Annotated in this window: 83 protein-coding genes and 1 riboswitch (1 of these 84 running past the window's edge); of the genes, 53 read left to right on the forward strand and 30 right to left on the reverse strand. The window is 73.6% G+C overall.

The annotated features are described in order from the left end of the window. Positions 1 to 540: the final stretch of a GuaB3 family IMP dehydrogenase-related protein gene (locus IE265_RS00265; RefSeq protein ID WP_190033197.1), read on the forward strand. Its footprint begins 585 nt before the window's first position; the window shows 540 of its 1,125 coding nt (coding positions 586-1,125); the start codon falls outside the window, past its left edge; its stop codon occupies positions 538 to 540. A 118-nt stretch (positions 541 to 658) separates the two neighbouring features. Here the strand turns inward: IE265_RS00265 and IE265_RS00270 are convergent, their stop codons facing one another. After that, positions 659 to 1,258 (reverse strand): hypothetical protein, encoded by a 600-nt coding sequence (locus tag IE265_RS00270; RefSeq protein WP_190033198.1) that lies wholly within the window; start codon positions 1,256 to 1,258, stop codon positions 659 to 661. 152 nt (positions 1,259 to 1,410) lie between these two features. After that, entirely contained in the window at positions 1,411 to 2,616 is a 1,206-nt protein-coding gene (locus tag IE265_RS00275) for a nucleotide sugar dehydrogenase (protein ID WP_190033199.1), read from the reverse strand. 272 nt (positions 2,617 to 2,888) lie between these two features. Here IE265_RS00275 and IE265_RS00280 point away from each other — a divergent pair, with 272 nt between their 5' ends. After that, positions 2,889 to 4,595, forward strand: a complete 1,707-nt coding sequence (locus tag IE265_RS00280; RefSeq protein WP_190033200.1) for a glycerol-3-phosphate dehydrogenase/oxidase — start codon at positions 2,889 to 2,891, stop codon at positions 4,593 to 4,595. A gap of 275 nt (positions 4,596 to 4,870) precedes the next feature. Here IE265_RS00280 and IE265_RS00285 read toward each other — a convergent pair whose 3' ends face one another. Next, the gene (locus IE265_RS00285) at positions 4,871 to 6,013 is read right to left on the reverse strand and encodes a serine hydrolase domain-containing protein (protein ID WP_190033201.1); all 1,143 of its coding nucleotides are present in this window, start codon (positions 6,011 to 6,013) and stop codon (positions 4,871 to 4,873) included. Positions 6,014 to 6,189: 176 nt separating this feature from the next. On the opposite strand from IE265_RS00285, the gene IE265_RS00290 reads away from it, so the two are divergent. The 5 genes from IE265_RS00290 to IE265_RS00310 all read left to right on the forward strand — a co-directional run bounded on the left by IE265_RS00290 (position 6,190) and on the right by IE265_RS00310 (position 16,752). Next, on the forward strand, positions 6,190 to 8,184 hold the full coding sequence (locus IE265_RS00290; protein WP_190033717.1) for a serine/threonine-protein kinase: 1,995 nt from the start codon (positions 6,190 to 6,192) through the stop codon (positions 8,182 to 8,184). A 154-nt stretch (positions 8,185 to 8,338) separates the two neighbouring features. Continuing rightward, a complete protein-coding gene (locus IE265_RS00295; RefSeq protein ID WP_190033202.1) occupies positions 8,339 to 11,137 on the forward strand; it encodes a serine/threonine kinase C-terminal domain-containing protein in 2,799 nt (932 codons plus the stop codon). A 144-nt stretch (positions 11,138 to 11,281) separates the two neighbouring features. Then, a complete protein-coding gene (locus IE265_RS00300) occupies positions 11,282 to 13,159 on the forward strand; it encodes a serine/threonine-protein kinase (protein ID WP_190033203.1) in 1,878 nt (625 codons plus the stop codon). Positions 13,160 to 13,279: 120 nt separating this feature from the next. After that, on the forward strand, positions 13,280 to 14,950 hold the full coding sequence (locus tag IE265_RS00305; RefSeq protein WP_190033204.1) for a serine/threonine-protein kinase: 1,671 nt from the start codon (positions 13,280 to 13,282) through the stop codon (positions 14,948 to 14,950). A 101-nt stretch (positions 14,951 to 15,051) separates the two neighbouring features. Further along, on the forward strand, positions 15,052 to 16,752 hold the full coding sequence (locus IE265_RS00310; protein ID WP_190033205.1) for a serine/threonine-protein kinase: 1,701 nt from the start codon (positions 15,052 to 15,054) through the stop codon (positions 16,750 to 16,752). 100 nt (positions 16,753 to 16,852) lie between these two features. On the opposite strand, the gene IE265_RS00315 is transcribed toward IE265_RS00310, so the two are convergent. After that, positions 16,853 to 17,677 (reverse strand): hypothetical protein, encoded by an 825-nt coding sequence (locus tag IE265_RS00315; RefSeq protein WP_229915947.1) that lies wholly within the window; start codon positions 17,675 to 17,677, stop codon positions 16,853 to 16,855. A gap of 143 nt (positions 17,678 to 17,820) precedes the next feature. On the opposite strand from IE265_RS00315, the gene IE265_RS00320 reads away from it, so the two are divergent. The 4 genes from IE265_RS00320 (at position 17,821) to IE265_RS00335 (ending at position 25,169) form a co-directional block, all read left to right on the forward strand. Beyond that, positions 17,821 to 19,521: a diacylglycerol/lipid kinase family protein gene (locus IE265_RS00320; protein ID WP_190033206.1), complete on the forward strand. Its 1,701-nt coding sequence runs from the start codon at positions 17,821 to 17,823 to the stop codon at positions 19,519 to 19,521. A gap of 37 nt (positions 19,522 to 19,558) precedes the next feature. Continuing rightward, positions 19,559 to 21,418, forward strand: coding sequence for a serine/threonine-protein kinase (locus tag IE265_RS00325; RefSeq protein WP_190033207.1), 1,860 nt, complete (start codon positions 19,559 to 19,561; stop codon positions 21,416 to 21,418). A gap of 158 nt (positions 21,419 to 21,576) precedes the next feature. Beyond that, positions 21,577 to 23,202, forward strand: coding sequence for a succinic semialdehyde dehydrogenase (locus IE265_RS00330; RefSeq protein ID WP_190033208.1), 1,626 nt, complete (start codon positions 21,577 to 21,579; stop codon positions 23,200 to 23,202). Positions 23,203 to 23,354: 152 nt separating this feature from the next. Continuing rightward, on the forward strand, positions 23,355 to 25,169 hold the full coding sequence (locus tag IE265_RS00335) for a GMC family oxidoreductase (protein ID WP_190033209.1): 1,815 nt from the start codon (positions 23,355 to 23,357) through the stop codon (positions 25,167 to 25,169). 162 nt (positions 25,170 to 25,331) lie between these two features. Here IE265_RS00335 and IE265_RS39070 read toward each other — a convergent pair whose 3' ends face one another. Next, the gene (locus IE265_RS39070) at positions 25,332 to 25,964 is read right to left on the reverse strand and encodes an LAETG motif-containing sortase-dependent surface protein (RefSeq protein WP_308434758.1); all 633 of its coding nucleotides are present in this window, start codon (positions 25,962 to 25,964) and stop codon (positions 25,332 to 25,334) included. Here IE265_RS39070 and IE265_RS39075 point away from each other — a divergent pair. The 3 genes from IE265_RS39075 to IE265_RS00350 all read left to right on the forward strand — a co-directional run bounded on the left by IE265_RS39075 (position 25,963) and on the right by IE265_RS00350 (position 28,594). Beyond that, on the forward strand, positions 25,963 to 26,415 hold the full coding sequence (locus IE265_RS39075) for a hypothetical protein (protein ID WP_308434759.1): 453 nt from the start codon (positions 25,963 to 25,965) through the stop codon (positions 26,413 to 26,415). The genes IE265_RS39070 and IE265_RS39075 overlap by 2 nt on opposite strands. Positions 26,416 to 26,615: 200 nt before the next feature. Beyond that, positions 26,616 to 27,764 (forward strand): hypothetical protein, encoded by a 1,149-nt coding sequence (locus tag IE265_RS00345; protein ID WP_190033211.1) that lies wholly within the window; start codon positions 26,616 to 26,618, stop codon positions 27,762 to 27,764. Continuing rightward, a complete protein-coding gene (locus tag IE265_RS00350) occupies positions 27,761 to 28,594 on the forward strand; it encodes a hypothetical protein (RefSeq protein WP_190033212.1) in 834 nt (277 codons plus the stop codon). Before IE265_RS00345 ends, IE265_RS00350 begins: the two co-directional genes overlap by 4 nt. 659 nt (positions 28,595 to 29,253) lie before the next feature. Here IE265_RS00350 and IE265_RS00355 read toward each other — a convergent pair. Beyond that, a complete protein-coding gene (locus IE265_RS00355; RefSeq protein WP_190033213.1) occupies positions 29,254 to 29,559 on the reverse strand; it encodes a chorismate mutase in 306 nt (101 codons plus the stop codon). A gap of 867 nt (positions 29,560 to 30,426) precedes the next feature. On the opposite strand from IE265_RS00355, the gene guaA reads away from it, so the two are divergent. After that, positions 30,427 to 32,007, forward strand: coding sequence for a glutamine-hydrolyzing GMP synthase (gene guaA / locus IE265_RS00360; protein WP_190033214.1), 1,581 nt, complete (start codon positions 30,427 to 30,429; stop codon positions 32,005 to 32,007). Positions 32,008 to 32,016: 9 nt separating this feature from the next. Here the strand turns inward: guaA and IE265_RS00365 are convergent, their stop codons facing one another. Together IE265_RS00365 and IE265_RS00370 are read right to left on the reverse strand one after the other, a co-directional pair. After that, positions 32,017 to 32,517 carry a pyridoxamine 5'-phosphate oxidase family protein gene (locus IE265_RS00365; protein WP_190033215.1) on the reverse strand — a complete coding sequence of 167 codons (501 nt, stop codon included), beginning with the start codon at positions 32,515 to 32,517 and terminating at the stop codon, positions 32,017 to 32,019. Positions 32,518 to 32,601: 84 nt separating this feature from the next. Beyond that, on the reverse strand, positions 32,602 to 33,150 hold the full coding sequence (locus IE265_RS00370) for a hypothetical protein (protein ID WP_190033216.1): 549 nt from the start codon (positions 33,148 to 33,150) through the stop codon (positions 32,602 to 32,604). A 253-nt stretch (positions 33,151 to 33,403) separates the two neighbouring features. Between IE265_RS00370 and IE265_RS00375 the strand changes: the two genes are divergently transcribed. Continuing rightward, complete coding sequence (locus tag IE265_RS00375) at positions 33,404 to 34,198, forward strand: class II aldolase/adducin family protein (protein WP_190033217.1); 795 nt, start codon at positions 33,404 to 33,406, stop codon at positions 34,196 to 34,198. A gap of 23 nt (positions 34,199 to 34,221) precedes the next feature. Here IE265_RS00375 and IE265_RS00380 read toward each other — a convergent pair whose 3' ends face one another. After that, the gene (locus tag IE265_RS00380; protein ID WP_190033218.1) at positions 34,222 to 35,163 is read right to left on the reverse strand and encodes a DUF4429 domain-containing protein; all 942 of its coding nucleotides are present in this window, start codon (positions 35,161 to 35,163) and stop codon (positions 34,222 to 34,224) included. 284 nt (positions 35,164 to 35,447) lie between these two features. Here IE265_RS00380 and IE265_RS00385 point away from each other — a divergent pair, with 284 nt between their 5' ends. Together IE265_RS00385 and IE265_RS00390 are read left to right on the forward strand one after the other, a co-directional pair. Then, on the forward strand, positions 35,448 to 36,737 hold the full coding sequence (locus IE265_RS00385; protein ID WP_190033219.1) for a hypothetical protein: 1,290 nt from the start codon (positions 35,448 to 35,450) through the stop codon (positions 36,735 to 36,737). A 550-nt stretch (positions 36,738 to 37,287) separates the two neighbouring features. Then, positions 37,288 to 37,815 (forward strand): DoxX family protein, encoded by a 528-nt coding sequence (locus tag IE265_RS00390; protein ID WP_190033220.1) that lies wholly within the window; start codon positions 37,288 to 37,290, stop codon positions 37,813 to 37,815. 449 nt (positions 37,816 to 38,264) lie between these two features. Here IE265_RS00390 and IE265_RS00395 read toward each other — a convergent pair whose 3' ends face one another. Both IE265_RS00395 and IE265_RS00400 read right to left on the reverse strand, forming a co-directional pair. After that, on the reverse strand, positions 38,265 to 38,534 hold the full coding sequence (locus tag IE265_RS00395) for a hypothetical protein (protein ID WP_229915949.1): 270 nt from the start codon (positions 38,532 to 38,534) through the stop codon (positions 38,265 to 38,267). Beyond that, on the reverse strand, positions 38,521 to 39,990 hold the full coding sequence (locus IE265_RS00400) for a PspC domain-containing protein (protein ID WP_190033221.1): 1,470 nt from the start codon (positions 39,988 to 39,990) through the stop codon (positions 38,521 to 38,523). Before IE265_RS00400 ends, IE265_RS00395 begins: the two co-directional genes overlap by 14 nt. A gap of 344 nt (positions 39,991 to 40,334) precedes the next feature. Between IE265_RS00400 and IE265_RS00405 the strand changes: the two genes are divergently transcribed. Continuing rightward, positions 40,335 to 41,618 (forward strand): ATP-binding protein, encoded by a 1,284-nt coding sequence (locus IE265_RS00405; protein WP_190033222.1) that lies wholly within the window; start codon positions 40,335 to 40,337, stop codon positions 41,616 to 41,618. Next, positions 41,615 to 42,412: a LuxR C-terminal-related transcriptional regulator gene (locus IE265_RS00410; protein WP_268255774.1), complete on the forward strand. Its 798-nt coding sequence runs from the start codon at positions 41,615 to 41,617 to the stop codon at positions 42,410 to 42,412. The genes IE265_RS00405 and IE265_RS00410 overlap by 4 nt, the downstream gene beginning before the upstream one ends. Before the next feature lie 437 nt (positions 42,413 to 42,849). On the opposite strand, the gene IE265_RS00415 is transcribed toward IE265_RS00410, so the two are convergent. Both IE265_RS00415 and IE265_RS00420 read right to left on the reverse strand, forming a co-directional pair. Then, a complete protein-coding gene (locus IE265_RS00415; protein ID WP_190033223.1) occupies positions 42,850 to 43,617 on the reverse strand; it encodes a hypothetical protein in 768 nt (255 codons plus the stop codon). 190 nt (positions 43,618 to 43,807) lie between these two features. Then, positions 43,808 to 44,884, reverse strand: a complete 1,077-nt coding sequence (locus tag IE265_RS00420; protein ID WP_190033224.1) for a C40 family peptidase — start codon at positions 44,882 to 44,884, stop codon at positions 43,808 to 43,810. 413 nt (positions 44,885 to 45,297) lie between these two features. Here IE265_RS00420 and IE265_RS00425 point away from each other — a divergent pair, with 413 nt between their 5' ends. Further along, on the forward strand, positions 45,298 to 45,651 hold the full coding sequence (locus IE265_RS00425; protein WP_190033225.1) for a hypothetical protein: 354 nt from the start codon (positions 45,298 to 45,300) through the stop codon (positions 45,649 to 45,651). Between the two features lie 145 nt (positions 45,652 to 45,796). Here the strand turns inward: IE265_RS00425 and IE265_RS00430 are convergent, their stop codons facing one another. Then, the gene (locus IE265_RS00430; protein ID WP_190033226.1) at positions 45,797 to 46,936 is read right to left on the reverse strand and encodes a C40 family peptidase; all 1,140 of its coding nucleotides are present in this window, start codon (positions 46,934 to 46,936) and stop codon (positions 45,797 to 45,799) included. Positions 46,937 to 46,943: 7 nt separating this feature from the next. Then, a riboswitch (cyclic di-AMP (ydaO/yuaA leader) is annotated at positions 46,944 to 47,117 on the reverse strand. A 1,282-nt stretch (positions 47,118 to 48,399) separates the two neighbouring features. Between IE265_RS00430 and pcrA the strand changes: the two genes are divergently transcribed. Further along, the gene (gene pcrA, locus IE265_RS00435) at positions 48,400 to 50,886 is read left to right on the forward strand and encodes a DNA helicase PcrA (protein WP_190033227.1); all 2,487 of its coding nucleotides are present in this window, start codon (positions 48,400 to 48,402) and stop codon (positions 50,884 to 50,886) included. 181 nt (positions 50,887 to 51,067) lie between these two features. On the opposite strand, the gene IE265_RS00440 is transcribed toward pcrA, so the two are convergent. Beyond that, positions 51,068 to 52,744 (reverse strand): M23 family metallopeptidase, encoded by a 1,677-nt coding sequence (locus IE265_RS00440; RefSeq protein ID WP_190033228.1) that lies wholly within the window; start codon positions 52,742 to 52,744, stop codon positions 51,068 to 51,070. Positions 52,745 to 53,068: 324 nt separating this feature from the next. Next, a complete protein-coding gene (locus IE265_RS00445) occupies positions 53,069 to 53,968 on the reverse strand; it encodes an esterase/lipase family protein (protein ID WP_190033229.1) in 900 nt (299 codons plus the stop codon). 708 nt (positions 53,969 to 54,676) lie between these two features. Here IE265_RS00445 and icmB point away from each other — a divergent pair. Continuing rightward, positions 54,677 to 55,087, forward strand: a complete 411-nt coding sequence (gene icmB / locus IE265_RS00450) for a coenzyme B12-dependent isobutyryl CoA mutase small subunit (RefSeq protein WP_190033230.1) — start codon at positions 54,677 to 54,679, stop codon at positions 55,085 to 55,087. Positions 55,088 to 55,525: 438 nt separating this feature from the next. Here the strand turns inward: icmB and IE265_RS00455 are convergent, their stop codons facing one another. Continuing rightward, complete coding sequence (locus IE265_RS00455) at positions 55,526 to 57,157, reverse strand: DUF5691 domain-containing protein (protein ID WP_190033231.1); 1,632 nt, start codon at positions 57,155 to 57,157, stop codon at positions 55,526 to 55,528. Between the two features lie 255 nt (positions 57,158 to 57,412). Continuing rightward, complete coding sequence (locus tag IE265_RS00460; RefSeq protein ID WP_190033232.1) at positions 57,413 to 58,765, reverse strand: SWIM zinc finger family protein; 1,353 nt, start codon at positions 58,763 to 58,765, stop codon at positions 57,413 to 57,415. Positions 58,766 to 58,898: 133 nt separating this feature from the next. Here IE265_RS00460 and IE265_RS00465 point away from each other — a divergent pair, with 133 nt between their 5' ends. The 6 genes from IE265_RS00465 to sucD all read left to right on the forward strand — a co-directional run bounded on the left by IE265_RS00465 (position 58,899) and on the right by sucD (position 68,621). Continuing rightward, positions 58,899 to 60,080, forward strand: coding sequence for an ATP-binding protein (locus IE265_RS00465; protein WP_190033233.1), 1,182 nt, complete (start codon positions 58,899 to 58,901; stop codon positions 60,078 to 60,080). Between the two features lie 59 nt (positions 60,081 to 60,139). Then, a complete protein-coding gene (locus IE265_RS00470) occupies positions 60,140 to 62,776 on the forward strand; it encodes a DUF5682 family protein (RefSeq protein WP_229915982.1) in 2,637 nt (878 codons plus the stop codon). Beyond that, the gene (locus IE265_RS00475) at positions 62,773 to 64,044 is read left to right on the forward strand and encodes a VWA domain-containing protein (protein ID WP_229915950.1); all 1,272 of its coding nucleotides are present in this window, start codon (positions 62,773 to 62,775) and stop codon (positions 64,042 to 64,044) included. The genes IE265_RS00470 and IE265_RS00475 overlap by 4 nt, the downstream gene beginning before the upstream one ends. Before the next feature lie 379 nt (positions 64,045 to 64,423). Then, complete coding sequence (locus IE265_RS00480) at positions 64,424 to 65,701, forward strand: hypothetical protein (RefSeq protein ID WP_190033235.1); 1,278 nt, start codon at positions 64,424 to 64,426, stop codon at positions 65,699 to 65,701. Positions 65,702 to 66,536: 835 nt separating this feature from the next. Beyond that, complete coding sequence (gene sucC, locus IE265_RS00485) at positions 66,537 to 67,715, forward strand: ADP-forming succinate--CoA ligase subunit beta (RefSeq protein ID WP_190033236.1); 1,179 nt, start codon at positions 66,537 to 66,539, stop codon at positions 67,713 to 67,715. Positions 67,716 to 67,736: 21 nt separating this feature from the next. Next, positions 67,737 to 68,621, forward strand: a complete 885-nt coding sequence (gene sucD / locus IE265_RS00490; protein WP_190033237.1) for a succinate--CoA ligase subunit alpha — start codon at positions 67,737 to 67,739, stop codon at positions 68,619 to 68,621. Between the two features lie 107 nt (positions 68,622 to 68,728). On the opposite strand, the gene IE265_RS00495 is transcribed toward sucD, so the two are convergent. Further along, positions 68,729 to 69,610, reverse strand: coding sequence for a SigE family RNA polymerase sigma factor (locus IE265_RS00495; RefSeq protein ID WP_190033721.1), 882 nt, complete (start codon positions 69,608 to 69,610; stop codon positions 68,729 to 68,731). A 54-nt stretch (positions 69,611 to 69,664) separates the two neighbouring features. On the opposite strand from IE265_RS00495, the gene IE265_RS39205 reads away from it, so the two are divergent. Continuing rightward, entirely contained in the window at positions 69,665 to 72,121 is a 2,457-nt protein-coding gene (locus IE265_RS39205; RefSeq protein WP_190033238.1) for a cell division protein PerM, read from the forward strand. A 213-nt stretch (positions 72,122 to 72,334) separates the two neighbouring features. Here IE265_RS39205 and IE265_RS00505 read toward each other — a convergent pair whose 3' ends face one another. Next, a complete protein-coding gene (locus IE265_RS00505) occupies positions 72,335 to 73,174 on the reverse strand; it encodes a hypothetical protein (RefSeq protein ID WP_190033239.1) in 840 nt (279 codons plus the stop codon). 344 nt (positions 73,175 to 73,518) lie between these two features. Here IE265_RS00505 and purN point away from each other — a divergent pair, with 344 nt between their 5' ends. Together purN and purH are read left to right on the forward strand one after the other, a co-directional pair. After that, positions 73,519 to 74,139 carry a phosphoribosylglycinamide formyltransferase gene (gene purN / locus IE265_RS00510; RefSeq protein WP_190033240.1) on the forward strand — a complete coding sequence of 207 codons (621 nt, stop codon included), beginning with the start codon at positions 73,519 to 73,521 and terminating at the stop codon, positions 74,137 to 74,139. Next, positions 74,136 to 75,707 carry a bifunctional phosphoribosylaminoimidazolecarboxamide formyltransferase/IMP cyclohydrolase gene (purH, locus tag IE265_RS00515; protein WP_190033241.1) on the forward strand — a complete coding sequence of 524 codons (1,572 nt, stop codon included), beginning with the start codon at positions 74,136 to 74,138 and terminating at the stop codon, positions 75,705 to 75,707. Before purN ends, purH begins: the two co-directional genes overlap by 4 nt. A gap of 159 nt (positions 75,708 to 75,866) precedes the next feature. Here purH and IE265_RS00520 read toward each other — a convergent pair whose 3' ends face one another. Next, positions 75,867 to 77,426 (reverse strand): serine/threonine protein kinase, encoded by a 1,560-nt coding sequence (locus tag IE265_RS00520; RefSeq protein ID WP_190033242.1) that lies wholly within the window; start codon positions 77,424 to 77,426, stop codon positions 75,867 to 75,869. Positions 77,427 to 77,662: 236 nt separating this feature from the next. Then, positions 77,663 to 78,277 (reverse strand): hypothetical protein, encoded by a 615-nt coding sequence (locus IE265_RS00525; protein ID WP_190033243.1) that lies wholly within the window; start codon positions 78,275 to 78,277, stop codon positions 77,663 to 77,665. A 431-nt stretch (positions 78,278 to 78,708) separates the two neighbouring features. On the opposite strand from IE265_RS00525, the gene IE265_RS00530 reads away from it, so the two are divergent. The 10 genes from IE265_RS00530 (at position 78,709) to IE265_RS00575 (ending at position 93,003) form a co-directional block, all read left to right on the forward strand. Continuing rightward, positions 78,709 to 79,563: a bifunctional methylenetetrahydrofolate dehydrogenase/methenyltetrahydrofolate cyclohydrolase gene (locus IE265_RS00530; RefSeq protein ID WP_190033244.1), complete on the forward strand. Its 855-nt coding sequence runs from the start codon at positions 78,709 to 78,711 to the stop codon at positions 79,561 to 79,563. A 232-nt stretch (positions 79,564 to 79,795) separates the two neighbouring features. Then, positions 79,796 to 80,515, forward strand: coding sequence for a DUF3017 domain-containing protein (locus IE265_RS00535; protein ID WP_190033722.1), 720 nt, complete (start codon positions 79,796 to 79,798; stop codon positions 80,513 to 80,515). A 689-nt stretch (positions 80,516 to 81,204) separates the two neighbouring features. Then, positions 81,205 to 82,380 carry a helix-turn-helix domain-containing protein gene (locus IE265_RS00540; RefSeq protein ID WP_190033245.1) on the forward strand — a complete coding sequence of 392 codons (1,176 nt, stop codon included), beginning with the start codon at positions 81,205 to 81,207 and terminating at the stop codon, positions 82,378 to 82,380. Between the two features lie 760 nt (positions 82,381 to 83,140). Then, on the forward strand, positions 83,141 to 84,130 hold the full coding sequence (locus tag IE265_RS00545; RefSeq protein ID WP_190033246.1) for a malate dehydrogenase: 990 nt from the start codon (positions 83,141 to 83,143) through the stop codon (positions 84,128 to 84,130). A 203-nt stretch (positions 84,131 to 84,333) separates the two neighbouring features. Next, complete coding sequence (locus IE265_RS00550) at positions 84,334 to 84,669, forward strand: hypothetical protein (protein WP_190033247.1); 336 nt, start codon at positions 84,334 to 84,336, stop codon at positions 84,667 to 84,669. Between the two features lie 632 nt (positions 84,670 to 85,301). Further along, entirely contained in the window at positions 85,302 to 86,813 is a 1,512-nt protein-coding gene (locus IE265_RS00555) for an aldehyde dehydrogenase family protein (protein WP_190033248.1), read from the forward strand. 218 nt (positions 86,814 to 87,031) lie between these two features. Then, complete coding sequence (locus tag IE265_RS00560) at positions 87,032 to 88,603, forward strand: GMC family oxidoreductase (RefSeq protein ID WP_190033249.1); 1,572 nt, start codon at positions 87,032 to 87,034, stop codon at positions 88,601 to 88,603. A 305-nt stretch (positions 88,604 to 88,908) separates the two neighbouring features. Continuing rightward, complete coding sequence (locus IE265_RS00565) at positions 88,909 to 90,000, forward strand: quaternary amine ABC transporter ATP-binding protein (protein WP_190033250.1); 1,092 nt, start codon at positions 88,909 to 88,911, stop codon at positions 89,998 to 90,000. Continuing rightward, positions 90,000 to 91,946, forward strand: coding sequence for an ABC transporter permease (locus IE265_RS00570; protein WP_190033251.1), 1,947 nt, complete (start codon positions 90,000 to 90,002; stop codon positions 91,944 to 91,946). Before IE265_RS00565 ends, IE265_RS00570 begins: the two co-directional genes overlap by 1 nt. A 172-nt stretch (positions 91,947 to 92,118) precedes the next feature. Then, positions 92,119 to 93,003 (forward strand): ABC transporter substrate-binding protein, encoded by an 885-nt coding sequence (locus IE265_RS00575; protein ID WP_229915983.1) that lies wholly within the window; start codon positions 92,119 to 92,121, stop codon positions 93,001 to 93,003. A gap of 136 nt (positions 93,004 to 93,139) precedes the next feature. On the opposite strand, the gene IE265_RS00580 is transcribed toward IE265_RS00575, so the two are convergent. Then, a complete protein-coding gene (locus IE265_RS00580) occupies positions 93,140 to 93,685 on the reverse strand; it encodes a carboxymuconolactone decarboxylase family protein (protein WP_190033253.1) in 546 nt (181 codons plus the stop codon). A gap of 47 nt (positions 93,686 to 93,732) precedes the next feature. On the opposite strand from IE265_RS00580, the gene pdxR reads away from it, so the two are divergent. Then, the gene (gene pdxR / locus IE265_RS00585) at positions 93,733 to 95,196 is read left to right on the forward strand and encodes a MocR-like pyridoxine biosynthesis transcription factor PdxR (protein ID WP_190033254.1); all 1,464 of its coding nucleotides are present in this window, start codon (positions 93,733 to 93,735) and stop codon (positions 95,194 to 95,196) included. Between the two features lie 191 nt (positions 95,197 to 95,387). On the opposite strand, the gene IE265_RS00590 is transcribed toward pdxR, so the two are convergent. Beyond that, complete coding sequence (locus IE265_RS00590; RefSeq protein WP_190033255.1) at positions 95,388 to 96,341, reverse strand: hypothetical protein; 954 nt, start codon at positions 96,339 to 96,341, stop codon at positions 95,388 to 95,390. Positions 96,342 to 96,500: 159 nt separating this feature from the next. Here IE265_RS00590 and IE265_RS00595 point away from each other — a divergent pair, with 159 nt between their 5' ends. Together IE265_RS00595 and IE265_RS00600 are read left to right on the forward strand one after the other, a co-directional pair. Continuing rightward, a complete protein-coding gene (locus IE265_RS00595; protein ID WP_190033256.1) occupies positions 96,501 to 96,848 on the forward strand; it encodes a hypothetical protein in 348 nt (115 codons plus the stop codon). Between the two features lie 211 nt (positions 96,849 to 97,059). Further along, entirely contained in the window at positions 97,060 to 98,244 is a 1,185-nt protein-coding gene (locus IE265_RS00600) for a glutathionylspermidine synthase family protein (protein ID WP_190033257.1), read from the forward strand. Between the two features lie 376 nt (positions 98,245 to 98,620). Here the strand turns inward: IE265_RS00600 and rocD are convergent, their stop codons facing one another. Beyond that, positions 98,621 to 99,826 (reverse strand): ornithine--oxo-acid transaminase, encoded by a 1,206-nt coding sequence (gene rocD, locus IE265_RS00605; RefSeq protein ID WP_190033258.1) that lies wholly within the window; start codon positions 99,824 to 99,826, stop codon positions 98,621 to 98,623. Positions 99,827 to 100,145: 319 nt separating this feature from the next. On the opposite strand from rocD, the gene IE265_RS00610 reads away from it, so the two are divergent. Then, on the forward strand, positions 100,146 to 101,591 hold the full coding sequence (locus IE265_RS00610) for a glycine hydroxymethyltransferase (protein WP_190033259.1): 1,446 nt from the start codon (positions 100,146 to 100,148) through the stop codon (positions 101,589 to 101,591). Positions 101,592 to 101,881: 290 nt separating this feature from the next. Here IE265_RS00610 and IE265_RS00615 read toward each other — a convergent pair whose 3' ends face one another. The 3 genes from IE265_RS00615 to IE265_RS00625 all read right to left on the reverse strand — a co-directional run bounded on the left by IE265_RS00615 (position 101,882) and on the right by IE265_RS00625 (position 104,866). Continuing rightward, a complete protein-coding gene (locus IE265_RS00615; protein ID WP_190033260.1) occupies positions 101,882 to 102,634 on the reverse strand; it encodes a hypothetical protein in 753 nt (250 codons plus the stop codon). A gap of 563 nt (positions 102,635 to 103,197) precedes the next feature. Next, on the reverse strand, positions 103,198 to 104,253 hold the full coding sequence (locus IE265_RS00620) for a hypothetical protein (protein ID WP_373302873.1): 1,056 nt from the start codon (positions 104,251 to 104,253) through the stop codon (positions 103,198 to 103,200). Next, a complete protein-coding gene (locus IE265_RS00625) occupies positions 104,246 to 104,866 on the reverse strand; it encodes an RNA polymerase sigma factor (RefSeq protein WP_229915952.1) in 621 nt (206 codons plus the stop codon). The genes IE265_RS00620 and IE265_RS00625 overlap by 8 nt, the downstream gene beginning before the upstream one ends. 100 nt (positions 104,867 to 104,966) lie before the next feature. On the opposite strand from IE265_RS00625, the gene trpS reads away from it, so the two are divergent. From trpS to IE265_RS00640, 3 genes are all read left to right on the forward strand, one after another. Then, positions 104,967 to 105,980 carry a tryptophan--tRNA ligase gene (gene trpS / locus IE265_RS00630; protein ID WP_190033262.1) on the forward strand — a complete coding sequence of 338 codons (1,014 nt, stop codon included), beginning with the start codon at positions 104,967 to 104,969 and terminating at the stop codon, positions 105,978 to 105,980. Positions 105,981 to 106,206: 226 nt separating this feature from the next. Next, positions 106,207 to 106,785: a 2'-5' RNA ligase family protein gene (locus IE265_RS00635; protein ID WP_190033263.1), complete on the forward strand. Its 579-nt coding sequence runs from the start codon at positions 106,207 to 106,209 to the stop codon at positions 106,783 to 106,785. 38 nt (positions 106,786 to 106,823) lie between these two features. Then, entirely contained in the window at positions 106,824 to 108,011 is a 1,188-nt protein-coding gene (locus IE265_RS00640; protein WP_190033264.1) for a hypothetical protein, read from the forward strand. A 185-nt stretch (positions 108,012 to 108,196) separates the two neighbouring features. Here IE265_RS00640 and dprE2 read toward each other — a convergent pair whose 3' ends face one another. Next, positions 108,197 to 108,952 carry a decaprenylphospho-beta-D-erythro-pentofuranosid-2-ulose 2-reductase gene (gene dprE2 / locus IE265_RS00645; RefSeq protein ID WP_190033265.1) on the reverse strand — a complete coding sequence of 252 codons (756 nt, stop codon included), beginning with the start codon at positions 108,950 to 108,952 and terminating at the stop codon, positions 108,197 to 108,199. A 115-nt stretch (positions 108,953 to 109,067) separates the two neighbouring features. After that, the gene (gene dprE1 / locus IE265_RS00650; protein ID WP_190033266.1) at positions 109,068 to 110,417 is read right to left on the reverse strand and encodes a decaprenylphosphoryl-beta-D-ribose oxidase; all 1,350 of its coding nucleotides are present in this window, start codon (positions 110,415 to 110,417) and stop codon (positions 109,068 to 109,070) included. 132 nt (positions 110,418 to 110,549) lie between these two features. Here dprE1 and IE265_RS00655 point away from each other — a divergent pair, with 132 nt between their 5' ends. The 4 genes from IE265_RS00655 to IE265_RS00670 are packed head-to-tail and all read left to right on the forward strand — an operon-like array spanning position 110,550 to position 113,476. Further along, on the forward strand, positions 110,550 to 111,062 hold the full coding sequence (locus IE265_RS00655; protein ID WP_190033267.1) for a phosphatase PAP2 family protein: 513 nt from the start codon (positions 110,550 to 110,552) through the stop codon (positions 111,060 to 111,062). Then, complete coding sequence (locus IE265_RS00660) at positions 111,055 to 111,993, forward strand: decaprenyl-phosphate phosphoribosyltransferase (protein WP_190033268.1); 939 nt, start codon at positions 111,055 to 111,057, stop codon at positions 111,991 to 111,993. Before IE265_RS00655 ends, IE265_RS00660 begins: the two co-directional genes overlap by 8 nt. Then, on the forward strand, positions 111,990 to 112,433 hold the full coding sequence (locus IE265_RS00665; RefSeq protein WP_229915953.1) for a GtrA family protein: 444 nt from the start codon (positions 111,990 to 111,992) through the stop codon (positions 112,431 to 112,433). Before IE265_RS00660 ends, IE265_RS00665 begins: the two co-directional genes overlap by 4 nt. Next, positions 112,421 to 113,476: a YihY/virulence factor BrkB family protein gene (locus IE265_RS00670; protein ID WP_190033269.1), complete on the forward strand. Its 1,056-nt coding sequence runs from the start codon at positions 112,421 to 112,423 to the stop codon at positions 113,474 to 113,476. Before IE265_RS00665 ends, IE265_RS00670 begins: the two co-directional genes overlap by 13 nt. Positions 113,477 to 113,498 lie beyond the last annotated feature (22 nt).

Raw genomic sequence — 113,498 nt, forward strand, 5'->3', positions numbered from 1 at the left:
GCGACCTACACGGCCGCCCTCCACCTGATGCGCACGGGCGCCGCCGGTGTGCTCGTCGGCTTCGGCGGCGGCGCCGCGCACACCACGCGCAACGTGCTCGGCATCCAGGTCCCTATGGCCACCGCGGTCGCCGACGTGGCCGCTGCCCGCCGCGACTACATGGACGAGTCCGGCGGCCGGTACGTGCACGTCATCGCCGACGGCGGTGTCGGCTGGTCCGGCGACCTGCCGAAGGCCATCGCCTGCGGCGCGGACTCCGTGATGATGGGCTCCCCGCTCGCGCGCGCCACCGACGCGCCCGGCCGCGGCCACCACTGGGGCATGGAGGCGGTGAACGAGGAGCTGCCGCGCGGCAAGAAGGTCGACCTCGGCACCGTCGGCACCATCGAGGAGATCCTCACCGGCCCGTCGCACATCCCGGACGGCTCGATGAACATCTTCGGCGCCCTGCGCCGCGCCATGGCCACCACCGGCTACAGCGAGCTCAAGGAGTTCCAGCGCGTCGAGGTGACGGTCGCGGACGCGCAGCACAAGCGCTGAGTGCGCGACCGCGCGGCCGGCCCGCGCGGTCCGTACCGGAAGGGCCCGTCCACCACTCGGTGGACGGGCCCTTCGTGCGTACGGGACCGCCGTCGCGGTCGCGACGGCAGGAGTTCCGTCAGTCCCCGGCCTTGCGGGCGCTCTGGAAGGCCACGTACCCGGCGATCGCGAAGAACAGGAAGCTCATCGGGTCTGCCCCGGCCTTCCACGCCTCCTGGACCAGGCCGAACTGCTCGAAGAAGACCTCGGTGAAGCCGACGCCCAGTTCGTCGGCCCCGATCATCGCCGTGCCGATCAGCTGGCCGAGGTAGACCGCGCCGAGGGAGACGAGCGCGCTGACGACCGGCAGGACCGGGTTGCGTCCGCCGACGCGCCCCGCGGCCAGGCCGACCAGGAAGCCGACGCCGACCGCGGCCCAGCCGATCTCGTACTCGGTGACGCCTATGACGGTGCCGTAGACCGCCGCGGAGACCAGGGCGGCGCCGAGGGCCGCGGCGAGGCCCAGCACCAGGTTGTTCCGCGCGGGTGCGGCCGGCGGGACCGGCGCGTGGGGGAAGCCGGGCCCGCCCGGGACGCCGTACTGGGGCGTGCCCTCCGGCGCGGCCTGCTGCGGGACGGGCTGCGCGGTCGGCGCGGCGACCGGCTCGGCCGGCTGCTGCGGGGCGGCGTCCGGGGTGCCGGCCGGTGGCACGGACGGCGGAGGTGTCGGCTGGCTCATGTGGTTCCCCCCAGGGATGTGGGCGCACCCGTGGTGTGCGCGTGGAATGCCGGCGCACACCTGGGAGCGCCCGGGTTCCGGGCGCGACCGTGTGCGGAAGCTGCCGCACAGTAACAGGTGGCGGTGGCCGCGCGGGAGGGGGTTTTTCCCGGTCAGAGGCGGTGTGCCGCGCCGGTGGGGGTCGCTCCCCGGGTGTCGAGCAGGAGTTGGGCCTTCACGGACAGCCCTTGGAGGTCGTACGTGCGGTGCTGCTGGAGCAGGATCGTCAGGTCCGCGTCGGCGGCGGCCTCGTAGAGGGAGTCGACGCGCGGGACCGGGCGGTCCAGCACGCTCCAGGACGGGACGTGCGGGTCGTGGTAGCCGACGGAGGCGCCCAGTTCCATCAGCCGGATCGCGATCTCCCGGGCGGGCGAGCCCTGTTGGTCGGCGTGGTCGGGCTTGTAGGTGACCCCCAGCAGCACCACGCGCGCCCCGCGGGCCGACTTGCCGTGCTCGTTCAGGAGCGCGGCCGCGCGCTGGACGACGTACTGGGGCATGTGGTCGTTGACCTGCTGGGCCAGCTCGACCATGCGCAGCGAGCGGGTCCGCGGGCCGGCCAGGTCGCGGGGCACGGAGTGGCCGCCGACCCCGGGGCCCGGGCGGAACGCCTGGAAACCGAACGGCTTGGTCTCGGCGCAGCGGATGACGTCCCACAGGTCGACGCCGAGGTCGTTGCAGAGGACGGCCATCTCGTTGACGAGCGCGATGTTGACGTGCCGGAAGTTGGTCTCCAGGACCTGCACGGTCTCGGCCTCGCGCGGACCGCGCGCGCGTACGACCTTGTCGGTGAGGCGTCCGTAGAAGGCGGCGGCCGACTCGGTGCAGGCGGGAGTGAGGCCGCCGATGACCTTCGGGGTGTTGGCCGGACGGTGGTCGCGGTTGCCGGGGTCCACCCGGCTGGGTGAGTACGCGAGGTGGAAGTCGCGCCCAGCCCGGAGACCGGACCCCTCCTCCAGGAGCGGCCGGAGGAATTCCTCCGTCGTGCCCGGGTACACGGGGGACTCCAGGATCACGGTGGTGTGCGGACGCAGGCACCCGGCCAGCGTGCGGGCGGCGGAGGCCACCTGGCCCAGGTCCAGCGAGCCGTCCGCGCCGCGCGGGGTGGGCGCGCAGATGACCGCGGTGCGGACCCGGCCGAGCGCGGCGGGGTCGATGGCGGGCCTGAAGCCCGCCGAGAGCATCCGGCGCAGGTCCGAGGCGGCCAGGGGCGCGGGGTCGCCGCACTGGTAGCCGAGTGTGGTGATGCCGGCGGTGACGGCGGCCTGGGCCAGGGGGAGGCCGAGCTGGCCGAGACCGATGACGGCGAGATCTGCGGGCATGGCGGTGGGCCGTCCTTCCCGATAGCCGAAGTGGGACAAGGCCGCAAGCCCTGTGGACAGAACGAGCGAGCGCAATGTCAGACTAGGAGTAAATATGACCGATTTGATGGATTGTCCGGCTGTGTTTCGTCGGAAGTCACCGAGAGATATCCACAGGTGGACGGCCGGTGGTGGCCGATGGAGGGCAACACGGTCAGAATCTGGGCATGGGGGATGTGAGCCGGGCCTCGCCGGACGGGTGAGCACGGCGCGACAGACAGCGGGAGGCAACTGTGCGGACAGCGACACTGGGACCGGCGGAGCGCGCCGAGTCACTCGCGGCCATGGCCGAGCGCGAACTGGACGTACTGGTCGTGGGAGCGGGTGTGGTCGGCGCGGGCACCGCGCTGGACTCCGTGACGCGCGGCCTGTCCACCGGGCTGGTCGAGGCGCGTGACTGGGCGTCGGGCACGTCGAGCCGGTCGAGCAAGCTGATCCACGGCGGCCTGCGCTATCTGGAGATGCTCGACTTCTCGCTCGTCCGCGAGGCGCTGAAGGAGCGCGGGCTCCTGCTGGAGCGGCTGGCCCCCCACCTCGTGAAGCCGGTCCCGATCCTGTACCCCCTCCAGCACAAGGGCTGGGAGCGGCTGTACGCGGGAGCGGGCGTCGCCCTCTACGACACCATGTCGATGGCGCGCGGGCACGGGCGAGGGCTGCCGACGCACCGTCACCTGTCCCGCCGTCACGCCCTGCGTGTCGCCCCCGCGCTGAAGAGGGACGCCCTGGTCGGCGCGCTCCAGTACTACGACGCCCAGATGGACGACGCCCGCTATGTGGCCACACTCGTGCGCACGGCCGCCGCGTACGGCGCGAAGGTCGCCAACCGCGCGCGCGTGGCGGGCTTCCTGCGTGAGGGCGAGCGCGTCGTCGGCGTCCGGGTCCAGGACGTCGAGGGCGGCGGGGAGTACGAGATCCGCGCCCGGCAGGTCGTCAACGCGACCGGGGTGTGGACCGACGACACACAGGCGATGGTCGGGGAGCGGGGGCAGTTCCACGTGCGTGCCTCGAAGGGCATCCACCTGGTCGTGCCCAAGGACCGCATCCACTCCACGACGGGCCTGATCCTGCGCACCGAGAAGTCCGTCCTGTTCGTGATCCCGTGGGGACGGCACTGGATCGTCGGCACCACGGACACCGACTGGGACCTGGACAAGGCCCATCCCGCGGCGTCCAGCGCGGACATCGACTACCTCCTGGAGCACGTGAACTCGGTGCTGGCGGTACCGCTCACGCGCGACGACGTGCAGGGCGTGTACGCGGGACTGCGTCCGCTGCTCGCCGGGGAGTCCGACGCCACGAGCAAGCTGTCGCGCGAGCACACCGTGGCCCACCCCGTGCCCGGCCTGGTGGTCGTGGCGGGCGGCAAGTACACGACGTACCGGGTGATGGCCAAGGACGCGGTGGACGCGGCGGTGCACGGCCTCGACCAGCGGGTCGCGGAGTGCGTCACCGAGGACGTGCCGCTGATCGGCGCCGAGGGTTACCGGGCGCTGTGGAACGCGCGGGCGCGGATCGCCGCGCGCACCGGGCTGCACGTGGTGCGGGTGGAGCACCTGCTGAACCGGTACGGGTCGCTGGCCGAGGAGTTGCTCGACCTCATCGCCACGGACGCCTCACTGGGCGAGCCGCTGCAGGCCGCCGACGACTACCTGCGCGCGGAGATCGTCTACGCGGCGTCCCACGAGGGCGCGCGTCACCTCGACGACGTGCTGACGCGAAGGACGCGCATCTCGATCGAGACCTTCGACCGCGGCACACGCAGTGCGCGGGAGGCCGCCGAGCTGATGGCCCCGGTGCTGGGCTGGGACAAGGACCAGATCGAGCGCGAGGTCGAGCACTACGAGAAGCGGGTGGAGGCGGAGCGGGAGTCGCAGCGCCAGCCGGACGACCTGACGGCCGACGCGGCTCGGCTGGGCGCTCCGGACATCGTGCCGTTGTAGGCGGCCGGTTCGGGTCCTCCCCGCGTGCGCTGGGCACGACCGTTGGGTGGCTCCGTGTGCCCGAGGGCGGTTCTTGCCCGTCCTGGGTGCGGGGTGCTGGGGTTGCGGGGTGCGCCGGGCGATCTTGCGTTCGGCGTGGTGGCCGCCTGTCCCTGTGCGCGGGGCGGGCGGTCGTCGCGGTGCTCGGCCGCCGCGCCGGCCCGGTTCGTGGAGGCGGGGGAACGTCACCCGAACGAGTGTCCTGAACGGGGATCTTCGTTCGGAACCCGGTCGTTCTAAGGGGTGCGGGGGCAGAACTCGGCGGCGAGCAGCGCGGGTTCGAGGCCGGGGTCTGCGACCGCGTCCGTGTTCACGCGGAAGGTGAGGACGCGTCGGCCGTCGAGGGTCGCCGCGGTGCGGACATAGCTGCCGGCCATGCGGCCGTTGTGCCCCCACACGGTCCGTCCGCACGGAAGCCGCACGGGCATCAGGCCCATGCCGTACGAGCCCTGTGCGGTACGGGTGTCGAGCATCTCGCGCAGTTGACGGGGCGGCAGCAGGTTGCCGCCGAGCAGGGCCGCGTAGAAGCGGTTCAGGTCGGCCAGTGTGGTGACGAGTTCGCCCGCCGCGCCGGCGACCCGCGGGTCCAGCTCGGTGACGTCCGCCCCGTCGGCCGAGTAGGCGCGCCCGTGGGGGTCCGGCAGGGAGTCGCGGGAGCCCGGGAAGGAGGTGCCCGTCAGACGGAGGGGGGTGAGGATGCGGCGCTCGGCCTCCGCGGCGTAGGAGCGGCCGGTGACCCGCTCGACGACCAGGCCGAGCAGTACGTAGTTGGTGTTGGAGTAGGAGAAGCGGCCACGGGTGCCGGGGGGATGGGTGAGTGCGATGCGCAGGGCCTGCGCGGGAGTGACGGGGGTCGTGCCGCGGGTCTCGGCCGTGAAGTTGGCGAGACCGCTGGTGTGGGTGAGCAGTGCGCGCAGGGTCAGGCGGCGGCCGTCGTTGCCCGCGCCGCGGACCAGACCCGGAAGGTGAGCTTCCACGGGGTCCGACAGGGACAGGCGGCCCTCGGCGGCCAGTTGCAGGACGACCGTGGCGATGAACGTCTTGGTGATGCTGCCCGCGCGGAAGTGGTCGTCCCGCCGGATGGTGCCGTCGGGGCGGGCGTCGTCCGCGGGGGCGCCGGTGGGCGAGGTGGCGCCGTCCGCGCCCCGGGGACCGGAGCCCTGTCCGGCGGCCGGTGCCGCGGCGGTCTGGGAGCGCGCAAAGCGGGTAGCCGAACCCTCGGTGGCCAGAAGAGCGGCGCCCGGGGCTCCGCCGCGGGTGACGAAACCGGCCAGTGCCGTGTCCGAGAGCGCGGGCGCGGGTGCGGTGGAGGCGTTCGCGGTCAGGCCGAACAGCAGCATGCACACCGGCAGGGCCGAAAGCATCCTCGACTGCGGCATCCGTTCCTCCTTGTCGCGCTCATCATGGGGGACGGACCGGACTTGGCGGCAGGCGGGGCACCGAAGAGTCGCCGCCGCAGGAGGGGATGCTTCCGCGAGGGGCACCCGGGGCGTTGGGCGGTGGCCGCGTGAGGGACAATGAAGGCTCTGTCAGGGCGGGTTGCATGAGGGGACGCATGTCGGACGCGGAGCGGGCGGGAGCACCCCGTCAGGACGAGAGCGAACGTCTCCTCGCCGGGCGGTACCGGCTGGAAGGGGTCCTCGGCCGCGGTGGCATGGGCACCGTGTGGCGAGCGGCCGACGAGACGCTGGGCCGGACGGTCGCGGTCAAGGAGCTGCGGCTGCCGCCGCGCATCGACGAGGACGAGAAGCGCCGGCTGATCACGCGGACGTTCCGCGAGGCCAAGGCCATCGCCCGGATCAGGAACAACGGCGCGGTGACGGTCTTCGACGTGGTCGACGAGGACAACCGGCCGTGGATCGTGATGGAGCTCGTCGAGGGCAAGTCGCTCGCCGAGGTGATCCGTGAGGACGGGCTCCTCACGCCCAAGCGCGCCGCCGAAGTGGGTCTGGCCATCCTCGACGTGCTGCGCTCGGCGCACCGCGAGGGCATCCTGCACCGCGACGTGAAGCCGTCGAACGTGCTCATCGCCGAGGACGGCCGGGTCGTACTCACGGACTTCGGCATCGCGCAGGTCGAGGGCGACCCGTCCATCACCTCGACGGGCATGCTCGTGGGCGCGCCCTCGTACATCTCGCCGGAGCGGGCGCGCGGGCATAAGCCCGGACCCGCGGCCGACCTGTGGTCGCTGGGCGGACTGCTCTACGCGTCGGTCGAGGGTGTGCCGCCCTACGACAGGGGTTCCGCCATCGCGACACTCACCGCGGTGATGACCGAGCCGGTGGAGCAGCCGAAGAACGCGGGTCCGCTGGAGAAGGTCATCTACGGCCTGCTCGTCAAGGACCCCGAGCAGCGGCTCGACAACGCGGGCGCGCGGGCGATGCTCACCGAGGTGGTCAACGCGCCCGAGCCCGCCGCGGGCGGGGCCGACGCCGTGGACGCGACGAAGGTCGTGCCGTTGCCCGACCTCCCCTCGGGGGCCGGCGGTCCCGACGCCCGGGGCGGGGCCGGGCGCAGGGCCGAGGAGCCCGGCGAGCGGCTGCGCGGTGCGCTGCGTTCGGTGCGCAAGGGCAAGGGCGCCGGAACGGCGGCCGTGGCCGGGACGGTCCAGGGGCCGGACACGCCGGCTGCCGGGAGCACCACCCCCGCCGCGGCGTCCGGCGCCGCCGCGCCTGCCGCGGCGAAGGACCGCAACAGTGCTGCCTCCGTACTGAACTCCAGTGCGGTGGGCGGTAGTTCGAACGGCGGAGGCGGACTGGCCGGGCGCGCTGCCGCCTCCAGGGCCGCGCTGGCCGATCTCGTCCCCCGGCGGGTGCTGGTGATCGCCGCGGTGGTGGTCGTGCTCGCCGTGCTGGGGACGGTCCTGGCCGTCACGCTGGGTGGCGACGGCGAGGACGCCAAGAGCGGTGACACCAAGTCGTCGTCCGGAGGGGTGAGCGCGGGCAACGGCGACACCGGGAAGGACAAGGACGGCGGCACGGGGTCGGGCGACGGGAAGACGGACGACTCCGGCGAGGGCACGACGAAGGGGAACTCCCCGACCGGCGAGGCCTCGAAGGGCTCGGAGGAGTCCGACGACTCGAAGGACTCCGGCGGCTCCGGCGACGGTTCGGGCGACGCGGACGTGACGACGTACAAGAGCGGGCAGGGCTTCTCGATCGGGCTGCCGAAGGGGTGGACGTACCAGTCCACCGGGGCGGCCGGTTCGCGGTTCGCCGGCCCCGACGGTCAGAAGCTGCTGGTCGGCTGGACGACGACGCCCAAGGACGACCCGGTCGCCGACTGGACCAAGCAGGAGGGCTACATGCAGCGCGCCCAGTACGACCGGATCCGCATAGAGAAGGTGGACTACCGCGGCTGGAACACGGCCGACTGGGAGTTCACCTACGTGGACGGCGGGACGCGGTACCGGTCGATAGACCGCGGGTTCGTCGTCAACGACAACCTGGGCTACGCGCTCATGTACACGGCCAAGGCGTCGAAGTGGGACGGCGGACTTCGCAAGGAGACGTGGCGGACGCTGACGGAGTCGTTCGAACCGAAGTCCTGAGGGGCACGAGATTCCTGAGATCTCGCATCTCCTCACTGTGGGTTGCCCTCGGCACGTATCGTGAGTGGTTGCGGACCGTACGCAGCCACAACTGCAGCCACAACGGGACGCATGGCGAACGGAATTGACCAACCGGGCGGCCGGGGGAGGCGTCGTGGAGGACTACGCGGGACGGGTGCTCGCGGACCGCTACCGCCTGCCGCTGCCGCCGTCGGACGAGTACGAACTGGCCGAGACCCGCGCCTTCGACACGTACAGCGGGCAGGAAGTCCTGGTCCGGCAGGTGCCGTTGCCGGAGATCGTCGAGGCCGAGGTGCTCGACGCGGACGGACTTCCCGACGGTTTCGTGGCACGGGACGCGGCGATGCGGCGGTCGTCCGCCCGCACCACGCGGAGGCCCACCGATCCCGCCGTGCGGCGTGCCATCGAGGCGGCGCAGGCGGCGGCCGGGATACCGGACCACCCGCGGCTCGACCAGGTCTTCGACGTGTTCGCCGAGGGCGGCTCACTGTGGATAGTGAGTGAGCGCGTGTCCGCGCGGCCCCTGGCGGCACTGCTCGCCGAGAAGCCGCTGACCCCCTACCGGGCCGCCGAGGTGGCCTCCGACGTGCTGACCGCGCTGCGGGTGCTCCACGCGCACGGCTGGGTGCACCGCAACATCACCGCGCGCACGGTCCTGGTCTGCGACGACGGACGAGTGATGCTCACCGGGCTCGCGGCCGGAGCGGCCGAGGAGGCGCTGTGCGGGTACGACCCCGTGCCGCCCGCCGAGGACGAGGGGGCCGCGGACGGTCCCGGGCGCGACGGCGGCCCGGCGGGAGCGCCCGGGCAGGCCCACCCTTCGCAACAGCCCCACCTCTCCCACCAGCCCCACTCGCAGCAGCGGACCCCGCAGCAGCGCCCGGGGGCCCCGGGTCCCGGTGGGCAGCCCGCACCGGGCGCGGTGCCCGGAGCACGCGCTCCCGGTGGCCGGACCGCCGTCGAGGCCGTTCGCGGCGACATGTCACCGCTGCCGCAGGCGCCGGGTGCAGGCCGGAGGGCCCTGGAGTCGGGCGGCGACGTGAGGGCCGCGCGCGCCGGGGCCATCGCGGCCTACCGTGCGGGCGCCCGTGCCGCGGCCCGGGTGCAGGAGGAGCAGCGGGGCGGCCCGGGCGGAGCGCTTCCCGCGCCGCGCCCCCGGCCCACCGGGGACGAGCCGGAGCCCGGCCGGGGTCCCGGACCCGCTCCGGACGCCGACCGGAGTCCCGGAGGTGCCCCGGACCCCGGCCGGGGTCCGGGGCACGCGGTCGGGCGCACACCGCCGCCCGGGCAGATCGCCGACCCGTACGGGGTGGGGCGGACGGGCTCCTGGCACGGGGCGGCGCCGCGTACCGGCGCGCCCGCACCCGCGCCGGGCGGCAGTGACCGCGGCCCGCTTCCCGAACTGCCGGGCGGACCGGGCGCGCCGGGCCACGACGACAGCACGGCGTTCCACGGCAACGGCATGAGCCTGCCCCCGACCGAGTACGGCGAGCACCGCCACGGCGGCCCCGAGGCGCACGAGCGGGGCCAGGGCGCACCAGGCGGGGTACCGGGCGTGCTGCCGGCCGGCGGCCACGCCGGTGCCTCCGCGCTCACGCCCGCCGTGAGTCCGGCGGCCGACACGGGCCCCATGCAGTGGAGCCGGATCGCCGCTGCCCCGCACGCGCGTCGCGGGCCCGCCACCGCCCTGGCGGCCGAGCGGGCCCGGCAGGCCCGGATGGCCGTCATCGGACCCGTCACCGAGCGCTGGGCGCCGGAGCAGGCCGGGCCCGTCCACGAGAACTGGCAGCTCGCGGCGCCCATCGGCCCCGCGACCGACCTGTGGGCCCTGGGAGCGCTGCTCTTCCGTGCCGTGCAGGGGCACGCCCCCTACCCCGAGGAGAGCACCGCCGAGCTGGTCCAGCTGGTGTGCGCGGAGCCGCCCGCGTTCGCCGAGGAGTGCGGACCGCTCAGGCCGGTGGTCGAGTCGCTGCTGCGCCAGGACCCCACCGAGCGGCTGGACTTCGAGGAGCTGCGCGGCTGGCTGCGGTCGCTGGTGCGCTCGGCGCCGGAGCCGGAGGCGGGCACGTACGTGGTGGCCGCGCCGCCCGCGGACCCGAAGCGCCTGCCGGTCGTGCGCCGCCGCGGCGAACTCGTCCGCAGGCGTCGCGCGGGGCTGCCCGACACGAGCCCGCACGGCCGGCACAAGCGCGCCAAGCAGGGCAGGGAGGTCAAGCCGCGCCGCCTCGGCCGCACCTTGCTGCTGCTGATCCTGCTCGCCCTGGCCGCGGCGGTGGTGTATGCCGTGGCGTTCATGCCGAAGGCGGGCACGGACGGGGAGCGCACCGGTTCCGCGGGGGACGTCGTCAGCCCCGCTCCGAGCCGGTCGGCGAAGCCGGGCACGGGCGGCTCCGACCCGCAGGACGAGAAGTCGCCGACGAAGGAGAACAGCCCCACGCAGTCGTCGAGTTCGACGACCCAGACGACCGGTCCCGAGCTTCCGCAGGGCTTCACACTGCGCAAGGACCCCGAGGGGTTCCGTGTCGCGGTCGCCAACGGCTGGGACCGGACCCCGAAGAACGGCCGCGGCCAGGTCGTCTACTCGCACGCGGGCTTCGACCTGCTCGTGGTCCCCGGACGTGACTCGACCGGGCGGTACGGCACGGACCCGATGACGTACCAGCGCGAGGAGGAGCGCGAGTTGCAGCCCTTCCGCGACTCGACGTGGGCCACCTCCAGCGGGATGCGCCGGATCGACGTCGGCGGACGGGCCATGGCCGAGGGGCAGTTCACCTGGCAGGACTCCTCGGGGCGCGAGGTGTACGTACGCAATCTGGCGATGATCGTCGGCGGGCGGTACCACGTGCTCCAGGTGCGCGGGCCCGAGGCGGAGCGGGACGAGGTCACGCGGCTCTACGAGCAGGCGGCGGCGAGCTACCAGGCCACCGGTTGACCCCCGATCACCCTTCCGCAACCGGCCGTTCACGCCCCGGGCAACCGTCACAGTGCTGTCTCCGTCGGACCCCGGCGGTTCCCTGCGCGGTGACCGGTCCTTAGTCTGACCCTGTCAAGACCATTGCGGGGAAACGTGAATCAGATGCAGGGCCTGCTTCTGGCGGGGCGCTATCGACTCGTCGACGCGATCGGCAGCGGGGGCATGGGCCGGGTGTGGCGGGCGCACGACGAGGTGCTGCACCGCGCCGTCGCGATCAAGGAGCTGACGGCCGCCCTCTACGTCTCCGAGAGCGACCAGCCCGTACTCCTCGCCCGTACGAGGGCGGAGGCGCGGGCGGCCGCGCGGATCAACCACTCGGCCGTCGTCACCGTGCACGACGTGCTGGAGCACGACGGCCGTCCGTGGATCGTGATGGAGCTGGTCGAGGGGAAATCGCTGGCCGACGCGGTCAAGCAGGCGGGGCGCATCGAGCCGCGGGAGGCCGCACGGGTCGGACTGTGGGTCCTGCGCGCCCTGCGGGCCGCGCACGCGGCCGGTGTGCTGCACCGCGACGTCAAGCCCGCCAACGTCCTCCTCTCCGACGACCGGCGCGTCCTGCTCACCGACTTCGGGATCGCGCAGGTCGAGGGCGACACGACAATAACGCGCACCGGGGAGATCGTCGGTTCGGTCGACTACCTGGCGCCCGAGCGCGTGCGGGGCGCCGATCCGGGCCCCTCCGCGGACCTGTGGGCACTCGGCGCGACGCTCTACACCGCGGTCGAGGGACGCTCGCCGTTCCGGCGGACGACTCCGCTGACCACGATGCAGGCCGTGGTCGGCGAGGAGCCCGACGAACCCCGGCACGCCGGTCCGCTCACGTCCGTCATCGCCGCGCTCCTGCGCAAGGACCCGGCCGAGCGGCCCGGTGCGGACCGGGCCGAGCAGATGCTCGCGGAGGTCGCGGAAGGCCGGACGCCCGACTCGGCGGACGCCCACGCGCCGACGCTCCACGGGTCCGGCGCGCCCGACCCGCGCGGGGCCTTCGGCCCGCCGGCCCAGGGTGCCGCGGGGGCGGGGGCCTGGGACTCACGGGACGACACGCGCACGGCCCGGGGCGGCCACGTGCCGCAGCCGGGCCCCGACACGCACGGGACCCACGACCCGTACCGGACCCATGACCCGTACCGGACCCACGACGCCTACCGGGGGCACGACACCCGTGGTGCGTACGGCGGGGCCGCTGCCCCTGCGGGGGACGTCACCGCGCGCCGGCAGGCGGGCGGTCTGCCGAGGAGCGGCCGCCTCAGGACGCTCGCCGTCGTGGTCGCGCTGGCCGCGGTCGTCGGCGGTGGCGGCGCCGCGGCGATCCTGTACGCCAACGGCCAGGACAAGCAGGGCACCTCCGCGAACTCCGGCGCACCGCGCGGGGGTTCGACGCCTTCGACGGACGAGCGGCAGGGGGGCACGGACAACGACGACGGCAAGGACCAGAGCAAGGACCAGGAGAAGGACCAGGAGAAGGACCAGGAGAAGGACCAGGAGAAGGACCAAGGCAAGGACACCCCGGTCGACGGCGTCCCCGACGGCTGGGAGCGCGTCAACGACGTGAAGGGTTTCAGCCTTGCCCTGCCGAAGGGCTGGAAGCGCCAGGTGGAGGGCGCCCAGATCGACTACACGCCCGACAAGGGCGAGCACTTCGTCCGCATCGCCATCGAGGACACCCCGGACTTCGACACCCCGTACGCGCATCTGGTCGATCTGGAGGAGCAGTTGGGGCGGCTGCGCGACTACCGCCGCGTCGGTCTGGAGGAGAACACCTTCCGCGACCGTCCGGGTGCGTTGTGGGACTTCACCTGGACCGCGCTGCCCAAGGACACCGACTTCCCGGGACCGCGGCGGGCCATCGAGCAGGCCTACCTCGGCCGCAACGGCGTCGAGTACGTGATCTACATGTCCGCGCCCGCGGCCGACTGGGCGACGGCGCGGGAGCAGTTCGACGCGGTACTGCGGGGATGGCGGCCCCCGGCCGCTCAGTGACCCGGGCCCGCACGGGCCCGCCGTGCGGGCCGTCACCCGCGTCGCACGGCGCGTCGCATGTCGGCCACCCCGGCCGAATCGCCACGGAGGCGCTCCGTCCGGTGGGGCATGATGGGGCGCATGGGGACCGAGGGGGACAACGCCCGTGTGATCGCGGGCCGTTACCGGCTGGAGGCCAGACTCGGCCGGGGCGGCATGGGCGTCGTATGGCGGGCCACCGACCAGCTCCTCGGCCGTCAGGTGGCGGTCAAGGAACTCGCCCTCGACACCTCGCTCTCCGCGGAGGAGGCCCGGCAGCAGCGCGAGCGCACCCTGCGGGAGGCGCGCGCGGTCGCGCAGTTGCGGCATCCGCACATCGTCGTCGTCCACGACGTCGTCGAGCAGGACGAGCGCCCGTACATCGTGATGGACCTGATCGAGGGCGGCTCGCTCGCCGAGCGGATCTCCCGGCGCGGTCCCGTCGACCCGGCCGAGGCGGCCAGGATCGGCATCGACCTCCTCGGCGCGCTGCGCAGGGCGCACGCGGCCGGCGTCCTGCACCGCGACCTCAAGCCTGCGAACGTCCTGCTCACCGAGGACGGCGGGGTGGTGCTCACCGACTTCGGGATCGCCCAGGTCTCCGGGGCGACGACGCTCACCGAGAGCGGGTCGTTCGTCGGCTCGCCCGAGTACACCGCGCCCGAGCGGATGGCCGGGACCAGGACCGGGCCGGAGTCCGACCTCTGGTCCCTCGGCGCGCTCCTGTGCACGGCACTCAGCGGTGAGTCGCCGTTCCGGCGGGACTCGTTGGGCGGCATCCTGCACGCGGTGGTGATCGACGAGATACGCCCGCCGGCCGCCGCGGCACCCCTGCTCCCGGTCGTACGCGGCCTGCTGGAGCGCGATCCCGAACGGCGTCTCGACGCCGCGGAGGCCGAGCGGCTGCTTCGGGCGTTCCTCGACACGGGACGCACCCCGGCGGCGTCGTCCGGGTACACGCCGACGCGCCGGGACCTGCCGAAGCGGGCACCCGGTCCCGCACCGGCGGAGCCGCGGCAGCCCGCGACCGGCGGCACGAGACCCTCTCCGGTCGTGCCCGCCTCGACGCGGAACGTACTGATCGCGGCGGCGCTGGTCGCCGCGACCACCGGGGCCGGGGTGTCGGCGGCCGCTCTGCTGATGAGCGGCGGCGGGGGCGACGACCCCGTTCCGCGGACGAGTTCGGCGGTCACCCGTACGGGCACCGCCGGGGGCCGGACCGGTGACCCGGCGCCCACGGCCACCGTCTCCCGCCCGGGTGCCGGCCCGGCGTCGTCCCCGGCGTCGCCGTCCTCCGTGCCGTCCGGACCCTCCACCGCCCGCACGCCGCCCGCCGGCTACCGCCTGGCCGAGGACCCGGGCGGCTTCTCGCTCGCCGTGCCGAAGGGGTTCCGGCGCGACCCGCAGGGCGAGCGGGTCCTCTACCTCTCCGAGGGCGACACCTTCCGCATCGGGGTGAAGGTGTCCGATCCGCAACCCGGAGGCCCGCTGGGCGTGATGCGCCGGGCCGCCGCCAAGGGGCCCGACACGAACCCCGGTTACCGCGAGGGGCGGGTCACCGCGACCACCCGGGCCGGCCGCAGCGCAGCGCTGTGGGAGTTCACCTGGAACGGCTTCAGCGAGTCGGAGGGCGCCCGGCACACCTACGACCTCTGCTGGGAGGAGGACGGCAGACTGTACGACGTCTGGGTCTCGGCGCCCGCCGGCAGGTCGCGCGAGGCACGGGGACACTTCGAGGTCGCGGTCGGCACGTTCGCGCCCACGACGGCGTAAAGGCCGTAAGCGGCGCATAAGTGACTGGGTGCGTCACGGGTCTGTGACCGGAAAGCGCCCAGGGTGGAAGAGGGGGCGTTCGCCGCGATAAGGATGGACCCATGAGCAGCAACGGGGGAGCCCCTTACCGGCCCGACGAGCCGACGAGTTTCGGTCTGCAACCGCCGCGCCCGCAGGCCGCCGTGCCGCACCCGGGCAACCCCTACGCCACCCCGAGCCCCGTGCCCGCCGCCGCCCCGGCCGCCGCCCCCGGTCCCGCTCCCGACCGCCCCGCCCCCGAGCGGCAGGCCGAGCGGGAGCCGGGCACGGGCCGGCTCATCGCGGGCCGCTACCGGCTGCTCGCCAAGCTGGGCCACGGAGGCATGGGCACGGTGTGGCGGGCCAAGGACGAGACGGTCGACCGGGAGGTCGCCGTCAAGGAACCCCGGATTCCGGACCACCTTCCCGAGCGTGAACGCTCCAACGTCTTCGAGCGGATGCGCCGCGAGGCACGGGCCGCCGCCCGGCTCGACCACCCGTCCGTCGTCAACGTGCACGACGTCGCGGTCGTCGACGGGCAGCCGTGGATCGTGATGGAACTCGTGCGGGGCCGCTCGCTCGGCGCCGCCCTGCGGGAGGGCACGCTCGGGGCGCGAGAGGCGGCGCGTATCGGCCTGGACGTGCTCGGCGCGCTGGAGGCGGCGCACGCGGCGGGCATCCTGCACCGGGACGTCAAGCCCGACAACGTCCTGCTCGGACACAACGACCGGGTCGTCCTCACCGATTTCGGCATCGCCCAGATCGAGGGCGAGACGAACCTGACCGACACCGGTGGCTTCGTCGGCTCCCCCGAGTACATCGCCCCGGAACGGGTGCTGGGCCAGCGGCCCGGACCGGCCTCGGACCTCTGGTCCCTGGGGGTCGTCCTGTACGCGGCCACGGAGGGCGTGTCGCCCTTCCGCCGCTCCAACACGCCCGCGACGCTCCAGTCCGTGCTCAACGCCGCGCCCGCGGCGCCCAACGCGGCCACGGGCCCGCTCGCCGAGGCCATCAACGGCCTGCTGGCCAAGGACCCCTCGAGCCGTCCGGACGCGGCCCGGGTGCGCCGGCTGCTGGAGGAGGCGGCCCACCCGCCGCAGCCCGCGCCCACCCAGGTCGCGTACCTGCCCTCACCGGCCGGGAGGGCGTTCCGGCCGGGCCGGGGGACGTGGATCGGGCTCGGCGCGGCCGTCGTCGCCGCGGCCGTCGCCGGGTACCTGGTGTTCGCCGACCCGTTCGCGGGGCCGCTGCCCGACGGCTGGAAGAAGAGGAGCGAGAAGGACGTCGCCGCCACGCTGGCCGTGCCGGAGCACTACAAGCGGACCGCTCCCACCGACCGGACGACGGACAAGGGGCACTGGGTCACCTACACCGACCCGAGCGGCGCCGTGTCGATCGGCCTGACGCTGTTCAAGAAGTCCGAGGACAGCCTCAACGAGATCGGCGGCACCGCCAGTTCGGAGGCGTACCAGGACGCCGACGGGATGGAGAAGACCGACGACAGCTCGTTCTCCACCATGGCGGAGAAGCCCGCGCCCGAGGCGGACACGAGCAAGACCTCCTACAAGGGGCGCGAGTCGGCGGAGAACGTCGTCACGTACACCGACGACACCACCGACCCGGAGGCGCCCCGGCCGCGCGAGGCACGGGTCTTCTACTACAAGACCGGGTCGGGGGACCTGTACAAGCTCTGGATCGACTACCCCGGCCGGGGCGACTTCACCGAGCGGGGCCGCGAGGTCGCGAAGGCGGCCGTCGAGAACCTGGACATCACCAAGCTCTGAACCCGTGGGCGGGCGGGCGTCCCCAGGGAGGCGTGCGTCCCGTCGCAGGCGGGCGTCCCGCGGGGCGGGCGGGTGTCCGGCCGCCCCGCGGGACCCCGGATCAGCCGAGCTTGGCCGTCTGGGCCTCGATGAGCGCGGCCGGCACGGTGTACGCGGTGGCCTTGCCCTCGTCGGCCAGGGCCGCGAGGCTGATCGAGTAGTACGTCGTCACCGTGTTGCCGTGGCGCGCGACCTCGGCGTGCACGGTCAGCGGAGCTCCCTCCGCGTCACCGGTGGCCGCGAACGCCACCGACTCGTCGCCCTTCCCCGAGGCCTTCTCCCCCACGACCTTCGAGAACTTCTGCGGCTCGTCCGCGCCCGTGGCGGTGAACCCGCCGGCACAGCCCTTGACCGCGGCGGAGACCGACGACATGGTCTCCTTCGCGCCGTCTCCCTCGTACGAGGAGAGCGAGACGAGGGTCATCGTCGAGCCGAGCGCGTCGGTGATGGAGCCCAGCGCCTCCTCCAGCTCCTCCGGCGTCATGTCCTCCATGTCCTTGGCGGGGGACTTGCTCGCCTTGGCCGTCGGGTCCTCCTGGGCCATACGGCTCACGAAGGAGTCCGAGTCGCCCGGCGCGAAGCCGGTGAGGACGTACGCGAGCGGCGCGCACTTCTCGTCGACGACCTTGACGTCCTTCTTGGAGGCGGCGAACGCCTCGGTCTCGCCGACCGGGCTGACCTTGAAGCCCTTGGCGTCGGCCGTCGTGATGATCAGCTTGCCCAGCTCGCTGTCGCTGAGGGGCTTCGCGGCCGCGGGCTTGTCGCCGCCCGCCTTGTCGTCCGTGTCCGAACCGGAGCCGCTGTCGGAGCAGCCGGTCACCAGGGCGAGGGAGAGGACGGACACGACCGCTGCGGCGCCGGTACGGGGCCGCGTGAATCTCTTCATTTTTTTCGAATGTTCCTTCGATGGCGTGTAGATGCAGGGGGAGTCTGATGTCAAGGTCAAAGCAACGTCAAGTCGCCTGCCGCGGCTGCATACTGCTTGACTGACGCGGTGGCGGAGGGCGACGACGGCAGACCCCCCTCCACATGGAGTTCCTCCTGGGAGAGGCGGTGGGCGTGAGCCTGGATCCTGACGGGCGGGCGCACGCCCGGCAGCGCTGGGCGGCACGCGCCGCGCTGGCCTCCGCGGCCTCGGCGGTCGCGCTGCCGCTCGTGTACGCCCGTGCCACGGGCCTGTTGGTGGTCGCCGTGGGCGTTCTCGGCAGCGTGGTGACCGTGGCCGCCCTCTGGTGGGTGCTGACCCGGCGGGGCGCGCTGCGGGCCGCGGCGGTGCTGCTGGCCCTCGCTACGCCCGCGGCCGTCGTCTGGTTCTTCACGGCGGCGCACCTGCTGTGGGTCGTGGGCGCGTCCCTCGCGCTGTGGGCGTTCGCCGTGTGGGCGGGGAAGTTCGCGCTCAGCACCACCAGGTCGCACGCCGTGCGGGTGCGCGAGTACCGGACGTCCGGCCCTTCCCGGCCCTTCCTCATCATGAACCCGCTGTCCGGGAACGGGAAGGTCGACCGGTTCGGACTGAAGGAGAAAGCCGAACGGCTGGGCGCGCGCGTCCATCTCCTCGACCCCGAGCGCCGGGAGGACGTGACCGAACTCGCGCGCCGCGCGGCCGACGAGGGCGCCGACCTCCTCGGTGTCGCGGGCGGGGACGGTACGCAGGCGCTGGTCGCCGCCGTCGCCGCCGAGTACGGCATCCCCTTCCTGGTGGTCTCCGCCGGGACCCGCAACCACTTCGCGATGGACCTCGGGCTCGACCGGAACGACCCCTCGGCGTGCCTCGACGCCCTCACCACGCGAGGGGGCGTCGAGCGCCGGGTGGACCTCGGCTTCGTCGACGCGCACCCCTTCGTCAACAACGCCTCGTTCGGCGCGTACGCCGTGGTCGTCCAGAGCCCCGAGTACCGCGAGGACAAGCTGGGCACGACGCTGGAGCTGCTGCCCGAACTGCTCACGCACCAGCGCGGCCCGCGCCTGACCGCCCGGATCGACGTGACCGGGCCCCGGGAGTCCGCCCGCCTGAGGGTCCGCCGCCGCTACGGGAAGGCGACGCGCCCCGTGGCGACCGCCGACGCCGGGCGAGCCGGCGGCGGGGTCTCCGCGACGGCCGGGGCCTCCGGTGCCCCGGGGGCTACGGGGGCGGCCGGGTCCTCGGAGGTGCTGGAGGCTTCGCAGGGTGCCGGCGGGACCGGGGCGTCCGGAGCGGGCGCGGGCGGCGGAGGCGCCGGGCGGGCCGCACCGGCCGGCGGGCCCGGGACCGTCGTCGTCGACGCGCCCCAGGCCCTGCTCGTGAGCAACAACCCCTACCGCATGGACGATCCGGTGGGACTCGGCTACCGCGAGCGGCTGGAGTCCGGTGTCCTCGGCGTGATCGGGGTGAAGGTGGAGAGCGTGGCCGAGGCCGCGGGACTGCTGCTGGGCCGGCACGCGACCGGGCTCACCGTGCTGACGGCCCGTGAGGTCATCGTGGACGCCGACCGCCCGGAGGTCGAGGTCGGTGTGGACGGCGAGGCGATGCTCCTGCCCACTCCGGTGCGGTGCCGCATCGAGCCCCGGGCCCTGCGCGTACGGGTCCCGAGGAACCGGCCGGGCGTTCCGGAGGCGAAGCCGCCCCTCGACTGGCGGAGGCTGCGCAAGCTCGCGGCGGCGGTGGGGCGCACGGCGCTCCCCAAGCACCGGGACCGCTATCTGCCCGGGCACGGGTCCGAGCCGGAGGACCGCCAGCCTCCCGCGGCCTGACATCGACAAGTCCCCACCCGCACGGTACTGATGGGGCATGAGCGATGACGGGGGCCGGTTGATCGGTGGCAGATACCGATTGACCGAACGCATCGGTTCCGGGGGCATGGGCACCGTCTGGCGGGCCGTGGACGAGCGCGTGGAGAGGGACGTCGCGGTCAAGGAGCCGCGGCTGCCCGGCGACCCGCGGGACTCCGCCCACCGGCGCGCGTACCACCGCCTTCAGCGGGAGGCGCGGGCCGCCGCGCGTGTGGACCACCCGGGGGCCGTCGCGATCCACGACGTGGTCGTGGAGGACGGACTGCCTTGGATCGTCATGGAGTTGATCCGCGGGGAGTCCCTCCACGAGCGGCTGCGGCGCGGTGCGCTGTCGCCCGCGGAGTCCGCGCGGATCGGGCTCGCCGTCGTGGGCGCGCTGGGGGCGGCGCACGCCAAGGGCATCGTGCACCGGGACGTGAAGCCCGCCAACGTGCTGCTGGGGCAGCACGACCGGGTCGTGCTCACCGACTTCGGCATCGCGCACATACAGGGCGAGGAGTCGCTCACCCTCAGCGGGGAGTTCGTCGGCTCCCTCGAATTCATCGCGCCCGAGCGGATGTCCGGCCGCAACACGGGTCCCGCCGGGGACCTGTGGTCGCTCGGGGTCTGCCTCTACGCGGCCGTGGAGGGCTGGTCCCCGTTCCGGCGTACGACGCTGGAGTCCACCCTCGCCGCGATCCTGTCCACCGAGCCGCCCGAACCCGAGCAGGCCGGTCCGCTCGGGCCGCTGATCGTGCGGCTCCTCGCCAAGGACCCGGCGCTGCGCCCGGACGCCGACGAGGTCGCCGCCGCGCTGGAGGCCGTGGCGGAGGGGTGGCCCCTGCCCCGCGGCGAGTCGGCGCCCGCCCAGAACGCGGCGGATCTGCGGGAGTACGCGGACGACACGGGAACGGTCCGCCTGAGCCGCCCGTCTGCGGCCCGCGCGGCCGCCCCGGACCCTGCCCCGAATCCCGCCCAGGACCCTGCCCCGGCCCACTCGACGCCTACTTCCACCGGGCCCGTCGAGCCGGGCCCGCCCGACGCGGCCGCCGGGGACGGAGCCGACGCGGCCACCGGAGGTGGAGCCGGAGCCGGGTCCGACCCGGACGCCGATGCGGACGGCCGAGCCGAGTCCGAGTCCGACGCCGACGCCGGAACCGAGGCCGACGCGGGCTCCGAGGCCGACGCGGGCTCCGGCGCCGGCGCGGGCTCCGGCGGGCGCCCCGCCGACCGGGACCTGCCCGCCCGCCGCCGGCGCCCGGCCGTCCCCGCCCGCGTCCGCCTCGCGGGCGGGGTCCTCGCCGTCGGCCTGGTCGTCGCGGGCGGCGCCTGGTCCGCCACCACGCTCACCGGTGACGAGGACGAGGCCGTGGCGGACACCGGACCGTCGGCGCCGGTGACCGCGACCGCGAACGCCCCCTCGGACGCGGCCGGTTGGGTCCCCCACGCCGAGAACGGGCTGAGAGCGGTGCTCTCCCTTCCGCTGCGGTACGTGCGCCGGAACGGCCAGGACGACCCCGGCGGCGATCCGCGCACGGCGGTGTACGACGGCGGGGCCGTGCAGGTCCGCCTCACCCAGTGGGACGAGGCCCCGCGCCCGCCGATGGAGCAGGCCCGGGAGTCGGGCGCGGCCTGGGCGGGGTACGGGAGGTCGAGGACGCAGTACACGCGCACCTCGTTCGACGGGCAGGAGGCCGTGCTCGCAGACACCACGTACGAGAACCGGGGCGAGGTCACCCGGGTCATGGAGCTGATGATCCTCACCGGCGACGGCCGGATGTACGAGCTGCGCGTGGACATGCCCAAGGGGGAGAGGCAGGAGAAGACGGGCACCGCGGTGTTCAAGGGCGCGCGGGACCGTCTGCGGATCGGGACGTGACATCCGTCTCCGGCCGGCCGGTCAGCCGGCGAGCGCCGCCGGACAACGCGCTGATCAGCGTGTTTGTTGCCAGTGATCACTGGCGTCGTGTGTGTACTCGGTGAAACCCTGTTACCGCCGGGTACCCAAAGCGCCCGGCCGGGCATACCCTGCGGCTCATGACGGACTCGCACGCCCCGGCACAGGCTCCGGAAAAGACCGGTACGAACCCTCTCGCGCCCGCCCCCGAGGGCGCCCGCACGGCTGCCGACGTGGTCACGCCCGAGCTGATCGCCCAGCTCACGCGTGGCGTGGTCGGCTCGGGCCGCACGGCCAACCACACGCCGTTCACCGGCGAGAAGCTGGCCGACCTGCCCGAGTCCACCCCCGAGGACGTCGAGCGCGCCTTCGAGCTGGCCCGCGCGGCCCAGGCCGTCTGGGCGCAGACCCCGGTCCGGCAGCGTGCCGCCGTCCTGCTGCGCTTCCACGACCTGGTGCTCGCCCGCCAGGCCGAGGTGCTCGACCTGATCCAGCTGGAGACCGGCAAGGCCCGCCTGCACGCCCACGAGGAGGTGCAGGCGGTCGCCATCGCGGCCCGCCACTACGGCCGCAGGGCGGCCTCCTACCTCCGTCCCAAGCGGCACGCGGGCGCCATGCCGACCCTCACCAAGGTCACCGAACTGCGCCACCCCCGGGGCGTCGTCGGCCAGATCGCCCCCTGGAACTACCCCCTGGAGCTGTCCGTCGGAGATGCGCTGCCCGCCTTCGTCTCGGGCAACGCCGTGGTCATGAAGCCCGACACCGAGACCTGCCTGACCGCACTGTGGGCCCGCGACCTGCTGGTCGAGGCGGGACTGCCGGCCGATGTCTTCCAGGTCGTCCTCGGCGACGGCCCGGTGATCGGCCCGGAGGTCGTCCGACGCGCCGACTACGTGTCGTTCACCGGCTCCACCCGTACCGGCCGGGAGGTGGCCCAGGGCGCCGCGGCCCGGCTGGTCGGGGTCTCGCTCGAACTCGGCGGCAAGAACGCCATGCTGGTCCTGGCGGACGCGGACATCGACAAGGCGGCGGCCGGTGCGGTCCGTGCCTGCTTCTCGTCCGCCGGCCAGCTGTGCATCTCCATCGAGCGGCTGTTCGTCCACGAGTCGGTCGCCGACGCCTTCCTGGAGCGGTTCGCCGCCCGCACCCGCGCGATGCGGCTGGGCCGGTCCCTCGCGTACGGCGCCGAGATGGGCTCGCTCGTGGGCGAACGCCAGTTGGAGACCGTCACCCGGCACGTCGAGGAGGCCGTCGCGAAGGGGGCCACCGTCGTCACCGGCGGTGTCGCGCGACCGGACGTCGGCCCGTTCTTCTTCGAGCCCACCATCCTCGACGGCGTCGAGGCACCGATGGCGGTCTGCGCGGAGGAGACGTTCGGCCCGGTCGTCTCCGTCTACCGGTTCAAGGACGAGGACGAGGCGGTGGAACTCGCGAACTCCACGCCGTACGGCCTCAACTCCTCGGTCTGGACCAGGGACGGCCGCCGCGGCGCCCGGGTCGCGGCCCGCCTGCGCACCGGAACGGTCAACGTCAACGAGGGCTACGCGCCCGCGTACGGCAGCGTCCAGTCGCCGATGGGCGGCATGAAGGACTCCGGTCTCGGCCGCAGGCACGGTTCCGAGGGCATCCTCAAGTACACCGAGGCGCAGACCGTCGCCCAGCAGCGCCTGCTGCCGATGGCTCCCTCGCTCGGCATGGACGACGAGAAGTACGCGCAGTTCATGAGCCGGAGCCTGCGGGTCATGAAGGCCCTGCGCTTCCGCTAGACGCGACCGGGACCGGGACCGGGACCGGGGCCGGGACCGGGGCCGGGACCCGAGCGGGCGGGACCGGACCGGGACCCGGCAGGCGAGTCGGCAGTTCAGGGCAGGTCTCAGCAGTCTCAGCAGTTCTCAGCAGTTCTCGACGAGGAGAGCACGTGGCACAGGAGAACTCCGTCCGGAATCAGGACGACGGGCCGGCGTACGACTACGACGTGATCGTCGTAGGCTCCGGATTCGGCGGATCGGTGAGCGCCCTTCGGCTGACCGAGAAGGGCTATCGCGTCGGGGTGCTGGAGGCGGGCCGCCGTTTCACCCGCGCGTCGCTGCCCAAGAACTCCTGGGACCTGAGGAACTACCTCTGGGCGCCGGCGCTCGGCATGTACGGCATCCAGCGCATCCATCTCCTGGGCAACGTGATGGTGCTGGCGGGAGCGGGCGTCGGCGGAGGTTCGCTCAACTACGCCAACACGCTCTACGTGCCGCCGAAGCCCTTCTTCGAGGACCCGCAGTGGAAGGACATCACCGACTGGCAGGCGGAGCTGGCCCCGTACTACGACCAGGCGCGGCGGATGCTGGGAGTGCGGCTCAACCCGACGACGACACCCTCGGACGTCCACCTGAAGGCCGCCGCCGCCCGGATGGGCGTCGAGGAGACCTTCCACATGGCGCCGGTCGGTGTCTTCTTCGGCGACGGGGAGGACGCCGACGGGTCAGTCAAGGCGGCGCCGGGTGAGCGTGCCGACGACCCCTACTTCGGCGGGGCGGGCCCCGGGCGCGCCGCCTGCACGGAGTGCGGCGAGTGCATGACCGGCTGCCGGCACGGCGCGAAGAACACCCTCAACGAGAACTACCTGTACCTCGCGGAGAAGGCGGGCGCGGTCGTCCACCCGATGACGACGGTCGTCTCGCTCACGGAGGACGCGGGCGGCGGCTTCGCCGTCTCCACACTCCCGACCGGGCGCCGCCGCAAGGGCGGGGGCAGGGTCCTCACCGCCCGCCGCGTCGTCCTCGCGGCGGGCACGTACGGTACGCAGACCCTGCTGCACCGCATGAAGGAGAGCGGCCGGCTGCCCGACCTCTCGAACCGGCTGGGCGAGTTGACCCGTACGAACTCCGAGGCGCTGGTGGGCGCACAGACCAGCGACCGCCGCTACCGCGGGGCCACCGGACAGCCGCGCGCCGACTTCACCCGGGGGGTCGCGATCACGTCGTCGATCCACCCGGACGCCAACACCCACATCGAGCCCGTCCGCTACGGCAAGGGGTCGAACGCGATGGGCGGCCTCTCCATCCTCCAGGTCCCGTACACGGAGGGCTCGTCGAGGACGCTCGCCTGGCTCGCCAACGCGGTCAGGCACCCGCTCCTGATGGCCCGCTCGCTCTCCAAGCGCCGCTGGTCCGAGCGGACCATCATCGGCCTGGTGATGCAGTCGCTCGACAACTCCCTGACGACACACCTCAAGCACAAGGGCCTCGGCAAGGGGCTGTTGACGGCGCGTCAGGGCCACGGTGCGCCCAACCCCAAGCAGATCCGGGCGGCTTCGGAGGCAGCCTCCGCGATCGCCGCGGAGATCAACGGCTTCGCCGGCTCCAACGTGGGCGAGCTGATGGGCATGCCGCTCACCGCCCACTTCCTGGGCGGCTGCCCGATCGGCCGGTCCGCCGAGGAGGGCGTCATCGACCCGTACCACCGGCTGTTCGGGCATCCGGGCATCTCCGTCGTGGACGGCGCCGCCGTCTCCGCGAACCTCGGCGTGAACCCGTCGCTGACCATCACGGCCCAGGCCGAGCGCGCGATGTCGTACTGGCCCAACAGGGGCGGGGCTGACCCGCGTCCGGCGACAGGGGCGGCGTACGAGCGGCTGGAGCCCGTCGCGCCGCACGCGCCGGCCGTGCCCGAGGACGCCTTCGGCGCACTGCGCCTGCCGTTCCTCGGGCTGCCGACGGTCCCGCCCAGGAGCAAGGAGTAGCGCTTGAGCAGCGCCCCCTCACGAAACGAAGGACCTGCACCCCCCTCCGGGCGCAGGTCCTTCGTTTCGTGCGTGAAGCGTGAAGCGTGAAGCGTGAAGCGTGAAGCGTGAAGCGTGAAGCGTGAAGCGTGAAGCGGCCGCCGTGTGCGGCGGCGTCACGTCCTACGCGTCGGCGTCGGCCTTGCGGCGGCGGACGATGAACACCGCGCCGACACCGGCGACGACGGCGGCACCGCCGACGAGCGCGATGACCGGCAGCGCGGAACTCGAACCCGTCTCGGCGAGGTTGCCGGTGACCTGGGGCGTGTCGCCCCTGTCGGCCTTCTCGTCCGTGACCGGGGCCTTGCCGCCCTCCTGGGGCTTCGTACCGCCGGTGTCCGTGCCCGCGGCCACGATCCGGAACTTGTACGCCACCTCGCCGAACCCGGTGCACTCGGCGTCGTCGTCGCCGTAGATGGTCGCGCCGAGCGAGAAGCCGGCGCCGACCGGGGCGCTGGACTTCACGTTGACGCGCAGCGGGATGTGCACCTCGAAGTCGGGCTTCAGCTCGTCGGTGTATCCGACGTAGCCGACCGCGTAGCCGCCCTCGTCGAGGTTCTCCCAGACCTTGCCGTCCGGGTTCCAGGCCTGGAGCTGGACCTGCTTGCTCTTGAAGAGGTCCTCGCCGGACTTGTCGGCGGCGGCACCGGCGAAGAAGTCGAGGTCCCGCAGCGTCGAGTCGGAGGAGTTCAGGACGTTCAGCGAGAACTTGTGCCAGCCGCTGCCCGCCGCGATCTTGCCCGGGAGCCCGCTCATGCTCACCTGGACCTTGGAGTCCTCGCACACCGAGGGCTCGGGGTCGGGCTCCTCGGAGGCGGAGGCGGAGGCGGAGGCGGAGGCGCTCGGCGACGCCTCGGACGCCGACGTGCTCGGGGCCGGGGCGGACGCGCTCGCCGACTCGGACGTCGAGGTGCCGGGCGCGGGGGCGGCCTCGCCGGACGACTCGCTCGCCGACGGGGACGCGCTCACCGACTCGGAGGCGGACGCGCTCGGGGAGCCGGACGGCTCGTCCGTCGCGAAGGCGGCCGGAGCCGACAGCAGTGCGAGCGGGGCTATGACGGCGGTCGTGGCCGCGACGGCCATGGCGTGGCGAAGCTTCATCAAGACCTCGGAAAGTCCGGTGTGCCGCTGTGGCGGCACAAGAATCGGGAGGCCTCCGCGTGGCGGGCGCGGGTACGGCCGTTGGTTCCACAGGGGAGACCTGTGACCCGTGTGAAGGGTTGTCCTCGAACTCACAGAATTCTTATGTGGGGTCGGTCACAGCCTGAACGGTCTTGTGGCCCGCGTCGCCGACGGCCTAGAACTGATCCTCGTCCGCCTGTCGCACAGTTGAGCGGTTCACACCCCTCGACCCGGCCGACGGGCACGCAGGCAACGGGTCGACCAGTGGAAAGAGGCACGAACGCCGTGACCGAGAAGCAGTCCGGGGAGCCGGGGTCGTCCATGCCCGACGAGGTGTGGGATCGCTTCGCCCAGGACAGCGAGCGGGACATCCGCACGGCCGGGGCTCCGAAGGAACCGTCCGCCAGGGCGCGCATGGTGACGGAACGACTGCGGCAGCAGGACGCGCGGGGCGAGGTGCCGCCCGGGTGGCGCACGGGCCCCGCGTGGCAGGAGACGAACGGGCGCGCCGCCCGCCGCCGCAGGATGTGGGCGATCGTCGGCGTCCCGCTGGTCGTCGCGCTGGCCGTGGTGGCCATGAAGCCGTCGCTGCTGCCCGGAGACCCGTTCGGCACGGGCGCCGACGAGGGCGCGGACTCCACGGCCCCGCTCGCTGAGGGGATCGCGCGGCCGACGGCGGCCCCCGTCTCCGCGGGGCCCGGAACGCCCACGCTGGAACGGCCGTTCGCCGACTCCCCGGCGGCACGGTACGCCGACGGCGCCGAAGGGATCGTCCTGCCCGAGGCCAAGGCGGTCGGCTCGTTCTCCGAGGCGCAGGTGGCCCAGGCGCTGAAGCAGACGAAGGCCCTGCTCGTGGACGCCAACCTCGACCCGAAGACCCTTCTCGGCGGTACCCCGGAGACCGTGCTCGACAAGGTGCTCGACCCTCGTCAGCCGGGCATGGTCGCCGACGCCGAGTCGTGGCTGCGCAAGCCCGGCAGGAACCACGACCCGCTGACCCTGTTCAGCCGCTTCGACCCGGACGAGGTGCGGCTCGTCGGGGACGTCGTCAAGACCCGGGGCCGTACGACGTTCGAGGCGGGCCGGGAGGGGGTCGTCACCATCCACGCCGACTACACCTTCGTCTACGCGCTCGCCCCGGCCGACCCGGACTCCACCGAGGTCACCCGGACGATCGTCCGCCGCGCCCTCGAACTGGAACTCGTCGACCCCGCGAAGTACCGGGTCACCCCGGGCCGGCTCGTCGTCGTCAGCCACGAACAGGAACTCTCCAACTCGGCCTGCCGCGTCCACGACGGCTTCCTGCACCCGCAGTTCCCCTCGCAGGCGCCCGTCGAGGAGGACCGGTCGGGGCCGACGACCGACCCGTACGACCTCGACCGGGACATCGCCTCTTCCGGGGCAGGGTCCTGCGGGACGGTGTCGCGGACATGAGCGCGAGGACCAGCGGTGCCCCCGGCCGCGTCGCCCGTACGCTCGTGGCCGCGTCGGTCATGACCGCCCTCGGAGGCCTCGCCGCGTGCGGCGGCGGCACGGCGAAGGACCGGAAGCCGTCGGGCCCGAGCGGTACGGCGAGCGGGGCCGCGGCGGCGCGGGACGGCGGGTCCGCCGCGCCGGCCGGCGACGGGGCCGAAGGTCCCCTGAACAAGGCGCGGTTGACGAAGGCCGTACTCGGGACGGGCGACCTCAAGGGGTACGGGTTCACCGAGTCGGGGGCCGCGGACCTCCAGGGGCAGTCGCTCCGGGCGACGCCGGTCGCGTGCCAGCCGGTCGCCGACCTGTTCCTGTTCACCACGGACCCGTCCCCGCGGGCCGTCGTGAGCCGGCACGCGGAGCGCGAGGACGACCGCGAGGGCGCGGACGCCTCGGTGCACACGCTCGCCCTCCTCTCGTACCGGGCCGGGGAGGCGCACGAGGTGATGGCGGGCCTGCGCGCGTCGGTGAGGACGTGCGCCCGCTACGAGCACGCCGGCTACACGTACGGGAAGGTCGAGGCCGTCGACGGTCCCGACCTCGGCGACGAGTCCGTGGCGCTCAGGCTGGTCGGCTCCATCGAGGGGGCCGAGGTGCCCACCGCCTACACCGTCGTCCGGGACGGCACGACCCTCGCGGCCTTCAGCTCGATGGACATGCTCGACGCCGACGGCGTCGAGGTCCCGGGGAAGCTCGTGAGGACCCAACTCGCGAAACTGCGGAAGTCGCGGGAGGCGGACGGGCCGGGGACGGCGGGGAAGCCGGACGCGACGTCCACGCCGACGGGCTGATCTGCGCCGACTGTCCGAACGGCACGGGCACGGCGAAGGGCCCCGCGGGACGGATCCGCGGGGCCCTTCGTGGTCGGCACCGACGTCAGGGCAGCGTCGGTGCCTGGGAAGCGGCGCCGGGGGGGGGTAGCGCCGCTTGTCGGCCGGGTCCGCCGGTCGGCGCCTCCGCGCACCGGGGGAGTGCGCGTGGTGTCGACCAATGGCGGTGGGACGGTCCAATGCGGTTGTCTGCTGCGGGACTTGGGTCTTTCAGGCATCGTGCGCGACGGGTCACGGCCTCCGCAACCGTTTCGACCGCTCTTGCACGGATTCCGCCGGTCGGCTCCGGGCGTCCCCGGAGCCGACCTCTGTTGGGTGACCGGGCCGCTGTCCCCTGCCGTCCGGTCACTTCTCTGGAACGAGGTCCCACGACGCACGTCCGTACGCCTCATCGCTCCAGCGGAGCCACGCGTGGTTCTTCGGGCCCGCCCCTGGCTGACACGGACACAGGGACAAACGAAGCCCGTCGGGGGGCGGTCACGCGCCGTACGGGTGAGAGGGGATGCGTACGTGCGTGCACCGGACGTCCGTCGTAGGCGGAAGACGTACCGGGACCCGTCCCGCGTCGCCTTCGTGCCGGACGGCGTGCGCGGCGGGACGTCCCCGACTGCGCGCGGTGGTCAGACGCGGCCCCGGCACAGCTCCAGCAGGGTCATCGCCAGGGAGGTGCCCGGCTTGCCGAGCGCCTCGCGGTAGTGGGCGAGGACCTCCATCTCGCGGGACAGGTTCATCCGGCTGCCGCCGGAGGAGATCCGGGCCTCCTGGATGACCGCCGAGACGGCCATCCGCTCCTGGACGAGGCCGATGATCCGGTCGTCGAGCGCGTCGATGCGTTCGCGGGCGCCGGTGATGACGCCGGCGGCGTCCTCGGTACGGGCGCCGGTCCTCTCGGTCGTGCTCTGCTCGGTCGCGGCGGTGGCGGTCATGTCGGGCTCCTCGTCGGAAGGTTCGGACGGGGCCCCGGAGCGGCAAGGTCCGGAAAAGCACAGGCGCCCCGGGCCTTGTCGGCCCGGGGCGCCTGGGAAGTCGCTTGTCAGTTGCTCAAGCAGCACGACCATGGCAGCCGGCGGGCCGGTTGCCATAGGTAAAGACGTAGGTCTGGTGCGTGAGCATGGGGCGAGTATGGACCGGGCGGCCGAGGGCGGCCAAGCCGTTCCGGATGGTGAGACGCCCCGGCCCGCCCGGCGGACCCCCGCCCACCGGGCCGGGCGCTTCGGCCCGCCCGGGAACACGCCGGCCGCCCGTCCCGCGCATCGGCCACGCCCGTGCCCGCCCCACCGGCGCATCGGGCGGCTCTCCGTGTCTGCCGTCCGGCCACCCCCGTGTCAGCCGTCCCGGCGCACCGGACGGCCGGGCGCCCGGCCGTCGTCCGCTGCCGCGGGGGACCTGGACCGGGGCAGCGCCCGCCCGGCCGCTGCCCGCCGTCGCTGTCCGCCGCCGCAGCGGGCCGGAACCGCCGGCCGCTGTCGTCCGCCGCCGTGGGCGATCGGGACCGCCTCCCGCACCCGGGTCGGGAGTGCTCCCGCGCCCGAAACGTCTTCCGCGCCGGGAGTGCTCCCGCGCCCGAAACGCCTCCCGCGTCGGGATCGCCTTCCGCGCCGGGACTGATCCCGGGCCGGGACCAGGACCGCCTCGCATCGGGACCGCCCCGCGTTGGGACCGTCCCGCGTCGGGCCCCCGTCGGGACCGCCCCCCCCGTCGGGAACGCCTCGCGTCGGGTGAGCGGGACAGCACCTCCGGGCGCCCAGTTAGACTCGGGAGCACAGCCCTGATAAACCGCCGGAAGGCAAACCGTGCCATCAGCGTCCCCCGTCGCCCCCGACACCGTCCTGGTCGTCGACTTCGGTGCGCAGTACGCCCAGCTCATCGCCCGCCGAGTCCGTGAGGCCCGGGTCTACAGCGAGATCGTGCCGAGCACCATGCCGGTGGCGGAGATGCTCGCGAAGAACCCGGCGGCGATCATCCTGTCCGGCGGCCCCTCGTCGGTGTACGCGGAAGGCGCGCCCCGCCTGGACCGCGAGCTCTTCGAGGCCGGTGTCCCGGTCTTCGGCATGTGCTACGGCTTCCAGCTGATGGCGACCACCCTCGGCGGGACGGTCGACAACACCGGAGCCCGCGAGTACGGCCGCACGCCGCTGCACGTCAGCAAGTCCGGTTCCACCCTCTTCGAGGGCACCCCGGACGAGCAGCCGGTCTGGATGTCGCACGGCGACGCCTGCTCCGCCGCCCCCGAGGGCTTCACCGTCACGGCGTCCACCGACGTCGTACCGGTCGCCGCCTTCGAGAACGACGAGAAGAAGCTCTACGGCGTCCAGTACCACCCCGAGGTCATGCACTCCACGCACGGCCAGCAGGTCCTGGAGCACTTCCTGTACCGGGGCGCGGGTCTGACCCCGTCCTGGACCACCGGCAACGTCATCGACGAGCAGGTGGCGCTCATCCGCGAGCAGGTCGGCACCAAGCGCGCGATCTGCGGGCTCTCCGGCGGTGTCGACTCCGCCGTGGCCGCCGCACTCGTGCAGAAGGCCATCGGCTCGCAGCTCACCTGCGTCTACGTCGACCACGGTCTGATGCGGCAGGGCGAGACCGAGCAGGTCGAGAAGGACTTCGTGGCCGCGACGGGCGTACAGCTCAAGGTCGTGGACGCGCAGGAGCGGTTCCTCGCGGCGCTGGCCGGGGTCTCCGACCCCGAGGAGAAGCGGAAGATCATCGGGCGCGAGTTCATCCGCGTCTTCGAGCAGGCCCAGGCCGAGATCATCGCCGAGGCCGCCGAGGGCGAGGACGTGGCCTTCCTCGTGCAGGGCACGCTCTACCCGGACGTCGTCGAGTCCGGCGGCGGCACCGGCACGGCGAACATCAAGTCCCACCACAACGTGGGCGGCCTGCCCGAGGACCTCGAGTTCGAGCTCGTCGAGCCGCTGCGCAAGCTGTTCAAGGACGAGGTCCGCATGGTCGGCCAGGAGCTGGGCCTGCCGGACGAGATCGTCCAGCGCCAGCCGTTCCCCGGCCCCGGACTCGGCATCCGGATCGTCGGCGAGGTCACCAAGGAGCGACTCGACCTGCTCCGCGAGGCCGACGCCATCGCCCGCGAGGAGCTGACGGCCGCCGGACTGGACCGCGACATCTGGCAGTGCCCGGTCGTGCTGCTCGCGGACGTACGCTCCGTCGGTGTCCAGGGCGACGGCCGGACGTACGGCCACCCGATCGTGCTGCGGCCCGTCTCGTCCGAGGACGCGATGACCGCCGACTGGTCGCGGCTGCCGTACGACGTCCTCGCGAAGATCTCGACCCGGATCACCAACGAGGTCGCGGACGTCAACCGGGTCGTCCTCGACGTGACGTCGAAGCCGCCGGGCACCATCGAGTGGGAGTAGTCCCCCCGCTCAGGTCCGCCTGACAGTGCGTACCGGCACTCCGGGCCGCCAGACCTCGACGACCAGGTAGGTGTCGTCCTCGACGTGGGTCCGCACGACCTCCGTCAGCTCGGTACGGAAGAGGTGGAACGGCTCCGGCGGTTCCACCTCTTCGGCGTACCGGGCCCGCTCCGCGGGGTCGTGCACCTCGACGGCCCGGCCGGCGACCCGCACGTCGCCGCCGCCCATCTCCGTGCCGGGGCCCGGGTTCGCCTGGAGCGCGAAGCGCGGGTCGCGCCGCAGGTCCAGGGCCTTCATCGAGTCCGGCATCATGCCGAGCCACAGCTCGCCGCCGAGGAAGCGGACCTCCAGACCGGACGTGCGGGGCGACCCGTCCTTGCGGAGCGTCGCCACGACGTGGTGCGTGAAGGCCCCGAACCGCTCCTCGACCGTCCTGGCGAAGTCCGGTTCCGCGGCCGTGAGGGCCGCCCAGTTCGACGTCGTACGCGTTTCGCGTGCCTCATGTGTCATACCGAGAGTCTGACGTCGATACCGGACATCCTCTGTCGCCTTCCCGCGGCGGCGCGGCGCGGGAGCACCGCGCCGGACCCGGGCTCAGCGCCGGCGCGCCCTGCGCAGCCGCCGGGCCAGCCGGCGTTTGCGGAGGATCTCCAGGCGGAGGTAGACCGCGAACAGCACGCCCATCGTGGCGCCCGTGAGGAGCGCGGACTGCCAGCCGGCGGCTATCAGCAGCAGCGCCGTCAGCACCACGGCCGCGGTGACGAAGACGGCCTTGGGGCCCCGGTGCGGGTCGTCCGACATGGCGTCGAACTCGATGCGGGCCGCCAGCAGGCTCACCGCGGGCGCCTCGTCCGGCAGGGGCTTGAGGGTGCCGGGCCGCAGCCCGGGAGTGCGGCCCTCGGCGAGCCGCGCCAGAGTCGCCGCGCTGCGTTCGCGGGCCTCGGCGGAGAGGTCGCGGACCAGGCGGACCTGGAGCAGCCTGCCGGTCCTCGTCGTCTCCTTGTACTGGAACCCGTACTGCAGGGCCGTGTACGTGAGCGCGGCGAGCCGGCGTGTGGAGCCGCGCGGGTCCTCCAGTACGACGACGTCCCGGGAGGCGATCTGCCTGAGCACGTCCGTGATCAGACGTTCGGTTCTCTTCATGGGCGGTCGGCGGATGCGGTCGCGGGGTGCGGTCCGCGCGGAGTGTGGGGATGGCAGTGCACGGGTGGTTCCTCCAGGGGGCGTCGGCACAGTGTGGCCGACCGGGCAGTTGGCTCCTGACAGGGAGACCATCGACGCCGTACAACGGTTGTGCACTCTCTTCACGGACATCTCTGTTCTCCAGCGCTGACCGAAGGTAACTTCCCGGCCGTAAACCCGAAAGAGGAGTCCGCCCCTCAGGGCTGGAGGACACATGCACGGGCCCACGCCGCCCCGGCCCCTTCCCACCGACCGGCTGCGGTTCGCCATGCCGCCCATGCACGAGTCGCTCGACGACGAGCGCAGGCACCGCAAGGAACGCCTGGCGGGCGCGCTGCGGCTGTTCGGCCGGCTCGGCTTCGAGGACGGGGTCTCCGGACACATCACCGCGCGCGACCCCGAGTACAGCGACTGCTTCTGGGTGAACCCCTTCGGCATGCCGTTCAAGCACGTCACCGTCGGCGATCTCGTCATGGCCAACGGCGAGGGGCAGGTGATCGAGGGCCGCTACCACGTGAACCAGGCGGCGTTCACCGTGCACGCCCAGGTGCACGCCGCCCGGCCCGACGTCGTCGCGGTCGCCCACTGCCACTCGGTGCACGGACGCGCCCTGTCCGCGCTCGCCGACCTGCTCGACCCGATCACCCAGGAGAGCTGCGCCTTCTACGAGGACCACGCGCTGTACGACGCCTACTCGGGCGTCGCCGTGGACGCCGAGGAGGGGCGGCGGATCGCCTCCGCGCTCGGCACGCGCAAGGCACTGGTCCTGCGCAACCACGGGCTGCTGACCGTCGGCGACTCGGTGGACGCGGCGGCCTGGTGGTTCCTGTCGATGGAACGGTCGTGCCAGGTGCAGCTCACGGCGCGGGCGGCGGGGCGGCCGGTGCTGATCGACCACAAGCAGGCGGTCGCGACGCGGGAACAGCTCGGCGGCGACCTGGTGGCCTGGATCAACTACCAGCCGCTCTGGCAGGACATCAGCCGCAGCGAACCCGACCTCCTGAGTTGACCGGGCACCCCGGCCCGCGAGCCCTAGAAGCCCCGCAGTACGGCGGCCTTGGTCACCGCGAACTCCTCGTCGGTGAGCACGCCGTCGCGGTGCAGCTCGCCCAGCTCCCGCAGCCGGCGCAGCAGCACGTCGTGGTGGTCCTGCCGTGGCACGCGCGGCCCGGGGTCCACGGCGTCCCGGGGCGCCCCGAGCGGCACCGGTGCCGCGTCCTGAGCGCCGTCCCGGGCCCCGTTCTGCGCCACGCGCTCGTCCGCACCGGCCGACGGGTGCGGGAGCCGGGCGACGACCGCCGTGGCCACCAGGGCCGTGAGCAGGTCGCGGCGGGTGCTGCCCCACAGGTCGAGCGCGAACGGGTCCTTCTCCGCCGGCGGCCTGGAGGGCCCCGCGTCCCGTGTCACGAACCGCAGGCACCCGTCCTCGTAACCCGAGTTCGGCAGCCATTCCACCCGCACGAGATCCGGTACGCCGATGATGCGAGGCCCCGTCGCGCGCTTCACCCGGTCCGAGGTGTCGCTCCAGTCGATGCGCACCCGGGTCCCGTCGAAGGAGACCGTGCCGTCGCTGGAACGCACCGAGACGGGCACGGGCGGGCCGGGCAGCAGATACGACGCTGCCGGCTCCACGGAGACCTGTTCCAGGAGCAGCGCGCGGCGGATCTCCTCGGCGACGTACTCGGCGATGCCCGAGCGGTCGACGTCCACGGCCAGCCGGTACGGGTCGGCCGCCTCGGGCAGTCGGCCGCCGGTCGCCTGGAGCAGCGGATCGGCACCCTCGCGCAGCCTCAACCGCAGCCTGCCGCGCTTGCGTTCGGGTTCGTACACGGCACCCGCCACCGCTTCGATCGGCACGGCGATCTCCCCGTACGTCTGCCGGAACAGCGGCACGGAGCGGTGCAGCCCCGGGGTGATCCGGACCGTGCTGCCGTCGAAGGCCCAGGTCCCGTCGCGCTGGATGATCTCGGCCATGGGGAAATTCTCGCAGCCGGGTCAACACGGGGTTGGCCGGTTCACCCGCGCTGACCGGACCTGGCGGACGCCAGGGGTGTGCGGTACGGCACAATGCGCTCTCGTCACAAGGCAGTTGTGCGGCGGTACCTCTGTACGGCCGGGCAACTGTGCGGTGGGTGGAAGTACGCATGCCGCCACGCGGTGGCGGCACAGGGGCGGGGCCCGTCGGCCGAACACGGCACGACGGTGGTACGTGCGGCCCGACGAGGGCCGGCGAAGTGGCGTGAAGGGCGGCAAGGGGCGTGGCGGTGCAGGAGGCTGGACAGGGCGCGAGGCGTGATGCCGGACGGGGCGCGCACGAGGGCGGCTGCACCTGCGGGGACTGTCCGCACGGGGCCCGCGCGGGACATCGGCGCGCTGTCGCCGAATTCCTCTCCAAGCGCGACGAGTTCGCGTCCGGACGGGGGCTGCCCGCCGCGGTCGCCCACTCGTTCGGCGCCTCGCGGCAGTGGGTGTCGGACGAGCTGACCCAGTCCGCCGACCTCGTCGCCGAACGAGGGCGGGCCGAGGGGGACGTCTGGCTCGGGCGGGTGTGGCGGCGGACCGTCGCCGCGGTGTGGGGCGCCGTCGGCGTCCTGCTGCTCGCGCAGGCGCTCACCGCGATCGGGGCGGGCTGGTCGTCCGCGCGGACGGCGGGGCTGCTCGCCGCGCTGGTGGTCGCGGTGCTGCTGACCGGCGCCTCGTGGTTCCACCGGGCGCGGGGCGGCGTACTGGCACCGGTCATCGGTGAGGACAACCGGCTCTCCACCTCCCGCGCGGTGGCCGCGGCCTGGGTCCTCTTCGTCGTGTACGCGGTACTGCTGCTGGCGGGACGGCTCGCCGGCGCGTCCTCGCACACCGAGCGGGACGCGCTGATCGCGGGACTCGAACTCGCTCGCGGCGCCGGGATCGTGACCGTGCTCGCCGTGGTGTGCGCGATCGCGGTGCTGGTACGGCGGGTCGTGGGGCTGCGCGTGCTGGGGCAGCGGCTGCAGAAGGTCCGCGCCGACCGGCCGAGGGCCGCCGACCTGCTGACCGACGACTCCGGCCGGGGCAGCTTCGCGGACACGCAGTACGTGGTCCTGGGCGCGGTGGCCCTGGTGTTCGCCGCGGTGCGGCTGGCCAGGCGGCCGGAGCAGCTGCCCGACCTGCCGTGGGGACTCGCGGTGGTGGTCCTGGTGTCCGCCGCCACCTATGTGGCCGGGAAGTACGCGGAGGGCGGCCGGCCGGTGATCCTCTCGGTCGTCCGCGCGCGGGAGGCCGGGGACCTCGACGCGCCGATCCGGACCGGGGACGACATCGAGATCCGGGGTGCCGGATTCGTGCCGCCCGGGGCGCAGACTGCCGACCGGCTGTCGCGGATGGTCGTACGGATCGGCCCTGTGCACGTGCATGTGCCGCTGGTGCCGGTGCCGGGAGGATTCAGCAACCCGTCCGACGCGGTGCTGACCGTGCCGGTACCCGCGGACGTGGAGCCCGGCCGGGTGGAGGTGCAGGTGGTGACCGCGGCGGGCGTGGAGACCAACAGCGTGGGGATCGATGTGACGGAGTGAGCGCCCGGGGCCCCGTCCGGGTGTCTTGGAGGTGGGGGCCCCGGGGCTCGGCCCGGGTGTTCCGGCCGCAGGGGCCGCAGAGGCCGCAGGGACCCGGGCTCCCGAGAGGCCCGGGGGCTCGGGGGCTCGGGCCGCCCTCCGTGCGCTCAGGCACTCCTTGTCCTCGCCGGCCTCCCCGGCGATGGTGTCCGAGTGTCTGCGTGCCCGCGGGCGAGGGCTTGGTCTTCCTGGGTCGGCGGGTCCGGACCTGTGTGGCCCCGGGTCCGGGCGGACCCGCACGCTCGGGGCGCCGGACCCGGGGCCTGACCGCCGTGTACTCAGCGACGCCTCGACCCCCGTACCGCCGGCCCGCGAGGAGTTCGTCCGGACGGCCACCCGCATGGGCTCGGGACCGTCCCGGGTGCCGACGCCGTGCATTTCGTTGTCGGCAAGGGGAGTTCCGGGGGACCTGGTCGAAATTTGTCCGTTCGTCCATGAGCGGGAGTCCGCGGTCGTACGTATGGTCTGTTGAGGAGTGAACCGTTCGGCGGCTGAGAGGTGGCGGAGGGCGATGACTCACGGCATGCGGATGGACCCACACTCCGGATATCTGGACGAGGGCCGGAGCTGGCGGGACACCGCCACGCGGTACGCCCTCGTCCCCCTGCGCGTCTTCCTCGGTGTCACCTTCATCTACGCCGGTCTGGACAAGCTGACCGACAGCGCGTTCCTGTCCGACGCCGGCTCGGGGTCCATCGGCGACATGATGCGCGCCGTGCGGGACTCGTCGGCGATTCCCGCCCTCGTCGACCTGTCGCTCAAGAATCCGGTCGGCTTCGGTTACGCCATCGCCTTCGGAGAGCTGGCCGTGGGCATCGGCACGCTGATCGGACTGCTGGCCCGGCTCGCCGCGTTCGGCGGCGCCCTGATCTCCCTCAGCCTCTGGCTGACCGTGAGCTGGGGTGCCGACCCGTACTACTACGGCAACGACCTCGTCTACCTCATGGCCTGGCTGCCCCTCGTCCTCGCCGGAGCCTCGGTCTTCTCGATCGACGCCATGCTGCGTTCCCGGCGCAGGCAGCGGGCCGGGGCCTACTAGACCGCCCTCGGACCTCTGCCGGTTTCCTCCCCGCCCAGCCCTCCCAGCCCTCCCCGCCCAGCCCTCCCAGCCCTCCCCGCCCGGCCCTCCCCTCCTCCCGGTCCCTCCCCGCTCCTCCGGCTCCACCTCGCGTCTTCCCCGCCCGACGGCCCGTGCCCAGCTCGCGCGCCCGTCCGTCCGTCCGTCCGACCTGGCTTCCCGTTGTCCGCCGTCCCGGCTTGTCGTCCGGCTCTCCCTGCTCTGCCCGGGCAGCCGACCGTCGCCCGCCGACCGGATGCCCGCTGTCGAAGTGCGTGCCCCGGCGGGGCCGGGCGGCGCCGGGCGTGCATCGCAGTGCATCGCAGCGCCAGGCAAGGGGAGCGCGGACCGTGGCGGCAGGGCATGGCGGCAGGGCATGGCACAGCTCCCCGGGACGCGGCAGTCGGTGAGCGTGCCCTGCCGGGAGGGCGCTAGCGGCCCGGCGCGTGCCCGTCCTCCCGGAGGTCCCGGGCGTGCCCTCCCTCTCCGTCTCCGGCGGGGACCTTGCGGCGTCTGCCGCGGACGGCCTGGGCCACGGTGCCCGCCAGGGCCGCCAGGCACAGGCCACCGACGACCAGGGGGATCACCGCGAACCACGGGGTGTCCCAGAGCCCGCCCGCGTCCCCGGCGTACAGACCGCCCGCGAGGGTGAGGAAGCCGCCGGCCACGAGCCTGCCGGGCTGGAACTCATGACGCAGCACGGGACACCTCCGCCTGTCCGATGCCGACCTCGAGCGTGAGGTCGAGCGTCCCGCCGTCCTTCGTCCCGTCCGCGGGCGCGAGCGTCCGCCGGTCGTGCTTGCCCGGTGCCACGTCCACGTCCTTCTGGTCGTCACCCGGCAACTGGATGTCCCCGATGCCCACTTCGACCACCAGGTTCACGGTCACGTCCTCGGGCACGATCACCTTGAGCTGTCCCAGGCCGACCTCGGCGTTGGTCGTCACCGTCCGGTTCCTGCCGAGGTCGATCCGGCTGAGGTCGAGCGTGCCGACGCCCGTCCCCAGGTCGTACTGCGGTCGGACGGCCGCCGCCGAGGCGGGCGTCCAGTCCGTGCGTACCCAGTGCGTGCTGATCTTCTCCGGCATCGCCGCCGAGCAGGCCAGCAGGCCCGCCGTGACGACGGCGAGGAAGACCGACCCCGCTCCCGTACGCCCGAGGAACGCGCTGAGAGCGATGCCGAGGCCGAACACGGCGAGCGCGCAGGCCAGCCCTGTCTGGAGGCTGGTGCTCAGACTGTGGTCGTCCCAGGTCAGACCCGTACCGAGGCCCGCCGCGAGGACGGCCAGGAGGAAGACCCGGCCGCCGATCCGGCGAGGGCCGCGCTGCCTCGGCCCGGGCGTCCGTATCTCCACGCCGTAGCGGCGCTGCCCGCCGGAGACCGCCGCCGCGATGTCGAGGTCCCGGGTGTCGCCGGGACCCCACAGATACCCCGTGCCGCCCACGTACGTGCCGTCCTTGACGATGGGCTCGCGCCACCAGGAGGGGAAGGAGGCGGGGACGGGAGGGGCCTGTGCCTCGGGCGGCGCGTCGGCCACGGCCTGCGCCGCGAGCGGGTCGGGGTCGTCGGTGCCGCGGCGTCGCGACCAGTAGCCCGCGCCGGCCAGGAGCAGGGAGAGCGTCGCCGCGAAGGTGAGCACCCCGCTGTTGCTCAGCATGGACAGGAAGACACCGCAGCCCACCAGCGCGAACAGCACGCCCGTCAGCGCCTGGCCGTCCACCCGGCCGGTGAGGAGCTTGCGGATCTCGTTCTCCTCCTCGTCGTCGTAGGCGACGAAGAGCCAGGCGAAGCCGTAGAAGATCAGGCCGATGCCGCCGGTCGCCGACAGCACCGCGAGCACGATGCGGAAGATCACCGGGTCCATGTCGCACATGCGCCCCAGCCCCGCGCAGACACCGCCGAGCACCTTGTGCCGCCGGTCGCGCCGGAACACGCCGGGAACCCCCGCGGCGGAAGGGTCGCCCGGCACGGCACTGCCGTCGGCCGTGCCGTGCCTCCCGGGCGGGGGCGGCATCCCGCCCGCCGCGGACGGGGAGTCCGCGGCGGGTCCGGCATCCCGATTCCCGCTGCCCGTGTCCGGGCTCCCGTCCCGGCCCGGACCGGGACCGGGACCGTGACCGGATCCAGGGTCTGCCCCGGAGCGCCGCTGATCTGTCATGCGTCCATGGTGACGGGCGCGACGGCCGTCCGGCAGCCGGTACGACCCTGGCCGAACCCTGAAATCGACCCCGAGGCCCCTCCTCCCCCTTCCACATGAATCTCCACCCGGTCCTCCACCCGTCACCTCCACCCGGGCCGCTCCGCACGGACATCCCGTGCGATCGACACCCGATCGCCGCCCGGGCCCAACGCCGCCCGACGGCCCGGCCCTCACCCGGGCCTCCGCCGACCGCTCCACCCAGCCCTCCACCCGACCCCTCCACCCGGCCCCCGTGAAGATCAGGGGAGTCTCGGGGGTCCACCCTGATGCCCGGGGGCGCCCGGCGTGTGAACATCGATGCCATGCCGGAAGCCGCTGCCCTGTCTCCAGACGCCCCGCGGCCGCCGCGCAAGCTCTACCGCAGCAGCGACGGACGCTGGCTCGGGGGCGTGGCGCGGGGGCTCGCCGGGCACTTGGGGCTGCCCGTGATCTGGGTGCGCCTGGTCTTCGTCGGACTGTTCATGGCGGACGGCCTGGGCGCGCTGCTGTACGCGTCGTTCTGGTTCTTCGTCCCGCTGGGCGTCGGAGGGGTGGACGCGGAGCGGCCCCCCGCGCTGGCCACCGAGACCTCTCCCGACGGCCGCCGCAGGCTCGTCGCACGCAAGCCCGACAAGGGCCAGATCGTCGCGCTGCTCGCGATGGTCGTGGTGGCCCTGATCTTCGTCGGCAACGTGGACCTCAGCGGAGGCGCCAAGGCGTACCTGTGGCCCACGGTCCTCGTGGGCGCGGGCGTCGCGCTCGTCTGGCGCCAGGCGGACAACTCCCGCCGGGCCCGCTGGATGGAGGTCGGCCGCCGCCGGCGCACGATCACCCTGCTCCGTTCCGCGGCCGGTGTCCTGCTCGTCACCGCGGGCGTCTCCGGGATATTCGTCCTCCAGGGCTCCGCCGCGCACCTCGGCTCGGTGCTCCAGGCCGCGCTCGCGGTCCTCGTCGGGATAGCCCTGCTCGCCGGCCCGTATCTAGTGCGCATGACCCAGGACCTGTCCGAGGAGCGCCTGATGCGCATCCGCGCCCAGGAGCGCGCGGAGGTGGCCGCGCACGTCCACGACTCGGTGCTGCACACCCTGACCCTGATCCAGCGCAACGCGGAGAACGCGGGCGAGGTACGGCGTCTCGCCCGCGCCCAGGAGCGAGACCTGAGGAACTGGCTCTACAAACCGGAGGGCACCGGCAAGGACGAGGACGACGAGCCCGACACCCTCGCCGAGGCGGTCAGGCGCAGCGCGGCCGAGGTGGAGGACAAGCACGGCGTGCCCATCGAGGTGGTGGTCGTCGGCGACTGCCCGCTCGACGACAGGATCGGTGCCCAGATGCAGGCCGCGAGGGAAGCGATGGTCAACGCGGCCAAGTACGGTGGCGAGGGCGGCGCGGTGCAGGTCTTCGCGGAGGTCGAGGGAAGGACCGTCTTCGTGTCGGTCCGTGACCGCGGTCCGGGGTTCGATCCGGACGCGATACCCGCCGACCGCATGGGCGTCAGAGAATCGATCATCGGCCGCATGGAGCGCAACGGCGGCACGGCCCGGCTGAGAGCGGTGCCGGACGGCGGCACGGAGGTCGAGCTGGAGATGGAGAGGGCGGAGACATGAGCGACGCGAACGTACCGAACGGAGCGGCCTCGCCGGGGGGCGCGACCGGCCCGGCCGCGGCCGGCACGCCGTCGGCGCCCGCCGCGGCCCAGGGCCCCGCCGGCGCGGCGGAAGCCGGAACCGGCGAGCCCGGGCGGCGCGTGCGGGTCGTCCTCGTCGACGACCACCGCATGTTCCGTACGGGCGTCCAGGCCGAGATCGGGCAGACCGAGCGGACCGGCGTCGAGGTGGTCGGGGAGGCCGCGGACGTCGACCAGGCGGTCACGGTCATCACGGCGACCCGCCCCGAGGTCGTCCTCCTCGACGTGCACCTCCCCGGCGGCGGCGGGGTCGAAGTCCTGCGCCGCTGCGCCCCGTTGATGGGCGACGCCGAGCGGCCCGTACGCTTCCTCGCGCTGTCGGTCTCGGATGCCGCCGAGGACGTCATCGGCGTGATCAGGGGCGGTGCCCGCGGCTATGTGACGAAGACGATCACCGGCACCGACCTCGTCGACTCCGTCTTCCGCGTCCAGGACGGCGACGCCGTCTTCTCGCCCCGCCTGGCAGGGTTCGTACTGGACGCCTTCGCCTCCACCGACGCCCCGCCCGTCGACGAGGACCTGGACCGGCTCACCCAGCGGGAGCGCGAGGTACTGCGACTCATCGCGCGGGGATACGCGTACAAGGAGATCGCCAAGCAGCTCTTCATCTCGGTGAAGACGGTCGAGTCGCATGTCTCGGCGGTACTGCGGAAGTTGCAGCTCTCGAACCGGCACGAGCTGACGCGGTGGGCGACCGCGCGACGGCTCGTCTGACGGCCGCCGCGCCGGCCGCCACCGCCGCCCGCGGGAGTCCGGCTGCCTGGACGCTGCCTGGGGTCCGGACGCCCAGGCGGTCCCTCGGCGTCGCGTGCCTGGGCGGTCCCTCGGGCCCGCGTGCCCGGGTGCGCTGTCTGTGGTCCGGTGACCGGGGCACGCCTCGATGCGGCGATGGGGTGCCTCCGGGCACGGGGGTGAACAGCGGGCTCGGGCCGGCCGCCAGCCGTTCCGCCCGCCGGGGCCGCCGGCCGCGGGGACTCCGCCCGCCGGGGCCGCCGGCCGCGGGGACTCCGCCCGCCGGGGTCGCCGGCCGCCGGGACCCCGCTCGCCGGGGCCGTCGCCCGCCGGCTGTCGGAACCCCACTTGCCGGGGTGGCCACCGGAACCTCGGCCACCGGAACCCCACATGTCGGGGCGCTCGCAGGACCGTGGGGTTCACAGCCCGGGGCGGTGTCCCTGGAGTCCTGGCTCCCGACCGGATTCGGGCGCGGGCTCCGGCCCCGCCTCCGGCGTGGAAGCCGGGTCGGAGGTGGGGTGAGTGCCGGCCCCCGGTGCCGAAGCCGTACCGGAAGTGCGCTGCGGCCCGGTGGACTTCGGTGGCAGCACACGCAAGGCCCAGCGGTAGTGCCGTACGGCCTTCACCACCCCGATCAGGCCGGTCACCCACAGGATCGTTCCGATCCCCGTCACCAGCACCACCCGGCTGTACGCGACCGGTCCCGGCTCCGCGCCCGTCGCCCCGGCGAACGACGTCCACAGCCCGATCGAGCAGACGGCGAGCGAGGAGAGCAGCCAGAAGAGGCTGAGGCCGGGGGAGCGCAGGCCGGCGTCCGTGGGCGGATGGCTGTCGAGCCTGGCCCAGACGTCGAGGAGGCGGCTGATGTCACGGTCGCGGCGGACGGCGAGGACGACGGCGGCGACCGACGGGGTGAGCGCCGCGAGACCGAGGGTCCCGAAGAGGGGGCCCAGTACGAAGCCGGTGGAGTCCCGCTGCTCCAACTGCTGCAACGGCAGCACGAGCAGCGCCCACCCTATGATCGCCGCGACGGCCAGCAGCCACAGCAGCAGCACCCGGTGCACCCCGAGGCTCAGCCTGCGCAGTTCGTCCAGCGTGCGCCCCCGGTCGGCCAGCAGGGACGCCCGGTCCGGCCACACGCCGAGGTGCGCGGGCGGCGGAGGCGACGGCAGGGTGGGGCGGGGCATCGGAACCTTCTCCAGGGCGACGGCGAACCGGTGGTCCGGGGCGGATCGGCACCCCGGGCAGCGCTGTGCAGACGCTACCGCGCCAGTGTGTCCGTACCGTCAACACCCGGTCCGCCCGCCGCTCAAGCGGCTTGAACCACCCTTCTCCCGAAGGGCGTTCACCCGTCGACGCCTCGCCCGGGAAGGGCTCTCAGGCCACGCGTGTGGCTCCCGCGAAGGGCATCTCGGTGATGGGCGCCACCCGCACCGGAGCCGAGGGGTTGGGGGCGTGGATCATCTGCCCGTTGCCGATGTACAGCCCCACATGGCTGATTCCCGAGTAGAAGAACACCAGGTCGCCCGGCTGGAGTTCGGAGCGGGCGACCCGCTGTCCCGCGTTGATCTGCGCGTATGTCGTGCGGGGCAGGGCAATGCCCGCGTCGCGGTACGCGGCCTGCATCAGCCCGGAGCAGTCGAAGGCGTCCGGTCCGGTGGCCCCCCACACGTACGGGCTGCCGAGCTTCTCGTAGGCGTACGCGATCGCCGTCGCCGCGCGGGAGTTGGAGGCGGTGGTCCCGGACGGCACCGGGCCCGCGTCGCGCGGGGACGCGGCGGAGCGCGAGGCGCGCGAGGCACGCGCGGTGTCGGGGTCGTCCGCCCCGATGCGCGTCCGCTCCCCGGCGGGCAGCCGCGACAGGAGGTCCCGGGCCTCGTCGAGCTTTCCGGTGACCGTCTTCTTGTGGCGCTTCAGCTCCGCCTGCCGAGTCCTGAGCGCCGTCAGCTCGACGTCGGCCGCCCCACGCAACTGCTCGATCTCCCGGAGCTGCCTGCCGACGCGCCTGACCGTCGAGGCCTGCCGACTGCCGGCCCGTTCGGCGAACGCCGCGCCGTCCAGGTACCGATCGGGGTCGGAGGAGAGCATCAGCCGCAGCGACGGATCGATGCCGCCGTCCCGGTACTGGGCGGCGGCCTGCGAACCGAGCGCCGCGCGCTCGGAGTTGAGCCGTTCCGTGCGGCGCGCGGCCTCGTCCTGGAGGCTGTCCACGCGGCCCTCGGCCCGCGCGGCCTTCTCCTTCGCCCCGTTGTACTTCTCGGTGGCGACCTCCGCCTCCTGGTAGAGCTTGTCGACCTTCGCCCTCACCTGGGCCGGTGTCAGATCCGGCACCGCCGTCCCCGTTCCCTCGAACCCGGTCGCGCCCGCCGCGCCCGCGAGGGCGATGGTGAAGGCTGTACGGGCTGCCGTGCGGCCGCCGAGTGAGCGCCGGATGGGCCTGCGGTGCGCTGCCACGTGCGATCAACGTCCTTCCGTACGGCCGCGGAGTCGGCGAAGCGTCCCCGGCGGACCCGGTTGCACGTCCGGCGGCGGCCCGCACAGGGGAGCGGGTCGCCGCCGGACCTTTCGGCGGTGGTGTCCGACCGCCGCCCCTGACCCGGGCGGTGTCGGGAGGCCGGTCACCTGGGGAAGGACGCTAAACCTGGACCTGTGACGGGTGTAACGGCATGTACGGAAGTGGCGCCAGTCGGGCATGAGCTGACCGGATACGACCGCGATCCGGGCCCGGGGCCGCCGACTTGGCGTGGCGCGGTGACCGATGGGGTGTTTGTGCGCCGGCGGTCACGGAGGCGGTGCTATGGGGTCGGCAGTGAGGGGACGGGGGCGGTGCCGAGGGAGCGCGGGGCGTCCGGTTAGGGTCCCGGCCCATGGACGTACTCATTCATGTCTTCGTCGCCCTGCACGTCATCGGCATCGCCGCTCTGCTCGGCGGGTTCCTCACCCAGCTGAGGGCGATGGGCGGCGGTACGGCCCGCTTCACCCCGGTCATGCTCCACGGCGCGCTCACCATGCTGGTCACCGGCGCGGTCCTGGTCGGCCTCAACCAGGCCGACGACCAGAGCGTCGACAACGTCAAGATCGGCGTGAAGCTGGCGCTGCTGATCGTGATCCTGGGGCTCGTCTACGTGAAGCGCGACGAGGAGAGGGTCGACAAGGGGCTGTTCGCCCTCGTGGGCGCGCTGACCACGGCGAACGTCTTCATCGCGGTGCTCTGGACCTGACCTGACCTGACCTGACCAGGTGGGGCGAGTGGCACGGGCCGGGCGTGGGCCGGGCGTTGGACGGGAACGGGAGCGGGCCGGGACACGAAAGGTGTCCCGGCCCGCTCCCGTCCTGCGGCCCCGCGGTCCTGCGCGGCGGTGTACCTCAGGCCGGGCGCACGACGCTGTGGACCGGCATGTAGTAGATCGACTCCTCGCGGACGTACGCCCCCGGCTTGGGCGCGTGGACCATCATGCCGTCGCCGACGTACACGCCGACGTGGCTGATGTCGTCGAAGAAGAAGACGAGGTCACCGGGCCTGGCGTCGTTCACGGAGACCGTCGTACCGGCGTTGACCTGGTCCCACGTGGTGCGCGGCAGCGTGACACCTGCGGCCTTCCAGGCGGCCTGGGTGAGCCCTGAGCAGTCGTACGAGCCGGGGCCGCTCGCCCCCCACACGTACGGCTTGCCGATCTGCGCGCGGGCGAAGGCGAGCGCCTTGGCGGCCTTCGCGTCGTACGAGGTGTCGGTGCCCGGCGTCGCGGTGGCGGTGGAGGTCCCCGTGCTCTGCGTCGCCGCCTGCCGGCGTCGCTCCTCCTCGTCGGCGGCCTGCCGGCGCGCCAGCTCGTCCGCCTTGCGCAGGGCCTCCTCCTGCTTCTCCCGCTCGATCGCCGCGAGCCGCGCCCTCTCCTCGGCGGTCAGCCTGGAGAGGAGGTCGCGCGCCTCGGCGAGCTTCCGCTGCACGTCCGCCTTGGACGTCTTCAGCGTGCTCTGCGTGGCGGTGAGCGTCTGCAGGCTCTCGGACGCCTCCTGCCGCTTCCTCGCGGTGGCGGCCTGCTGCGTCCCGTAGTCGTCGACGGCCTCCTTCTGGCGGCTGGTCAGCCGGTCCATCAGTTGGCTCTGGTCGAAGTAGTCCTGCGGGTTGTCGGCCAGGAGGAGGGAAGCGGTGTCGGGGGCGGCGGCACCCGTGCGGTACTGCGCGGCGGCGAAGCCACCCAGTTCCTCGCGGGCGTCGTTGAGCTTCTCCGTGCGCTTCGCGACGTCGTCGAGCAGTGTGTCGACGCGCTTGCGCTGCTTGGTGGTCTTCTCCTTGGCCGCGTTGTACTTCTCGGTGGCCGTCCCCGCCTGCTGGTAGAGGTCGTCCACCTTCTTCTGGACTTCCTCCATGCTCGGCTTGGGCTCCTCGGACGGCGAGGCGTTCGCCGTCTGGGAGAGCAGTGCCACGGAGGTGAGAGCCGCGGTGGCGAGGGCCGGGGTGCGTATGCCCATGCCGCTGGGGGGCCGCGACTTGCGGTGTGGCGCCACGTGGGCGTCTCCTTCCGTCATCCGCCTACCGAGTTAGCTGTCGGGTTCGGGCTGGTGCTTCGGAAGGTTTGCCCTACGGTCCTTCTCCCGTACGGGAGTCGGCCCGATTCACCCCAAGGTCGGTTTGGGTCCCCGGTTCCGTCGGCCACGAGGGGCGTACCGGATTCGGCGGAGGGCGCTCGGCCCGGCGTGTTCGCCGGTGCGGGTCGAGCGACCTACTCGAAAGTTAGCCAATTCGTGTGGCTCCTGTGAAGTTTGATGTGCGATATGCCCGATACATTTTCGTGACCTTAGCCTCGGCCACCGGCTCCCGCAGCCAATCCGGAGTGATCTGGGGGGACTTGTCCGAAGCGGCGGTCCTCGCGTCCGTCGGGCCGGTCGGGGTCCGTGGAGTCGGACGAAGCGCGGAAGTCCGGAACGCGGAGGGTGGGCGGGCGGCGGACGGTACGGCCATGGGCGGGCGGCTCGGTACGCGACGGGAGCGGGGCGCGGGGTCCGGCGCGGTACCCCCGCCGCGTGCCCGGTGCCACCGCGCGGGGCGTCCGACCTGCGCCGCCCGGCCCGTGTCCGACCTGTGCCGCCCGGCCCGGAGCGCCCGGAGGCGACCGGCACCCGGGCCGGGCGTCCCGCCGCGAACTCGGGCGCGCGGAGGACGGAGAGTGACGGCTCCAGTGCGGGCGGAGGGCGCAGGCCGGGCCGCCGCTGCCTTCCGGCGGGCGGTGCCGGGCCGTATACGACGGCCTCTGGGGAGCGGGTCGGCGGGGCAGCGGGGTGCGTCACTCCGCGGAGGCTTCCGTGCCGTGGGGCGGCGGTTTCCGGACGGACGCCGGCCGACGGCAGGCCCGGACCTGCCAGGGCCGAACCTCTCAGGGCCGGACGTCCTGGGGTGCGGAGAGGGCCGGCGCCGTCTCCGGGGACGCCTCCGTCGCCGGTCGGAGCCCTGAGCGGTCCCTGCGGGGCCTGGCGGTCCCTGTGGGGCCTTGCACGGCCGACGGCCGCACAGAGGTCGCCCGGCCCCCTCGTACGGCCCGCGGCCCTCACCGGAGCCGCTGGGCCCGACCGGTCCCATGCCCCGGCCCGGCCGGCCCGAACGGCCCGGCCGCCGTACGGTCCGGCGGTCGGCCCCGTACGACGGGCAGGGTGAGCGGTCGGCCACGTACGACGCGAGGGCGGCTGCCCGCAGGCCCGCACAGGTCCGCACAAGCCCGTGCGGCAGTGCCGGAGTCCTGACCGCCACGGTCCGGACGACGGGGCTCCGGACAGCCATGGTCCGGACGACGGGGCTCCGGACGGCCGGGGTCCGGACAGCCGGGGTCCGGACGGCAGCGCGTCCCGACCCGAGGCCTCGTACGGCTGGAGGCCGGGCGCCCGTAGGGCAGGACGCCGGTCGGCCCGTATCGGATTCCACCGAGTTCTCAGGGTGGCGGCGGGCTGTCAGTGGGGGCGCCTAGACTCGGAGAGCGATGAGCAGCCTCTTTGACGACAGCTTCCTGGCGGACCTCAGGCCCTCGCAGGCCCACGAGGAAGAGCCCCCGCCGCCGCCCGAGGACGAGACGCCGGATCCCGTTCCGGACGACTTGTTCGGCGGCCGTTTCGACGTGCCGCCGAGCCGCGACGGCTACTACCGCGACGGCGCCCCGCGTCCCCACGTGGACCCGGCGGCGCTCCTGGACGGGCTGAACGAGAACCAGCGTGCGGCGGTCGTCCACCAGGGCTCCCCGCTGCTCATCGTGGCCGGTGCGGGCTCCGGCAAGACCCGTGTGCTCACGCACCGGATCGCGCACCTGCTGGGCGAGCGCAAGGTGCACCCGGGCCAGATCCTCGCGATCACCTTCACCAACAAGGCCGCGGGCGAGATGAAGGAGCGTGTCGAGCAGCTCGTCGGGCCGCGCGCGAACGCGATGTGGGTCATGACCTTCCACAGCGCCTGCGTCCGCATCCTGCGCCGGGAGAGCAAGCAGCTCGGCTTCACGTCGTCCTTCTCGATCTACGACGCGGCCGACAGCAAGCGGCTCATGGCCCTGGTCTGCCGCGACCTGGACCTCGACCCGAAGCGCTTTCCGCCCAAGTCCTTCAGCGCCAAGATCAGCAACCTCAAGAACGAGCTGATCGACGAGGAGGACTTCGCCGCCCAGGCCGCCGACGGCTTCGAGAAGACGCTCGCCCAGGCCTACGCGATGTACCAGTCGCGGCTGCGCGAGGCCAACGCCCTCGACTTCGACGACCTGATCATGACGACGGTCAACCTGCTGCGCGCCTTCCCGGACGTCGCCGAGCACTACCGCCGCCGCTTCCGCCATGTGCTGGTGGACGAGTACCAGGACACGAACCACGCGCAGTACGCCCTCGTGCGGGAGCTCGTCGGCACCTCCGAGCACCCCGTGGACGTGCCGCCCAGCGAGTTCGACCTGCAGCCCGCCGAGCTGTGCGTGGTGGGTGACGCGGACCAGTCGATCTACGCCTTCCGGGGCGCGACCATCCGCAACATCCTCCAGTTCGAGGAGGACTACCCGAGCGCGACGACGATCCTGCTGGAGCAGAACTACCGCTCCACGCAGACGATCCTCACCGCGGCCAACGCGGTCATCGAGCGCAACGAGTCCCGCCGCCCCAAGAACCTCTGGACCAACGCGGGAGCGGGCGCCCGGATCACCGGCTACGTCGCCGACACGGAGCACGACGAGGCACAGTTCGTCGCCGACGAGATCGACCGCCTCACGGACGCGGGTGACGCGAAGGCGGGCGACGTCGCGGTCTTCTACCGGACGAACGCGCAGTCCCGTGTCTTCGAAGAGGTCTTCATCCGTGTAGGCCTGCCCTACAAGGTCGTGGGCGGCGTCCGCTTCTACGAGCGCAAGGAGGTCAGGGACGTCCTGGCCTACCTCCGCGTCCTGGCGAACCCCGAGGACTCGGTCCCGCTGCGCCGCATCCTGAACGTCCCCAAGCGCGGCATCGGCGACCGCGCCGAGGCGATGATCGACGCCCTCTCCCAGCGCGAGAGGATCAGCTTCCCGCAGGCCCTGCGGCGCGTCGACGAGGCGTACGGCATGGCGGCCCGCTCCGCCAACGCCGTCAAGCGGTTCAACACGCTGATGGAGGACCTGCGGACGATCGTCGAGTCCGGCGCCGCGCCGGCGACGGTCCTGGAGGCCGTCCTCGAACGGACCGGCTACCTCGCCGAGTTGCAGGCGTCCACCGACCCGCAGGACGAGACCAGGATCGAGAACCTCCAGGAACTCGCGGCCGTGGCCCTGGAGTTCGAGCAGGAGACCGGTGAGGGCGAGACCGCGGGCGGACTGTCCGCGTTCCTGGAGCGCGTCGCCCTGGTCGCCGACTCGGACCAGATCCCGGACGAGGAGGAGGACGGCTCGGGCGTGATAACGCTGATGACCCTCCACACCGCCAAGGGCCTCGAATTCCCCGTGGTGTTCCTGACCGGCATGGAGGACGGCGTCTTCCCGCACATGCGCGCGCTCGGCCAGGCCAAGGAGCTGGAGGAGGAGCGGCGGCTCGCGTACGTCGGCATCACGCGCGCGCGTGAGCGGCTGTACCTGACGCGTTCGTCGATGCGCAGCGCGTGGGGGCAGCCCTCGTACAACCCGCCCTCCCGCTTCCTGGAGGAGATCCCGGAGACGCACCTCGACTGGAAGCGGACCGGGGCGATGGGCCCGGTCTCGTCCGGTCCCGTCGGGGGAGTCGCCGCCTCCCTGTCCTCGTCCCGTTCCCGCTCGGCGGCCTCGGGCGCGTCGGGTTTCGCGACGCGCCGCGGCGCCACCGACAAGCCGGTCGTGTCGCTGGCGGTCGGAGACCGTGTCACGCACGACCAGTTCGGCCTGGGCACGGTGGTCGGGGTGAAGGGCACGGGGGCCAACGCCGAAGCGACGGTGGACTTCGGCGAGGAGAAGCCGAAGCGGTTGCTGCTGCGCTACGCGCCGGTCGAGAAGCTGTAGTCAGCGGGGACGCACGGGGCGTGGACGGAGCCGCCGCTGGAAGCGGGGGCGCTGCCCGCGCCGCCCCGCCCGGAGCCGGCATCGGCCCGGGCGTGCCGCGAAGTCCGCCCGGTACGGGCCCTGTTGGCAGCGGTTCCGCGAACCGGGCAGCAGGGATTCGGTGAATCGGCGCGGCGGAGTGTCAGGGGCTGAGACCGTGGCTGCGCAGCCACGGCAGCGGGTCGATCGCGGAGCCGCCGCCGGGCCTGACCTCGAAGTGGAGGTGCGGACCGGTGGAGTTGCCGGAGTTCCCGGAGTAGGCGATCGGGTCGCCGGCCTGCACGACCGTGCCCGAGGCGACCTTGTACGTGGAGAGGTGGCAGTACCAGGTCTCCGTGCCGTCCTTGGCCGTCACGATGATCATGTTCCCGTACGCGCTGTTCCACTGCGTACGGACGGTGCCGTCGGTCGCGGCCATCACCGTCGTGCCGTACGAGACGGGGAAGTCGATGCCGGTGTGCACGGACATCCAGTTGACGCCCGCCTGGCCGTAGTAGGCGCTGAGCCCGTGCTGCGAGACCGGCAGGGCGAACTTCGGGCGAAGCCGCTCCTTGCGGGCCGCGTCCTCCGCCGCCTTGCGCTTCTCGGCGGCCTGCTCGGCCTTGAGGTCGATACGTTCCTGCGTGCGGCTGGCCCGGTCCGCGAAGTCGTCCGCGTCGGCCGAGAGGTTCTCCAGCTGCGTGTCGAGCTTGTTGTTCGCGGCGGACGGCTGGACGGCGCTCGCGTCGGGGGCGGCGGCCGTCGTCTGCACGTCGTCGGCGCTGCTTCCGCCGGTCACCGAGGCGGCGGCGATACCGGCGACGCCCATCACGCAGGCCGACGGCACCGCGATGGTGAGCAGTGCGGAGCGCTTGGCCGGGCTGCGGCGGCGGGAGCGGGATCCGGAACGGCCCGCCGTACGGGACGAGGGGCGCGGAACGGGGGTGATCTCCTCGACGCCGTCGAGGAGGAAGGGCTCGCCGGAGGTGCCGTCCTCGGTGTCCGCGTCGGCCTCGTTCTCCTCGGCCGAGGTGAACTCGCCTTCCGCGGTGGCCTGTTCCTCGTAAGGAGCCTGCTCGAAGGTGGTGGTGGCCTGCTGGGCGTACGACTCGTCGCGGCCGTACGTCTCCTGCTCGTACAAGTCCCGCTGCTCGTAAGGGTCGTGCTGCTCGTACGACTCATGGCTGCGGGCCGCGTAGCCGTCGTGCTCGGTCTGTGCCTGGTGGTGGACCTGGGTGTGGGACTGGTCGCCGCCGTCGGAGTTCCACGCCGTCGCGTCGTAGGCGCCGGTCTCGAAGGTCGGGGCGGTCCACTGCTGGGTCCCGTCGACCGGATCGGCCTGGTGCCAGGCGTTGGCGTCCCACTGGCCGGTGCCCTCGTGGTGCACGGCCTGATTCGGGATCTCGCCGAGCTGCTGATGTCCTGCGCCGGTCCAGGCGCCGCTGCTGTCGTAGCTGCCGGTCTCGTACGCGGTCTGGTGCTGCGCCGCGTACGGGTCGTAGTGCACCGCCTGATGGTTCTCGCCGGACCACTGGCCGGCGTCGTACGCGCCGGTGCCGCCGGCATTTCCGCCGCCGCCAACGTCGTTGCCGGGGAGGTCGCCGAACAGGGGGTCGGTGGCGAAGCCCGAGGGGGCGTAGCCGCCGGTCGCGTCGTAGCCGCCGGGCGTCCCGTACGTGTTCGCGGGAGCGGCGTCATATCCGGTGGCGGGGTACCCCTCGTACATGGTGAAGTCGCCGTACTGGCCTCCCTGCTGGCCGTAGGACGCGTAATGCGCCGAGTTGGCCTCGGGAGCCGGAGCCGGGGGAGTTACGGTCCCCGACGGGTGACGGTCGTTCACCAACTTCTCTTTCGCCTCGACAACAGGGGCTGGCAGAGCAGTGCGGCGACTGTACCCGGCGGTATGAGCGCGCGACAATCTTCAGCAGGTTTCCTCCGCTCGGGAAACGGGCATTCGGCCGCCTTTCGGTGGAGGGTGGGCACAGCTTTGGCCTGGCGTTCGATGGATGTTCGAAAAACTGATGTGGTTCCGGGTCGCTCGTGGGGCGCCAAGAGCCGCTTCGGGTGGCGTGCGCCGGTGGCGTGATGCCCTATTGCTCCACTTGCGGTCGTTAAGTCCGCATGCTGCGGTCGTGTTGGTGTTCGGAGGGCTGTCCCGCCGACGTCAGGCGACCGTCAGGCCGCCGGTCTGCTCGGCGGGGCGCACCCCGGTCTCCTCGGCGTCCAGTGCCTGCCGGATTCCGAGGGCGACGGCCGGGTGGACGGGGAGCGCGAGGTGTCCGATGCCGCTCACGCGCACGTTCTGCGTCAGCAGGTCCGGGTGCTCGATGCACGCGGACTCCAGCGGGTCCATCAACTGGTCCAGATCGCTCCAGAAGCTCACGAACCGGGTGCGGCAGTGCGGCGCGGGCTGCCGGAGGTCCTCCAGTACGGCGGAGTCGGGGCGCATCTGCCGCACGATCGGGTGCGCGTTCATCAACGGGGCGACCAGCGTGCCCGAGTGCGGGGTGCCCAGCGTGACGAGCGTCCGTATCCGAACGTCACCGCCCAGGCACTGCGCGTAGTAGCGGGCGATGAGGCCGCCGAGGCTGTGCCCCACGACGTCCACCTGCTGGTGGCCGGTCCGCTCGCAGATCTCCTCGATGTGCCGGCCCAGCAGTTCGGCCGCGGTCCGTATGTCGCAGGTCAGCGGGGAGTAGTTGAGCGACTCGATCTGGTGGCGGCCGTGCTGGATCAGCGAGCGGCGCAGCAGGACGAAGACCGAACGGTTGTCGATGAAGCCGTGCAGCAGGACCACCGGCGGCTTCGCCGGGGTGGGCAGCCGGGTCGGGTCCGGAAGTCCGGCCGTGTCCGCGCCGGGCAGGCCGGCCGGTGTGCGGGACGGCAGGGGGACCGGGCGGCGCTCCGGCGTGATGCCGGACGGGTACAGGAGAAGGTGGCCCGCGAGGATCGCGATCTCCAGGGCGGTGGCCTTGAGGAGGGCCAGTGACAGTCCGGCCAGTCTGCCCGGAAGCAGGCGCTGGCAGAGCGGAAGAAGGGGCAGTGCTGCCCTGGTGACCTTCATGGTCGACCTCCCGTCGGCGCACGGAGGGACCACTCCGTCCCCCGTGTGCCCTAGTGGGAAGCCGATGGTGAGGAGGCGATGGCGCACGTGCGGCGTGTGTGACGCCGGTGGAGCGACGGAGTCTCCGTCGTCGTGCCCTCGCCGGTGCGCAGTACCACCGGCTCCGCGCGGCCTGCGGAGCGGAGGTACGGCGACCTCGTGGCGGCTCCCCTGCGCCCGTCCCGGATGCGGCTCCTGCGGTGGGGTGCGGCCCCGGTGTCGCAGGTTGTGGGATCGGTGCGCGGCGAACTTGTCCCACCGTGTGATTTCCCCCTCGGTCTCCACCGCGAAACTGCCGGTTGCGGGATGGTGGCGATAACGTTCGTTCACTTCCCCACCCGTGCGGTGCGGGATCGCTGTGCCGCCGGGGCATACCTGACACGGGTGCGGTGCCGGCGAGTCGCCGCCGCGGCCGTCGGGTGCTTCAGTCGGTACGGGCCGGAAACTCGGGCCGGACCGGTTGTGGCGGGTCGCGGTCGGTGACGTTCAGTGACGGCTGCGGCTGCGGCTGCGGCTGTGGCTGCCGTCGGTGGTGGCCGGCGGTGTTTGATGGCAGTTGCAGTAGTTGAAGACAGTTCGGTACAGGTCGAAGGGCGGCGGGCGGCACGTTCGGGTCGTCGGTCCCGGTGGACCTCAGCAGATCGGTGTAGTCGGTTCATGGAGGCAGTGATGGGTGTGGCAGCCGGTCCGATCCGCGTGGTGGTGGCCAAGCCGGGGCTCGACGGCCACGATCGCGGGGCCAAGGTGATCGCGCGGGCACTGCGCGACGCGGGCATGGAGGTCATTTACACAGGTCTCCACCAGACGCCCGAGCAGATCGTCGACACGGCGATCCAGGAGGACGCCGACGCGATCGGTCTGTCGATCCTCTCCGGCGCGCACAACACGCTCTTCGCCGCGGTGATCGCCCTCCTCGAGGAGCGCGACGCGGCGGACATCAAGGTGTTCGGCGGCGGGATCATTCCCGAGGCGGACATCGCTCCGCTCAAGGACAAGGGCGTGGCCGAGATCTTCACCCCCGGTGCCACCACGGCGTCGATCGTGGAGTGGGTACGCGGGAACGTCCGCCAGGCCGCCTGAGCCTCCGCCCGGCCCTTCGCGGGCCGGTCCGAGCCTGCACCGCCCTCTTCGACCGCCTGACCCCGCCCGAGCGCCCACCCTGTCCGAGCCTGTGCCCGGACGGGGGCGGCCGGGTGCGGATGCAGCGGGGGGCTGCTGTGGTGCTGTTGCGGGGCTGGGTGTGGGCTGGGTCGGGCCTGTGGCGGGGGTACGCGGGGGGTGCGCCGGGGGTGCGTCCGGGCTGGACCCCTTGATCGTCGCGCGAGGTTCCGCGCTGTTGCGTCGGCTGCTCGGTGCGGGTCGCCGGGAGGGCCATTCGGGTGACTCCGGCCGACGGCAGGTCCTCCCGCCCCGCCGGTTCCGTTGGTGGCTCGGTGGCTCGGTGGCTCGGTGGCTCGGTGGCTCGGTGGTCCGGTGGTCCGGTGGTCCGGCGGGGCCGTGGAATGGGGTGGGCCCTCCTCAGGGTTCCGTGAGTTCTTGGTGCATGGTCGCGCGCAGGCGCAGCGTGGTTACCAGGCGCTGGAAGGACTCGGCCCAGTAGCCGCCCGCCCCCGGCGCCGCGTTCTCCCCCTCGTCCGGTACCGCCGTCAGCGCCTCCAGGCGGACGGCCTCCGACGGGTCCAGGCAGCGCTCGGCCAGCCCCATCACCCCGCTGAAACTCCACGGATAGCTCCCCGCGTCCCGTGCGATGTTGAGAGCGTCCACGACCGCCCTCCCCAAGGGCTCCGCCCAGGGCACGGCGCACACACCGAGCAGTTGGAAGGCCTCGGACAGCCCGTGCGCGGCGATGAACCCGGCCACCCACTCGGCCCGCTCGGCCTGCCCCAGGGTGCCCAGCAGCTTGGCCCGCTCGGCGAGCGACACCGCCCCCGGCCCGCCGGCCTCCGGTGCCGCGGGTGCCCCCAGCAGGGCTCTGGACCAGGCGGGGTCACGCTGCCGTACGGCCGCCCGGCACCACGCGGCGTGCAACTCGCCCTGCCAGTCGTCCGCGACCGGCAGCGCCACGATGTCCTCCGGGGTACGCCCGCCCAGGCGGTCCGGCCACGTCGCGAGCGGCGCCGCCTCCACCAGCTGGCCGAGCCACCAGGACCGTTCGCCCCGGCCTGCCGGTGGCTTGGGCACCACGCCGTCCCGCTCCATCGCCGGGTCGCACTCGTGCGGAGCCTCCACGGATATCGTCGGCGCCCCCCGCGTGTGGTCCATGGCCACGCATGACCCGGCGCGTCCGCCCATTCGTGCCGCCAGCGCGGAGCCGGGCAGCGCGGACAGCAACTCCGCCGCCGTGGCCCGCACATTGCGGCTGCGGTCCGCCAAGGCCTGCTCCAGGAACGGCTCGTCCGCCGCGCACAGCCCGGTGCGCAAGGAATCGAGGAACATCAGCCGGTCCTCCGCCCGCTCCGTCGGCCAGGTCGCTGCCAGCAGGTCACGGGCGGTCGCCGCGTCCTGGGCTCGGACCGCGGACAGGAGCGCGACCCGCTCGGCGAACAGCCCTTCCTCCCACAGAGTCCGCATCCGGTCCGGCTCGCCGGGCCCGGGCAGCACCGCCCCGCCGCCGGGTGCCGCTCGCAGCGCGAACCGCCAGTCCGGGTTCAGCCGGGCCAGCCACAGGGCACGCGGCCCAGCGAACGCCAGCACCGCGGGCCGCAGATCCGTCCGTCCCCGGGCCGCGTCCAGGAGCGCGGGCAAGGTCTGCGGGGGTGCGGCGAACCCCCGCTCGTTCGCCGTGGCCAGCCATTGCGGCAGCAGCTCCATGAGATCCGGGGCCGACCCTCTGCGGCCGCCGCCGGTTCCGGGCCGGTCGGCGAGGAGCATCGCCAGTCTCCGTCCGGCCGCCGGGGGCAGAGCGGGACGCGGGTCCCGCCCTGCCGGCTCCGGGCGTGCCGCCGCGCGGCCCGGACGCAGCCCGGCGCGCCGTCGCACGGTCTCCACCGCCGCGGCGTCCAGCAGGGCCGTCGGCGCGTCGCGCCCGGCCGAGACCCCCGCCGAGACCCCCGGCGGGGTCCGCCGCGTGGTGCCCAGGAGAGCCGCCGTGACGAGCTCCTCCCACTGCCCGGCGCCGGGCGCTTCCGTGGGAACGGGGGTCCCGTTCATGAGATTCCTTCCGTCAGGAGGTGGGGGAGGTGGGCGAGGTGGGGACCGTGACCGTGCGAGACGCGGGCCACACGGAGGACAGAGAGGTCAGGAAATGCGCGGAAGACGCGGCGGAGGCGGCGGGCGCAGCGGAGGCCGAGCACGGGGAGCAGGCCGCAGGGGCCGACGAGACGGACGACGGGGCCGGCGAGGCGGACGACGGTGCCGGCGAGGCGGACGCGGGCCGGGTGGTGGGGACGCGGCCGGACCGTGCTGTCAGCACAGGGGTACCGCAGCGCCCGGGCCCTGCGGCCACGCGGTGAGTGGAGTGAAGCCGCGGTGCCCGCACTCGCCGAAGACCGTGACCGGTGCCCCGCCCGAGAGGGCGACCAGGCGCCACAGCCCTGCGTTGGACTCGGCGGCGAGGGTCAGGGGCAGGGCCAGCTCCCCGTCGGCGTCCGCCAGTTGCCAGTGGTCGCCGTCGGGGGTCGGTATGACGCGGCCCAGCGTGACCGGGTGGGAGTCCAGCCACGGATCGTCCCGGAGGGCGTCGCCGTACTGGCGGGCCGCCTCCGCGACTCCCACCGCGGGCGGACGGAGCGTCGTGGGCGCCGGGGCGGAGAACTGCTCGCCCAGCGCGGCCCGCGGCTGTCCCGCGCCCGGATACGCGGACACCTCCGCGTCGAGCGCCGGCCCGACGGGCAGTGCCAGCTCGGGTGCCCGGCCCGCGGCCCCGTACGACAGCAGCAGAACCGTGCGCCCCGACTCCGCCCCGTGCAACCAGATGCGGCGGGTCGTGAGTCGGCTGTCCGCCGAGTCGTACTGGGCCAGCACCAGCCACTGATCGCGCACGGGCGGTCCGTCCGCCGAACCGGGCAGGCCGATACGTGAGCGGACCGTCGCGGCCAGTCCGTCGGGCAGTTCCTCGCGGCGCAGCCACCCCTGGTCGAGGAGGTGGAGCAGCGCGCACTCCTCCAGCAGCCGGACCGGCCAGCCCGGTCCCGAGGACGGAATCGCTCCCAACTCCCTGACACGAGCGGCCAGTCCCGGCGCCTGCGCGTCCACCATCCGGGCCGCCGTCTCCTCCCACAGCCCGTACCCCGCGCGCTCCGCCGCGGCCAGACCGCCCCGCAGCAGATCCGTCAACCGCTGCTCCAGCTCCGCGGCTCCTGCCGTGATCCGCTCGGCCCGGCGCTCCGCCCTTCGCCGGGCCGCCTCCGGGTCGGCGGAGGGAGGGGAACCCGCCGCGCTCGCGGCTCGTTTGTCGTCAGCCCGCTTGCGTCTCCCCTCGATCCACTCCTCCGCCCAGTCCGGTGCCTGCCCCCGCGGCACCGTGCCGTCCTCCCCCGCCCAGAGCAGCAGCAGCCCCAGCGCGTGCTTGCACGGGAACTTGCGGCTCGGGCAACTGCACTTGTAGGCGGGCCCCGTGGAGTCCGCGATGTCGACGACCGTCCGATACGGATTGCTCCCGCTGCCCCTGCACAGCCCCCACACCGTCCCCTCCTCGGAACTGCCCGCACCCGACCACGGCCCGGCCGCTCCGAGCCTGCTGCCCGCCTTGCGTGACGCGACGTCAGGAGCCAGTGCCAGCACCTGATCCGCCGTCCAGCGCACCCCCTGCTGAGTCATGCTCCCGAAGGTAGATCCCGCCACTGACAATCGCCCCTTGCGGTCATATCCGTGCAGGTCAGGGCGATTGTCAGTGGCGTGGTGCACGGTGGAACCAGATCCGAACCGGCCGAGCCGCAAGGGGGACAGCTCCATGCCCGTGTCCGTCGAACCGACATCCGTCGACCCGACCCAGCAGCACCGGACGGCGCCCGCACAAGGGCACACGTCCGAGGCCGTGTCCGCGCAGGAGACGGGTGAGGTGCTGCGGCCGCACGCGGAGGAGGCGTTCGCCGCCGAACTGGCGGCGCTGGCCGCCCAGGACGACCGGCCTCGTCCGGCCCGCTGGCGGATGTCGCCGTGGGCCGTGGCGACCTATCTGCTCGGCGGCACGCTCGCGGACGGCACCGTCATCACACCGAAGTACGTGGGGCCGCGCCGCATAGTGGAGGTCGCGGTCACCACGCTCGCCACCGACCGGGCCCTGCTCCTCCTCGGTGTGCCCGGCACGGCGAAGACCTGGGTGTCCGAGCACCTGGCCGCCGCCGTGAGCGGCGACTCGACCCTGCTCGTGCAGGGCACGGCCGGCACCCCGGAGGAGGCGATCCGGTACGGCTGGAACTACGCGCAACTGCTCGCGCACGGCCCGAGCCGCGACGCGCTCGTGCCCAGCCCGGTCATGCGGGCGATGGCGGACGGCATGACGGCCCGTGTCGAGGAGCTGACGCGCATCCCGGCCGACGTGCAGGACACGCTCATCACGATCCTGTCGGAGAAGACCCTGCCGATCCCGGAGTTGGGTTCGGAGGTGCAGGCGGTCAAGGGCTTCAACCTCATCGCGACAGCCAACGACCGCGACCGCGGGGTGAACGACCTGTCCAGCGCCCTGCGCCGGCGTTTCAACACGGTGGTGCTGCCTCTGCCGGAGAGCGCCGACGCCGAGGTCGACATCGTCTCGCGGCGGGTCGACCAGCTCGGCCGGTCCCTCGACCTGCCGTCCGTGCCCGACGGGGTGGACGAGATCCGCCGTGTCGTCACCGTCTTCCGTGAACTGCGGGACGGCGTGACCGCGGACGGCCGTACGAAGCTGAAATCGCCCAGCGGCACGCTGTCCACCGCGGAGGCGATCTCCGTCGTCACCAACGGGCTCGCCCTGGCAGCCCACTTCGGCGACGGAGTCCTGCGCGCGGGCGATGTCGCGGCGGGCATCCTCGGAGCCGTGGTGCGGGACCCGGCGGCCGACCGCGTCATCTGGCAGGAGTACCTGGAAGCGGTCGTGCGCGAGCGGGACGGCTGGAAGGACTTCTACCGGGCCTGCCGTGAGGTGAGCACGTGAGCATCCGAGAGGCGGGTGATCGCGAAGGCGCGGGACGGCCGCGCAGGTCGCCCGGACCGCTGCTGCTCGGAGTCCGTCACCACGGGCCCGGATCGGCCCGGGCGGTTCGGGCCGCGCTGGCGGCGGCCCGGCCGCGGGTGGTGCTCGTCGAGGGGCCGCCCGAGGCCGACGCCCTGATCGCGCTGGCCGCCGACGAGGACATGCGGCCGCCCGTCGCGCTGCTCGCGCATGTGGTGGACGAGCCGGGGCGGTCCGCGTTCTGGCCGCTCGCCGAGTTCTCGCCGGAATGGGTGGCGATCCGCTGGGCGCTGGAGCACGGCGTGCCGGCCCGCTTCATCGACCTCCCGGCCGTGCACACCCTGGCGTGGGGCCGCGAGGACGACATCTGTGAAGGGGCGCACGAAGGAGACAGGGCAGACGAGGGACACGGGGGAGACGGGCAGGACGGCGGGGGCGGGGCGAGCGGGGCGGACGCCGAGGACCCGGAGGCCGGCACGGGAGGCGCGCACGCTCCGGACAGTGAAGGCTGCGGCGGGGGCGGCGCGGGAGGCGTCGACGACGGCCCCGGGGCGCCTCGGCCGGTGCCCGCGGAGGCGGTGCGGATCGATCCGCTCGCCGTACTCGCCGAGACCGCCGGGTACGACGACCCCGAGCGGTGGTGGGAGGACGTGGTCGAGCACCGGGGGGCGGGGGGCGGGGACGCGTTCGCGCCGTTCGAGGTGCTCGGCGAGGCGATGGAGGCACTGCGTACGGCCTACGGGGTCGGGGGCCACGACCGGGACCTGGTGCGCGAGGCGTACATGCGGCTCCAGATCCGCGCGGCGCAGCGGGAGTTCGGTGACGACACGGCCGTCGTGTGCGGGGCCTGGCACGTACCCGCGCTCCGGCAGCGGCCGACCGTCGCGGCGGACCGCGCGCTGCTGAAGGGGCTGCCCAGGGCGAAGGCAGACATGACGTGGGTGCCCTGGACGCACCGGCGGCTCTCGCGGACGAGCGGGTACGGCGCGGGGATCGACTCGCCCGGCTGGTACGGGCACCTGTTCCACGCCGAGGACCGGCCGATCGAGCGCTGGATGACCAAGGTGGCCCGACTGCTGCGCGACGAGGACCGCCTCGTGTCGTCCGCGCACGTCATCGAATCGGTGCGGCTCGCCGAGACGCTCGCTGCGATGCGTGGACGGCCGCTCCCGGGCCTGACCGAGACCACCGACGCGGTACGGGCCGTGATGTGCGAGGGCTCGGACGTGCCGCTGGCACTCGTGCACGACCGGCTCGTCGTGGGCGACGTCCTGGGCGAGGTGCCCGTGTCGGCGCCCGCGGTGCCGTTGCAGAGGGACGTGACCCGCCTCCAGCGCCGGCTGAGGCTCAAGCCGGAGGCGCAGGACCGGGAACTGGAGCTGGACCTGCGCAAGGAGACCGACGCCGGACGCAGCAGACTGCTCCACCGGTTGCGGCTCCTGGGCATCGGCTGGGGCGAGCCGACGGCTTCCCGCGGCAGCACCGGCACGTTCCGGGAGACCTGGCGGCTGCGCTGGGAACCGGAGCTGGCCGTACGGGTCGCCGAAGCCGGGGTGTGGGGCACGACCGTTGTGGCCGCCGCGACGGCGAAGGCCGAGGCGGACGCCATCGGCGCGCGGTCGCTGGCCGACGTCACGGCCCTCGCGGAGCACTGCCTTCTCGCCGAACTCCCCGACGCGCTGCCGGTGGTGATGCGGGTCCTCGCGGACCGGGCCGCTCTGGACGCCGATGTCGGCCACCTCGCCCAGGCACTGCCCGCCCTGGTCCGTTCGCTGCGGTACGGAGACGTACGCGGCACCGACACGCAGGCACTGGCCGAGGTCGCCGCGGGGCTCGCGGAGCGCGTCTTCGTCGGACTGCCCCCCGCCTGCGCGGCACTGGACGCGGATGCGGCCGAGGAGATGCGGGGGAACGTCGACGCGGTGCACACGGCGGTGGGCCTGCTGGGCGAGGGGGAGGAGCGGGACCCCGTGGGGGGCGGGGAGCGGCACGGGCCGACGGACGCGGGCGGTGGTCCGGGGTCCGTGGCGCGGAGCGGGATACGCGGGCGCTGGCAGGGCGTGCTGGGCACCCTGTCGCTGCGGGACACGGTTCCGGGTGTCATCCGGGGCCGGGCGGTTCGGCTGCTGCTGGACGAAGGCGCGTTGGCCCACGGGGAGGCCGCGCGGCTCATGGGGCTCGTGCTGTCACCGGGCACGGCTCCGGGTGACGCGGCGGCATGGATCGAGGGGTTCGTCGGCGGGGGTTCCGGCGGCGGGATGCTGCTCGTCCACGACGAGCGCCTGCTCGGGCTGGTGGACGCGTGGCTGACGGCGGTGCCGGGAGACGCGTTCACTGACGTACTGCCCCTGCTCAGACGCACCTTCTCGGCCTACGAGCCCGGAGTGCGTCGCACCCTCGGCGAACTGGTCCGGCGCGGACCGGGCGTACGCGGCGGTGCCCCTGGAGCGGCCACGGGCACGGCAGCGGGGTTCGACCCGGGGCTCGACGTGGCGCGAGCAGACGCCGTCCTGCCCGTGCTGCGCCTGCTGCTGGGACTCGACGGGGACGATCCGCTCGACGCGGCCACCGGCACTGGCACCGCAACAGCCGGCGCCGGCACTGCTACCGGCACAACTACCGGCATAGGCGCCGACGCACAGGCAGAGGACGACGACCTCGTGGGGGTGGCCCGATGAGCACCGCATCGACCGATCACGCCGATCAGGCTCAGCAGGCGGATCACGCTGATCGGCACCGGCAGGCGGTTCCGTTCGAGGGGGCCGGAAGCGGGACGTCCGACGCCGACGGTGAACGGCTGCGCCGCTGGCGGCTCGTGCTCGGCGGGGAGGAGGCGGACGGCACCGGCTGCGCGCTCACCGGTCAGGACGCCGCGATGGACGGGGCACTCGGCGCCCTGTACGGGAACAGCGGCGGTGCCCGTGCGGGGCAGGGCCGTTCGGCGGGGCTCGGGGCGTCGGCGCCGGCCGTCGCGCGGTGGCTCGGAGACATCCGGACGTACTTCCCCTCCTCCGTCGTCCAGGTGATGCAGCGGGACGCCATCGACCGGCTCGGCCTCTCCACCTTGTTGCTGGAGCCGGAGATGCTGGAGGCGGTGGAGGCCGACGTCCACCTCGTCGGCACCCTGCTGTCCCTCAACAAGGCCATGCCGGAGACGACCAAGGAGACGGCGCGGGCAGTCGTGCGCAAGGTGGTGGAGGACCTGGAGAAGCGGCTCGCGACGCGTACCAGGGCGACACTCAGCGGCGCGCTCGACCGGAGTGCCCGGATCAACCGACCTCGCCACCACGACATCGACTGGAACCGCACGATCTCGGCCAACCTCAAGCACTACCTGCCCGAGTACCGCACGATCGTGCCCGAGCGCCTCATCGGCTACGGACGCGCCTCGCAGTCCGTGAGGAAGGAGGTCGTGCTCTGCATCGACCAGTCCGGGTCGATGGCGGCGTCCGTCGTCTACGCGTCGGTGTTCGGGGCGGTCCTGGCCTCGATGCGGTCCATCGACACGCGGCTGGTCGTGTTCGACACGGCGGTCGTCGACCTCACCGACCAGCTCGACGATCCGGTGGACGTCCTCTTCGGCACGCAGCTCGGCGGCGGCACGGACATCAACAGGGCGCTCGCCTACTGCCAGTCGCAGATCACCCGGCCCGCGGACACCGTGGTCGTGCTCATCAGCGACCTCTACGAAGGGGGCATACGCGACGAGATGTTGAAGCGGGTGGTGGCGATGAAGGCGTCGGGGGTGCAGTTCGTGACGCTGCTGGCGCTGTCCGACGAGGGTGCTCCCGCGTACGACCGCGAACATGCGGCGGCGCTCGCGGCGTTGGGGGCACCCGCGTTCGCCTGCACGCCCGATCTGTTCCCCGAAGTGATGGCGGCGGCGATCGAGAAACGGCCACTTCCGGTGCCGGACACCGGAAGTCCGGGGCGGCAGGGCGGCTGACGGGGCCGGGCAGAGACGGGTCGAGCGGATGCGGGCCGAGGCGATGACGACGCGGGTACGGGCCTCGGGGCGGAAAAAACGGGCATGTGTATCCATCGGTAACAGGGGACTTGCGCGACCTCCGGAGTCCCGTGCGAGTATCGGCGGGCTTTCGGGGCGTGCGGTGTTCGGCTGCGCCCCCGGGTGCGCTCCACCCGCGTTTCAGTACCCCCTGTTCCACCCCTGTTCTAGCCCGGTACCACCCCGGTTCCCGTCCCGGTCCCGTGCCCTGCTGGTGCGTGCCCCATCGGTCGGCCGAACCGGCCCGCCCCCGAGTCCAGCCCGTTCCGTGAGTCCAGCCCTTCCCGCCCGCACATCCGTACGTGAGGCTTTTCCCGTCTTGGCCCTGTCAGCCGTACTGCCCGGTGCCGCTCTGCGCGTGACGCGTACGACGGCACGGCGGCGCGCGCTGAACGTGGCAGTGCTGGTGGGCGGGTTGTTCCTGCTGGGGTTCTTCTGCGGTGGGCGGGCGGAAGCGGGGGACGGGGTGGTGTCCGGTCCGACGGAGACCGTTCGATCCCTGGGGTCGGCGGCCGAGCGGGTCGTGCCGAATCCGCCGGGGGAGCCGGCCGCGCTCGCGCCCCGGTCGGCCGTGGCGGACACCGGGTCCCGGTCCTCGGTCGCGTCACCGCAGCAGGCGCCCACCGCGTCGGTATCCACCGCGTCGCTCCCCACCGCGTCGGAGGCCCGCACTCCGCAGGCCTCCACCGCACGGCTCTCCACCGCACCGGCCCTCACCGCAGCGGAGGCTCGCACCCCACAGGCCTCCACCCCGCCCGCGCCCGCTCCACAGGCGCCCACCCCACCGGCCCCCGTCACACGCAAGGCTTCCGTGGCCGGGGTTGCGGACCTGGCCGGGGTGACCGCTTCAGTGGCCGACGAGGTCGGGCGTGCCGTGGTCGACGAGCGGACCGTGACCCCGGTTGCCGCCCCGGTCGCCGGCCCGGTCGCGGAACGCATCGTGCGACCGGTCACCGAGCGGGTCGTGCGGCCTCTCACCGGCGGTCTCGTACCGTCGGCCGTCGAGCAGGTCGTACGACCGGTCGGGGACCTGGTGGAGCGGATCACCGACGGGCTCGACGCGTTGCCGGTGCCGCCGTCCCAGTGGCCGCCGCTCGCGCAGGCGCCCGTGCCGCCCGCCTTGCCGGAGCCGCCCGGCGCTCAGTCCGGGCAGCCGGGGCCGTCGCCGCTTCCGGCTGGGACGCTTCCGGCAGGCACGCCTCCGACGGGTACGGCGCCGCGGCAGCCGGGCGGGACGACGAACGAGCGGGGGCCCGCACGGGAGCAGGCCGCCGAGGCGGGTTCGGCGACGGTGTACGGGCCGTCGGCGCGGGGTCCGGCCGGCACGGCGGCCGGTGTCGTCGAGGCCGGCGGCACGGGCGGTTCCGTCGACGTACCGGCGGCCGGGTCGCCCGCGAGGCGGGTACCCGGCGACGGATCCGCGGGGTTCCCGAGCCGTCATTCGGTGGTCGACAACGGGCCTTCGCGGCACGGTGACGCGCAGGCCGTCGCGCCGGCCGAGCGGGTTCGGCCCGCGCTGCGGCCCGGAGCGGCGGCGGACTCCTGCGCGGCGGCGACCTGGGACAGGCACCGGGACATTCCGGCCTCCCCCGGCTAGGCCACCGCCGACCACCGGGCGCCACCCTCACCGCGTGCGCCACCGCGACCCGCGACCCGCGACCCGCGACCCGCGACCCGCGACCCGTGACCCGCGACCCGTGACCCGTGACCCGCGACCCGCGACCCGCGACCCGCGACCCGGATGAGCTGGGCGTCACCCGTTCCGCGGTGAACCCGGCCGCCGTACAGCGACCCGCACGGACATTCGTACGGTCACCCGTACGGGCATCGGGCGGGACGGCACCCCCGCACTCGTCACCCGGGCCGCCGTGACCGTGTTGTTCGCGGTCTGCGCGGTCTGCGCGGTCTGCGCGGTCTGCGCGGTGCTCGCGCCGTCCGCGTTCGTCGTCGCCCCGTTCCGTCCACCCGCGTCGGGCCCGATACGGCGTCCGACGCACCCCTTGCCGTACGACCGCGCCCCGGCGGCCGGACGTACGGCATCCCCCGACGCCGCAGGAACGAGCCCTCGGACGGCCGAACGCCATCGGCCCTTCCGGTCGGCCGCCTGCGGATGGGGCGGGTGCTCCCCATTGGGGTGAGGAGCACCCGCCCCGCGCCCCCTACGTCATGGTTGAGGGGCTGTTCGAGGGGCCTCACCAGGCAAACCCCAGCCTGGTGAGGCCCTGGAACCGGGCAATCTGTGACCGTAATCACCGCCCAGCTGTGATCTGCGATTTAGGCCCCCGCCGTCAGCGGCGATAACCTGCGAGACGGACATGCCGCGTTCCGGCCACCGTGCCCACGCCCTCCTTGTGACCGCGCAGTCACGTTGCCCGCCGCGGCACGCCCACGCAGACAACGAACCGCGAGATACCTGATAGGGACGGACGCGCGTGGACCTGTTCGAGTACCAGGCGAGGGACCTCTTCGCCAAGCACGGTGTACCGGTGCTGGCCGGTGAAGTCATCGACACGCCTGAAGGGGCGCGCGCGGCGACCGAGCGTCTTGGCGGCAAGTCCGTCGTCAAGGCCCAGGTCAAGGTCGGTGGCCGCGGCAAGGCCGGCGGCGTGAAGCTGGCCGGCACCCCGGACGAGGCCGTCGCCCGCGCGACGGACATTCTCGGCATGGACATCAAGGGCCACACGGTCCACAAGGTGATGATCGCCGAGACGGCCCCGGAGATTCTTGAGGAGTACTACGTCTCGTACCTCCTCGACCGCACGAACCGCACCTTCCTCGCCATGGCGTCCGTTCAGGGCGGCATGGACATCGAGGAGGTCGCCGAGAAGACCCCCGAGGCGCTCGCGAAGGTCCCGGTCGACGCCGTCGAGGGCGTCTCGATCGAGAAGGCCCGCGAGATCGTCGCCCTGGCGAAGTTCCCGGCCGAGGTCGCCGAGAAGGTCGCCGAGGTCCTGGTGACGCTGTGGGACACCTTCGTCGCCGAGGACGCGCTCCTCGTCGAGGTCAACCCGCTCGCCAAGGTCGCCTCCGGCGACATCCTGGCGCTGGACGGCAAGGTCTCCCTCGACGAGAACGCCGAGTTCCGCCAGGCGGACCACGCGGCTCTCGAGGACAAGGCGTCGGCGAACCCCCTCGAGGCGGCGGCCAAGGCCAAGGGCCTCAACTACGTCAAGCTCGACGGCGAGGTCGGCATCATCGGCAACGGCGCGGGGCTCGTCATGAGCACCCTCGACGTCGTCGCGTACGCCGGTGAGAACCACGGCGGCGTGAAGCCGGCCAACTTCCTGGACATCGGTGGCGGCGCCTCCGCCCAGGTCATGGCCAACGGCCTGGAGATCATCCTCGGCGACCCGGACGTCAAGTCCGTCTTCGTCAACGTCTTCGGTGGCATCACCGCCTGTGACGAGGTCGCCAACGGCATCGTCCAGGCGCTGCAGCTCCTCGCCGACAAGGGCGAGGACGTCACGAAGCCGCTGGTGGTCCGCCTCGACGGCAACAACGCGGAGCTGGGTCGAAAGATCCTGTCGGACGCCAACCACCCGCTCGTGCAGCGCGTGGACACCATGGACGGCGCGGCCGACAAGGCCGCCGAGCTGGCCGCGGCCAAGTAAAGGACGAGGGACACCACAGCCATGGCTATCTTCCTCAACAAGGACAGCAAGGTCATCGTCCAGGGCATGACCGGTGCCACGGGCATGAAGCACACCAAGCTCATGCTGGCCGACGGCACGAACATCGTCGGCGGTGTGAACCCGCGCAAGGCCGGTACGACCGTCGACGTCGACGGCACCGAGATCCCGGTCTTCGGCACGGTCGCCGAGGCGATCGAGAAGACGGGCGCCAACGTCTCCGTCCTCTTCGTGCCGCCGGCCTTCGCCAAGGCCGCCGTCGTCGAGGCCATCGACGCCGAGATCCCCCTCGCGGTCGTCATCACCGAGGGCATCGCCGTCCACGACTCCGCCGCCTTCTGGGCGTACGCGAAGTCGAAGGGCAACAAGACCCGCATCATCGGCCCGAACTGCCCCGGTCTCATCACGCCGGGCCAGTCCAACGCCGGCATCATCCCGGGCGACATCACGAAGCCGGGCCGCATCGGCCTGGTCTCGAAGTCCGGCACGCTGACGTACCAGATGATGTACGAGCTCCGTGACATCGGCTTCTCGTCGGCCGTCGGCATCGGTGGCGACCCGGTCATCGGTACGACGCACATCGACGCGCTCGCCGCGTTCGAGGCCGACCCCGACACCGACCTGATCGTCATGATCGGCGAGATCGGCGGCGACGCCGAGGAGCGTGCGGCGGACTTCATCGCGAAGAACGTCACCAAGCCGGTCGTCGGCTACGTCGCGGGCTTCACCGCGCCCGAGGGCAAGACCATGGGCCACGCCGGCGCCATCGTCTCCGGCTCCTCCGGCACGGCCGCCGCGAAGAAGGAGGCCCTCGAGGCCGCCGGCGTCAAGGTCGGCAAGACGCCGACCGAGACGGCCGAGCTGGCCCGAGCGATCCTCGCCGGCTGAACGGCTGAACGGCTGAACGGCTGAACGGCTGAACGCGGTCGGGCCCGTACCCCCTTCTCCGGGGGTGCGGGCCCGACCGCGTTCGCGCGTCCGTGCCGCCGGAGCCGTCAGCGGACCTGCGGCCGGATCCTCTCCGGCCCCGCGCCCGGCAGCGAGCGGAGTTTCGTACGCAGCTTCACGTCCTCCTTGGAGAGCGGGCCCGGCGCCGGGCGCGGCGGTACGCCGCGCACCCCGGAGCCCGGGACCAGCGGAGCCTCGTAGTGGTCGGGGGCCGTGCGGAGCGTGATCGCGGTGGAGCCGATCACGAGGACGGTGAGCGCGATGGCCGCCCGGGTCCAGCGGCGCGCCCGGCGTTCGCTGCCCGTACGTACGGTGTCGGGCTCCGCGGCGGCGCGCAGCCGTTCCGCGCTGCCGAGTTCCGCCAGCCGCCGGGCCAGTTCCGTCGGGTCGGCCAGTTCGGGGATCCGCTCGGTGACGGCCTCGCGCGCGTGCAGCAGCCGGTTCGCCGTCGCGGGCGTGCTCGCCTCCGTCTCGGCCGCGGTCTCCGGCAGGCCGAGCCCGAGGCCGTCGTGGAGGACCAGCGTGCGCCGGTACGCGGGAGGCAGGTCCAGCAGGACGGAGAGCAGCAGCCGGTCGTCCGGCGTGGCGGGCGGTACCTCCGGATGGCGGTGGCTCGGGCGCAGCCGGTGCCAGGGGGACATCGCGTACTCGTACGCCGCCGCGCGCACCCACCCCGCGGGATCCCGGTCGACCGCCACTTCGGGCCAGCGCTGCCAGGCCTGCTGGAAGGCCCTCTCCACCGACTCGCGGGCCAACTCGCGCCGCCCGGTGAGCAGGTAGGCCTGCCGTACGAGGGCGGGGGCGGCGAAGGCGTACAGCGCGTCGAATGCCTGATCTGGTGTCAGCGTGACGGCAGGGGCAGCGGTTTGCGTCACCGGACAGCACCCTTTCGTACGTAAATACACATAAAAGTATATTGAGCGACACATCCGAGGTTCGCCTGTTACGCCCGGAAAGCGCGTGTCGTTGGGAGCATGGCGAACGTGACCCAGACGACCCATCGCAGCCCTCCGTCGCCGCCCGAGCCCAACCGGTCGCGCGAGCGGTCACCAGGACTGGCCGCCGGTCTTGCGGGAGGTGCTCTCGCGGCGGGGCTCGGGCTCGGCGCCTTCGCCGTGCCGGTCATGGTCCTGTGGATCAGCTCGCCCTATCCGGACAGCGGCCCCGACGGCGCGTTGCACGTCGCAGCGGCGCTGTGGCTGCTCGCGCACGGCACCGAACTCGTCCGCACCGAGACCCTCTCCGGCGCGCCCGCGCCCGTCGGCCTCACCCCGCTGCTCCTGGTGGCGGTGCCCGCGTGGCTGCTGCACCGCGCGGCCCGCGACGCGGCGGACGGCGACGAGCACTCCGCGCCGCCCGGGGTCCGCACGGTGTGGGCCGGCGTCGTCGCGGGCTATCTGGCCGTCGGCACCTTCGCCGCCCTGTACGCGTCGGGCGGCGGACTGCGGCCGTCGTGGACCTCGGTCCTGGTGTGGCCGCCGCTGCTCGCGGTGGCGGCGGCGGGGTCGGGCGTCTGGACGGCGTACGGGCGCCCGCTGGGCCCGCTGCCGCCCGCCCTGCGCCGCGCCGTCGCCGCCCTGCCGATGCCCTCGGACATCCGCTTCCCGGCGGCTGCCCGTGCCGCCGCGGCCGGAACGGCCGCTCTCGTCGGCGGTGGCGCCCTCCTCGCCGGCGCCTCGCTGGTGTGGCGCGGCGATCCGGCCAGGGAGTCGTTCCTGCAGCTCACCGAGAGCTGGTCGGGCAGGTTCGCGGTGCTGCTGCTGGCGTTGGCCCTCGTACCGAACGCCGCCGTGTGGGGGGCCTCCTACGCCCTGGGACCCGGCTTCGCCCTCGGGTCGGGGCACGCCGTCGGACCCCTTGCCTCGTCCCCCGGGACGCTGCTCCCGCCCTTCCCGCTTCTCGCGGCGGTACCGGGGGAGGGCCCGGGGACGCCGGTGGCCTGGGCCGCCGGAGCGGTGCCTGTGGTGGCGGGCGTGGTGGTGGCCTGGTTCACCGTGCGGGCAGGGGTGCCGGGGAGGAGGAAGCCGGGGAAGGGGCGCTCGGCCGCCGGGAGGGCCGGGCGTTCGCGTCCGGTCTGGACGGCGGTCCCGGGCGACGAGCCCTGGCCGCCCGGCCGCACCGCCCGGACGGTGGCGCTGGCCGCCCTGTTGTGCGGACCGGTCCTCGCGGTGCTCGCCGCGCTCGCGGGCGGCCCTCTCGGGACGGCCGCGCTCCGCGACTTCGGGCCCGTCTGGTGGCAGACGGGCCCCGCCGCGGCGGCGTGGATCGCCCTGGTCGGCGTGCCGGCGGGACTCGGGCTGCGGGCCTGGCGCCTGCGCGGTCCTCTGGTACGGACGCCCCGGGCGGGGCTGCTCGAGGGGGTACGCGGATCTCGTGCGCGTGGGCCGCACGGGTGGACGTCAGTGGTACGGCTGCCCTGGACCCGGAGCGTCCGTACCCCCTCGCGGAACGTCTCCGAGCCCGTGCCTCAGGTCCTGGAACCCCGTGATCCGGACGCGTGGACGCGTGTTGCGGAGGAGGAGCGCGGGCGGACGCCCTTCCTGCTTCCGGAGCGGGAGCCGGAGCGGGGCCCGGGCATGGACCCGGACCCGGCGGAAGGGCGCCGGGGATCGCCCTCGTCCGAGCCCTCGCCCGAGCCCTCGCCCGAGTCGACGCCCGAGCGGCCGTTCGCGTTCGAGTCGATGCCCGAGCAGGGGCGCGTGTCAGGACACGAGCCGGGACGTGAGCCGGGGCCGGGGCTGGCGGGCGAGTCGAGTGGGCCGCCGGCCGAAGGCGCGAGGGAGCCCGGAGTACCCGGAGTCCCTGGGGAGTCCGGGAAGCCCAGGGAGGTCAGGAAGCCCGGGGAGCCCGGGGAACGACTTAGGGACAGGCTCCGGGAGGGGTTCGGGGAAGGGGTCCGGGCAGGAGTCCGGGGCGGCCGGCAGGATCAGGCGGAGGGCGGGTCCGGGGCGGCGCCCGGGGAAGCGCCGCCCGACCACCCCCTGCGGCCCCGCGCCCTGCCACCGCACGCCGGCCCCGCGGCCGGATCCGCACCCGCGCAGAGCCCCGCGGCCAAACCCGCACCCGTGCAGAGCCCTGCCGCCGGACCCGTACCGGCGCCCGCACCCGGGTCCCTCCCGGCCGCCGCGGGTTCCAGGACCGGCTGGCTCTCCCGCCTGGGCCGCCGCCGGGGCCCGGCGGACCGGCCCGCGGCCGGCGCCGGTCGACCGGACGCCTACGCCCCCGCGAAGGGCTCCCGTCCGCGTGGCCCCGGAGGCCGCGGCCGCCTCTCCGGGCGGCCGAAGTCCGGCCGTCCGGGTGCGGTGGACCCGGACTTCGAGCCGTACGACTTCCTGCCCTCCTCCGACCCCTTCGGCTCCCTGTGGCACGACGACGAGGCCCGTGAGGCACGCTGGTCCGCCCTCAAACGGGCGTCGTCCACGGACGAGCCCCGTGACTGAGGGGACACCCCCGTACGCACCGGAGCGGGCGGCGGGCGGCCGGGTCCGGCGGAGGCGGTTGGTCCGGGCGAGTGACCGGCCCCGACAGGAACCCGGGTCGGACGGACCGGCGGGGGTGTCCGGGACGGACGGGCGGCCGGGGGCCGGCGGCTCACCCGCAGGAGTGACGAGGGCGGCGGGGCGGCCGGCCGGTGCACCCGGCCGGCCCGTCCGTCAGCCCTCCGTGCCCAGGATTCCGCGCAGCTCCTTCGGGAGCAGGTCGTCGCAGGACTTCTTCGCCGTGTTGGTGAGCGAGTCGTTCACGCATGTGTAGTACTCGCTGTACACGAGCTGGGCCGTGAAGGTCGCCGCGACGAGCACGAGTGCCAGTGAGGCTGTGACCAGGCCGCTGATCGCCGCGGTGGTCTGCGGCTGCCTGCCGCCGGTGGACGGCGGCGCCGGCTTGTCGGGGTCCGCCGCGCGCGGCTTGGCGCGCAGGGCGCTGATCGCCCAGTACATGGCCAGCGCGCCGAGCAGCAGCGCCACGTACGGCCAGCTGAAGAGGGCGAAGAAGAACGCCCACATGCCGGAGAGCAGCGCGTACCGGGCGCGGCGCTGGGCCGGGTCCGTCGGGTCCCAGCGCATCCCGGAGCCGGGACCCCCCGATCCCTCGGGGCCGTTCTGTCCGCCCGGTCCGCCGGGTGAACCGGGGCGGTCGCCGAAGCGCCCGCCCCGGGCGGGTCCCGGCTGCCGGTCGCTCCACTGGCTGCCCCAGGGGGAGCCGTCGTCGGGCCCCTGGCCTCCCTGGCCGCCCTCGCCCCCCTGGCCGCCGTCGGGGCGCCGCGGCTGCCACGGCCGGTCCGGGGTGCCCTCGGGGGGCGGGGCGAAGGGGTTGTCGTCGGCGGGTGCCCGGGACGGCTCCGGCCGTTGTCCGGAAGCAGGAGTGCCGGAGCCCTCGCCGTCCGAGGAGTCCCGCTGCCCGCCCTCGGGCACGTCGTGGCTCTCCCGCGGCGGAGGAGAAGGGCGCTGCTCGCGCAGCAGGAGCGGAGGGAGTCGGAGACTGCGGTCCGGCATCAGGTGTGCGTCTTCCCCTTGGTGGTCTCTGGCGGGCAACGTGTCCACAGAGTCGGCTGGTGTCCGGGGCTCGCGCCCGCGGCGTTCATACCCGTCCCTGGTCAACGTCCCGTACGCAAAAGGCGTTCCCCTGCGCGGATCGTGTGCCCCGGGAGGATCCTCCCCAGACGCTACCTTCCGGCCACGCCCCCGTCCCGTGGGGGCCGCGCGGTGTGCCGGTATCGTTGCTGGCGGTCGGCCGCTTCGTAGACTTCCCCGTATCCGGGGGCGCGAAGCATTCGTACGACCATACAAACGTCGACCGCAGCCGTTCTCACCGAGAACTCCCGAGAAAGGGCCCCGCCGTGGCCAAGGCCAAGCGCCTCGTCGTGCTGGTCTCAGGATCAGGTACGAATCTGCAGGCACTCCTCGACGCCGTCGCGACGCAGGGGACGGCCGTCTACGGGGCCGAGATCGTCGCCGTCGGCGCGGACCGCGACGACATCGTGGGCCTGGACCGCGCCGAGCGTGCCGGACTGCCGACCTTCGTCCGGCGGGTGAAGGACTTCGGGACCCGCGAGGAGTGGGACGCGGCGCTCGCCGCCGCGACCGCCGCGTACGAGCCGGACCTCGTCGTCTCGGCCGGGTTCATGAAGATCGTGGGCAAGGAGTTCCTGGCCCGCTTCGGCGGCCGGTTCGTCAACACGCACCCCGCGCTGCTGCCCAGCTTCCCGGGGGCGCACGGCGTCCGGGACGCCCTCGCCTACGGCGCGAGGGTCACCGGGTGCACCGTCCACTTCGTCGACGACGGCGTCGACACCGGGCCGATCATCGCCCAGGGCGTGGTCGAGGTCCGGGACGAGGACGACGAGAGCGCTCTGCACGAGCGCATCAAGGAAGTCGAGCGAAGGCTGCTCGTCGATGTCGTGGGGCGGCTCGCCCGCAACGGCTATCGCATTGAGGGACGAAAGGTAGTTATCCCGTGACCGCCGAAGGTACGCAGGACACCAAGCGGGCCATCCGCCGCGCACTGATCAGCGTCTACGACAAGACCGGTCTGGAAGAGCTCGCGCGCGGCCTGCACGCGTCGGGTGTCGAGCTGGTCTCCACCGGCTCCACCGCCGCGCGGATCGCCGCCGCGGGAGTCCCGGTCACCAAGGTCGAGGAGCTCACCGGCTTCCCCGAGTGCCTGGACGGCCGGGTCAAGACCCTGCACCCGCGCGTGCACGCCGGAATCCTCGCCGACCTGCGGCTGGACGCCCACAAGCAGCAGCTCGCCGAGCTGGGGGTCGAGCCCTTCCAGCTCGTCGTCGTGAACCTGTACCCGTTCCGCGCGACCGTCGCCTCCGGCGCCTCTCCCGACGAGTGCGTGGAGCAGATCGACATCGGCGGCCCCTCGATGGTCCGCGCCGCCGCCAAGAACCACCCGTCCGTCGCCGTGGTCACCAGCCCCGAGCGGTACGCGGACGTCCTCGCCGCCACCCGCGAGGGCGGTTTCGACCTGCACGCGCGCAAGCGGCTCGCCGCGGAGGCCTTCCAGCACACGGCCGCGTACGACGTCGCCGTCGCCTCCTGGTTCGCGAGCTCGTACGCGCCCGCCGACACCTCGGAGTTCCCCGACTTCGTCGGTTCGACCTTCGAGAAGCGCAGCACGCTCCGCTACGGCGAGAACCCGCACCAGGGTGCCGCGCTCTACGTGGACGGCACCGGCGGCCTGGCCGACGCCGAGCAGCTGCACGGCAAGGAGATGTCGTACAACAACTACACGGACACGGACGCCGCGCGCCGTGCCGCGTACGACCACGACGACCCGTGTGTGGCGATCATCAAGCACGCCAACCCGTGCGGCATCGCGATCGGCGCGAACGTCGCCGAGGCGCACCGCAAGGCGCACGCCTGCGACCCGCTGTCCGCGTTCGGCGGCGTGATCGCGGTCAACCGACCGGTCTCCCGGGAGATGGCGGAGCAGGTCGCGGAGATCTTCACCGAGGTCATCGTCGCGCCCGACTACGAGGACGGCGCGCTGGAGGCCCTCGCCAGGAAGAAGAACCTCCGGGTGCTGCGCGCGCACCACGGTCCGGCCGCCGCCGTCGAGGTCAAGCAGATCGACGGCGGTCGCCTCCTCCAGGTCTCCGACCGGCTCCAGGCCGACGGCGACAACCCGGCCTCCTGGACCCTGGCGACCGGCGACGCGCTCTCCGAGGGCGAGCTCGACGAGCTCGCCTTCGCCTGGCGTGCCTGCCGCGCGGTCAAGTCCAACGCGATCCTGCTCGCCAAGGACGGGGCGTCCGTCGGTGTCGGGATGGGCCAGGTCAACCGTGTCGACTCGGCCAAGCTCGCCGTCGAGCGCGCGGGTGCCGAGCGGGCGCGCGGCTCCTTCGCCGCCTCGGACGCCTTCTTCCCCTTCCCCGACGGGCTGGAGATCCTGACCGCCGCCGGTGTCAGGGCCGTGGTCCAGCCCGGTGGTTCCGTCCGGGACGAGCTGGTGGTCGAGGCCGCGAAGAAGGCGGGCGTCACGATGTACTTCACCGGGACGCGGCACTTCTTCCACTGACCGGACCCACTGACCGGATTCACCGACCGGACCCCGCACCGACTCCGCACGGACCGTGCGGACGGCGGCCCCCGGACCCTCCCGCGAGGGTCCGGGGGCCGCCGTCGCGTTCCGGTGCCGCCGTGTCCTGCCGCACCCGGCGCCCCGCAGGTCGCCGGGTCACTTCTTGCCGTCGGGTCCGTACTCCTCGAGGTAGTGCGCGACGCGGTCGGCGTAGTCGCGGTACTTCGCGGGCACCCCGCCCGCACGGTTCACCTTGTCGAACGACGTCCGGTACGCCGTCGCGATCAGGACCCGTCGGTCCCCGGGCAGGTCCTTGGCCAGACGCGGGGTGATCCAGCACAGGTAGCGGCCCATCGCCGGAATGGACTCCGCGGGCGGGAAGGGCGGTTCGGGCACCTCCTGCCCGGGGGTGCCGTCCTCGTGCATCCACCAGCGCAGCACACCGGGGGTCCAGCGCGCGATGCCGTACTCGTTGTTCTTCTTGTCGGCGAGGTCCGGGTCGAAGTCGCTCTCCACCTTCAGCATCGCCGAGATCAGGACCGGACTGACCTCGGGGTGCGCGCAGTCGTTGGCCGTCTCGACGATCAGCAGTCGGAACGCGGGCGGGATGCCCCGGTCGGTACGGAGCTGGGCGGCCCCGTACGCGGGCGCGGTGACGGTCGTGCGCTCCCCGGCGCCCTTGCCGTCCGCGTCCGTCCAGGCGCTGATGCCGAATCCGAGTGCCGAGAGGGCGACGGCGCCGGCGGCCGCCGCGGCGCCGACCGCCGCCGCGCTCCGCGGGCGGTGGCCGCGCCGCGCGAACAGCCGGCGCAGCCTCGACGGCCGGTCCGTGCCGGCGGCGGCCGCCACCCGCCCGAGCAGCGCCTCCGTGCTCACCCGGTCGGCGTGGGTACGGGCCAGGCAGTCCCGCACGATGTCCCGCCACGCTTCGGGCAGCGCGGGCGACAGGCGCAGTTCGTCGGTGCCCCGCGCATAGGCGGCGGCCGCGTGCCTGCGGGCCGACTGCGTGCCGCCGGGCAGCGGGAAGGCGCCCGCCAGCAGCAGATGGGCGAGGACGCCGAAGGCCCAGACGTCGGCGGAGGGCCGGATGCGCCGGCCGCGCTCGCCGATCTCCGACCAGAGCAGCTCGGGCGGGGTGTAGTCGGGTGTGGAGAAGGCCGGCGTGTAGGCGTGGGTGCCCTCCAGCTCGGCGGCCATGTTGAAATCGGCCAGCCGGACCGAACCGTCCTCCATCAGCAGTACGTTGGCGGGCTTGAGGTCGCCGTGCACCCAGCCCGCGTCGTGCAGTTGGGCCAGCCCCTCGCAGATCTGCGCGAGCAGCAGCGGGCCGTCCGGCGGGTGCGGTGAACGGGCCAGCAGGGCGGCGAGTGAGCCCTCGGCCCGCTCCAGGACGAGCACGGTGGCGCCGTCGAGGCCGGGGTGTTCCGGGTCGTCGACGGTGAGCGTCTCGTACATGCGGATCAGCCGGGGGCGGGTGAGTCGGCGGAGCAACTCCATCTCCCGCTCGCCGAGTTCGCGCAGATGCGTCAACTGCCGTGGCGTACCCGTACCGGTGGGCAGGAACTTCAGGGCCGCCGTCGCGGGCAGGCCGTCGCGCGCGCCTGTGCGGCGCGCCCCGTAGACGCTGCCGAACGCGCCCGTGGCGATGGGGTTCTGGACCTCCCAGGAACCCACCCGGTAGCCCTTGGGCACCGAGACCGCGTACGCCTCCGTCACCGCGGTACCCCGTGGGCCGTGCGGCCCGCGGCGCGGACGTCGTCGTTCCGTACGGTGTCGCCGTGTTCTTCCTCCGTGGTCGGCGGAGGTACCACGATGATGCTGTACAAGGTCGTTCTCCCCGTCCCGTGCGCAGCTACGGGATCAGGGTAGGGCGACGCACCAGGGCCGTGTCCCCCCTTCACCGGGGGAAACACGGCCCTTGGCGTGAATGGCGTGAACGCGCCCGTCCGGTCTCAGTAGCGCGGGCGGTTGAACCACGCGCTCGCCGCGCCGTTGACCATCGACGCGAGGATGATGCCGGCGATGGCGAGCGAGATGAGTCCGCCGAAGGTGCCGGAACCGCCGCCGCCCTGCACGGTGTTGACGAGGCCGCCGAGGATCATCAGGGACGCGTACACGATCGTCGTGACGCGGATGCCGCTGCCGCCGGTCTTGAACTTGACGCCCAGGAAGATGGAGAGGGCGCCGAGGCCCAGCATCAGTGCCGCGATCAGGAAGCCGAGGCCGGCGAGCGTGTCGGTGGCGTCGCCGCTGCCGACACCGTTGGACACGTCCTGGGCCGCGCCGACGGCGATGCCCGCGATGACGCCGAACAGGAGCTGGAAGCCGGCCAGCACGAAGAGGAGGACGCGCGCGGTCTTCATCAGACCCGGCATCTCGGCCGGCATGTGGTTGCCGCCCGGGTAGCCCGGGTATCCGGGCTGCTGCGGGTAGCCGTAGCCGGGCTGCTGCTGGGGGACGCCCTGCGGGTAGCCGTAGCCGGGCTGGCCCTGCGGAGGCTGGGGCGGGTAACCGGGCTGCTGGCCCGGCGGCGGACCGTAGGGGTTGTTCGGGTCGCCGAAGCTCATGGCGTCTTTCCTCCGTCGTTGCGTAAGTGCGGGGACGACGCGGCACATTTCGGAGGAATGTCTACAGATGCGGTTCGTCCCCCCGGTACTGTCCGCGGCACTGTGTGGCTCATCGTCCTTAACGCGTCACTTATTTGTCCAGCCGGATACCGGCTGTGTTGTGCAAGTGCAACATCGCCGATCTTGCGCCGGCGCGGCACGCAGGGGCCCCGGGGGGCCGCGGGGCCGCCGTCGCGGGGCTGCCGGGGCGCAGACCGGGGCCCCCGGGGTGCCGACGGGGCTCGCCGGGGTGCCGATGGCGGGCTGCCGGGTTGCCGACGGGGGTCGCCGGGGTGCCGACGGTGGGCTGCCGGGGTGCCGACGGGGGTCGCCGGGGTGCCGACGGGGGGCCGGATTGGAATCGGGGCCCGGTCATCCGGGAGGATGGGGCCATGACCGCCCAGATTCTCGATGGCAAGGCCACCGCAGCCGCGATCAAGTCCGACCTGACCGTCCGCGTGGCGGCTCTGAAGGAGAAGGGCATCACGCCCGGCCTCGGCACCGTCCTGGTGGGCGACGACCCCGGCAGCCAGAAGTACGTCGCGGGCAAGCACCGCGATTGCGCCCAGGTCGGCATCGCCTCCATCCAGCGCGAACTGCCCGCGACCGCCACGCAGGAGGAGATCGAGGCGGTCGTCCGCGAGCTGAACGAGGACCCGTCCTGCACGGGCTACATCGTCCAGCTGCCGCTCCCCAGGGGTATCGACGAGAACCGCATCCTGGAACTCATGGACCCGGACAAGGACGCGGACGGGCTGCACCCGATGAACCTCGGCCGTCTCGTGCTGAACGAGCCGGCCCCGCTGCCCTGCACCCCCAACGGTGTCCTCACCCTGCTCCGCCAGTACGGCGTGGAGATCAAGGGTGCCGAGGTCGTGGTCGTGGGCCGCGGCGTGACCATCGGCCGCCCCATGCCGCTGCTGCTCACGCGCCGCTCGGAGAACGCGACCGTGACCCAGTGCCACACCGGGACGCGGGACCTGGCCTCCCACCTGCGCCGGGCCGACATCATCGTCGCCGCGGCGGGCTCCGCTCACCTGATCCGCCCCGAGGACGTGAAGCCGGGAGCGGCCGTGCTGGACGTCGGCGTCTCGCGCAGCGCCGAGGGCAAGATCGTCGGTGACGTCCACCCCGGTGTAGCCGAGGTCGCCGCCTGGATCTCCCCGAACCCCGGCGGAGTGGGCCCGATGACCCGCGCCCAGCTCCTGGTCAACGTGGTCGAGGCGGCGGAACGCAGTGCCGGCTGAGAACGGGCCGGAGGCACCGGCGGAACGGACCGGTACGGGCCCCGAGGGCGCCCGGGAGCCGGCGCACGCCCCGGCGGGCTCCGGCGGGGCGCGGAAGAACGGCGTCGCACGCGGCGCCGCGCCCGCGCGCGACACCCTGACGGTCACCCCGGAGGACGGCTCCGGCGAGGAGCACGTCGTGTCCGGGGACGGGACGCGGGACGCGGGCGCGCACTCCGGCGCGGACGCGTCCGTGGGCGACGGCGGGACGGCTGCCGCGGACGGCAGGAGCGCGGACGGCCGGGGTACGGACGCCGGCCCCGCGGGTGCCGGCGGCGGACCCGGCCACGCCGACGGGAGTGACGCGGGCGCCGGCGGAAGCGCGGGGGCTGACACCCCTGACACCTCAGTCACCCCTGATGTCTCTGACACCTCTGTCGCCTCTGACGGCACGGACGGTCCCGCAAGCACCGACGGCACGGGGGACGGTACGGGGGACGGTACGGGCGTCGGGACGTCCGAGTCCGGTGAGCTCGAGACCCGTGACGCCGTCAGCGCTCCCGGTCCCGACGGGCGGCCCCGGCGCACCACGCGGCGGTTCCCGCTCTTCACCCGGGACACCGCGCGGCCCGAGGGCGGCGGCCGGGCCGCTCCCGGTGACGCGCCCGCGCCCGCGCGCCAGTGGCCCATCCTGCTGGTCATCGGCATGGCGGCGCTCGGCCTGCTGCTGACCGCGTTCGACGTCTTCAGGTTCGGCACCCTGCTGATCGGCGTGGCGCTCCTCGTGGGCGGTGTCCTGCGCTGGGTCGTGCCCGACGTGGGCATGCTCGCCGTCCGCTCCCGGTTCACGGATCTCGTGACGTACGGCGTCCTGGGGGCGGCCATCGCGCTGCTCGCGGTGATGGCGCAGCCCAACCCGTGGCTGGAGATCCCGTTCCTGGACGACACGCTGCACTTCACGATCAGGACCTGACGCGGGGCGTCCGCACACGACGACGGCCCGTCCTCCCCCGTGGGGACGGGCCGTTCGCGTTCTGCGGGAGCCGGGGAATCCCGGGCCTCCCGCGCTCCGGCGGGCGGCGCCCGTCCACTCCCCCGAGCGAGGACGGGCGCCGCTGGGATCAAGGGTCCTGGACGCGCGGTCGGCGGTTCAACACCCGTCCTGCCCCTGTGGCACGGAGGTGACGGTTCCGGTACCTCCCGGGCGCCGCGGGCGCCCCCGCGGCACGCGCCTGTGACGAATCCGGCCGAGCCGCTCGCGCCGGGTTCGTCACACCCGTGAACCCTCGCGGCGCGCGGGACGTACGAGGTCGTGCGGGTGTTCACCTCGCGACCCTTGCGTTGATGTGTTGACAAGTTCGAGGATTTAATCTCATCGCCCTCGACAACATGGATAACGTGGGCAATCGGGGCGGTCCGGGACGTCCCGTGCGCCGGTTGGGGGGATCGCGTCGGCCGGGGGACAACTCGGTGGGACACTGGACCGCAGACCAGCGGGCGTGCAACGGTGCATGCCCACAGGCCCGAATGCTCCCGTGCGCCCCCATCCCGGGAACTGAGATCCTTGCTGCGCGCATCCCTGTGGGTAGTCGGAACGGGGATTCGGCAGAGGGCTTCACATGCGGGAAAGCCAGCACGTACGGGGGGAAGAGGGGGGTAGCAATGCCTCGTTGGAGGGCCTTGCCGGATGAACTCGATCCGCAGGTCAGGGAGTTCGCCAGTCAGTTGCGCCGGTTGGTCGACCGCGGAGGGCTGAGCATCGCCGCCGTGGCGGACCGCACCGGATACAGCAAGACGTCCTGGGAGCGGTATCTGAACGGCCGGCTGCTCGCGCCCAAGGGCGCGATCGTGGCCCTGGCCGAGGTGACCGGAACCAATCCCGTGCACCTGACGACGATGTGGGAGCTGGCCGAGCGCGCCTGGAGCCGCTCGGAGATGCGCCACGACATGACCATGGAGGCGATCCGGATCTCCCAGGCGCGTGCCGCGCTCGGCGAGTTCGGACAGGCTCCGGCCAAGGGGGGACGGAGCAAGCAGGCGCGCGCCGGGGGCAGCGCGACCGCGACGCCGGCACCGGGTGTCGCGGGGCCCGCCGGGGTCGCCCCGACGGTGCCGCCGCAGCCGTCGTCCGGCGACGACCGCAGGTCCTCGTACGACGCCGGCGGCGGATGGGGTGCCGTGGCGTCGCCCGGCGGGGCATCCGGCCGGTCCGGTGCCGCGGGCCGATCCGGCGCGGCCGGGGCAGGGGCGGGCTCGTACGGCCCTTCCGGTGCGCCGGGGGACTCCGGCCCGGCCGGTGGGCCGCCGCGCAACAGGCGGGCCAAGTCCGGCGGTTCGCCCGCCGGGCGGGGCGGGAAGCGGCGCCTCACGATGTTCCTCGCGGGGGTCGTGGGCGCGCTCGTGGTGATAGCCGCGGCCGTGTACCTCACCGGCTCCGGCGGTGACGACGGGGGCAAGGACGAGGCGAAGCCGAAGCCGAGCCCCACCGTCAGCAAGGAGCTGCCCGCGGGTGTCGAGTGCAGCGGCAAGGACTGCGCGGGCCAGGACCCGGAGGAGATGGGCTGCGGCGGGACGCTGGCGCAGACCGTCGAGAAGGTGGCCGTCGGTGCCGCCCAGATAGAGGTCCGCTACAGCGAGACGTGCGGGGCCGCCTGGGCCCGCATCACGGCTGCCGGACCCGGCGACGAGGTCCGGATCACGGCGGGCGGGGCACCTGCCCAGACCGCTTCGGTCGACACGGACACCGACGCCTACACCCCGATGGTCGCCGTCAAGAACGCCACCGCGGCCAAGGCCTGCGCGACGCTCGCGGCCGGCCAGGAGGGCTGCACGAAGTAGCCGCGCGGAGCGTTCCGCCCGGCGACGGGCACCGCTCCTGACGGGCGCTCCGCCACGGCGGGGCGAGCCCGGCGGCGTACGGGCCGACGTGCGACAGCGACACCCGCAGGGCCGGGCGTCCGCCCCCGACAGGGGCGGGCGCCCGTTCCCGTTCCCGTTCCCGGCGGACCGCGCACCGAACGCGGCACGGCGGCCCGCGCACCCGTGCGGCGTGCGCGGGGCGTGCGCGCGGGCGTGCCTGGTCGTGTCCTACGCCCGCGTCACGGTCGTGGCCCGGGGCGCGGTGGTGGCGGACCCCCGGTGGACATGGGGGGCTCCGTCCGGCGTCGGGAAATCGGCGGACGGGTGGAATGGCCGCCGCACTCCTGGGCAGGCGGGAAGTACCCCCACGGGAGTCCGGAGCCGCCCGGGAGGACGACACCCCTCCTCCCGGTTGACCGCACCCCCACCAAGGCGGCCGCCCGTCCCTCTCTCCCGGACCGGCGGCCGCCTTCCCGTGCCCCGCGCACCCCGCCGCAGCGGCCTCGAGACCGCGTGCGGGCGGCCGGGAGCCGGACGTGTACCGCCGACACGCTCCTGTGGGGTGGGCCACAGCGGACCCGGCCGTACGGCAGGGCGGATGCGCGATAGCCTGACCGCTGGATCTCTCTTGACGCCAAGAGATCGATCATCGGTACCGGTGATCGATCATTGCCCGGCAGGGGAGTCCCGTACCCCGGGGCAGGGACGCCCCACCGTCAGCTGTCATACGGAGAACGCCATGACCCGCACTCCCGTGAACGTCACCGTCACCGGCGCTGCCGGCCAGATCGGTTACGCCCTGCTCTTCCGCATCGCCTCCGGCCAGCTGCTCGGCGCGGACGTGCCGGTCAAGCTGCGTCTCCTGGAGATCACGCCGGCGCTCAAGGCCGCCGAGGGCACCGCCATGGAGCTCGACGACTGCGCCTTCCCGCTGCTTCAGGGCATCGACATCACCGACGACCCCAACGTCGCCTTCGACGGCACCAACGTGGGTCTCCTGGTCGGCGCCCGCCCCCGCACCAAGGGCATGGAGCGCGGTGACCTGCTCTCCGCCAACGGTGGCATCTTCAAGCCGCAGGGCAAGGCCATCAACGACAACGCCGCGGACGACGTGAAGATCCTCGTCGTCGGCAACCCGGCCAACACCAACGCCCTCATCGCCCAGGCCGCCGCGCCGGACGTACCGGCGGACCGCTTCACCGCGATGACCCGCCTGGACCACAACCGCGCGCTGACGCAGCTCGCGAAGAAGACCGGTTCGACGGTCGCGGACATCAAGCGCCTCACCATCTGGGGCAACCACTCCGCCACCCAGTACCCCGACATCTTCCACGCCACGGTCGCCGGCAAGAACGCCGCCGAGACCGTGAACGACGAGAAGTGGCTGGCCGAGGAGTTCATCCCGACCGTCGCCAAGCGCGGTGCCGCCATCATCGAGGCCCGCGGCGCGTCCTCGGCCGCCTCGGCCGCGAACGCCGCCGTCGACCACGTGTACACGTGGGTCAACGGCACGGCGGACGGCGACTGGACCTCCATGGGCATCCCGTCGGACGGCTCCTACGGCGTCCCGGAGGGCCTCATCTCCTCCTTCCCCGTCACCACGAAGGACGGCTCGTACGAGATCGTCCAGGGCCTGGACGTCAACGAGTTCTCCCGCGCCCGCATCGACGCGTCGGTGAAGGAGCTGGAGGAGGAGCGCGAGGCGGTTCGCGCGCTCGGCCTCATCTGAGCCGCTCCCGCCGGAGCCACCGGTCGAACGGAAGCCGCCCCCGGGTCCTCCCGGGGGCGGCTTCCGCCGTGCGGGGGGCCGTCGTGCACGGCCCCCCGCCGCGCCCATGGGCCCCGTACGGGCGGGCCGGGTTGCCGGCGGGGTGGCTCAGTAGATGCTCAAGTCCCTTGTCCCGTGCGGACGTTCGCGGTGACGATGGGGTCATGTTCGGACGTTCGAGGTCATCGGATCTGCACGTGGTCGTCCTGCGGGACGCCGAAGCCGTCGCCGAGGCCGTGCGCCGGGCGCTCGACGGGGCGACGCCGGAGGAGCGGCCGGGGCTGGAACGGGCCGCAGCCCTGGTGGAGGAGGCCGCGGCCGCCTCCGGGGCGGAGCTGCGGGCCCGCTGGGTCGCCGAGCGGATGGCCGAGGCCGGGATCGAGTCGGGGTACGACTCCGTGGCCGCGATCAAGGCGCTGCGCGGCGCCGCGCCCGGACTGGGCCTGCTCCAGGCCGTGCAACTGGCCAAGGAGGCCGAGGCCGTGCGGTCGTCGAAGTAGCGGCCTCCCGAACCGGAGCCCCGCTCGCGGGTCGTCGTCGTACGCGGCGGCCTCGCGGTGCCCGGCGCCCCGGTGGAGCGCGGCGGCCTCCTCGGGCGGTGCCGGGTCCGTCGTGTTGTGGCCCCGGGGCAACCGCACGTCGGGTTCCGCCCGAATCCGGAGAGCCGGGCCCGCGTGTCGGCCCACCCGGCGACGGCGGCCACGACCGTGACGGCGGCGAACCGCAGTCGGTTGTCGGCCGGGGCCCGGGGCCCGGGGCCCGGGGCCGGGGCCCCGGTGACCGTACGAGCCCTGCCCCTGGAAAGCACACCCCCGGTCAGCCGAGGCGCCTCCTGGGGCCGGTGCGCAGGGAGCCCCGCCGGTCGACCGCGGACCGCACGGCCCGTCCCGTACCGCCCGTCGACCGCGGACCGCACGGCCCGTCCCGTACCGCCGGGCGCCGAGGCGCAGACCCGCCGGCACGAGGACCGCGTCCCTTTTCCGTGCATATCGGGGGACTTTTCAGTGACGCCGCGCACTTCCGGCGCGAGGCGCGCATGCATCGGGGGCTCCGGGGCAGAGGCTCCCGGTCCCCAAGAGTGGCACGCGCGTGACGCAGGGGCACTGACCAGGAACGGAAGGCAACACCGATCATGCCGGGACAGCAGGCGCAGCAGACGATTCACGTGGACGGAGAGTGGCGGACCGCCGCCTCCGGGGCCACGCGCGACATCCTCGACCCGGCGGACGCGAAGCCGTTCGCCTCGGTCGCCGAGGGCGGTGTGCCGGACGCGGACGCCGCCGTGGAGGCCGCCCGGCGCGCCTTCGACCACGGCACCTGGCCGCGGACGCCGGTCGCCGAGCGCGCCGCGCTGCTGCACCGCGTCGCCGACCTCCTGATCCGCGACCGCGAGAGGCTCGGACTCCTGGAGAGCCGCGACGCGGGCAAGACCCTGGAGGAGGGGCGGGTCGACATCGACTGTGTCGCGGACGCCTTCCGGTACTTCGGCGACCTCGTCGCCGCCGAGCCCGCGGGACGGGTCGTCGACGCGGGCTCGACCGACATCCACAGTGTCGTCGTGCACGAGCCCGTCGGCGTATGCGCGCTGATCACGCCCTGGAACTACCCGCTCCTCCAAGCGAGTTGGAAGATCGCGCCGGCCCTGGCCGCCGGCAACACCTTCGTCGTCAAGCCCAGCGAGATCACCCCGCTGACCACCGTCGCCCTGATCGACCTGCTGATCGAGGCGGGGCTGCCCGCCGGGACCGCCAACCTCGTCACCGGCCCCGGGCACAGCGTCGGAGCCCGCCTCGCCGAGCATCCGGGCGTCGACCTGGTGTCCTTCACCGGCGGCCTGGCCAGCGGCACGAAGGTCGCGCAGGCCGCCGCCGTCACCGTGAAGAAGGTCGCCCTCGAACTCGGCGGCAAGAACCCCAATGTCGTCTTCGCCGACTCCTGCGCCACCGAGGAGGGCTTCGACACGGCGGTGGACCAGGCACTCAACGCCGCGTTCATCCACAGCGGCCAGGTCTGCTCGGCGGGCTCCCGGCTCATCGTGGAGGAGTCCGTACGTGAGCGCTTCGTCGCCGAACTCACCCGGCGGGCGAGGCTGATCAGGCTCGGACGGGGCACGGAACCGGGTGTCGAGTGCGGCCCGCTCGTCTCCGCCGACCAGCGCGAGAAGACCGAGTCGTACGTCGCGGCCGCCCTCGCGGAGGGCGCGGTCCTGCGGGCCGGCGGAGCCCGCCCGGAACCGTCCGCGGAACGGCCCGCCACCGGGTACTTCTACGAGCCGACCGTCCTCGACCAGTGCCACCGGGACATGCGGGTGGTCCGGGAGGAGGTGTTCGGGCCCGTCCTCACGGTGGAGACCTTCCGAACGGAGGACGAGGCCGTCTCGCTCGCCAACGACACCGAGTACGGGCTCGCGGGCGCCGTCTGGACCGCCGACGCGGGGCGTGCCCGGCGGGTGGCCGCGCGGCTGCGGCACGGCACGGTCTGGATCAACGACTTCCACCCCTACCTCCCGCAGGCGGAGTGGGGCGGCTTCGGCCGCAGCGGGGTCGGCCGCGAACTCGGCCCGGCGGGCCTCGCGGAGTACCGCGAGACCAAGCACGTCTACCAGAACCTCGCGCCCGCACCCGTCCGGTGGTTCGCGGGCTGACCACGGGCCCCGCACCGCGTCCGGCCGCGACCGCGTTCCGGCCGCCCCACCGCGCCCGGCGGGGCGCGGCGTGCCGCCACCGCGCCCGCCTCGGCGCCACCGGCCCCGCACCGCACCCGGCCGCCGCGCTCCGGACGAACGCGCCGCGCACCCGCCCGCCGTAACGCCCCGGACCCACGCGACCCCCCACCGCACAAGGCACCTTGGAGTACCACGGCATGCACGACACGACACACGAGAAGACACTCGCGGGCCGTCACGAGGACGCGAACGAGGACACGTACGACTACGTCGTCGTCGGCGGCGGCACCGCCGGGTCCGTCATCGCCTCCCGGCTCACCGAGGACCCCGGCGTCACCGTCTGCGTCATCGAGGGCGGCCCCAGCGACGTCGGCCGCGACGACGTCCTGACCCTGCGCCGCTGGATGGGCCTGCTCGGCGGGGAACTGGACTACGACTACCCGACGACGGAGCAGCCGCGCGGCAACTCGCACATCCGGCACAGCCGCGCCCGTGTCCTCGGCGGCTGCTCCTCGCACAACACGCTCATCGCGTTCAAGCCGCTGCCGTCCGACTGGGACGAGTGGGAGGCGGCGGGCGCCCGCGGCTGGGGCGCGGCCCCGATGGAGGCGTACTTCACGCGTCTGCGCAACAACATCGTCCCGGTCGACGAGAAGGACCGGAACGCCATCGCCCGCGACTTCGTGGACGCCGCCCAGTCCGCGCTCGGCGTACCCCGCGTGGAGGGCTTCAACAGGAAGCCGTTCACGGAGGGCGTCGGCTTCTTCGACCTCGCTTACCACCCCGAGACCAACAAGCGCTCCAGCGCCTCCGTCGCGTACCTGCATCCCGTGATGGACGAACGGCCCAACCTCCGCATCCTGCTGGAGACATGGGCGTACCGGCTGGAGCTGGACGGGACGCGGGCGCGCGGTGTGCACGTGCGGACGAAGGACGGCGAGGAGGTCCTCGTGCGGGCCCGCAGGGAAGTCCTCCTGTGCGCGGGCGCGGTGGACTCGCCGCGTCTGCTGCTGCACTCCGGCATCGGGCCGCGGGAGGACCTGGAGGCGCTCGGCATTCCGGTCGTCCACGATCTGCCGGGCGTCGGCGAGAACCTCCTCGACCACCCGGAGTCGGTCATCGTGTGGGAGACGGACGGGCCGATCCCGGAGAACTCCGCGATGGACTCGGACGCCGGACTGTTCGTCAGGCGGGACCCCGAACAGGCGGGCCCCGACCTGATGTTCCACTTCTACCAGATCCCCTTCACGGACAACCCCGAGCGCCTCGGCTACGAACGCCCCGCGCACGGCGTCTCCATGACCCCCAACATCCCCAAGCCGCGCAGCCGCGGGCGCCTGTACCTGACGAGCGCCGACCCGGACGACAAGCCGGCCCTCGACTTCCGCTACTTCACGGACGAGGACGACTACGACGGCCGCACCCTCGTCGACGGGATCCGGATCGCACGGGAGATCGCCCGGTCCGAGCCGCTGGCGGGCTGGCTGAAGCGCGAGGTGTGCCCCGGACCCGAGGTGACGGGCGACGAGGAACTCGGCGTGTACGCGCGGTCGGTGGCGCACACGGTGTACCACCCGGCGGGCACCTGCCGGATGGGGGCCGAGGACGACCGGCTCGCGGTCGTCGACCCCGAGCTGCGCATCCGGGGGCTCGACGGCATCAGGATCGCCGACGCGTCCGTCTTCCCGACGATGCCCGCGGTGAACCCGATGATCGGAGTGCTCATGGTCGGCGAGAAGTGTGCGGACCTCGTGGGAGGCGGTGCGTGATGAACGATGGACGGACGACTTCCACGACGGGCGGTTCCGCGGCGGGTTCGCCGACGGGTGCCGCGACGGGTGCCGCGGCGAGTGCCGTCACGGGTCCGGCGGGCTCCTTGAGCCCTGCGGGTGCCGCAGGGTCCGCGGGTTCAGCGGGGGCCGCCCTGGGCAGCGCCGCGGCGGCCCCGGCCCCGGCCGGTGTCCCGTCGAACGCGCCCGCCCCGGCACATCCCACGGGCCCCCGGGGCGCCACCGGTTCCTCCGGCCCCGCGGGCGCCGCGGGTTCACCGGGTTCGGCCGAGGCCGTTGTCCCGGTGGCCTCCGGGACGGGCGGCGGCAGCACACCGGCGTCCGCCCGGGACGCCGCCGCGCGGCCCGTGTTCGCGGTGGAGGGCCTCTGGAAGGTGTTCGGCCCCAAGGCCGACCGTGTTCCCGCCGACCCCGGGCTGGCCGCCCTCGACGCGGCCGAGCTGCGGTCCCGCACCGGCTGCACCGCCGCCGTCCGGGACGTGAGCTTCGACGTCCGCAAGGGCGAGGTCTTCGTCGTCATGGGCCTGTCGGGCTCCGGCAAGTCGACCCTCGTCCGGTGCCTGACCCGGCTCATCGAGCCGACGGCCGGCACGATCGCCATCGACGGCGAGGACGTCCGCGCCATGGACCGGGCCAGGCTGCGCGAACTGCGCCGCCACCGCGCCGCGATGGTCTTCCAGCACTTCGGCCTGCTCCCGCACCGCACGGTCCTCGACAACGTCGCGTACGGCCTGGAGGTGCAGGGAATGGGCCGGCGCGAACGCCGGGAGAAGGCCCGCGAAGTCGTCGCCAAGGTCGGCCTGGACGGCCTGGAGCAGCGGCGCCCCGGCCAGCTGTCCGGCGGCCAGCAGCAGCGCGTCGGACTCGCGAGGGCCCTCGCCGTGGACCCCGAGGTGCTGCTCTTCGACGAGCCGTTCAGCGCGCTCGACCCGCTGATCCGGCGCGACATGCAGGAGGAGGTCATCCGGCTGCACCGTGAGGAGGGCCGCACGATGGTCTTCATCACCCACGACCTCAACGAGGCCCTGCGCCTGGGCGACCGCATCGCCCTGATGCGCGACGGCCGGGTCGTCCAGCTCGGCACACCCGAGGAGATCGTCGGATCGCCCGCCGACGACTACGTACGCGAGTTCGTCCGCGACGTGCCGCGCGAGCAGGTCATGACGGTCCGTACGGCCATGCGCCCGGCGTCCGCCCGGGAGGCGGGCGAGGGCCCGGCGCTCGCGCCGCGGGCCACCGTCTCCGAGGCCATCGAAGCCGTCGCGCGCACCGGGCAGGCGGCCCGGGTGATGGACGGTGGGCGCTGCCTCGGAGTCGTGGACCACGAGCGGCTCCTGGGAGTGGTGGCGGGAACGGACCGCGGGGAGGCCGTCTGATGGCCTCCGCCACTGCGCCCGTCGCGCCCGACGGTGTGACCGGCCTGCTCAGAAGCAGGGCCGCCGGCAAGCTCCTGCTGCTCGCCGTGGCCGCCGCCGTGCTGATCCCGCTCGCCGTGTCCCGCTGGTCCGGCGGCACCTGGCCGGACGCCCTGACCGTCGACCTGTCCGGGCCGCTCGGCGGTGCCGGCGACTGGATCATCGACAACCGGGACAGCCACCCGCTGTTCCTCCACTTCTTCGGCCATGTCTCGAACGCGGTCGTCCTCTCCGTGCGCGCCGTCTACCTGGTGCTCCTCGCGGCGGGCTGGGCGGGCGTCACCGCCACGGCCGCGCTCGTCGCCTGGCGGGCGGCCGGGACACGGCAGGCCCTGGGCACGGGCGTCGCGTTCCTCGTCTGCGGACTGCTCGGCATGTGGGTGCCCACCATGCAGACCCTCGCGCTCATGGTGGTCGCGGTCCTCGCGTCCGTCGTGCTCGGCGCGCTGCTGGGCCTCGCGGCGGGGCTCTCCGACCGCACGTACCGGGCGCTGCGGCCCGTCCTCGACACCATGCAGGTGCTCCCGGCGTTCGCCTACCTGCTGCCCGTGGTCCTCGTCTTCGGCATCGGCGTCCCGGCCGCGGTCCTCGCCACCGTCGTGTACGCGGCGCCGCCGATGGCCCGGCTGACCGCGCTCGGACTGCGCGGCGCCGACGCCGGGGTGATGGAGGCCGTGGAGTCCCTGGGCACCACGGCCCGGCAACGGCTGCTCACCGCCCGGCTGCCGCTCGCCCGCAAGGAACTCCTGCTCGGGCTCAACCAGACGATCATGATGGCGCTGTCCATGGCGGTCATCGCGTCCGTGATCGGCGCCGGCGGCCTCGGCGACCGCGTCTACCAGGCCCTCGCCTCCGTCGACGTGGGCGCCGCGCTGGCGGCCGGCATCCCGATCGTGCTCCTCGCGATCGTCCTCGACCGGGTGACGGCGGCAGCCGGCGAGGACCTCACGGAGCCCCGCGCGAACCGTGCGGCCCTGGCCGGCGCGGCGGCGGCCGGCGTCGTCGCCGCCGCGCTCGCCGGACGGCTGACCGGCCGCCTGGACTGGCCCGGCACCTGGAGCGTGAGCATCGCCGAGCCGGTGAACCGGGCCGTCGAGTGGATGACCGGCCACCTGTACTCCGGCGTCCCCTACGTGGGCGGCACCGCGGACTGGGCCGGCCACTTCACCACCTGGATGCTCGACCCGCTGAGGGACGGCCTGCTGTGGCTGCCCTGGTGGTCGGTGCTGCTGGCCGTGGCCGCGGTGGCCTGGCTGATCGGCACCTGGCGCACCGCGCTCACCGCCGTCCTCGCGATGGCCGCGATCGGCGTACTCGGGGTGTGGCAGCCCGCCCTCGACACGTTGTCCCAGGTGCTCGCGGCGGTGGCCGTCACCCTCGTCCTCGGGTTCGCCACCGCCGTGGCGGCCGCCAGGAGCGAACGCTTCGAACGGCTGCTGCGCCCGGTCCTGGACGTCTTCCAGACCATGCCGCAGTTCGTGTACCTGATCCCCGTCGTGGCCCTGTTCGGCGTCGGCCGCGCCCCCGCGGTCGCCGGGGCGGTCGTCTACGCGCTGCCCGCCGTCGTCCGCATCACCACCCAGGGGCTGCGCCGGGTGGACGCCGCGGCCATGGAGTCCTCGCGGTCGCTGGGAGCCACCGGATGGCAGCAACTGCGCCAGGTGCAGGTACCGCTGGCCCGGCCCGCGCTGCTCCTCGCCGTCAACCAGGGGGTCGTCCTGGTCCTCGCCGTCGTCATCATCGGCGGCCTCGTCGGCGGAGGCGCCCTCGGCTACGACGTCGTGTTCGGCCTCGCGCAGGGCGACCTCGCCACGGGCCTGGTCGCGGGCGCCGCGATCGTCTGCCTCGGCCTGATGCTCGACCGGGTGACCCAGCCGACGGAACGCCGCACGAAGAAGGGAGCGTGACATGACTCGTCGAACGTCCAGCGAATCCCGTACGCCCCGCACAACCCGTACGCCCCGCACGACCCGTACCCCACGCACGACCCGCGGCTCCCGTGCGCCCGGCGCGTCCCGTACGCGCCTGACGGCCGCCCTCGCCGTGCTGGTACTGGCCACCGGGTGCGGTGCCGCCGACATGACCCGGCAGGCCTCGCCGTTCGCCAACGCGCAGGGCTCGCGGACCGTGACCCTCTCCGTGCAGTCGTGGGTCGGCGCGCAGGCCAACGTGGCCGTCGCGCAGTACCTGCTGGAGCGTGAACTGGGCTACCGCGTCGACACCGTCCAGGTCGACGAGGTCCCCGCGTGGGACGCGCTCAGCCAGGGCCGGGTCGACGCGATCCTGGAGGACTGGGGCCACCCCGAGCAGGAGCGGCGGTACGTCGAGGACAAGCGGACCATCGTGGACGGCGGCCGTCTCGGCGTCACCGGGCACATCGGGTGGTTCGTGCCGACGTACTTCGCGAAGCAGCACCCGGACGTGACCGACTGGAAGAACCTCGACAAGTACGCCGACCGGTTCCGCACACCGGAGAGCGGCGGCAAGGGCCAGCTGCTCGACGGCTCGCCGTCCTACGTCACGAACGACAAGGCCCTGGTCAAGAACCTGGACCTCGACTACCGGGTGGTGTTCGCCGGCTCGGAGGCGGCCCAGATCACCCAGATGCGTCAGTTCGCCAAGGAGCGCAAGCCCTTCCTGACGTACTGGTACTCACCCCAGTGGCTCTTCGAGAAGGTGCCCATGACGGAGGTGGAGCTGCCCGAGTACGAGGAGGGGTGCGACGCCGACCCGGAAGCGGTGGCCTGCGCCTATCCGCACACGCCGCTGCGCAAGTACCTGAACTCGGACTTCGCGAGGTCGGGCGGTGACGCGGCCGCCTTCCTGCGGAACTTCAAGTGGACGACCGAGGACCAGAACGAGGTCTCCCTGATGATCGCCGACCAGAAGCTGACACCTGATCGGGCGGCGGCGAAATGGGCCGAGAGGCACGAGTCGACATGGAAGGCATGGCTACCCGGGTAGTGATGTCAGTGGACCCGGGCAGCTGAGCCCGTCGGCCGCCCGATGGACCCGTGCCGGGTGCCTTCCCTGACAGGGGCACCCGGCACGCTCACGTCCGGGCCCCCACGCCCGGGGCCCGTGTGCGCGGCGGTTCCGGTCACGCAGAACGGGTCGACCTGTAGTGGCCGGCGGTGAGCCTGCAGGTCACCCCGAAGCGGTTCCACGCGTTGATCACGGTGATCGCCGCGATGAGCTGTGCGAGCTCGGCGTCCTCGAACTGCCCGGCCGCCGTCGCGTAGACCTCGTCCGGCACGAAGCCGTCCGTCAGGACCGTCACGGCCTCGGTGAGCGCCAGCGCCGCGAGCTCCTTCTCCGTGTAGAAGTGCCGCGACTCCTCCCAGGCGTCGAGCTGGATGATCCGCTCGACGCTCTCGCCCGAGGCGAGCGCGTCCTTCGTGTGCATGTCGAGGCAGAACGCGCAGTGGTTGAGCTGCGACGCACGGATCTTCACCAGTTCGAGCAGCGCCGGGTCGAGACCCTTCCTGGCCGCCGCGTCGAGCCGGACCATCGCCTTGTAGACCTCCGGAGCGAGCTCCGCCCACGGGAGCCGCGGCGCGTGCTCGGGGGCGTAGGGGGATCCGGTCGGGGCATCGGCGGGGGCATCGGTCGGGGTGTCGTCGCGCGGGACGGTGTGTGTCGTCATACCGGCGAGCCTACGAACCGAGTAGCCCAGGGGTATGGTCCATTTCCATGGCTGAATCCTGGGCCACTTTGGGAGTGGACCTCCACGTCGACGTGACGCGCACCGGCTCCGGCCTGCGCAGGGGCCTCACGGACGCGCTGCGGGAGGCGGTGCGCGGCGGCCGGCTCCCGCCCGGCACACGGCTGCCGTCGTCACGCTCCCTGGCCGCCGATCTCGGTGTGGCCCGCAACACGGTCGCCGACGCGTACGCCGACCTCGTCGCCGAGGGCTGGCTCACCGCGCGCCAGGGCTCCGGCACCCGCGTGGCGGACCGTTCCGTGGTCGCCCCGGCCTCCGCCGCGCCCCGGCCGCGCCTCTCCCGGGGCCCCGTGCACGACCTCGTCCCCGGCACCCCCGACCTCGCCTCGTTCCCGCGCGCCGCCTGGCTCAAGGCGTCCCGCCGGGCCCTCGCGGCAGCCCCGTACGACGTGCTCGGCTACGGGGACCCGCGAGGCCGCGTCGAACTGCGCACCGCCCTCGCCGGCTACCTCGCCCGCGCCCGCGGGGTGCGCGCGGACCCCGAACGCATCGTCATCTGCTCCGGGTTCGCCCACGGTCTGATGCTGCTCGGCGGGGTGCTGTCGCGGCCGGGGCCGGGGCGCGGGCCGGGCTCGGGGTCGGGGCCGCGCTCGGGGTCCTCCGGGTCCGGGGAGGGGGTGCTGGCCGTGGAGTCGTACGGACTCGACGTGCACTGGGACCTGGTGGCGCGGACGGGGCTGCGGTCGGCGGCCCTGCCGTTCGACGAACTCGGCACGCGTACGGACGGGTTGACCGGGGGAGCCGGGGGTGTGCGGGGGGTGCTGCTCACGCCGGCCCACCAGTTCCCGATGGGCGTGCCCCTGCACCCCGACCGGCGTGCGGCCGTCGTCGACTGGGCACGGCGTACGGGCGGGCTGATTCTGGAGGACGACTACGACGGGGAGTTCCGGTACGACAGGCAACCGGTCGGCGCGCTCCAGGGCCTCGACCCGGACCGGGTGGTGTACATGGGCACCGCCAGCAAGTCCCTGGCACCCGGTCTGCGCCTCGGCTGGCTGGTCCTGCCGCCGCACCTGGCCGCCGAGGTCACTGCGGCTAAGGGCGCCGCGGACTGGGCGTGCGGTGTCCTGGACCAGCTGACGCTGGCGGAGTTCATCACCTCGGGCGCGTACGACCGCCATGTCCGGGCTGCACGCCTGCGGTACCGGCGCCGCCGCGACCAGCTCGTCGCCGCCCTGGCCGCCCGGGCCCCCTCGGTGACGGCGACCGGGATCGCGGCGGGACTGCACGCGGTGCTCAGACTTCCGCCGGGCACCGAGGAGTCGGTGGTGCGGGCGGCCGTCTGGCAGGGCCTGGCCCTCCACGGTCTGGCCGACTACCGCCGCCCCGACGCCTCGGCCCCGCACGTGGACGCCCTGGTCGTGGGGTACGGAACCCCCTCGGACAGCGGCTGGGCGGGGGCCCTGGAAGCGCTGTGCCGGGTGTTGCCGTAGGTGCGGGTGCGGGTCCGCCGGGGTGCGGGCTCCGGGTCGGGGTGCGGGTGTGTGTGCGCGGCTGTGGGCCCGGGTTCGGGGTGGTGGGGTGCGTGCGCGGGTGTGGGCCGGGGCGGGTGCCGGGTCCGTGCCCCGGGGGCGGGGTCCGGGGCGTCACCAGGCAAGCAAGCGGCAAGCGGCAGTCGCCGGGATCACGGCGAGGCGGGCCCGGGCGGCTCCGCCTCGACCGGCGCCTCGACCGGCGCCTCGCCGAAGCGTGCCAGCGCCAGCGCCCCGGCCACCGCGACGGCGAAGCCGAGGACGGCCAGCCACGCCAGGCCCTCGCGGGTGCGGTCGCCCAGCCAGACGACGCCCACCGCGGCGGGCCCGATGGTCTCGCCGATGACCATGCCCGCCGTCGCCGTGGTCACCGAGCCGCGTTCGAGGGCCGAGGTGAGCAGCAGGAACGCCGCGCCACCGCCCAGCAGCAGGGCGTACGTGGCCGGATTGGTGAAGAGCGTCGCCGGGTCGAGGTCCTCGATGAGCCGGACCGACACCTCGACCACGCCGAACCCGAATCCGGACCCGAGGCCGAGTGCGAGCGCCCGCGCCCGGCCCGGAAGGCCGCCGGCCGCCGCCCCGAGGAGCAGGATGCCCCCGGCGACGCCCAGCATCGCGTACCTCAGCGCCGTGGACCCGGTCTCGTCGCCCTCCTCCCCGGCGGAGAGGCCGAGCATCGCGAGACCCGCGCAGACCACCCCCACCGCGGCCCATTCGACGCCGGTGAGCGGCGTCCGGAGGAGTCGGGCCGCGACCACGGCCGTGACCGCGAGGCTCGCCGCGAGAGCCGCCCCCACCGCGTAGATCGGCAGGGACCGCAGGGCGACGATCTGCAGGACGAACCCGGCCCCGTCGAGCCCGAGTCCGGCGAGGTACCGCCACTGCCGAACGGCCCGCCACAGCAGGGCGGCGTCCACGCCGGAGCCCTTGCCGGAGCCCTTGCCGGAGCCCTTGTCGGAGCCCCTGGAGGAGGGGATGCCACCGGAGCCTTCGGAGGAACGGGCGTCTCCCGGGCCGCCGGAGTCCGACGCCGCAGCGCGCGCGGCCATGGCCTGCAGCACCGTCGCCGTCCCGTAGCAGAGCGCCGCACCGAGGGCACACACCATTCCAAAGAGCACAAAGTGACCTTAGGGGAGCCGGAGTTCGGGGAGCCGCTCGCGCGACCGGGACCAGTGATCTTTACCCTGATCCCTTGTCCCGGGCCGGAGAACGCGCCCGGGCGCCGGGCGGACGGGTCCGGCGCGAGAGCCGACGGGGGAGAGAACATGGCGGACGGGCGCAGGCGTCTGCGGTCGAGCACGGTCGTACTCGGGGGAATGGGCGTCCTCGCGGCGGCCCTCACCTCGTGCGGGTCCGACCCCGACCGGCGCTGTGTGGACCGCGAGTCCTACGACTACGCGGACGGCTACCGGATCATCGCGGACAGGAACTGCTCCTCGGGATCGGCGGGTTCCTCGGGCAAGTACCGCGGCACGGGCGGCTCGGCGGGCGCCGCCTGGTACTACGACGCGGACGTCAGCGCCGGGCACGCCGACTACGGCACCTTCAGCCGCAGCGAGGCCGTCGACCGCGAGGGCTTCGGCTGCTCGGGCTCGGGCAGCGGCGGCGGCTGATCCGTCGAGTCGCCGGGACGGGCGAGGCGCCGCGACGGGCGAGGCGCCGGGCCCGCGACGCACCCGGCCCGGCTGTTCGCGAGGTCCGGCGACGCACCCGGCTCGGCTGTTCGCCGGGTCCGGCTGGCCGCCGGGTCCGGCTGTCCGCCGGGTCCGTGGAACCGGCGCCGCACCCGGTCCGTAGAAGTCGAGCACGCGAGGAAGCTCCGCCATGGAACGCCGTACCACCACACCCCGCCCGGACTGGCAGCGGACGGTGGAGGAACAGGGGCTCATCTACCCCCTGACCCGCCACCCGGACGACTCCCTGCGCCCGTACTGGGACGAGTCCGCCTACTACGTCTTCTCGCTGCCCGAGGTGGAGGCGCTGGAGGAGGTCGTCGAGGAACTCCACGCGATGTGCCTGGCCGCCGCCGCGCACATCGTCGCCGAGAACCGCTTCTCCGACCTGGGCATCACCGATCCCCGGCTGGTGGAGCTGGTGGCCGAGGCCTGGCACCGGCGCTCGGAACTCCCCTCCCTGTACGGCCGTTTCGACCTCCGCCACGACGGCACGGGCCCGGCGAAGCTCCTGGAGTACAACGCCGACACCCCGACCTCGCTCGTCGAGGCCGCCAGCCCGCAGTGGTTCTGGATGGAGGAGCGTTTCCCGGGCGCCGACCAGTGGAACTCCCTCCACGAGCGCCTCGTCGACGCCTGGAGGAAGCAGGCGCCGCTGCTGCCGCCGGGCAGCCCGCTCTACTTCGCCCACTCGGCGGCCGACGAACTCGGCGAGGACCTGATGACCGTCGGGTATCTGAAGGAGACGGCGGAGCAGGCGGGACTCGACACGGCGTGGATCGCCATGGAGGAGATCGGCTGGGACCGGCTCTCGGGCCGCTTCGTCGACAAGCGACTCCGCTTCATCCGGAGCTGCTTCAAGCTCTACCCCTGGGAGTGGCTGACGACCGACCGCTTCGCCGGGCACGTCCTCGCCACCCTCGACAACGGCGGCGGCACGGGTACGACGATGTGGATCGAGCCGGCCTGGAAGATGCTGCTCTCCAACAAGGCGCTCCTCGCCGTCCTCTGGGAGCTGAACCCGGGCCACCCGAACCTCCTGCCCGCCTACCTCGACGGCCCGCGCGAACTGGCGGACACCCGCGGGTTCGTGGCCAAACCCCTCCTCGGCCGCGAGGGCGCGGGCGTCACGGTCCACGAACCGGGCTCCGCACCGGCCGTACGCGAAGAGCCCTGCTGCTATCAGGAGTTGGCGCCATTGCCCTCCTTCGACGGCAACCGGGTCGTCCTCGGGGCCTGGGTCGTCGACAACGAGTCCGCGGGCCTGGGCATCCGGGAGTCCACCGGCCTGATCACGGACGAGTACGCCCGCTTCCTGCCGCACGTGATCCTCTGACAACCGTCCTCCCGGCACCCGGGAGGACGGCACCCGCGAGCACAGCCCTCGGGCCGACCACCCGTCGGCGCTCGGCGGTCGGGTCGAGCGGCCGGCCGTCCGGCTCAGGCCCGACCGTCCGTCGGACCGTCCGTCGGCGGTCGACCGGTCCGGCCCAGGGGCCGCCCGCCGGGCACCGGGGATCGACCGTCCGTCGGCGATCGGTCGATCCGGCCCACGGGCTGTCCGCCCCGCACCAGTGGCCGACCGGCCCGTCGTGGACCGGCCGTCCGGGACCGGGCCCGAGGCGCCCGCCCGGCACGAGGGCCCGACCGGCCCGAACGGCGGGCGAACGAGCCGGGGCGGATGCCGAGCGGCCCGGTACGGCGGACCCGCGTCACCCGCCCAGCACGGCCCGCAACTGGGCCAGCCCCCAGTCGAGATCCTCCTTGCTGATCACCAGCGGCGGCGCGATGCGGATCGTCGAGCCATGGGTGTCCTTGACCAGCACACCCCGGTCCATCAGCTTCTCGGAGATCTCCCGTCCCGTGCCGTACGCGGGGTCGACGTCCACCCCCGCCCACAGCCCGCGCCCCCGCACCTGCGTCACCCGGCCCGCCCCGGCCAGCAGGCCAAGCTCGCGGTGCAGGTGCTCGCCCAGCTCCGCCGCCCGCCGCTGGTACTCGCCCGACCGCAGCATCGCGATCACCTCCAGCGCCACCGCGCACGCCAGCGGATTGCCGCCGAACGTCGAGCCGTGCTCACCAGGCTTGAACACGCCGAGCACCTCGCTCGACGAGACCACCGCCGACACCGGCACCACCCCGCCCCCGAGCGCCTTGCCGAGCACGTACATGTCGGGCACCACACCCTCGTGCTCGCACGCGAAGGTCCTCCCCGTCCTGCCGAGCCCCGACTGGATCTCGTCCGCGATGAACAGGACACCGCGCTCACGCGTCAACTCCCGCACCCCGGCGAGGTAACCGGGAGGGGGCACCAGTACGCCCGCCTCGCCCTGGATCGGCTCCAGCAGCACGGCCACCGTGTTCTCGGTGACCGCCGCACGCATCGCCGTCGGGTCCCCGTACGGCACGATCTCGAAGCCGGGCGTGTACGGCCCGAAGTCCGCCCGCGCCTCCGCGTCCGTGGAGAAGCTGATGACCGTCGTCGTACGACCGTGGAAGTTGTTGCCCGCCACGACGATCTTCGCCCTGCCGTCCGGCACGCCCTTGACGCGGTAGCCCCACTTCCGGGCCGTCTTCACCGCCGTCTCGACCGCCTCCGCGCCCGTGTTCATCGGCAGCACCGTCTCCATGCCGCACAACTCGGCCAGCCGCGCGCAGAACTCGGCGAACCGGTCGTGGTGGAACGCCCGTGACGTCAGCGTCACCCGGTCCAGCTGGGCCTTGGCCGCCTCGATCAGGCGCGTGTTGCCGTGACCGAAGTTCAGGGCCGAGTACCCGGCCAGGAGATCGAGGTAGCGGCGGCCCTCGACATCCGTCATCCAGGCCCCGTCCGCGGTCGCCACGACGACCGGCAGCGGGTGGTAGTTGTGCGCGCTGTGCGCTTCGGCCGAGGCGATCAGGTCTTCGGTGGCGGTCACGGCATCTCCGATTCGAGCTGGTGCGTACGGCGCCGGGCTGGCTCGTGAACCCCTTCCTACCGTCGCCCGCATGGTGGACGGCGGAACCCGCCGATCCGGCGCGCCCGGTACGCTGATCCACGGGCCGTGACTGGCGCGCTGGGATGGGACCGACCATCGGGGAGCGGCCCGCGTCGTGCTCTCCCGGGGCAACCCCCGGACCCCCGGCCGGGTGGAACAGGCCGACCGAGGGGCCGGAGTGTCCGTGCGGAGCGCGGCGACCGAGTGCCGTGCGCCTGGGCCGAACCGTGAACGCCGAACGCCACGTCCGGAGGCCGTCATGCCCGAGCCCCTTTCCACCGAATCCACCGCCTTCCGCAGTGCCCTCGAAGTGATCCGCGCGGTCGAGCCCCGAGTCGCCGACGCCATCGGGCAGGAGGTCGCCGACCAGCGCGAGATGCTCAAGCTGATCGCCTCCGAGAACTACGCCTCCCCGGCCACCCTGCTGGCCATGGGCAACTGGTTCAGCGACAAGTACGCCGAGGGCACCATCGGCCGCCGCTTCTACGCCGGCTGCCGCAACGTCGACACCGTCGAGTCCCTCGCCGCCGAGCACGCCCGCGAACTCTTCGGCGCCCGGCACGCCTACGCCCAGCCGCACTCCGGCATCGACGCCAACCTCGTCGCCTTCTGGGCCGTCCTGGCCGACCGGGTGGAGGCCCCGGCGCTCGCCGAGGCCGGTGTCCGCAACGTCAACGACCTCTCCGACGCCGACTGGGCGCGACTGCGCCAGGCGTTCGGCAACCAGCGCATGCTCGGCATGTCCCTCGACGCCGGCGGCCACCTCACCCACGGCTTCCGACCGAACATCTCCGGCAAGATGTTCGACCAGCGTTCCTACGGCACCGACCCGGCCACCGGCCTCATCGACTACGAGGCCCTGCGCGCCTCCGCCCGCGAGTTCAAGCCGCTGATCATCGTCGCCGGCTACTCCGCCTATCCCCGGCTCGTGAACTTCCGGATCATGCGCGAGATCGCCGACGAGGTCGGCGCCACCCTCATGGTCGACATGGCCCACTTCGCGGGGCTCGTCGCCGGCAAGGTGCTCACCGGCGACTTCGACCCGGTACCGCACGCCCAGATCGTCACGACCACCACCCACAAGTCCCTGCGCGGCCCCCGCGGCGGCATGGTCCTGTGCGACGACTCGCTCAAGGACCAGGTCGACCGTGGCTGCCCCATGGTGCTCGGCGGCCCGCTCCCGCACGTCATGGCGGCCAAGGCCGTCGCGCTCGCCGAGGCCCGCCGCCCCGAGTTCCGCGACTACGCGCAGGCCGTCGTCGACAACGCCCGCGCCCTGGCCGAAGGCCTGATGCGGCGCGGCGCCACGCTGGTCACCGGCGGCACCGACAACCACCTCAACCTGATCGACGTCGGCTCCTCCTACGGTCTCACCGGCCGGCAGGCCGAGTCCGCCCTGCTCGACTCGGGCATCGTCACCAACCGGAACGCCATCCCGGCCGACCCCAACGGCGCCTGGTACACCTCCGGCATCCGCATCGGCACGCCCGCGCTGACCACCCGTGGTCTGGGCGCCGCCGAGATGGACGAGATCGCCGGTCTCATCGACCGCGTCCTCACCACCACCGAACCGGGCACCACCGCCAAGGGCGCCCCCTCCAAGGCGCAGCACGTCCTGGACCCGAAGATCGCGGACGAGATCTCGCACCGCGCGACCGACCTGCTGGCCGGCTTCCCGCTCTACCCGGAGATCGACCTCGGCTGAGCCCTGGCGGAGCGCACCCCGGCCACGGCGGCGCGGGCCGCCCACGCGGCCCACGCCTCGCCCGGTCGGCGCCCCGCGCCGGACCCGCGTGCGCACCCGGGTCCGGTGTGGGCCCGAGCGCGGCCCGAGCCATGATCCGTGCGGAGCCTTGGTCCGGTTCCGGCCCGCACGTGGATCCGGGGCCACCGCGCGCCCGGCCACCCGGGCGTCCCGGCTACGCGGGCGTCCCGGCTACCGGGCGGCAGGGCATCCCCGGACCGACCGGCATCCGGGGCCGGACCCCGCACACCTCACACGTCCCGCAGCTCCTGCCGGGGGCCGCCCCTCCGCTCCTCCCGCCATGCGTCCCACGCGCTGCCGGTCCGCCGGACCACCGGCAACCGCACCACGAAGGGCCGCAGCGTCAGGGCCAGCGCGGCGCCGCTGAGGAGGCCGGATATCGCCCACCACCAGCCCGTGCCGCCGTCCGCCGCGATTCCGGGCGCGGCAGCCGTCTCCGCGCCGGACGGGCCGGAGCCCTCGGAGGCGGGCGCCGCCGAGGCGCCGTCGGCCGTCGCGGCGGGCTCCGGACGGATCGCTCCCGCGCCCGCCCCGGACGGAGCGCCCAGGACGCCCAGCTTCTTCAACAGCGCCCGCAACGCGGCCGGTTGTCCCGCCCGGTGCCAGCGGCCGTTCATGGACTCGGGCAGGTCGGTCGTCGTGTGGATCCATACGTCCTTGCTGCCGGACGTGGCCGGATAGACGCGGTCCACCCGCCAGGGCGAGACGTCATGGGCGAGCCAGGTGACATTGATCTGGCGCCCACTGCCCACGGGGAGTCCGGGCGGATTCTCCTGACGTCCGGCTCCCGGTGTGCCGAGCAGCCGCTCCAGCGCTCCGTACTCCGCGTCCGAGTAGTACAGGGCCGCGCTCTCCGCGCTCTCCGGCGAGACCACCAGCACACTCGTCGGCCCACCGGCCGACGCGGCGGGTGCCCCCAGCACGACCAGGCCGAGGGCGATCACCAGGGCCCGGAACCCGGCCCAGCCGCCGAACCCCCTCACCCGCGGCCTCCTCAACTCCCTGCACCCGCTCCGGACGCGCATGCCCGCCCCGACACCGGCCCGGGTCCCGCCACCCGTCCCGGCACCGCCACCCGTCCCTGTCCTCGCGCCCGGCCTCAACCCCATCGCCACCGCCGTCCCCGTCCCGACGCGGGGCCACCGGGCCCGAGCCGCCTTCCCGCCACGGCCCCGAACCCTCGTCGCCCCTCCGCACCACCTGCGCATCCGACACCCCCAACCGGTCACGGTGCGGTCCCGTCCGCACCTGCGTGTCACTTCTGGTACACCGCTCGACCCGCCGGGGTTCCCATTCCGCACCGACCGGATTCACCATCCCGGCCGAGAGCCGGGAGCTGACATCCGAGAGCCGACATCCGAGGGCTGAGGACCGACAGCCGACAGGGCGACAGCCCACGGGGCGACAGGGCAGCGGGGAGCCGGAACGGCGGACAGGCCGGGCGGCGGGGCGGACCGGACGGCGGGGGCGGACCGGACGGCGGGGCGGACCGGTCGGAGGGAGGACGACAGCCGCTCCCTCGGGACCGCCCGGGACCACTCCCCGGCTACTCCAGCGACTTCGCGATCTCCACCGCCCGGTCCCGTGACGCCACGCCCTCCAGCCGCAGGGTCATGTCGCCGCCGTGCGTCCACAGCAGCGTCGGGCCCGCCGTCCGCTCGGAGGCGGTGAAGTCGCCCGCCGAGTCCACCAGCCACAGGCGCAGGACGTGCGGCTCCGCGAACCACAGGCCGACCGACCCTTGGGGCGCAGGCTCCCCGTCGAGCGGCACGAACTGCGGCTGCTCCCGCACCAGCTTGGTGAAGCCGGGATTCAGCGCCGCCGCGTACTCGTCGAGCCGGACCGTGTGCCCCCGCTCGCGCCAGCACAGGCTGATCAGGAAGCGCCCCTTCGGCTCGGGGGTGACCGTCACCGCGTCCGGCGCCCCGAGGGCGGGTGGGACGCGCGGCGCGAAGCCGGCCCGGTGTCCCGCCTCGGCGAGGGTCAGGGAGGGGCCGCCGCAGCCGGGGACCCCGGCGCCCGGCGAGGGCGTGGCCGACGGGTCGTACCGCACCTCCACCCCGCCGAAGTCGAACCACTCGACGACCGCGGCGCGCACCGGAGGCGTCAGTACGAGGACCGTCAGCAGCCCGCACAGCCCCGCGGTCAGCGCGCGCCGGCGCAGCCGCGCCCAGCGGCGCAGGGTCCGCAGCCGGTCGGGCCGCGGTGGTACGGCGACCGGGGCCGGCACCCCCTCGGCGAGAATCCGCTCCAGCACCCGCTCGGCCATCGTCCCGCCGTCCACCGCTCCCGGACGGTCCAGGGAGCGCCCGAGCGCCCGCAGCTCCGCGGACAGCCCCGCAGCGGTCGCGCGCCCGTCCCCGTACAGGTCCCGCTCCCCTCGACCCTCCGGATTCCGGCCGTCCGGAACGCCCTCCCGCATCCGGCCGTCCGGGGCGCCCTCCCGCATCCGGCCGTCCGGAACGCCGTCCCGCCCCCGGCCGTCGGGCAGCCCGTGCCGCAATCCGCCGTCCCGGCCCCGGGGCCCAGAGGGCCACGGCCCGCCGGGCTCCCGCGGGCCGTTCCGCCCCTCCGGCTGCTCCGGCTCCTCCGGCTCACTCACGCTCATCACCTCCCCTCCGGGACTCCTGGCGCCGCTGCGGCTCGAAATCGGGCAGCAGGCGGCCCAGCTTCCGCAGCGCGCGGTTCAGCCGGGACTTCACCGTCCCCCGGGGCCAGCCCAGGGCCTCGGCCGTCTCCGGCTCGTCCATCTCCAGCAGGTAGCGGTAGGTGACGACCAGCCGGTGGTCCTCCCCGAGCTGGTCCAGGGCGGCCAGCAGGGCCGTCCTGCGCTCGGTGTCCAGCGCCGCGGCCGCCGGGTCCGCCGACTCCGGTATCAGCGGCTCCGACTCCACGAAGGACGCCTCCCGGCCAGCCAGCGTCCGCTGGCGCACCGCCGTCCGTACTGTGTTCCTCGTCTCATTGGCGACGATCGAGAGGAGCCACGGCTTGAACGCCGCGCCGTCCCGGAACCGGCCCAGGGAGCAGTAGGCCTTGAAGAAGGCCTGCTGCACCACGTCCTCGGCGTCGGCGCCCGCCCCGAGTGCCGCCGCCGCCCTGAGCGCGAGGCCCGTGTGGGCGCGCACGAGCTGCGCGTACGCCTCCGGCTCCCCGGCGCGCACCCGCGCGATCACCGCGGCCTCATCGACGATGCGGCCCCCCTCCCGCGTCCTCACACCTTTGGTACACCGCCCGCGGCAGATCGGTTCCCACCCGTGTCGGATCTCTTTCCGATCGGTTCCGGACCGGCCCCCGACACCTGAGAGAATGATGAGCATGGCCTCTGATCGTCCCCGCGTGCTCTCCGGAATCCAGCCCACGGCAGGCTCGTTCCACCTCGGCAACTACCTCGGCGCCGTGCGCCAGTGGGTGGCCCTGCAGGAGTCCCACGACGCGTTCTACATGGTCGTCGACCTGCACGCGATCACCCTGCCGCAGGACCCCGCGGACCTGCGCGCGAACACCAGGCTCGCCGCCGCGCAGCTGCTGGCCGCGGGCCTCGACCCGGAGCGCTGCACGCTTTTCGTCCAGAGCCACGTGCCCGAGCACGCGCAGCTCGCCTGGGTCATGAACTGCCTCACCGGTTTCGGCGAGGCGTCCCGGATGACCCAGTTCAAGGACAAGTCCGCGAAGCAGGGCGCCGAGCGCGCCTCGGTCGGCCTCTTCACGTACCCGATCCTCCAGGTCGCCGACATCCTGCTGTACCAGGCGAACGAGGTCCCCGTGGGTGAGGACCAGCGCCAGCACATCGAGCTGACCCGCGACCTCGCGGAGCGCTTCAACGGGCGCTTCGGCGAGACGTTCACGGTCCCCAAGCCGTACATCCTGAAGGAGACGGCGAAGATCTTCGATCTCCAGGACCCGGCGATCAAGATGAGCAAGTCGGCGTCGACGCCCAAGGGCCTGATCAACCTCCTCGACGAGCCCCGCGCCACGGCCAAGAAGGTCAAGAGCGCGGTCACCGACACGGACACGGTGATCAGGTACGACGCGGTGGGGAAGCCCGGTGTCAGCAACCTCCTGACCATCTACTCCACCCTCACCGGAACCGGAATCCCGGAACTGGAGCAGAAGTACGAGGGCAAGGGCTACGGTGCGCTCAAGACGGACCTCGCCGAGGTCATGGTCGACTTCGTGACGCCGTTCCGGGAGCGCACCCAGCAGTACCTGGACGACCCGGAGACGCTCGACTCGATCCTGGCCGAGGGCGCGGAGAAGGCCCGTTCCGTCGCGGCGGAGACGCTCGCCCGGACGTACGACCGCGTGGGCTTCCTGCCGGCCAAGCACTGAGGCCGGGCACGGCGGCCCGCGCCCCGGTCGGCAGCGTGCCGGGGCGGCGGTCGCGGTGGGGGACCCGGGCCCGGTGGCCGGGACCTCTCGGGGACGAGACCAGGGCAACACCGGTACGACGGCCGGAAAAGGGTCCCGCCGCCGTACAGTCGACAGCCGGGGCCTTGAACCGGCCCGCTGCGGACATCAGACGGACGAACACCACATACGGACGACAGGAGACGACGTGGGGACCGTAACGATCGGTGTGTCGATCGCGGTCCCGGAGCCTCACGGCAGCCTGCTCCAGGAGCGGCGCGCGGGCTTCGGCGACCCCGCGGCCTGCGGCATTCCCACGCACGTCACCCTGCTGCCGCCGACCGAGGTCGACGAGTCGGCGCTGCCGGCGATCGAGGCGCACCTCGTGGAGGTGGCGGCCGCGGGGCGCCCCTTTCCGATGAGGCTGGGCGGCACGGGCACCTTCCGTCCGCTGTCGCCCGTCGTGTTCGTCCGGGTCGTCGAGGGCGCCGAGGCCTGCACTTGGCTGCAGAAGCAGGTCCGGGACGCGTCCGGGCCCGTCGCCCGCGAACTGCAGTTCCCGTACCACCCGCACGTGACCGTGGCGCACGGCATCGACGACGAGGCCATGGACCGCGCGTTCGAGGAACTCGCGGAGTACGAGGCCCAGTGGCCGTGCACCGGCTTCGCGCTGTACGAGCAGGGGCCCGACGCCGTGTGGCGCAGGCTGCGCGACTACGTCTTCGGCGGCGCGGTCGTGCCGGCGCAGGCGACCCGCGCCGAGCGGGGACCGCTGCCGGCCTGCTGAGGGCGGTCGGGGGCGGCAGGGGAGCCGAGGGGGAGCCCATGCGCAGGACCGTGGCGGGACTCGCCGTGCTCGGCCTCGCGCTGGCCGGCTGCGGCACCGGGCGCGGCTCGGGAGGACCGGAGCCGTCCGGCACTGCGGACGGCCGGGCGTCCGGGCCACGCTGGGTGTACGACGAGGTCCTCGACCGGGATCTCTCGCTGTCCGACGTGGTCGCGACCTCCGCCGACGACGTCTGGGCGGCGGGCGCGGCACGGGACGGCAAGGAGCCCTCGCCCGACGACGTGTTCCTGCTGCGCCGCGACGGCGCGCGCTGGGAGCGGCGGCCGATGCCCGAGGAGCTGGGCGACCATCTGTACGGCGCGCGCCTCGACCCGATCGGTTCCGGAGCGGAGGGCTTCCTGCTCACCGCCTCGCGGCCGGGGTCGAAGACGGCGCGGACGGTGCGCTGGGACGGCTCCCGCTGGACCGCGCTCCCCGAGATCCCCGGCGGGACCCAGCCGCTCGACGTCGAGGCGTTCGGCGCCGACGACGTCTGGGTCCTCGGCCTCGACTCGCGGACCCACCACTGGGACGGCAGCCGGTGGACCACCTCGGTGCTGCCCGCCACCGCCGTGGCGCTGGACGGAGCCGCCCCCGACGACCTGTGGGCGGTCGGACACCGCTCCACGGCCGGCGCCGGTGACGGCGGTGAACTGACCCAGCCCGCCGCCCTGCACTGGGACGGCCGCTCCTGGCAGCAGGTCGGGACGCCCGAGTACCGCTTCCCTGAACCGGTGCCCGCGGAACCCGGCGCATCGCTCGACCAGGTCGTCGTGCTCGCCGCCGACGACGTCCGCGCCTACGGGACGCACACCTTCAACCACGGCGAGGGGGACGACGAGCCCGCGGAGGAGGCCGTACGCCTGCGCTGGGACGGGTCCCGCTGGGAGCGGACACCGGACGCGGAGGGGGAGTGCGCGGGGCGGGCGCCCGTGGCCCTCGACGGCGGCCGGGGGTTCGTCCTGGCAGGCAACCGGTACCTCGCGGCCGACGGGGCCTGCACGCGGATCACGCGGCCCCGGCTGCCCGGCGGGGACGGGGTGCGGCCGACGTCCCGGCAGTCGCTCTGGCTGTCCGCCGTGGAGCCGGTGCCGGGCACCGGCCAGGTCCTCGGCGTGGGACACGTGCAGGTCAACCAGAGCGGCGACCCCATGGACAAGCCGGTCGTGGTGTCCCTGAGGCGCTGACCGCCCCTCGGCCGCACGCGGCACGGGCGCCCGCGCGACCGTGCCGCGCCGCACGCTCGGGGGCCGTGGTCCGTGCTGCACGACGGCCTCGCGCGCCGTACGAAGGCCCGCCGGACCGTTCCGTACGACAGCGGCCCCGTCCCCCAGGGCGGCCCTTACGGCGTCCCGGGCATCCCCGGGGTGCGTCAGACCGGGAGCCGGCGGAACACCGCGCGCGGCACGTGGCGCAGTGCCGACATGACCACCCGCAGCGCGCCCGGCACCCACACGGTCTCGGAGCGCCGCCGCAGGCCCGTCTCGATGGCCAGCGCCACCGCCTCCGGAGTCGTGGCGAGGGGGGCCTCCGGAAGCCCCGCGGTCATCCTGGAGCGGACGAAGCCGGGGCGCACGACCATCACATGGACGCCCGTGCCGTGCAGTGCGTCCCCCAGGCCCTGCGCGAACGCGTCGAGGCCCGCCTTGCTGGACCCGTAGATGAAGTTGGCGCGGCGGGCGCGTTCGCCGGCCACCGAGGAGAGCACCACCAGGGAGCCGTGCCCCTGCGTCTGGAGCGCGCGGGCGCACACCAGGCCCGAGGAGACCGCGCCGGTGTAGTTGGTCTGGGCGATCAGGGCCGCCGCGCCGGGTTCGTTCTCGTCGCGCGACTGGTCGCCGAGCACCCCGAAGGCGAGCAGCACCATGTCGATGTCGCCCTCGGCGAAGACCTTGCCGAGGGAGGCCTCGTGGGCGTCGGTGTCGAGCGCGTCGAACGCGACGGTACGGACGTCCGCCCCGAGTTCGCGCAGCCCGGCGGCGGCCGACTCCAGCGCGGGCGAGGGGCGGCCCGCGAGCCAGACCGTACGGGTCCTGCGGGTGATCAGCCGCCGCGCGGTGGCGAGCCCGATCTCGGACGTGCCGCCGAGCACGAGCAGCGACTGGGGCGTACCGAATGCGTCCTTCATGAGCCGAACTCCTAGGGAGAGGACCGGGGATGGGGTCCGGTGCCGGGCGGACCCGGGGCTGCCGGGACCGGGGCGGACGGGTGCCGGGAGGGGGCGGACGGGCGGAGCCGGCCGGTCAGAGCGCGAGGCGCCGGGACAGGTCCGAGGTGAACACCCCCGCCGGGTCCAACTCCGCGCGCAGGGCACGGAAGTCGGCGAGCCGGGGGTACATCCCCGCGAGCAGTTCGGGCCGCAGCCGCGAGTCCTTGGCGAGGTAGACACGGCCCCCCGCGGCGGCCACCTCCTCGTCCAGCCCGTCCAGGAAGCCGCCGAGCCCGGGCAGGTTCGCCGGGATGTCCAGAGCGAGCGTCCAGCCGGGCACCGGGAAGGACAGCCAGCCCGGGTCGCCCTCGCCGAAGCGCTTCAGGACGGCCAGGAACGAGGGGCAGCGGTGCTGCGAGATGAGGTGCACGATCCGGCGCAGCGCGTCCTCCTCGCCGTGTCCGACGGCGAACTGGTACTGCACGAAACCGCCGCGGCCGTAGACGCGGTTCCAGTGCGGGACCCCGTCGAGCGGGTGGAAGAAGGTGGAGATCCGCTGGAGTTCGCCGGTTCGGGCACGGGGCGCCCTGCGGTACCAGAACTCGTTGAACAGACCGACCGTGGTGCGGCCGAGCAGGCCCTCGGGCACGAACGCGGGGGCGGCGGGCAGGCGCCCGGGCCGGAACTCCAGCGGCGCCCTGCGCGCGCGTCCGGGCAGCGCCTCCAGGGGTGCGTGGTCGCCGCGGGTCAGCACCGAGCGGCCCATCGAGGCGCCGCGCGCGAGCAGGTCGATCCAGGCGACCGAGTAGCGGTAGCGGTGGTCGGTGGCCGTGAGCCGGGCCATCAAGTCGTCCAGATCCGTGGCGCGTTCGGTGTCGACCGACATCAGCGACGTCTCGACGGGCTGGAGCCGGACGGTGGCGGTGAGGATGACACCGGTCAGGCCCATGCCGCCCGCGGTGGCGTCGAAGAGCGGAGTGCCGCGGTGCACCATGCGGATCCCGCCGTCGGCGGTGAGCAGTTCGAAGGAGAGCACGTGGCGGGCGAACGAGCCCGAGCCGTGGTGGTTCTTGCCGTGGATGTCCGCGCCGATCGCCCCGCCGACCGTCACATAGCGGGTGCCGGGCGTCACCGGCACGAACCAGCCCAGCGGCAGCAGGACTTCCATCAGCCGGTGCAGCGATACGCCGGCGTCGCACAGCACGGTCCCGCCGTCCGCGTCGATGGCGTGCACGCGGTCCAGGCCGGTCATGTCGAACACGGCGCCGCCCGCGTTCTGCGCCGCGTCCCCGTACGCCCGCCCCAGGCCCCGCGCGATGCCGCCGCGGGCCCCGCACTCCCGCACGGCGGCCAGGGTCTCCTCGTACGAACGCGGGCGGACCAGGCGGGCGGCGGTGGGAGCGGTGCGGCCCCACCCCGTGACAGGAACGGTGTCGGCAGGCATGCGATCGACCGTATCGTCCTTGTGTGGGCGTTTAGTTAAGAACATCCCTTCCCTCCCCGAAATGGGTGATTAATGGGATGTCGCTCAATATTGCCGGAGTTCCGCGGGTGTCCCCGTGAACAGTGGGTCCCCATGGACGACCTCGACGACATGGACCGACGACTTCTCTCGGCCCTCCACGACTGCGGTACGGACCCACGTGTCGCGACCGCCGCCCGCGCCCTGTCCTGGGCGGGGGAACACGCGGCGGTGTGGCTCGCGGCCGGCCTCGCGGGCGCCGCGCTCGACCGTGGACGCCGCGGCGCCTGGTTGCGCGGCACCGCGCTGACCGCCGGCGCGCACCTCGCCAGCATGGGCGTGAAACGGGTCGTGCGCCGCCCGCGCCCCGCACACGTCGAGCCACGGGTCCGCACGGCGGGTCGGCACTCGTTCCCCAGCTCGCACGCCACGTCGGCGGCCGCCGCCGCCGTGGCCTTCGGGGCACTGGGCGCACGCGCGGTGCCCCCGCTGGCCGCCGCGGTGTGCGTCTCGCGCCTGGTGACCGGTGTCCACTACCCCTCGGACGTCGCGGCGGGCGCGGCGCTCGGTGCCGTGACGGCCCGGCTCGGGGTCCGCTGGATGACAGGAGGCCGGGACCATGGCTGACACCGCTCTCCTGACGAGGACCCGGAGCCCGCAGGCCCCGCCGGGCAGAGGAGGCCTCCTCGGGGGACTGCTCAGGACCGCCCGCCCCAAGCAGTGGGTCAAGAACGTCCTGGTCGTGGCCGCTCCGGCGGCGGCGGGCGAACTCTTCTCGCGCCACGCGCTCGTCCAGATCGCGCTCGTCTTCGTGCTGTTCACGGCGTGCGCGGCGAGCGTCTACCTGGTCAACGACGCGCGGGACGCCGAGGCCGACCGCGCCCACCCGGTCAAGCGCCACCGCCCGGTGGCCGCCGGACAGGTGCCCGTTCCCGTCGCCTACGGCGTGGGGCTCGTGCTCGCCGTCGTCGCCCCGACCGCGGCCGTCTTCCTGTGCTCGCCGTTCACCTCGGCGCTGCTGACCGCCTACCTCGGCATGCAGTTCGCGTACTGCGTCAGCCTCAAGCACGTCCTCGTCGTCGACCTCGCCGTGGTGACCACCGGCTTCCTGATGCGGGCGATGATCGGCGGGCTCGCGCTCGGCATCCCGCTGTCCCGCTGGTTCCTGATCACGACGGGCTTCGGGGCGCTGTTCATGGTGTCCGCCAAGCGCTACTCCGAAGCCGTGCAGATGGCCGGGAAGGCCGGCGCCACCCGCGCGCTGCTCACCGAGTACACCACCGGCTACCTGCGCTTCGTGTGGCAGCTCGCGGCCGGGGTCGCCGTCCTCGGCTACTGCCTGTGGGCGCTGGAGGAGGGCGGCGTCCCGCACACCAGCGTGCTGCCGTGGCGGCAGCTGTCCATGGTCGCCTTCATCCTCGCCGTGCTGCGGTACGCCGTCTTCGCCGACCGCGGCACCGCGGGGGAGCCCGAGGACGTGGTCCTGCGCGACCGGGCGCTCGCCCTCATCGGCCTCGCCTGGGCCGCGATGTACGGCCTGGCCGTGGCCGACTGGTGAGTCCTCTCCGCGGGGCGGGCATCCCCCGGTCGCGGGAACTGGTCGGCTTCGCCACCGCGGGACTCCTCGCGTACGCCGCCGATCTCGCCCTGTTCGTGTGGCTGCGCGGCCCCGTCGGCCTGGACCCGCTGACGGCCAAGTCGCTGTCGTTCGTCGCGGGCTGCTCCGTCGCGTACGCGGGCAACGCGCTCGGGACCTACCGGCACGCGACGAGCGGGCTGCGCCAGTACGCGGTGTTCTTCGCGGTGAACATCGCGGGCGCGCTCGTCCAACTGCTCTGCATCCTCGTCAGCCACTACGGCCTCGGTCTCACCTCGGCGCGCGCCGACACCGTCTCGGGCGCGGGAGTCGGCATGGCCCTTGCCACGGTCCTGCGATTCTGGGGTACCCGCACATTGGTCTTCCGAGGCGAGGGCAGGGTCGGATCATGGACTGGCTGAAGAAGCTCCCCGGTGTGGGCCCGTTGGTGATCCGTCTGACCGCCACGCACGCGTGGCGGTCGTACGAACGCCTCGACCGCGTCAAGTGGACCCGGCTCGCCGCGGCCATGACCTTCATCAGCTTCATCGCGCTCTTCCCGCTGATCACCGTCGCGGCGGCGATCGCCGCCGCGACGCTCGACGAGGACGGCGAGAAGAAGCTGGAGGACAAGCTGGCCGAGCAGGTGCCCGGCATCTCCGACCAGCTCGACATCGGCGCGCTGGTGAACAACGCGGGCACGGTCGGGCTCATCGCGGGCGCGCTGCTGCTGTTCACCGGCATCGGCTGGGTCGGCTCGATGCGCGAGTGCCTGCGCGCGGTCTGGGAGCTGCCGGACGAGGAGGAGAACCCCCTCCTGCGCAAGCTCAAGGACGGCGGGGTGCTCGTCGGGCTCGGCGGGGCCGTGCTCGTGACGCTCGCCGCTTCCACCGTCGCCTCGTCCGCGGTGGGCTGGACGGCACGGCAGCTCGGCATCGAAGAGGCCGGCTGGGGCGAGGTGCTGCTGCGGGTCGTGGCGTTCGGCGTGGCCGTGCTCGCCGACTTCCTGCTGCTCCTGTACGTGCTGACACTGCTGCCGGGCGTCCACCCCTCGCGCCGGCGCCTCGTCGTCGCCGCGCTCCTCGGCGCCGCCGGGTTCGAGCTGCTGAAGCTGCTGCTCAGCGGCTACATCCAGGGCGTCGCGTCGAAGAGCATGTACGGCGCCTTCGGTGTGCCCGTCGCCCTGCTCCTGTGGATCAACTTCACGTCGAAGCTGCTGCTGTACTGCGCCGCCTGGACGGCCACCGGGCACGAGGAGCCCGCACACGACAACGGCCCCGACAGCACCGACGGTCCCGACGGCCCCGGCAGCACCGACGGCACGGACAGCGCAGGCGGCCGGCACGGCACGGACGGCCCCGACGGCAAGGAAGGGCCCGAGGACGCGGGCGGCCCCGAGGGTCCGGACCGCCCCGGGAGGCCGGCCGGAGCCGCGGGGCGGGCCGGCCCGGGAAGGGCCGCCTGAAGTCCCGCGGCGGCCCGGGTCC

Source organism: Streptomyces fructofermentans (assembly GCF_014651055.1).
Classification (GTDB): Bacteria; Actinomycetota; Actinomycetes; order Streptomycetales; family Streptomycetaceae; genus Streptomyces; species Streptomyces fructofermentans.

Excerpts from the sequence above, each read along its gene's own strand:
- IE265_RS00270 (WP_190033198.1), bottom strand. The coding sequence starts at position 1,258 with ATGAGCCAGCCGACACCTCCGCCGTCCGTGCCACCGGCCGGCACCCCG.
- IE265_RS00275 (WP_190033199.1), bottom strand. The coding sequence starts at position 2,616 with ATGCCCGCAGATCTCGCCGTCATCGGTCTCGGCCAGCTCGGCCTCCCC.
- IE265_RS00285 (WP_190033201.1), bottom strand. The coding sequence starts at position 6,013 with ATGCCGCAGTCGAGGATGCTTTCGGCCCTGCCGGTGTGCATGCTGCTG.
- IE265_RS00290 (WP_190033717.1), top strand. The coding sequence starts at position 6,190 with ATGTCGGACGCGGAGCGGGCGGGAGCACCCCGTCAGGACGAGAGCGAA.
- IE265_RS00300 (WP_190033203.1), top strand. The coding sequence starts at position 11,282 with ATGCAGGGCCTGCTTCTGGCGGGGCGCTATCGACTCGTCGACGCGATC.
- IE265_RS00305 (WP_190033204.1), top strand. The coding sequence starts at position 13,280 with ATGGGGACCGAGGGGGACAACGCCCGTGTGATCGCGGGCCGTTACCGG.
- IE265_RS00310 (WP_190033205.1), top strand. The coding sequence starts at position 15,052 with ATGAGCAGCAACGGGGGAGCCCCTTACCGGCCCGACGAGCCGACGAGT.
- IE265_RS00315 (WP_229915947.1), bottom strand. The coding sequence starts at position 17,677 with ATGAAGAGATTCACGCGGCCCCGTACCGGCGCCGCAGCGGTCGTGTCC.
- IE265_RS00320 (WP_190033206.1), top strand. The coding sequence starts at position 17,821 with ATGGAGTTCCTCCTGGGAGAGGCGGTGGGCGTGAGCCTGGATCCTGAC.
- IE265_RS00325 (WP_190033207.1), top strand. The coding sequence starts at position 19,559 with ATGAGCGATGACGGGGGCCGGTTGATCGGTGGCAGATACCGATTGACC.
- IE265_RS00330 (WP_190033208.1), top strand. The coding sequence starts at position 21,577 with ATGACGGACTCGCACGCCCCGGCACAGGCTCCGGAAAAGACCGGTACG.
- IE265_RS39075 (WP_308434759.1), top strand. The coding sequence starts at position 25,963 with ATGCTCACCTGGACCTTGGAGTCCTCGCACACCGAGGGCTCGGGGTCG.
- IE265_RS39070 (WP_308434758.1), bottom strand. The coding sequence starts at position 25,964 with ATGAGCGGGCTCCCGGGCAAGATCGCGGCGGGCAGCGGCTGGCACAAG.
- IE265_RS00350 (WP_190033212.1), top strand. The coding sequence starts at position 27,761 with ATGAGCGCGAGGACCAGCGGTGCCCCCGGCCGCGTCGCCCGTACGCTC.
- IE265_RS00355 (WP_190033213.1), bottom strand. The coding sequence starts at position 29,559 with ATGACCGCCACCGCCGCGACCGAGCAGAGCACGACCGAGAGGACCGGC.
- IE265_RS00365 (WP_190033215.1), bottom strand. The coding sequence starts at position 32,517 with ATGACACATGAGGCACGCGAAACGCGTACGACGTCGAACTGGGCGGCC.
- IE265_RS00370 (WP_190033216.1), bottom strand. The coding sequence starts at position 33,150 with ATGAAGAGAACCGAACGTCTGATCACGGACGTGCTCAGGCAGATCGCC.
- IE265_RS00375 (WP_190033217.1), top strand. The coding sequence starts at position 33,404 with ATGCACGGGCCCACGCCGCCCCGGCCCCTTCCCACCGACCGGCTGCGG.
- IE265_RS00380 (WP_190033218.1), bottom strand. The coding sequence starts at position 35,163 with ATGGCCGAGATCATCCAGCGCGACGGGACCTGGGCCTTCGACGGCAGC.
- IE265_RS00390 (WP_190033220.1), top strand. The coding sequence starts at position 37,288 with ATGACTCACGGCATGCGGATGGACCCACACTCCGGATATCTGGACGAG.
- IE265_RS00400 (WP_190033221.1), bottom strand. The coding sequence starts at position 39,990 with ATGACAGATCAGCGGCGCTCCGGGGCAGACCCTGGATCCGGTCACGGT.
- IE265_RS00405 (WP_190033222.1), top strand. The coding sequence starts at position 40,335 with ATGCCGGAAGCCGCTGCCCTGTCTCCAGACGCCCCGCGGCCGCCGCGC.
- IE265_RS00410 (WP_268255774.1), top strand. The coding sequence starts at position 41,615 with ATGAGCGACGCGAACGTACCGAACGGAGCGGCCTCGCCGGGGGGCGCG.
- IE265_RS00415 (WP_190033223.1), bottom strand. The coding sequence starts at position 43,617 with ATGCCCCGCCCCACCCTGCCGTCGCCTCCGCCGCCCGCGCACCTCGGC.
- IE265_RS00425 (WP_190033225.1), top strand. The coding sequence starts at position 45,298 with ATGGACGTACTCATTCATGTCTTCGTCGCCCTGCACGTCATCGGCATC.
- pcrA (WP_190033227.1), top strand. The coding sequence starts at position 48,400 with ATGAGCAGCCTCTTTGACGACAGCTTCCTGGCGGACCTCAGGCCCTCG.
- IE265_RS00445 (WP_190033229.1), bottom strand. The coding sequence starts at position 53,968 with ATGAAGGTCACCAGGGCAGCACTGCCCCTTCTTCCGCTCTGCCAGCGC.
- icmB (WP_190033230.1), top strand. The coding sequence starts at position 54,677 with ATGGGTGTGGCAGCCGGTCCGATCCGCGTGGTGGTGGCCAAGCCGGGG.
- IE265_RS00455 (WP_190033231.1), bottom strand. The coding sequence starts at position 57,157 with ATGAACGGGACCCCCGTTCCCACGGAAGCGCCCGGCGCCGGGCAGTGG.
- IE265_RS00460 (WP_190033232.1), bottom strand. The coding sequence starts at position 58,765 with ATGACTCAGCAGGGGGTGCGCTGGACGGCGGATCAGGTGCTGGCACTG.
- IE265_RS00465 (WP_190033233.1), top strand. The coding sequence starts at position 58,899 with ATGCCCGTGTCCGTCGAACCGACATCCGTCGACCCGACCCAGCAGCAC.
- IE265_RS00475 (WP_229915950.1), top strand. The coding sequence starts at position 62,773 with ATGAGCACCGCATCGACCGATCACGCCGATCAGGCTCAGCAGGCGGAT.
- sucD (WP_190033237.1), top strand. The coding sequence starts at position 67,737 with ATGGCTATCTTCCTCAACAAGGACAGCAAGGTCATCGTCCAGGGCATG.
- IE265_RS00495 (WP_190033721.1), bottom strand. The coding sequence starts at position 69,610 with ATGTGTCGCTCAATATACTTTTATGTGTATTTACGTACGAAAGGGTGC.
- IE265_RS00505 (WP_190033239.1), bottom strand. The coding sequence starts at position 73,174 with ATGCCGGACCGCAGTCTCCGACTCCCTCCGCTCCTGCTGCGCGAGCAG.
- IE265_RS00525 (WP_190033243.1), bottom strand. The coding sequence starts at position 78,277 with ATGAGCTTCGGCGACCCGAACAACCCCTACGGTCCGCCGCCGGGCCAG.
- IE265_RS00530 (WP_190033244.1), top strand. The coding sequence starts at position 78,709 with ATGACCGCCCAGATTCTCGATGGCAAGGCCACCGCAGCCGCGATCAAG.
- IE265_RS00540 (WP_190033245.1), top strand. The coding sequence starts at position 81,205 with ATGCCTCGTTGGAGGGCCTTGCCGGATGAACTCGATCCGCAGGTCAGG.
- IE265_RS00545 (WP_190033246.1), top strand. The coding sequence starts at position 83,141 with ATGACCCGCACTCCCGTGAACGTCACCGTCACCGGCGCTGCCGGCCAG.
- IE265_RS00550 (WP_190033247.1), top strand. The coding sequence starts at position 84,334 with ATGTTCGGACGTTCGAGGTCATCGGATCTGCACGTGGTCGTCCTGCGG.
- IE265_RS00555 (WP_190033248.1), top strand. The coding sequence starts at position 85,302 with ATGCCGGGACAGCAGGCGCAGCAGACGATTCACGTGGACGGAGAGTGG.
- IE265_RS00560 (WP_190033249.1), top strand. The coding sequence starts at position 87,032 with ATGCACGACACGACACACGAGAAGACACTCGCGGGCCGTCACGAGGAC.
- IE265_RS00570 (WP_190033251.1), top strand. The coding sequence starts at position 90,000 with ATGGCCTCCGCCACTGCGCCCGTCGCGCCCGACGGTGTGACCGGCCTG.
- IE265_RS00575 (WP_229915983.1), top strand. The coding sequence starts at position 92,119 with ATGACCCGGCAGGCCTCGCCGTTCGCCAACGCGCAGGGCTCGCGGACC.
- IE265_RS00580 (WP_190033253.1), bottom strand. The coding sequence starts at position 93,685 with ATGACGACACACACCGTCCCGCGCGACGACACCCCGACCGATGCCCCC.
- pdxR (WP_190033254.1), top strand. The coding sequence starts at position 93,733 with ATGGCTGAATCCTGGGCCACTTTGGGAGTGGACCTCCACGTCGACGTG.
- IE265_RS00590 (WP_190033255.1), bottom strand. The coding sequence starts at position 96,341 with ATGGTGTGTGCCCTCGGTGCGGCGCTCTGCTACGGGACGGCGACGGTG.
- IE265_RS00595 (WP_190033256.1), top strand. The coding sequence starts at position 96,501 with ATGGCGGACGGGCGCAGGCGTCTGCGGTCGAGCACGGTCGTACTCGGG.
- IE265_RS00600 (WP_190033257.1), top strand. The coding sequence starts at position 97,060 with ATGGAACGCCGTACCACCACACCCCGCCCGGACTGGCAGCGGACGGTG.
- IE265_RS00610 (WP_190033259.1), top strand. The coding sequence starts at position 100,146 with ATGCCCGAGCCCCTTTCCACCGAATCCACCGCCTTCCGCAGTGCCCTC.
- trpS (WP_190033262.1), top strand. The coding sequence starts at position 104,967 with ATGGCCTCTGATCGTCCCCGCGTGCTCTCCGGAATCCAGCCCACGGCA.
- IE265_RS00640 (WP_190033264.1), top strand. The coding sequence starts at position 106,824 with ATGCGCAGGACCGTGGCGGGACTCGCCGTGCTCGGCCTCGCGCTGGCC.
- dprE2 (WP_190033265.1), bottom strand. The coding sequence starts at position 108,952 with ATGAAGGACGCATTCGGTACGCCCCAGTCGCTGCTCGTGCTCGGCGGC.
- dprE1 (WP_190033266.1), bottom strand. The coding sequence starts at position 110,417 with ATGCCTGCCGACACCGTTCCTGTCACGGGGTGGGGCCGCACCGCTCCC.
- IE265_RS00655 (WP_190033267.1), top strand. The coding sequence starts at position 110,550 with ATGGACGACCTCGACGACATGGACCGACGACTTCTCTCGGCCCTCCAC.
- IE265_RS00660 (WP_190033268.1), top strand. The coding sequence starts at position 111,055 with ATGGCTGACACCGCTCTCCTGACGAGGACCCGGAGCCCGCAGGCCCCG.
- IE265_RS00670 (WP_190033269.1), top strand. The coding sequence starts at position 112,421 with ATGGACTGGCTGAAGAAGCTCCCCGGTGTGGGCCCGTTGGTGATCCGT.